This window comes from Streptomyces actuosus (assembly GCF_016921115.1).
Taxonomy (GTDB): Bacteria; Actinomycetota; Actinomycetes; order Streptomycetales; family Streptomycetaceae; genus Streptomyces; species Streptomyces actuosus_A.
Window position 1 is genome coordinate 1 of the sequence record NZ_JAFFZS010000018.1, and the last position, 114,259, is coordinate 114,259.

At 73.6% G+C, this 114,259-nt stretch carries 100 protein-coding genes and 2 pseudogenes (1 of these 102 cut by a window edge); 51 read left to right on the plus strand and 51 right to left on the minus strand.

Features of this window, described 5'->3' with window-relative positions:
* A partial coding sequence (locus JS756_RS21810; RefSeq protein ID WP_205384844.1) for a maltotransferase domain-containing protein occupies positions 1-628 on the minus strand: 628 nt, incomplete at its 3' end.
* Between the two features lie 72 nt (positions 629-700).
* Positions 701-997, minus strand: a complete 297-nt coding sequence (locus JS756_RS21815; RefSeq protein WP_205384845.1) for a DUF5133 domain-containing protein — start codon at positions 995-997, stop codon at positions 701-703.
* Positions 998-1,293: 296 nt separating this feature from the next.
* On the opposite strand from JS756_RS21815, the gene JS756_RS21820 reads away from it, so the two are divergent.
* Both JS756_RS21820 and glgX read left to right on the plus strand, forming a co-directional pair.
* Positions 1,294-1,797, plus strand: coding sequence for a pep a2 (locus JS756_RS21820; protein ID WP_205384846.1), 504 nt, complete (start codon positions 1,294-1,296; stop codon positions 1,795-1,797).
* A 32-nt stretch (positions 1,798-1,829) separates the two neighbouring features.
* A complete protein-coding gene (glgX, locus tag JS756_RS21825; RefSeq protein WP_205384950.1) occupies positions 1,830-3,947 on the plus strand; it encodes a glycogen debranching protein GlgX in 2,118 nt (705 codons plus the stop codon).
* A 103-nt stretch (positions 3,948-4,050) separates the two neighbouring features.
* Here the strand turns inward: glgX and JS756_RS21830 are convergent, their stop codons facing one another.
* Positions 4,051-4,854: a VOC family protein gene (locus JS756_RS21830; protein WP_205384847.1), complete on the minus strand. Its 804-nt coding sequence runs from the start codon at positions 4,852-4,854 to the stop codon at positions 4,051-4,053.
* Positions 4,855-4,974: 120 nt separating this feature from the next.
* On the opposite strand from JS756_RS21830, the gene JS756_RS21835 reads away from it, so the two are divergent.
* Complete coding sequence (locus JS756_RS21835; RefSeq protein ID WP_205384848.1) at positions 4,975-5,316, plus strand: ANTAR domain-containing protein; 342 nt, start codon at positions 4,975-4,977, stop codon at positions 5,314-5,316.
* Between the two features lie 16 nt (positions 5,317-5,332).
* Here JS756_RS21835 and JS756_RS21840 read toward each other — a convergent pair whose 3' ends face one another.
* Positions 5,333-6,124: an RNA polymerase sigma factor SigF gene (locus JS756_RS21840; RefSeq protein WP_205384849.1), complete on the minus strand. Its 792-nt coding sequence runs from the start codon at positions 6,122-6,124 to the stop codon at positions 5,333-5,335.
* Between the two features lie 512 nt (positions 6,125-6,636).
* On the opposite strand from JS756_RS21840, the gene JS756_RS21845 reads away from it, so the two are divergent.
* Positions 6,637-7,158, plus strand: coding sequence for a hypothetical protein (locus JS756_RS21845; protein WP_205384850.1), 522 nt, complete (start codon positions 6,637-6,639; stop codon positions 7,156-7,158).
* Between the two features lie 366 nt (positions 7,159-7,524).
* On the opposite strand, the gene hemC is transcribed toward JS756_RS21845, so the two are convergent.
* From hemC to JS756_RS21860, 3 genes are all read right to left on the minus strand, one after another.
* Positions 7,525-8,460, minus strand: a complete 936-nt coding sequence (gene hemC / locus JS756_RS21850; protein WP_205384851.1) for a hydroxymethylbilane synthase — start codon at positions 8,458-8,460, stop codon at positions 7,525-7,527.
* Between the two features lie 344 nt (positions 8,461-8,804).
* Positions 8,805-9,581, minus strand: a complete 777-nt coding sequence (locus tag JS756_RS21855; RefSeq protein ID WP_205384852.1) for an NPP1 family protein — start codon at positions 9,579-9,581, stop codon at positions 8,805-8,807.
* A 130-nt stretch (positions 9,582-9,711) separates the two neighbouring features.
* Entirely contained in the window at positions 9,712-10,695 is a 984-nt protein-coding gene (locus tag JS756_RS21860) for an ATP-dependent DNA ligase (RefSeq protein WP_307790882.1), read from the minus strand.
* Positions 10,696-11,133: 438 nt separating this feature from the next.
* Here JS756_RS21860 and JS756_RS21865 point away from each other — a divergent pair, with 438 nt between their 5' ends.
* From JS756_RS21865 to JS756_RS21875, 3 genes are all read left to right on the plus strand, one after another.
* Entirely contained in the window at positions 11,134-11,508 is a 375-nt protein-coding gene (locus JS756_RS21865; RefSeq protein WP_205384853.1) for a DoxX-related protein, read from the plus strand.
* Positions 11,505-11,972 carry a peroxiredoxin gene (locus JS756_RS21870; protein WP_205384854.1) on the plus strand — a complete coding sequence of 156 codons (468 nt, stop codon included), beginning with the start codon at positions 11,505-11,507 and terminating at the stop codon, positions 11,970-11,972. The genes JS756_RS21865 and JS756_RS21870 overlap by 4 nt, the downstream gene beginning before the upstream one ends.
* A 209-nt stretch (positions 11,973-12,181) precedes the next feature.
* Complete coding sequence (locus JS756_RS21875) at positions 12,182-14,536, plus strand: ATP-binding SpoIIE family protein phosphatase (protein ID WP_205384855.1); 2,355 nt, start codon at positions 12,182-12,184, stop codon at positions 14,534-14,536.
* 187 nt (positions 14,537-14,723) lie between these two features.
* On the opposite strand, the gene JS756_RS21880 is transcribed toward JS756_RS21875, so the two are convergent.
* Positions 14,724-15,344 (minus strand): L-threonylcarbamoyladenylate synthase, encoded by a 621-nt coding sequence (locus JS756_RS21880; protein WP_205384856.1) that lies wholly within the window; start codon positions 15,342-15,344, stop codon positions 14,724-14,726.
* A 168-nt stretch (positions 15,345-15,512) separates the two neighbouring features.
* Here JS756_RS21880 and JS756_RS21885 point away from each other — a divergent pair, with 168 nt between their 5' ends.
* The gene (locus JS756_RS21885) at positions 15,513-17,012 is read left to right on the plus strand and encodes a helix-turn-helix domain-containing protein (RefSeq protein ID WP_205384857.1); all 1,500 of its coding nucleotides are present in this window, start codon (positions 15,513-15,515) and stop codon (positions 17,010-17,012) included.
* 123 nt (positions 17,013-17,135) lie between these two features.
* Here JS756_RS21885 and JS756_RS21890 read toward each other — a convergent pair whose 3' ends face one another.
* From JS756_RS21890 to JS756_RS21920, 7 genes are all read right to left on the minus strand, one after another.
* Positions 17,136-18,362: a cytochrome P450 family protein gene (locus JS756_RS21890; RefSeq protein ID WP_205384858.1), complete on the minus strand. Its 1,227-nt coding sequence runs from the start codon at positions 18,360-18,362 to the stop codon at positions 17,136-17,138.
* Complete coding sequence (locus JS756_RS21895) at positions 18,359-19,597, minus strand: cytochrome P450 family protein (protein ID WP_205384859.1); 1,239 nt, start codon at positions 19,595-19,597, stop codon at positions 18,359-18,361. The genes JS756_RS21890 and JS756_RS21895 overlap by 4 nt, the downstream gene beginning before the upstream one ends.
* On the minus strand, positions 19,594-20,208 hold the full coding sequence (locus tag JS756_RS21900; RefSeq protein ID WP_205384860.1) for a GTP-binding protein: 615 nt from the start codon (positions 20,206-20,208) through the stop codon (positions 19,594-19,596). The genes JS756_RS21895 and JS756_RS21900 overlap by 4 nt, the downstream gene beginning before the upstream one ends.
* Positions 20,183-20,542, minus strand: coding sequence for a DUF742 domain-containing protein (locus JS756_RS21905; RefSeq protein ID WP_205384861.1), 360 nt, complete (start codon positions 20,540-20,542; stop codon positions 20,183-20,185). Before JS756_RS21905 ends, JS756_RS21900 begins: the two co-directional genes overlap by 26 nt.
* Positions 20,539-20,958: a roadblock/LC7 domain-containing protein gene (locus JS756_RS21910; protein ID WP_205384862.1), complete on the minus strand. Its 420-nt coding sequence runs from the start codon at positions 20,956-20,958 to the stop codon at positions 20,539-20,541. The genes JS756_RS21905 and JS756_RS21910 overlap by 4 nt, the downstream gene beginning before the upstream one ends.
* Positions 20,955-22,490, minus strand: coding sequence for an ATP-binding protein (locus tag JS756_RS21915; RefSeq protein ID WP_205384863.1), 1,536 nt, complete (start codon positions 22,488-22,490; stop codon positions 20,955-20,957). The genes JS756_RS21910 and JS756_RS21915 overlap by 4 nt, the downstream gene beginning before the upstream one ends.
* A gap of 717 nt (positions 22,491-23,207) precedes the next feature.
* Positions 23,208-23,867, minus strand: a complete 660-nt coding sequence (locus JS756_RS21920; RefSeq protein WP_205384864.1) for a lipoprotein — start codon at positions 23,865-23,867, stop codon at positions 23,208-23,210.
* A 341-nt stretch (positions 23,868-24,208) separates the two neighbouring features.
* On the opposite strand from JS756_RS21920, the gene JS756_RS21925 reads away from it, so the two are divergent.
* From JS756_RS21925 to JS756_RS21945, 5 genes are all read left to right on the plus strand, one after another.
* Positions 24,209-24,730 (plus strand): hypothetical protein, encoded by a 522-nt coding sequence (locus tag JS756_RS21925; protein ID WP_205384865.1) that lies wholly within the window; start codon positions 24,209-24,211, stop codon positions 24,728-24,730.
* A gap of 291 nt (positions 24,731-25,021) precedes the next feature.
* A complete protein-coding gene (locus JS756_RS21930) occupies positions 25,022-26,578 on the plus strand; it encodes a hypothetical protein (RefSeq protein ID WP_205384866.1) in 1,557 nt (518 codons plus the stop codon).
* 354 nt (positions 26,579-26,932) lie between these two features.
* Positions 26,933-28,420, plus strand: a complete 1,488-nt coding sequence (locus JS756_RS21935) for an MFS transporter (RefSeq protein ID WP_307790883.1) — start codon at positions 26,933-26,935, stop codon at positions 28,418-28,420.
* Positions 28,421-28,774: 354 nt separating this feature from the next.
* Positions 28,775-31,462, plus strand: a complete 2,688-nt coding sequence (locus tag JS756_RS21940) for a winged helix-turn-helix domain-containing protein (RefSeq protein WP_205384867.1) — start codon at positions 28,775-28,777, stop codon at positions 31,460-31,462.
* A 343-nt stretch (positions 31,463-31,805) separates the two neighbouring features.
* On the plus strand, positions 31,806-32,003 hold the full coding sequence (locus JS756_RS21945; RefSeq protein ID WP_205384868.1) for a DUF8691 family protein: 198 nt from the start codon (positions 31,806-31,808) through the stop codon (positions 32,001-32,003).
* 17 nt (positions 32,004-32,020) lie between these two features.
* Here JS756_RS21945 and JS756_RS21950 read toward each other — a convergent pair whose 3' ends face one another.
* Both JS756_RS21950 and JS756_RS21955 read right to left on the minus strand, forming a co-directional pair.
* Positions 32,021-33,430, minus strand: a complete 1,410-nt coding sequence (locus tag JS756_RS21950) for a DUF2252 domain-containing protein (RefSeq protein WP_205384869.1) — start codon at positions 33,428-33,430, stop codon at positions 32,021-32,023.
* Positions 33,427-34,047, minus strand: a complete 621-nt coding sequence (locus JS756_RS21955; RefSeq protein WP_205384870.1) for a potassium channel family protein — start codon at positions 34,045-34,047, stop codon at positions 33,427-33,429. Before JS756_RS21955 ends, JS756_RS21950 begins: the two co-directional genes overlap by 4 nt.
* Positions 34,048-34,239: 192 nt before the next feature.
* On the opposite strand from JS756_RS21955, the gene JS756_RS21960 reads away from it, so the two are divergent.
* The 4 genes from JS756_RS21960 (at position 34,240) to JS756_RS21975 (ending at position 40,564) form a co-directional block, all read left to right on the plus strand.
* Positions 34,240-34,899, plus strand: a complete 660-nt coding sequence (locus tag JS756_RS21960; RefSeq protein ID WP_205384871.1) for an HdeD family acid-resistance protein — start codon at positions 34,240-34,242, stop codon at positions 34,897-34,899.
* A 394-nt stretch (positions 34,900-35,293) separates the two neighbouring features.
* On the plus strand, positions 35,294-35,746 hold the full coding sequence (locus JS756_RS21965; RefSeq protein ID WP_205384872.1) for an SHOCT domain-containing protein: 453 nt from the start codon (positions 35,294-35,296) through the stop codon (positions 35,744-35,746).
* Between the two features lie 274 nt (positions 35,747-36,020).
* Entirely contained in the window at positions 36,021-36,860 is an 840-nt protein-coding gene (locus JS756_RS21970; protein ID WP_205384873.1) for a chitosanase, read from the plus strand.
* A 329-nt stretch (positions 36,861-37,189) separates the two neighbouring features.
* On the plus strand, positions 37,190-40,564 hold the full coding sequence (locus tag JS756_RS21975; protein ID WP_205384953.1) for a pyruvate carboxylase: 3,375 nt from the start codon (positions 37,190-37,192) through the stop codon (positions 40,562-40,564).
* A 132-nt stretch (positions 40,565-40,696) separates the two neighbouring features.
* Here the strand turns inward: JS756_RS21975 and JS756_RS21980 are convergent, their stop codons facing one another.
* The 4 genes from JS756_RS21980 to JS756_RS21995 form a co-directional block, all read right to left on the minus strand.
* The gene (locus tag JS756_RS21980) at positions 40,697-41,746 is read right to left on the minus strand and encodes a CPBP family intramembrane glutamic endopeptidase (RefSeq protein WP_307790885.1); all 1,050 of its coding nucleotides are present in this window, start codon (positions 41,744-41,746) and stop codon (positions 40,697-40,699) included.
* Between the two features lie 199 nt (positions 41,747-41,945).
* Positions 41,946-42,422 (minus strand): SRPBCC family protein, encoded by a 477-nt coding sequence (locus tag JS756_RS21985; protein WP_205384874.1) that lies wholly within the window; start codon positions 42,420-42,422, stop codon positions 41,946-41,948.
* Between the two features lie 119 nt (positions 42,423-42,541).
* Complete coding sequence (locus JS756_RS21990; RefSeq protein ID WP_205384875.1) at positions 42,542-43,363, minus strand: SCO6745 family protein; 822 nt, start codon at positions 43,361-43,363, stop codon at positions 42,542-42,544.
* Positions 43,364-43,366: 3 nt separating this feature from the next.
* A complete protein-coding gene (locus tag JS756_RS21995; RefSeq protein ID WP_307790886.1) occupies positions 43,367-44,248 on the minus strand; it encodes an alpha/beta fold hydrolase in 882 nt (293 codons plus the stop codon).
* 308 nt (positions 44,249-44,556) lie between these two features.
* Here JS756_RS21995 and JS756_RS22000 point away from each other — a divergent pair, with 308 nt between their 5' ends.
* Genes JS756_RS22000 through JS756_RS22010 form a run of 3 tightly spaced genes read left to right on the plus strand, consistent with a single transcriptional unit; the run spans position 44,557 to position 47,184 of the window.
* Positions 44,557-45,756 (plus strand): acetyl-CoA C-acyltransferase, encoded by a 1,200-nt coding sequence (locus tag JS756_RS22000; RefSeq protein ID WP_205384877.1) that lies wholly within the window; start codon positions 44,557-44,559, stop codon positions 45,754-45,756.
* Positions 45,757-45,812: 56 nt separating this feature from the next.
* A complete protein-coding gene (locus tag JS756_RS22005; protein ID WP_307790887.1) occupies positions 45,813-46,439 on the plus strand; it encodes an HAD family hydrolase in 627 nt (208 codons plus the stop codon).
* A gap of 52 nt (positions 46,440-46,491) precedes the next feature.
* Positions 46,492-47,184, plus strand: a complete 693-nt coding sequence (locus JS756_RS22010) for a TetR/AcrR family transcriptional regulator (protein ID WP_205384878.1) — start codon at positions 46,492-46,494, stop codon at positions 47,182-47,184.
* Positions 47,185-47,285: 101 nt separating this feature from the next.
* Here JS756_RS22010 and JS756_RS22015 read toward each other — a convergent pair whose 3' ends face one another.
* Positions 47,286-47,951, minus strand: coding sequence for a TetR/AcrR family transcriptional regulator (locus JS756_RS22015; RefSeq protein WP_205384879.1), 666 nt, complete (start codon positions 47,949-47,951; stop codon positions 47,286-47,288).
* Positions 47,948-49,243 carry a PucR family transcriptional regulator gene (locus tag JS756_RS22020; RefSeq protein ID WP_205384880.1) on the minus strand — a complete coding sequence of 432 codons (1,296 nt, stop codon included), beginning with the start codon at positions 49,241-49,243 and terminating at the stop codon, positions 47,948-47,950. The genes JS756_RS22015 and JS756_RS22020 overlap by 4 nt, the downstream gene beginning before the upstream one ends.
* Before the next feature lie 188 nt (positions 49,244-49,431).
* Here JS756_RS22020 and JS756_RS22025 point away from each other — a divergent pair, with 188 nt between their 5' ends.
* Genes JS756_RS22025 through JS756_RS22045 form a run of 5 tightly spaced genes read left to right on the plus strand, consistent with a single transcriptional unit; the run spans position 49,432 to position 54,296 of the window.
* Positions 49,432-50,190: an ABC transporter ATP-binding protein gene (locus JS756_RS22025; protein ID WP_240204162.1), complete on the plus strand. Its 759-nt coding sequence runs from the start codon at positions 49,432-49,434 to the stop codon at positions 50,188-50,190.
* Positions 50,191-50,195: 5 nt separating this feature from the next.
* Positions 50,196-50,981 carry an ABC transporter ATP-binding protein gene (locus JS756_RS22030; protein WP_205384956.1) on the plus strand — a complete coding sequence of 262 codons (786 nt, stop codon included), beginning with the start codon at positions 50,196-50,198 and terminating at the stop codon, positions 50,979-50,981.
* 5 nt (positions 50,982-50,986) lie between these two features.
* Positions 50,987-51,868, plus strand: a complete 882-nt coding sequence (locus JS756_RS22035) for a branched-chain amino acid ABC transporter permease (protein ID WP_205384882.1) — start codon at positions 50,987-50,989, stop codon at positions 51,866-51,868.
* Entirely contained in the window at positions 51,865-53,013 is a 1,149-nt protein-coding gene (locus JS756_RS22040; RefSeq protein ID WP_205384883.1) for a branched-chain amino acid ABC transporter permease, read from the plus strand. The genes JS756_RS22035 and JS756_RS22040 overlap by 4 nt, the downstream gene beginning before the upstream one ends.
* A gap of 5 nt (positions 53,014-53,018) precedes the next feature.
* A complete protein-coding gene (locus tag JS756_RS22045; RefSeq protein WP_205384884.1) occupies positions 53,019-54,296 on the plus strand; it encodes an ABC transporter substrate-binding protein in 1,278 nt (425 codons plus the stop codon).
* Positions 54,297-54,375: 79 nt separating this feature from the next.
* On the opposite strand, the gene JS756_RS22050 is transcribed toward JS756_RS22045, so the two are convergent.
* On the minus strand, positions 54,376-55,185 hold the full coding sequence (locus tag JS756_RS22050) for an SDR family NAD(P)-dependent oxidoreductase (protein WP_205384885.1): 810 nt from the start codon (positions 55,183-55,185) through the stop codon (positions 54,376-54,378).
* Positions 55,178-55,831, minus strand: coding sequence for a carboxymuconolactone decarboxylase family protein (locus tag JS756_RS22055; protein WP_205384886.1), 654 nt, complete (start codon positions 55,829-55,831; stop codon positions 55,178-55,180). Before JS756_RS22055 ends, JS756_RS22050 begins: the two co-directional genes overlap by 8 nt.
* A 227-nt stretch (positions 55,832-56,058) precedes the next feature.
* Between JS756_RS22055 and JS756_RS22060 the strand changes: the two genes are divergently transcribed.
* Positions 56,059-57,219 carry a PucR family transcriptional regulator gene (locus tag JS756_RS22060; protein ID WP_205384887.1) on the plus strand — a complete coding sequence of 387 codons (1,161 nt, stop codon included), beginning with the start codon at positions 56,059-56,061 and terminating at the stop codon, positions 57,217-57,219.
* Between the two features lie 150 nt (positions 57,220-57,369).
* Here the strand turns inward: JS756_RS22060 and JS756_RS22065 are convergent, their stop codons facing one another.
* Both JS756_RS22065 and JS756_RS22070 read right to left on the minus strand, forming a co-directional pair.
* On the minus strand, positions 57,370-58,986 hold the full coding sequence (locus tag JS756_RS22065; protein WP_205384888.1) for a sodium/solute symporter: 1,617 nt from the start codon (positions 58,984-58,986) through the stop codon (positions 57,370-57,372).
* The gene (locus JS756_RS22070; protein ID WP_307790888.1) at positions 58,983-59,408 is read right to left on the minus strand and encodes a DUF485 domain-containing protein; all 426 of its coding nucleotides are present in this window, start codon (positions 59,406-59,408) and stop codon (positions 58,983-58,985) included. Before JS756_RS22070 ends, JS756_RS22065 begins: the two co-directional genes overlap by 4 nt.
* A gap of 335 nt (positions 59,409-59,743) precedes the next feature.
* On the opposite strand from JS756_RS22070, the gene JS756_RS22075 reads away from it, so the two are divergent.
* Both JS756_RS22075 and JS756_RS22080 read left to right on the plus strand, forming a co-directional pair.
* Positions 59,744-60,751: an NADP-dependent oxidoreductase gene (locus JS756_RS22075; protein ID WP_205384890.1), complete on the plus strand. Its 1,008-nt coding sequence runs from the start codon at positions 59,744-59,746 to the stop codon at positions 60,749-60,751.
* Positions 60,748-61,545: an SDR family NAD(P)-dependent oxidoreductase gene (locus JS756_RS22080; protein ID WP_205384891.1), complete on the plus strand. Its 798-nt coding sequence runs from the start codon at positions 60,748-60,750 to the stop codon at positions 61,543-61,545. The genes JS756_RS22075 and JS756_RS22080 overlap by 4 nt, the downstream gene beginning before the upstream one ends.
* A 269-nt stretch (positions 61,546-61,814) precedes the next feature.
* On the opposite strand, the gene JS756_RS22085 is transcribed toward JS756_RS22080, so the two are convergent.
* On the minus strand, positions 61,815-62,312 hold the full coding sequence (locus tag JS756_RS22085; RefSeq protein ID WP_205384892.1) for a peptidylprolyl isomerase: 498 nt from the start codon (positions 62,310-62,312) through the stop codon (positions 61,815-61,817).
* 162 nt (positions 62,313-62,474) lie between these two features.
* Between JS756_RS22085 and JS756_RS22090 the strand changes: the two genes are divergently transcribed.
* The gene (locus JS756_RS22090; protein ID WP_205384893.1) at positions 62,475-63,617 is read left to right on the plus strand and encodes a phospholipase D-like domain-containing protein; all 1,143 of its coding nucleotides are present in this window, start codon (positions 62,475-62,477) and stop codon (positions 63,615-63,617) included.
* A gap of 194 nt (positions 63,618-63,811) precedes the next feature.
* Positions 63,812-64,270, plus strand: a complete 459-nt coding sequence (locus JS756_RS22095; RefSeq protein WP_205384894.1) for a MarR family winged helix-turn-helix transcriptional regulator — start codon at positions 63,812-63,814, stop codon at positions 64,268-64,270.
* Positions 64,271-64,444: 174 nt separating this feature from the next.
* On the opposite strand, the gene JS756_RS22100 is transcribed toward JS756_RS22095, so the two are convergent.
* Positions 64,445-64,792 carry a GvpU-like protein gene (locus tag JS756_RS22100; RefSeq protein ID WP_205384895.1) on the minus strand — a complete coding sequence of 116 codons (348 nt, stop codon included), beginning with the start codon at positions 64,790-64,792 and terminating at the stop codon, positions 64,445-64,447.
* A 162-nt stretch (positions 64,793-64,954) separates the two neighbouring features.
* The gene (locus JS756_RS22105; protein ID WP_240204163.1) at positions 64,955-66,127 is read right to left on the minus strand and encodes a PucR family transcriptional regulator; all 1,173 of its coding nucleotides are present in this window, start codon (positions 66,125-66,127) and stop codon (positions 64,955-64,957) included.
* Between the two features lie 159 nt (positions 66,128-66,286).
* On the opposite strand from JS756_RS22105, the gene JS756_RS22110 reads away from it, so the two are divergent.
* Positions 66,287-67,780, plus strand: a complete 1,494-nt coding sequence (locus tag JS756_RS22110) for a long-chain-fatty-acid--CoA ligase (RefSeq protein WP_205384896.1) — start codon at positions 66,287-66,289, stop codon at positions 67,778-67,780.
* A 517-nt stretch (positions 67,781-68,297) separates the two neighbouring features.
* Here the strand turns inward: JS756_RS22110 and JS756_RS22115 are convergent.
* On the minus strand, positions 68,298-68,708 hold the full coding sequence (locus JS756_RS22115) for an SsgA family sporulation/cell division regulator (RefSeq protein WP_205384897.1): 411 nt from the start codon (positions 68,706-68,708) through the stop codon (positions 68,298-68,300).
* A gap of 296 nt (positions 68,709-69,004) precedes the next feature.
* On the opposite strand from JS756_RS22115, the gene JS756_RS22120 reads away from it, so the two are divergent.
* Positions 69,005-69,631, plus strand: a complete 627-nt coding sequence (locus JS756_RS22120; protein WP_205384898.1) for a sigma-70 family RNA polymerase sigma factor — start codon at positions 69,005-69,007, stop codon at positions 69,629-69,631.
* Between the two features lie 164 nt (positions 69,632-69,795).
* Here the strand turns inward: JS756_RS22120 and JS756_RS22125 are convergent, their stop codons facing one another.
* A complete protein-coding gene (locus JS756_RS22125) occupies positions 69,796-70,875 on the minus strand; it encodes a MerR family transcriptional regulator (RefSeq protein ID WP_205384899.1) in 1,080 nt (359 codons plus the stop codon).
* A gap of 248 nt (positions 70,876-71,123) precedes the next feature.
* Between JS756_RS22125 and JS756_RS22130 the strand changes: the two genes are divergently transcribed.
* From JS756_RS22130 to JS756_RS22145, 4 genes are all read left to right on the plus strand, one after another.
* Positions 71,124-71,690: a DUF4383 domain-containing protein gene (locus JS756_RS22130; RefSeq protein ID WP_205384900.1), complete on the plus strand. Its 567-nt coding sequence runs from the start codon at positions 71,124-71,126 to the stop codon at positions 71,688-71,690.
* Between the two features lie 179 nt (positions 71,691-71,869).
* Entirely contained in the window at positions 71,870-72,541 is a 672-nt protein-coding gene (locus JS756_RS22135) for an SDR family NAD(P)-dependent oxidoreductase (RefSeq protein WP_205384901.1), read from the plus strand.
* Positions 72,534-73,370, plus strand: coding sequence for a YqjF family protein (locus JS756_RS22140; protein ID WP_205384902.1), 837 nt, complete (start codon positions 72,534-72,536; stop codon positions 73,368-73,370). Before JS756_RS22135 ends, JS756_RS22140 begins: the two co-directional genes overlap by 8 nt.
* 201 nt (positions 73,371-73,571) lie before the next feature.
* Positions 73,572-75,077, plus strand: coding sequence for a cryptochrome/photolyase family protein (locus tag JS756_RS22145; RefSeq protein ID WP_205384903.1), 1,506 nt, complete (start codon positions 73,572-73,574; stop codon positions 75,075-75,077).
* A gap of 53 nt (positions 75,078-75,130) precedes the next feature.
* Here the strand turns inward: JS756_RS22145 and JS756_RS22150 are convergent, their stop codons facing one another.
* The 5 genes from JS756_RS22150 to JS756_RS22170 form a co-directional block, all read right to left on the minus strand.
* Positions 75,131-76,390, minus strand: coding sequence for an NAD(P)/FAD-dependent oxidoreductase (locus JS756_RS22150; RefSeq protein WP_205384904.1), 1,260 nt, complete (start codon positions 76,388-76,390; stop codon positions 75,131-75,133).
* Between the two features lie 438 nt (positions 76,391-76,828).
* Positions 76,829-77,740, minus strand: a complete 912-nt coding sequence (locus JS756_RS22155; protein WP_205384905.1) for an oxygenase MpaB family protein — start codon at positions 77,738-77,740, stop codon at positions 76,829-76,831.
* 106 nt (positions 77,741-77,846) lie between these two features.
* A complete protein-coding gene (locus tag JS756_RS22160; protein WP_205384906.1) occupies positions 77,847-79,403 on the minus strand; it encodes an FAD-dependent oxidoreductase in 1,557 nt (518 codons plus the stop codon).
* On the minus strand, positions 79,403-80,131 hold the full coding sequence (locus JS756_RS22165; protein WP_205384907.1) for a class I SAM-dependent methyltransferase: 729 nt from the start codon (positions 80,129-80,131) through the stop codon (positions 79,403-79,405). The genes JS756_RS22160 and JS756_RS22165 overlap by 1 nt, the downstream gene beginning before the upstream one ends.
* A gap of 32 nt (positions 80,132-80,163) precedes the next feature.
* Positions 80,164-81,357 carry a lycopene cyclase family protein gene (locus JS756_RS22170; protein WP_205384908.1) on the minus strand — a complete coding sequence of 398 codons (1,194 nt, stop codon included), beginning with the start codon at positions 81,355-81,357 and terminating at the stop codon, positions 80,164-80,166.
* A 383-nt stretch (positions 81,358-81,740) separates the two neighbouring features.
* On the opposite strand from JS756_RS22170, the gene JS756_RS22175 reads away from it, so the two are divergent.
* Genes JS756_RS22175 through JS756_RS22190 form a run of 4 tightly spaced genes read left to right on the plus strand, consistent with a single transcriptional unit; the run spans position 81,741 to position 86,639 of the window.
* Complete coding sequence (locus tag JS756_RS22175) at positions 81,741-83,072, plus strand: polyprenyl synthetase family protein (protein WP_205384909.1); 1,332 nt, start codon at positions 81,741-81,743, stop codon at positions 83,070-83,072.
* Positions 83,069-84,610: a phytoene desaturase family protein gene (gene crtI, locus JS756_RS22180; protein ID WP_205384910.1), complete on the plus strand. Its 1,542-nt coding sequence runs from the start codon at positions 83,069-83,071 to the stop codon at positions 84,608-84,610. Before JS756_RS22175 ends, crtI begins: the two co-directional genes overlap by 4 nt.
* Complete coding sequence (locus JS756_RS22185; protein WP_205384911.1) at positions 84,607-85,629, plus strand: phytoene/squalene synthase family protein; 1,023 nt, start codon at positions 84,607-84,609, stop codon at positions 85,627-85,629. The genes crtI and JS756_RS22185 overlap by 4 nt, the downstream gene beginning before the upstream one ends.
* Complete coding sequence (locus JS756_RS22190; protein WP_307790891.1) at positions 85,626-86,639, plus strand: Rieske (2Fe-2S) protein; 1,014 nt, start codon at positions 85,626-85,628, stop codon at positions 86,637-86,639. The genes JS756_RS22185 and JS756_RS22190 overlap by 4 nt, the downstream gene beginning before the upstream one ends.
* Positions 86,640-86,862: 223 nt before the next feature.
* On the opposite strand, the gene JS756_RS22195 is transcribed toward JS756_RS22190, so the two are convergent.
* On the minus strand, positions 86,863-87,081 hold the full coding sequence (locus JS756_RS22195) for a hypothetical protein (RefSeq protein ID WP_205384912.1): 219 nt from the start codon (positions 87,079-87,081) through the stop codon (positions 86,863-86,865).
* Positions 87,082-87,442: 361 nt separating this feature from the next.
* Between JS756_RS22195 and JS756_RS22200 the strand changes: the two genes are divergently transcribed.
* Positions 87,443-87,784 carry a hypothetical protein gene (locus JS756_RS22200; protein WP_240204164.1) on the plus strand — a complete coding sequence of 114 codons (342 nt, stop codon included), beginning with the start codon at positions 87,443-87,445 and terminating at the stop codon, positions 87,782-87,784.
* A gap of 334 nt (positions 87,785-88,118) precedes the next feature.
* Here JS756_RS22200 and JS756_RS22205 read toward each other — a convergent pair whose 3' ends face one another.
* Positions 88,119-88,394, minus strand: coding sequence for a DUF5133 domain-containing protein (locus JS756_RS22205; RefSeq protein ID WP_205384913.1), 276 nt, complete (start codon positions 88,392-88,394; stop codon positions 88,119-88,121).
* A gap of 375 nt (positions 88,395-88,769) precedes the next feature.
* Between JS756_RS22205 and JS756_RS22210 the strand changes: the two are divergent.
* The 6 genes and pseudogenes from JS756_RS22210 to JS756_RS22235 form a co-directional block, all read left to right on the plus strand.
* Positions 88,770-89,318 (plus strand): annotated as a pseudogene (locus JS756_RS22210) (hypothetical protein); the annotation flags it as partial.
* 9 nt (positions 89,319-89,327) lie between these two features.
* A complete protein-coding gene (locus JS756_RS22215; RefSeq protein WP_438817338.1) occupies positions 89,328-90,755 on the plus strand; it encodes a hypothetical protein in 1,428 nt (475 codons plus the stop codon).
* The gene (locus tag JS756_RS22220; RefSeq protein ID WP_205384914.1) at positions 90,752-92,158 is read left to right on the plus strand and encodes a VWA domain-containing protein; all 1,407 of its coding nucleotides are present in this window, start codon (positions 90,752-90,754) and stop codon (positions 92,156-92,158) included. Before JS756_RS22215 ends, JS756_RS22220 begins: the two co-directional genes overlap by 4 nt.
* Positions 92,159-92,383: 225 nt before the next feature.
* The gene (locus JS756_RS22225; RefSeq protein ID WP_205384915.1) at positions 92,384-93,496 is read left to right on the plus strand and encodes an ATP-binding protein; all 1,113 of its coding nucleotides are present in this window, start codon (positions 92,384-92,386) and stop codon (positions 93,494-93,496) included.
* A complete protein-coding gene (locus JS756_RS22230) occupies positions 93,493-96,339 on the plus strand; it encodes a DUF5682 family protein (protein ID WP_205384916.1) in 2,847 nt (948 codons plus the stop codon). Before JS756_RS22225 ends, JS756_RS22230 begins: the two co-directional genes overlap by 4 nt.
* 287 nt (positions 96,340-96,626) lie before the next feature.
* On the plus strand, positions 96,627-97,196 hold the full coding sequence (locus tag JS756_RS22235) for a phosphatase PAP2 family protein (protein ID WP_205384917.1): 570 nt from the start codon (positions 96,627-96,629) through the stop codon (positions 97,194-97,196).
* Positions 97,197-97,433: 237 nt separating this feature from the next.
* Here JS756_RS22235 and JS756_RS22240 read toward each other — a convergent pair whose 3' ends face one another.
* The 10 genes from JS756_RS22240 to JS756_RS22285 form a co-directional block, all read right to left on the minus strand.
* A complete protein-coding gene (locus tag JS756_RS22240) occupies positions 97,434-98,240 on the minus strand; it encodes an endo alpha-1,4 polygalactosaminidase (protein ID WP_205384918.1) in 807 nt (268 codons plus the stop codon).
* The gene (locus tag JS756_RS22245) at positions 98,237-98,899 is read right to left on the minus strand and encodes a spherulation-specific family 4 protein (protein ID WP_205384919.1); all 663 of its coding nucleotides are present in this window, start codon (positions 98,897-98,899) and stop codon (positions 98,237-98,239) included. The genes JS756_RS22240 and JS756_RS22245 overlap by 4 nt, the downstream gene beginning before the upstream one ends.
* Positions 98,896-99,819 (minus strand): NAD-dependent epimerase/dehydratase family protein, encoded by a 924-nt coding sequence (locus tag JS756_RS22250; protein ID WP_205384920.1) that lies wholly within the window; start codon positions 99,817-99,819, stop codon positions 98,896-98,898. Before JS756_RS22250 ends, JS756_RS22245 begins: the two co-directional genes overlap by 4 nt.
* 6 nt (positions 99,820-99,825) lie before the next feature.
* Positions 99,826-100,539, minus strand: a complete 714-nt coding sequence (locus tag JS756_RS22255; RefSeq protein ID WP_205384921.1) for a nucleotidyltransferase family protein — start codon at positions 100,537-100,539, stop codon at positions 99,826-99,828.
* Positions 100,540-100,569: 30 nt separating this feature from the next.
* The gene (locus tag JS756_RS22260) at positions 100,570-101,571 is read right to left on the minus strand and encodes a GDP-mannose 4,6-dehydratase (protein ID WP_205384922.1); all 1,002 of its coding nucleotides are present in this window, start codon (positions 101,569-101,571) and stop codon (positions 100,570-100,572) included.
* Positions 101,572-101,775: 204 nt separating this feature from the next.
* On the minus strand, positions 101,776-103,188 hold the full coding sequence (locus JS756_RS22265; protein WP_205384923.1) for a hypothetical protein: 1,413 nt from the start codon (positions 103,186-103,188) through the stop codon (positions 101,776-101,778).
* The gene (gene pelF / locus JS756_RS22270; RefSeq protein WP_205384924.1) at positions 103,185-104,696 is read right to left on the minus strand and encodes a GT4 family glycosyltransferase PelF; all 1,512 of its coding nucleotides are present in this window, start codon (positions 104,694-104,696) and stop codon (positions 103,185-103,187) included. Before pelF ends, JS756_RS22265 begins: the two co-directional genes overlap by 4 nt.
* Positions 104,697-104,784: 88 nt before the next feature.
* Complete coding sequence (locus JS756_RS22275; protein WP_205384925.1) at positions 104,785-106,923, minus strand: hypothetical protein; 2,139 nt, start codon at positions 106,921-106,923, stop codon at positions 104,785-104,787.
* A 391-nt stretch (positions 106,924-107,314) separates the two neighbouring features.
* The gene (locus tag JS756_RS22280) at positions 107,315-107,842 is read right to left on the minus strand and encodes a hypothetical protein (protein WP_205384926.1); all 528 of its coding nucleotides are present in this window, start codon (positions 107,840-107,842) and stop codon (positions 107,315-107,317) included.
* A gap of 648 nt (positions 107,843-108,490) precedes the next feature.
* Positions 108,491-108,742 carry a hypothetical protein gene (locus JS756_RS22285; protein ID WP_205384927.1) on the minus strand — a complete coding sequence of 84 codons (252 nt, stop codon included), beginning with the start codon at positions 108,740-108,742 and terminating at the stop codon, positions 108,491-108,493.
* A 516-nt stretch (positions 108,743-109,258) separates the two neighbouring features.
* Here JS756_RS22285 and JS756_RS22290 point away from each other — a divergent pair.
* The 3 genes and pseudogenes from JS756_RS22290 (at position 109,259) to JS756_RS22300 (ending at position 112,588) form a co-directional block, all read left to right on the plus strand.
* Positions 109,259-110,221: a LysR family transcriptional regulator gene (locus JS756_RS22290; protein ID WP_205384928.1), complete on the plus strand. Its 963-nt coding sequence runs from the start codon at positions 109,259-109,261 to the stop codon at positions 110,219-110,221.
* 109 nt (positions 110,222-110,330) lie between these two features.
* On the plus strand, positions 110,331-111,686 hold the full coding sequence (locus tag JS756_RS22295) for a trypsin-like serine protease (RefSeq protein ID WP_205384929.1): 1,356 nt from the start codon (positions 110,331-110,333) through the stop codon (positions 111,684-111,686).
* A 526-nt stretch (positions 111,687-112,212) separates the two neighbouring features.
* Positions 112,213-112,588, plus strand: a pseudogene (locus JS756_RS22300) (VOC family protein).
* A 172-nt stretch (positions 112,589-112,760) separates the two neighbouring features.
* Here the strand turns inward: JS756_RS22300 and JS756_RS22305 are convergent.
* Entirely contained in the window at positions 112,761-113,321 is a 561-nt protein-coding gene (locus tag JS756_RS22305) for a mycothiol transferase (RefSeq protein ID WP_205384930.1), read from the minus strand.
* A gap of 102 nt (positions 113,322-113,423) precedes the next feature.
* Positions 113,424-113,909 carry an iron chaperone gene (locus JS756_RS22310; protein ID WP_205384961.1) on the minus strand — a complete coding sequence of 162 codons (486 nt, stop codon included), beginning with the start codon at positions 113,907-113,909 and terminating at the stop codon, positions 113,424-113,426.
* A gap of 202 nt (positions 113,910-114,111) precedes the next feature.
* Between JS756_RS22310 and JS756_RS22315 the strand changes: the two genes are divergently transcribed.
* Positions 114,112-114,259: the 5' portion of a hypothetical protein gene (locus JS756_RS22315; RefSeq protein WP_205384931.1), read on the plus strand. 173 nt of this gene lie beyond the right edge of the window; 148 of the gene's 321 nt are visible here — the first part of the coding sequence; it begins with the start codon at positions 114,112-114,114; its stop codon lies beyond the right edge, outside the window.

The window sequence follows — 114,259 nt, forward strand, 5'->3', positions numbered from 1 at the left end:
ACCGCGGGAAGAACTCGTACCACGCGCCGTACAGCGCCCGCTCCCGCTCCACCAGCAACCCCAACGGCGCCGACGCCGTCACCAGCTCCCGCAACGGATGCCGCTCCAGCACCGCACCCACCTCCGGCGACAGCGCTGCGGCATGGCGCTTCCCGACGGGCAACGAGTCGTCCAGCAGCGTCCGCGCGGCCGTCCGCAGGACCGTGCGGGCCTCACCGCGCGGGGCTCGGGCCGCCGCTCGCTCGAAAAGCTGGCCGCCCTCCTCCAGGACCAGACCGACGTCGACGCCGGCCGGGATCTTGACGGCAGCGGTCCGGCGCCAGGTGGTGACGGGGTCGCTCCACGCCTCCACCGTGTACGTCCAGCGGCCCTCCGCGTCCAGGGCCACCTCGGCACCCCACCGGTCGGTCCCCGGGGCCAGCTCGCGCATCGCGATCCAGGGGCGCTTGCGGCCCTCGGGGTCCTTCAGCACGACGTTCGCGGCGACCGCGTCGTGCCCCTCGCGGAACACGGTGGCGGAGATCAGGAAGGTCTCGCCCACGACCGCCTTCGCCGGTCGCCTTCCGCACTCCACAAGCGGATCGACGTCGCGCACCGGAATGCGCCCGATGGGCCGGGTGGACTTCATGGTGAACCTCCGCCGTGCTCGATTCCGGGGCGCCGCCCGGATTTTGGATGACCACGCTGCACCGGAGGAGGCCTAATGCCCCGCCGGGAAACGCCGATTCGGGCGCGTTCCACTCCTGCGCGCGACGTTTTTCGCCCTCCGCGGGCCCTGCGTTCGCGGGGAGGTCTCCGAACCGGACCGCAGATAGCTCTCGGCGGCGTCGGCGGCCTCCCGCGCGCACCGCTTGCCCATGAGCACGCAGAGGGTGTAGCCGGAGTCCTCGAAGGTGGCTCGCACCGAGCGGTCCGCGGGCGCGGCGAGCATCGCGCGTTCCCAGGCCCGGTAGCGCTGCAGATGCCGGGACACTTCGGCTTTCGCGGGTAGCAGCATGGCGCTGTTCACCTTCCGGGAATGCGAGAGGTACGCCGCCCGGGGAACGGGCCGGCCGGCCGGGCAGGCAGAGGCGCGGACTCGTCAAACCTCTCGTGGCCTTCACTTATGGTGCACGGCGCATGACCCAGCGTCCTGTTGGATCTTGGTCGTGGTGCGCTCGTGTTGCACGAATGGCGTAGCCGCCGCATGGTTGGGGTTACTCAGGAGCGAATACCGCTCACGCTTCGTGTTCGGGGTCTCGGCCCGCGGGGCCGGGAGGAAGCGGGAGCGTCGCGGGTGAGGAGCCAACGACGATGAAGACCGCAGTGCCCTGCTACTACCACCTCGACGTGGAAGTCAGCCCGGAACGGGTCGGACAGATCAGGCGCATTCTGGCCGCGCACCTCCGGTACTGGGATCTGGACACTCTTGTCGAGCCGGTCTGCCGCAGCGCCGAGCTGCTGCTGAGGGCCATCGACGAGCACGCCACCGACAAGAACACCTCCATCGAGATGTGGTGGAACGGCCAGCATCTGATCACCGCCGTCGGGGAGAACGACAGCGACCTGCGCCCCGATCAGGAGCTGCGCGGGTGCCTGGAACGCATCGCCGCCGTGAGCGACGGCTGGGGCTGCTGTGCCACCGACACCGGCAGCAAGGTCATCTGGTTCTCGCGGCGCGCCCGCGCCGGCGACAGCGAGCCCCTCGTGCCCGTCTCGCCCGCCCCGCGCCTGCGGGAGGTGCGGCAGGTGCCCCGCGAGGTACCGGTCGCCGTCGCGGCCGGCCCGGACAGCGGCGTCCTGGAGGCCGCACGGTGACCGCACGCTCGCGACGCAGGACCACGGCAGGGGTGCCCGCTTGGAGCGGGCACCCCTACCCGCTGGGTGCCGCCTACGACGGCCAGGGCACCAACTTCGCCCTCTTCAGCGAGGTCGCCGAGGGGGTCGAGCTGATCCTCTTCGACGACGGCGGGAGCACCCGCCGCGTCCCGGTGACCGAGGTCGACGGTTTCGTCTGGCACTGCTACCTGCCCGGCGTCGGTCCGGGCCAGCGCTACGGCTACCGGGTACACGGACCGTGGGACCCGGCTCTGGGCCACCGGTGCAATCCGGCGAAACTGCTCCTGGACCCGTACGCGCGGGCCGTGGACGGGCAGATCGACAACCACCCCTCGCTGTACGAGCGGGCCCCCGGCGGTCCCGACCCGGCCGACAGCGCCGGGCACACCATGCTGGGCGTGGTCACCGACCCGTACTTCGACTGGGGCGACGACCGCCCGCCACGCAGGTCGTACGCCGACAGCGTCGTCTACGAGGCCCATGTGCGGGGACTGACCCGCACCCACCCCGACGTGCCCCGCGAACTGCGCGGCACCTACGCGGGCCTGGCCCATCCCGCCGTGGTGCAGCACCTGACCTCGCTCGGGGTGACCGCGGTGGAGCTGATGCCGGTCCACCAGTACGTCGACGACGGGGTCCTCCAGGACCGCGGGCTGTCGAACTACTGGGGCTACAACACCATCGGCTTCTTCGCCCCGCACAACGCCTATGCCGCCCACGGCAGTCGCGGACAGCAGGTCGCGGAGTTCAAGTCGATGGTCAAGACGCTGCACGCGGCCGGGCTGGAGGTCATCCTCGACGTCGTCTACAACCACACCGCCGAGGGCAACGGGAAGGGTCCCACCCTCTCCTTCCGCGGGATCGACAACGCCTCGTACTACCGGCTGGTGGACGGCGACTGGGAGCACTACTACGACACCACCGGCACCGGCAACAGCCTGCTGATGCGGCACCCCTACGTACTACAGCTGATCATGGACTCGCTGCGGTACTGGGTGACCGAGATGCATGTCGACGGCTTCCGCTTCGACCTCGCCGCCACGCTGGCCCGGCAGTTCCACGAGGTGGACCGGCTCTCCGCGTTCTTCGACCTCATCCAGCAGGATCCGGTCATCAGCCGGGTGAAGCTGATCGCCGAGCCCTGGGACGTCGGCGAGGGCGGATACCAGGTGGGCAACTTCCCGCCACTGTGGTCGGAGTGGAACGGCCGCTACCGGGACGCGGTGCGGGACTTCTGGCGTGCCGAGCCCGGCTCGCTCGGTGAGTTCGCCTCCCGGCTGGCCGGATCCTCCGACCTGTACCAGCACAGCCGCCGCCGGCCGCGGGCCAGCGTCAACTTCGTGACCGCGCACGACGGTTTCACCCTGCGCGACCTCGTCTCCTACAACGACAAGCACAACGGGGCCAACGGCGAGGACAACCGGGACGGCGAGAACCACAACCGCTCCTGGAACTGCGGTGTGGAGGGCGAGACCGCCGACCCGGCCGTGCTGGAGCTGCGCGGACGGCAGCAGCGCAACCTGATGGCCACGCTGCTGCTGTCGCAGGGCATCCCGATGATCGGTCACGGCGACGAACTCGGCCGGACCCAGCGCGGCAACAACAACGCGTACTGCCAGGACAACGAAGTGTCCTGGATCGACTGGCGGTTGACCGAGGAGCAGGAGGACCTCACCGACTTCACCCGCCGGCTGATCGCGCTCCGTGCCGGTCATCCCGTACTGCGCCGGCGCCACTTCTTCCGTGGAGAGACGGCCACGTACGCCGGCCAGCCGCTGCCCGACATGGTGTGGCTGCTGCCGGACGCCACCGAGATGGCCGACGAGGACTGGCAGCGCTCCGACGCGCACTGCGTCGGCGTCTTCCTCAACGGGGACGCGATCGCCGAGCCCGACCGCTACGGTCGGCCGGTCGTCGACGACTCGTTCCTGGTGCTGTGCAACAGCTACTGGGAGCCCGTCGTCTTCCGCCTGCCGGGCACCGCGTACGGCGAACGGTGGACGGTGTGCGTGGACACCGCCGAACCGGACGGGGTCCCCGACGAGACGGAGTACAAGGCGGCCACCGACGTCGCCGTGGCGGCCCGCAGCCTGGTCGTCCTGTCACGGCCGCCGGCGGGCGGAGCATAGAGGGGCGCGGGGGCCGCCGGCCCCCACGCGTTCGGGGCCGGTCCTTTGCGGAGGACCGGCCCCGAACCCGTTCCCCACTCCGGTGCCGTCGGGGTGCCGCCGGTCACCGCAGGGGGCGGGAGGTCACCGTGAACTGGGCTCCGTCGGCGTCGCGCAGCACCGCCTCGTCGGCGGCCTTGCCCAGGACGCTTCCGCCGTTCCGTTCGGCCGCGCGGGCGCAGGCGGCCACGTCCGGGACGGCGAAGTGGACCTGCCAGTGCGGGCGGATCGTCGGGTCGGGCGCCGCCTCCAGCGCCCCCGACACGATGCGGGCCACGATGTCGCCGCGGCTGCGCAGCACGACCTCGCCGCCCTCGTAGTGCACCTCGCAGCAGCCCGGGCGGTCCGAGGCCCAGTCGAGGATCTCGCCGTAGAAGATCGCGGCGGCGAAGGCGTCGCGGGTGTGCAGCCGGATGAAGGCCGGGGCCGCCTGCCGCCAGCGCTCCCAGTTGCTGACCAGGTCGCCCTCCCACACCCCGAAGGTCGCGCCGTCCCGGTCCGCGAGCAGCGCCGCTCGCCCGGGGGGCAACGAGATCGGTCCCACGGCCGCGGTCCCGCCGCGCTCGCGGACCCGGCTCGCCGCCTCGTCCGCGCTGGGCACGGCGAAGTAGGGGGTCCAGGCGACGGCCATCTGCCACATCGCGGCGACGGCGGCGATCCCGGCGACCGGCACGTCGTCCACCAAGGCGATGCGGAAGTGGTCGCCGAGTTTCGCCCTGCGCCATCGCCAGCCCAGGACGGCTCCGTAGAAGTCCTGGGTCGCTTCGAGATCGCGGCTGGTCAGACTCACCCAGCAGGGTGCGCCGAAGACCGAGCGGGTGGAGACGACCTCCGTCGTACGGGGGGTGCGGGCAGTGTCGTGGTTCATGGCACTCGCGTCCTGATCTCGTCGGCCGGCGGCCACCGGCCCTTCACCAGTCTCCGGCCGGACCCCTCCCGCGCGCCTGTCGAGTACGCCCGGTAGCGCCACGAGGCGGGCACGACGAGGATGGGAAGCGTGACACGGGTACCGCGGGAGCCGGACGGTGAAACGGACCGGCTTTTCGAGCTTCAGGAAGAAGTGGATCAGCTGAAGGAGGCCGTGTCCTCTCATGCCGTGGTCGATCAGGCCATCGGGATGATCGTGGCGCTCGGCCGGGTGACGCCGGATCAGGGGTGGCTGGTGCTGAAGGAGGTCTCCCAGCACACCAACATCAAACTGCGCCATGTGGCGGAGCTGATCCTGATCTGGGGGAGGAGCGGCAGGATGCCCGAGGGTATCGCGGCCGAACTGGCGGAGGCACTGGAACGGCACGGGCCCACGGAGATCCCGGGGGCCCCGCCCGGCTGAGCCGTGTGCGGCGGGCTCAGCGGGCTTCGGTGAGGATCTCCTCGCGCAGGTGGGCGAAGCAGCCGCTCAGCAGCCGTGAGACGTGCATCTGGGAGATCCCGAGCTGCTCGGCGATGCGGCTCTGCGTCATGCCCTTGAAGAACCGGAGGTAGAGGATGGTGCGCTCGCGCTCGGGCAGTGCCTCGATGCAGGGCTTGACGGCCACCCGGTCGACGACGGTGTCGTAGCCGGGGTCGGGGCCGCCGAGCGCGTCGGCCAGTGCGTAGCCGTCGGTGCCGGGCATCTCGGCGTCCAGCGACAGCGCGGAGAAGCACTCCAGCGCCTCCATCCCGGTGTGCACCTCCTCCTCGCTGAGCTGGGCGTGCTCGGCGATCTCCGCGAGGGTCGGCGCCCGTCCGGGAGTGGTCTGGGCCACCTCCTTGGCCGCGCGCCGGACGCGATTGCGCAGGTCCTGGACACGGCGGGGGACGTGCAGGGTCCACATGTGGTCACGGAAGTGCCGCTTGATCTCGCCGGTGATCGTGGGGACGGCGTACGCCTCGAAGGCCCGGCCGCGTGCGGGGTCGTAGTGGTCGACCGCCTTGACCAGGCCGAGTGCCGCGACCTGGTAGAGATCCTCCAGGTTCTCACCGCGTCCGCGGAACCGGACGGCGATCCGCTCGGCCATGGGCAGCCACAGTTCCACCAGTTCGTCGCGCAGGGCCCGACGCTGCGGCCCGTCGGGCAGCTCGGCCAGTCGGGTGAAGGCCTCGCCGGTGTCGGGGGCGTCGTGGTGCGGATGCTGGTTCGTACTGCCGGCGGTGCGCATCGTGCGTGCCTCCCTCAGCAGGTGCCGGTGGGAACAGACCCGCAGGAGGTGCGTGCTCGGAGTGGGCGGACCCCGTCGGAACCGGCCGGGCCGACTCCCGCGGAGGTGCCTGCTGTCCGAAGCACTGTCCGAACGATTCTCCCATATCGGGCTTGAGGAGCAAAACGCACACAGCGTGACACGCCTCGGAGGAGCCGGACCCCGTTGAGCGGCCGGGAGCGGGGTGGCTCGCCGCCGGCCGGGCGCGGCGGCGGCCCGGTGCGGCGACGGAGCGGACGGACCGGCTCCGGGCCGGGCCCGCCGTGGCCGGACCACCCGCTCGTCCCGACCGTCGACGTGATGTGCGGCACGCCCGCCGAACGGGGCGTGCGGCCGGTTTCCGGATTCCCGCTGGGCACGGCTTGATCACCGATCACCGGGCGCGAACGCCCTGGCCACAGCGCATTCTGCCCATTTGACAGTGTGCTGAGCGCCTGGATAGGAAGCAGCTTCAAGAGGTCGAGAGGTGGATTGTGTACGAGCCGAACGTGGTCGGGGACTGGCAGGACTACGACGAACATCCCGGCCTGCGCGTCCGCGTCCACCGTCTTGAGCCGGCCGACCCGCCGCGCGGACGGGACGACGCGGCGGAGGGGCTGACCTACTTCCGGCTCCGCATCGTCGTCGAGAACCGCGGCGAACGGCCGCTCGGCGTCCACCTGGAGGACGGCCAGATCGACGTACGGATCGGGCCCGACGGCGAGAGCGCCTTCATCGACTGGCGCAACTCGCAGTTCGTCGAGGGCTTCGACGTCTACCCGCTGCGCCGCGCCACCGCCCGGATCTACGCCGCGGGCCCCGAGGCCCTGCTCGGCCAGATCGACGTACAGGTCCAACTGCGCGTCGAGGAGGACTGGACCGGCCGGCGCATGTGGAGCGGCGCCCTCGGCCTGCAGGAGGGGCCCAGCAGTTCCCTCCCCGGCCCGGGCCGGGAGTGCCTGGCCCTCCAGGTGAGCAACTACCTGCGCGACCAGGCCGAGGAGGGCACCGCCTGACCGGTGCCGGCCTCCGGCACCGGTCAGGCGGTGCCGGGTCCGGACGCCCGCGGAGCGGGCCGAGTCGCGACCGGGCTCCGGCGCATCACGACACCCTGCCCGCGCGCTCCCCGCGCCCCGCGGGAAGCCGGGCACGGCTCCGCCGCGCGGACCCTCTCCGCCCCGCACGCGAGGGAACGTGCTCCGGACGTCGGTCCGTCTCCTGCCGGCAACTCCGGGAAGCGCTTCATCTGTCCCGCCTGAGCAGGTCGGGCGACGGCCACGGCGGTTCGGCAGCGCCCCGAACGGGGCGCGGGGAACCGCCGTGGCCGGCCAGGACGGCGCCCAGGTCGACCGACGTCGCGCACGGCACTCGCAGCGGAGCGCTCAGTGCGCGATGCCGTCGATGATCTCGCGGGCGCCCTGGCGCAGGAGCGCCACCGCGACCGAGGTGCCGAGGGTGGCGGGATCCAGCCGCCCGGCCCACTCGTGGGCGTTCAGCCGGGTCTTGCCGTCCGGGGTGAACACGCAGGCGCGGAGGGAGAGTTCGCCACTGCGGTCGACCCGCGCGTAACCGGCGATGGGGCTGTTGCAGTGGCCCTGCAGCACATGCAGGAACATCCGCTCCGCGGTGGCCTCCCGGTGGGTGTCCGGGTGGCCGAGCGCGCTGACGGCGTCGATGAGGTCGGTGTCGTCCTCACGGCACTGCAGGGCGAGGATGCCCGCGCCGATCGGCGGCATCATCGTCTCCGGGGGGAGCATCTCGCTGATCACGTCCCGCCGCCCGATCCGCTCCAGCCCGGACACCGCGAGAAGCAGCGCGTCCGCCTCGCCCGCCGCCAGTTTCTCCAGGCGCCGGTTGGCGTTGCCGCGGAACGGGACGCACCGCAGGTGCGGGTGGGTGGCGGCGAGCTGGGCGACGCGGCGGACCGATGAGGTGCCCACGCGGGTGCCGGGCGGCAGCTCGTCGAGGGTGAGCCCGCCGGGGTGGACGAGCGCGTCGCGGATGTCGTCCCGTGCGAGGAAGGCCGCGAACACCGTGCCGGCGGGCAGCGGCCGGTCGGCGGGCACGTCCTTGACGCAGTGCACGGCCAGATCGGCCTCACCGGCCAGCAGCGCCGCGTCGACCTCCTTGGTGAACGCGCCCTTGCCCTCCACCTGGGACAGGTCGCCGAGCCACTTGTCGCCGGTGGTCCTCACCGGTACGACCGAGGTGCTCACTCCGGGGTGCACTGCGGTCAACTCGGCCCGGACACGCTCCACTTGGGCCAGGGCCATGGGCGAGTCGCGGGAGACGATGCGGATCTGTTCCGGAACGGGCATGCGAGACACGATAGACCCTCCGGGGGCTCGGCATGCCGTGCTCCGGCCGGACGGCCGCCCGGTCTCCGGGCGAACTCCCGGCCGACCGGGGATCCCCGCCGCGGGCGGGCCGTTCGGCCGGAGCGCCGCTCGGGCCGTTCGGCCGGAGCGCCGCGCCGGCCGCCCGTGCCCGAGATGAGGCGTCCCGCATCCGCGGCGTTTGCGGGAGATGCCCGCAGGTGGTGCCACGGGCGGTGTGCCCGGGGCACCACGGCCCTGATTCCCGGCGTCCGCCGGCCGGTGCGGGCCCGGGGCGGGCGGCCCGGCCCGGCGGTGGGGCCTGCCCGCCGTGTCGCGGGCCGGACCTACACGTTGGTGTCGAAGGCGATGCCCGACGGCTTCGCCTCGGCGAGATGGGAGGCGAAGGAGCCGTCCTTCAGGCCGAAGTGGGCGCTGCCGAAGTCGTAGGCGCTCAGCTTGTCGCGCAGGCCCGCGGGGTATCCGTTCCAGCCGACCAGCGCCGGGTACTGCCAGGTGCCCTTGTGGTTCTCCGGGGGCTCGTCGTTCCCGTTCGCCAGACGGAAGCAGTGCGTGCGGATTCCGTCCTTGTGGTAGACGACCTTCGGGTGGGTGCCCTCGAAGCGGACCTGCGAGGCGGCGTGCACGGTGAACGAGCCGTGGTTGGAGGTGGAGACGTACTCGACCCGGTTGTCGCGCACCCACACCACGACGTGTTCCCAGTCGTGCCGGTGCCCGCCGAGGCCGATGCCCCAGATCGCCTGGTCCTTCTCGAAGTACAACCCGTAGATGATGGCGCACCAGCCGTTGTTGCAGGCGGAGCGGGAGTAGCTGTTGGTGTTGTCGAGGTCGGCGGCGTCGCGGCAGTTGCCGTTGAGGGCGCCGGTCGGCTTCAGGCCGGGATTGATCGAGCCGTCCGCGCCGATCGCCGGGGTGGCGTAGCAGCCGTCGGTGTCGTAGTCGAACGCGGGCTGGAAGGTGCGCTCCAGCGGGTTCGCGACCGAGGGCAGTGCCCCCGGAGGTGCGGCGAATGCCGTGGCGGGGAAGGCGACGACGAGCGCGAGAGCCGCGCCCAGTCCGGTGAGCCATCTCCTGCGGTGGGTCCGGAACGCGGGTGACGACACTGCGTCCTCCTCTGTATCGGGCGCAGCCCAACGGCTGTGGGGGGTAAGGGGGTTCAGCCTCCCGCAGTTTGCATGTCCGCGCCAAGAGGGCGTGGGTGCATCCGTGGTGAAGATCGGCCCAACAGCGGGGTCACGTGGGCGGGCCGGGCAGGTCGGCCGCCGACTCCTCGGGGGTGAGGTCCTGGCGCAGCCGCAGCCACGACGGCTGGCGCAGCAGACCCGCGCGGGTACGGGTGCTGTAGCGGACCTCTCCGACCAGCCGGGGCAGCACCCAGTGCGCGTCCGCCGTCCGGGGCGCGGGGGTGAAGGGGCAGACGTCGGAGGCCAGCTTCCGCAGCAGCAGGGCCAGTTGCTCCCGCTCGGCCTCGCTCCACCCCGTCCCGACGGCTCCGACGTGACGCAGCGACCCGGCCGGCGTCCGCTGCCCCACCAGGACCGCGCCGGGAAGTCCGGACAGCCGGCCCCTGCCGGGCAGCCAGCCGCCGACGATCACGTCCTCGCCGCGCATGTTGCGGATCTTGATCCAGGAGCGGGAGCGCACCCCCGGTTCGTACACCGAGTCGAGCCGCTTGCACACCAGGCCCTCCAGGCCGTGCTCCCGCGTGGCGTGCAGGGCCTCGGCGCCGTGGCCGACGAGCGCGGCCGGAGTCGACCAGTACTCCCCGTCCAGTCCGAGATCCCGGAGGATCGCGCGGCGCCGCACGTACGGCAGTGCGAGCAGCGGGTGTCCGGCGAGGTGCATCACGTCGAACAGCGCCAGGTGTACCGGCGCCTCGGCGGCCCGGCGGGCCGCGCGGCGCGGGGCGTGGGTCAGCCCCATGCGGGACTGGAGAGCCTGGAAGTCGGCGCGACCGTGCGCGTCGAGCACCAACACCTCGCCGTCCAGCACTGCGGCGGTGGCGCCGAGTGTGCCCCCCAGTGGTAGCAGCTCGGGGTAGGCGGCGGTGACGATGTCTCCGGACCGGGCCCGCAGCACCACGCTGCCGTCGCCGGCCAGATAGGCCACCACCCGCTGCCCGTCCTGCTTGGTCTCGTACGCCCAGCGCGCGTCCTGTCCGGCGGGCGGCAGGGTGCCGGGGGTCGCGAGCATGGGGGAGATCAGCGGCAGGGTCACGGTCGAAGGTGTCGACACCCGCGCGCCCGGGCACGCGTCCGGCCCGCGGGTTTCCCCTGAACGGCGCCGCCCGGCCGGCCGTGTCCACCCCCCGATCCGCTGCCCGCCGGGTCGTGGCGGCGGATCGCCCGAGCGAGCCCTCGGGCGGCAATCGGTCGACTCGCGCAACGACTGGTCGGGGGCGGCGGCCGGGACGCCGGTGCACGCGGCATGCGGCTCGCGGGCGCCGACCGGACGCCCGAGGAACTGCGCCGGCCGGCCACCCCTTTCCGCCGCACGGTCGGCGGCTTCCCGTGCTCACCGCCGCGGACGACGGGGAGCAGCGGCACCGACGGCTCCGGCGGCGATGTCGGGACCGCCGGGGCACCCCAGTGGTCCGAGCCTCGCCTACCGTCCAGTAATATCGCGCGCCAGGCCGTCGCCCCCTCGGGAGGACCCGTGTCCCCACGCTCGCCCCTGCTGCTCGCCGGTCTGCTGGCCGCCGCGGGTGCCGCCCACTTCGCCGCCCCGCGCCAGTTCGATGCGATCGTGCCGCGCTCACTGCCCGGCTCGCCCCGGGCCTGGACCTACGTCAGCGGTGCTGCCGAGCTCGCCCTCGCGGCCGGCGTCGCCCTGCCCCGCACCCGGCGCCGGGCGGCCCTCGCCGCGGCCGGGTTCTTCGTCGGTGTCTTCCCCGCCAATGTGAAGATGGCGGTGGACTGGCGCGACCGGCCCACCCCGCAGCGGGCCGCCGCTGTCGGGCGGCTGCCGCTGCAGGTGCCCCTGGTCCTGTGGGCCCGTGGTGTCGCCCGCACCGCCGGGGGGCGCGCGTGAGTGCCCTGCCGCAGGCCGGTGACCGGATCGAGGACTTCGAGCTGCCCGACGAGACCGGAACGCCCCGCAGGCTGTCGAAGCTGCTGAGCGGCGGGCCCGTCGTGCTCTTCTTCTACCCGGCCGCCCTGACGCCCGGCTGCACCGCCGAGGCCTGCCACTTCCGCGACCTGGCCGCCGAGTTCGCCGCGGTCGGCGCCCGCGCGGTCGGGATCAGCGGTGACGCCGTCGAGCGGCAGCAGGAGTTCGCCGGCCGCCACGGCCTCGGCATGACGCTGCTGTCCGACGTCGACGGTACGGTCCGCAAGCGGTTCGGCGTGCAGCGCGGCGTCACCCTGGCCCCCACGCGCAGGGCCACGTTCGTCATCGCCGAGGACCTCACCGTCCTGGAGGTCGTCCGCAGCGAGCTCCGCATGAACATCCACGCCGACCGGGCCCTCGCCGCCCTGCGGGCCCACCGGGGCTGATCCGCCCCTCCCGGGCCCGGCCCGCCCCGCCCCGGCCCGCTCGCCGGGGCGGGGGTCACGCACGGTGACCGGTCACGACCGCCCCTCGGAATCCGCGCACGCGTCCGCCGCCCGCGGGGGGAGCCGTGTTGCCGGCCCTGCACGGCCCTCCTGAGCTGCGCGGGTGCCGAATGGTTGAAGCGTCAGGCCAAGAGGACCATCCTGGCGATATGGAGCAAGTCGCCGCCGCGGCGGTCGTCGATACGCGGGGTGTGGTGACCGGGTGGAGCGAGGGCGCCCGGCGGCTGACCGGACGCCGGGCCGAGGAAGCCGTCGGGCGGTCCGCGCGCGACCTGCTCGCCGAGCCCCTGCCACCCCGGGTGCTGCGGTCCCTGATCGGCACCGTCCTGCTCCGGCACCGCGACGGCTCCGCCGTGTCCGTGCGGATCAGAGGCTGCCCGCTGCAGGGCGCGGACGGCACCCCGTACGCGTACGCGGTGACCGCCGAGCCGTCGGCCGGGACCGGGCCGTCCGCCGGCCACGAGCCGACGCTGGCCGGGCAGGCCTTCCAGCAGGCCTCGATGTCGATGTCCGTCTTCGACACCCGCCAGCGCTACCTGAGACTCAACGACGCCACCTGTCAGGTGCTGGGCGTCGACCAGGAGGACCTGCTCGGCCGGCACTACGCCGACACCGCCGAGGACACCGAGCACAGCCAGGGTCTTCTCGGGCATCTGCGCGAGGTCGCCCGCACCGGCTGCCCCGTCCGCTACGAGAGTTTCGTCCGCGCGCCCACCGGCCTGCGGGAACACGCCTGGAACATCGAGATGTGGCCGGTCCGCGACGCCCGCGACGAACTCACCGGCGTCGGCCTCGCCGCCTTCGACAGCACCGACCAGTACTGGGCCCGGCAGCGGCTCGCCCTCCTCAACGAGGCCGCGACCACCATCGGCACCACCCTCGACGTGGTCCGCACCGCCGAGGAACTCGTCTCCCTGGTCACCCCCCGGTTCGCCGACTTCGTCAGCGTCGACCTGCTGGAGTGGGTGCTCGGCGCGGACGAACCGCCCGCCGCGGCGCCCGAGGAGATCGTCCTGCGGCGCGTCGCCCACGGCTCCTCCCACCAGGGCACCCCGGAGGCGTCCGTCCGGCTCGGTGAGACGGACCTCTACCCGCCGTACTCGCCGCCCGCCCGCGCTCTGCGCGAGGGCCGGCCCGTACTCAGCGGCGCCGGCGACCCCGGCTTCGACCGCTGGGTCGCGGAACGCGACGCCCACGCCCCCGAGGGCAGCTCCTACCGCGAGGGCGCCCACTCCCTGCTCGCGGTGCCGCTGCGGGCCCGCGGAACGATCCTCGGCGTGGCGGTGGCGGTGCGGATCACGCAGCCGCGGCCGTACGCCGACGACGACGCCGCCCTCGCCGAGGAACTGGCCAGCAGGGCCGCCGTCTGCGTGGACAACGCCCGCCGCTTCGCGCGGGAACGCACCACCGCCCTGGTCCTCCAGCACAGCCTGCTGCCGCGCGGACTGCCCGGTCAGGCCGCCGTGGACGTCGCCCACCGCTACCTGCCGTGCGGATCGCTCGCCGGGATCGGCGGCGACTGGTTCGACGTCATCCCGCTCTCCGGCAGCCGGGTCGCGCTCGTCGTCGGCGACGTCGTCGGCCACGGAATCCCCTCCACGGCGACGATGGGCCGGCTGTGCATGGCGGTGCGCACCCTCGCCGACGTCGACCTCGCCCCGGACGAACTGCTCACCCACCTCGACGACCTCGTCACCCACCTCGCCGCCAACGGTGACGGCGGCGAGGTCGCCGAACTCGGCGCCACCTGCCTCTACGCCGTCTACGACCCCGTCGACCGCAGCCTGCGCCTCGCCGCGGCCGGGCACCCGGCGCCGGCCGTCGTCCTTCCCGACGGCACCGCGCACCTCGTGCCCATGAGCGCCGGACCCCCGCTCGGAGTGGGAGGCCTGCCCTTCGAGGCGGCCGAACTCCAGCTGCCCGAGGGCTCCGTCGTCGCCCTCTACACCGACGGCCTCGTCGAGAACCGCGATCAGGACGTCGACCAGGCCACCGAGGAGCTGCGCCGGGCGCTGACCACCCCCACGGAGAACCTCGACACCCTGTGCGACAGGGTGCTCAAGGCCGTCCTGCCGGAGGAACCCGCGGACGACGTCGCCCTGCTGCTGGCCCGCACCCGCGCGCTCGGCGCCGACCGGGTCGCCACCTGGGACGTGCCGCCGGACCCGGCGCACGTGGCCGCCACCCGGCAGGCCGCCACCGAGCAGCTCGCCGCCTGGGGCCTGGAGGACGCGGCCTTCGTCACCGAACTGGTCGTCAGTGAGCTCGTCACCAACGCCATCCGCTACGGCGCCCCGCCCATCCAGCTTCGGCTGATCCGCGACCGCGCCCTGATCTGCGAGGTGTCCGACGGCAGTTCCACCTCCCCGCACCTGCGCCGGGCCCACGCCTTCGACGAGGGCGGGCGCGGCCTGCTGCTGGTCGCGCAGCTCACCCAGCGCTGGGGCAGTCGGCAGACCACCGGCGGCAAGACGATCTGGGCCGAGCAGCCGCTGCCCGAGTGACCCCCGGCGCGCCCCGCGGCACGGTCGGCGCCGCTCCCGCACCGTGCCGTCGCTGCGGCGAACAGACCCGTCGGCCGCCACGAGGCCCCCGCCCGCCGCTGCGCGCGTTCCCGGCGCCGCCGAGGGCGCGGTCGCCGCGGCAGGACCGGGGGACGCGCGCGGCTGACCGGGCGCCCCCCGCCCCGCGTCACTCGAACCGCGCGGTGTCCCCCGCTCCGCGCCGCACGATCTCCGGCTCGCCACTGGAGAAGTCGATCACCGTCGTGGGCTCGGTGCCGCATTCGCCGGAGTCGACCACCGCGTCCAGCACGTGGTCGAGCCGGTCCTTGATCTCCCAGCCCTGGGTCATCGGCTCGTCCTCGCCCGGCAGCAGCAGCGTGCTCGACAGCAGCGGCTCGCCCAGCTCGGCCAGCAGGGCCTGCGTGACCACGTGGTCGGGGATGCGCACCCCCACAGTCTTCTTCTTCGGGTGCTGGAGCATCCGCGGCACCTCCTTCGTCGCCGGCAGGATGAAGGTGTAGCTGCCCGGCGTGGAGGCCTTGACGGCGCGGAACACGTCCTTGTCGACCCGGACGAACTGTCCGAGCTGGGCGAAGTCCTGGCACACCAGGGTGAAGTGGTGCCGGTCGTCCAGGTTGCGGATGCCGCGGATCCGCTCGGTGCCGTCGCGGCTGCCGAGCCGGCAGCCCAGTGCGTAGCACGAGTCCGTCGGGTAGGCGACGAGCGCGCCCTGCCGGATGCTCTCGGCGATCTGGGAGATGGTGCGCGGCTGGGGGTTGTCGGGGTGCACGTCGAAGTACTTCGCCATCCGCCGAGCTTAGCCGCCGCCGCAGCCCCCGCGGGGCAGCCCGGCCTCGGGCCCGCCGCACCCCGCCCCACGTGCACCGGCACCGGTCTGCGCACGAGAGGGGGGAACGTGAGGTAACGTCCGCCCGGCAGAGCGGAGATCCCGGCGAGGAACGAGGAGAAGGCCGATATGGCGGGCCCAGCGGAAGGGACATACGACGCCGACCCGGTATGGGCCCGGCAGCTCCTCGACCATCTGCGTCCCGCCGGACGGGACGCGGGCAAGGTCGTCGCCTGGCTCTCGGGCACCGTGCGGGCCGCGGTCTCCCTGCGGGACGGCACGGGGCACCTGCTCGCGGGGGAGCCGGTCCCCGTGGACGAGGGCCTTGCCGCCGACGTCGTCGGCGGGCGGATCGCCTCCGCCGCCTGGGACGGACAGGGCCGCCACGTGCGGCTCGTCCGCGTCGGACTGCCGGACTCGGCGGGGGTGCTGGCCGTCTCCCGCACCGCCCCCTTCGACCGGAGCGCCGCCGACGTCGTCACCCACACCGCCGCCCTGCTCGAACTCCTGCTGCGGGCACGTGAGTCGGCCGCCACCGGGTACCGGCTGCGGCAGGCGGCCGCCGACCTGCGGCTGGCGATCCTCCAGCTGCTCATGGTCGAGGACCCCGTCTCCGCGCGCCGGGTCGCCGCCGGGCTCTGGCCGGGGCTCCTCGACACCGACACCGCGTGCGTGTACGTCGTCGAGGGCCGCCCCGAGGACCGCGACCGCATTGCCGAGGAGTGCCTGACCGCCACCCGCGAGGAGGCCCTCGTGGTGCGCTGCCCGGCCATCGACGCGCACGTCATCGTCGTCGCACCCGGCGAGGCGGCCGACGAGGCCCTGCGCGCGGTCGTCGACCGCCGCCACGACGCCTACCTGGGCGGCAGCACCCGCCAGCGCCTGGCCTGCACCGCGGGCGCCTACGGGCAGGCCGTCAGCGCCCTCGCCGTCGCCCGCTTCCGCCCCGAGAAGACCGCCGTCTACGCCGAACGCACCCACCCCGAACGGCTCATGGACCCTGCGGCGCTCACCGCCTGGACGGCACGGCTGCTGCGCCCGTTGGAGGAGCTGCCGTGCCATGTCGGCGGCGAACTGCTCGCCACCACCCGTCTGGGCCTGGAGTTCACCGCCGTCAACGCGGCCAAGGTCCTCGGCGTGAGCCGCAACACCGTCCGCGCCCGCATGACCCGCACCGAGGGTCTGATCGGCGCGGACTTCTCCGACCTCACCGCCCGCGCGGCCGTCCACCTCGCGCTGAACGCCCGGATCTGCCTCCCCGAGGAGGAGCGGAGTGTCCCCGACGTCCGCGCCCGGTTCTTCGATCTCCTCGCCGGTCCGGCGGTCCTCGCCTGGGCGCACGACCTGCTGCGGCGCCTGGACGACGACGCCCGCGACCTGCGGGGCACGATGCGTGCCTGGATCGCCGCCGGCGGCAATGCCGAGCGGGCCGCCCAGCGCCTCGGTGTCCACGCCCAGACCGTCCGTGAACACGTCCGCGGCGCCGAGCCCGTCCTGGAACGGCAGTTGCTGGCCGGCGGCCGGGACCTGTACGAGGTCGTCCTCGCGCATCTGGCCACCGGGGACCTTCGACCGCCCGCCCTCGGCTCGGAGGAACGGGGCGATCAGGACGCACCTGTGCACGGGTGAGCCCCGGCGCCCGCGCATCGGGCACGAACACGGTTCACACATGCCCCGCCGTCCACATAGGTTCGAGGCACGGCCGCAGGGGCCCGACCGGAACGGGGGACCGGTGGGGCCCCTGCCGCGCCGTCAGCCCCCGAGCCGTACGGGGATCTCCTGCCACCCGAACGCGATGAACGACGGCACCTGCCGCAACTCGGCATCGGCGAGCCGCAGGTCGGGAAAGCGCTCGAACAGCGCGGGAAGCGCCGTCAGGGCCTCCATCCGGGCCAGCGGCGCACCGATGCACCGGTGCACACCGATCCCGAACGCCATGTGGTCGTCGGCACCGCGCGCGGCGTCGAAGACGTCCGCGCCGGGGCCGTAGTGCTCGGGGTCCAGACCGGCCGCCGCGTACGTCGTGATGATCGCGTCCCCGGCCGGGACGGTGACGTCGCCGACGGTCACGTCGCTGACCGCGAACCGCAGCGGCAGCGAGGCGATCGACGGATGCACCCGCAGTGTCTCCTCGACGACCCCCTCCCACCCGATCCGGCCCGCCCGCACCGCGGCGAGTTGCTCGGGGTCGCGCAGCAGCGCGACGACCGCGTTGCCGATGAGGTTGACGGTCGTCTCGAAACCGGCTCCGATGACCAGCAGCAGCGTGTACAGCAACTCCTCGTCGCTGAGCCGGTCTCCGTCCTCGTCGCGCACCCGGATCAGCTCGGTGGTCATGTCGTCGCCGGGCTGCTCCCGCTTGTGCGCGATGAGCGCGCCGAGCACCTGTCCGATCTGCTCCTGCACGAACGCGGCATGCTCGGGCGAAGGGTCGGAGGTGTCCATGATGGCGGCCACGAGCCGGACGTTCGCCTCCCGCAGCTCCTCCGGCACGCCGAACAACTCACAGATGATCTGCATGGGCAGTTCGTGCGCGAACGCGGCCTTCACGTCCACGACCTTCCCGTCCGCACCGGCCGCGGTCAGCTCGTCCAGGAGCTCGGCGGTGATCGCCTCCACGCGCTTGCGCAGGTCCTCGGTGCGGCGGTGGGTGAAGCTCGGCGCGACCAGCTTGCGCAGCCGGGTGTGGTCCGCGCCGTAGGTGGAGAGCATGTTGACCACGCCGACCCAGCCCAGGATCCACCCCCAGGACGGGTGCTCGCCGATCTCCGGCCACAGCCGCCAGTGCTGCCGCGGGTCCTTGCTCACTCGCGGGTCCAGGACCAACTGCTTCACGGTGTCGTAGCGGGTGGGCGCCCAGGCCGGTATCCCGCCGGGCAGTTCGACGGGCACGATCGTGCCGAGGGCGCGCAGCCGGGCGCTCTCGGCGGTGATGTCGGCGCCGAACGGGTCGAGGGGGATGCGGTCGGTCACGGTCACGACAGGTCTCCTGCCTGGTCGAGGGTGCGGGGGGTGAATCGCACGGGCAGTGCGGTCAGTGAACGGTGGAAGGGACCCGGCCGCCAGGCCAACTGCTCGCGCGGCAGAACCGGCTCCATGTCGGGCAGCCACAGCGTGAGCCGCTCGATCGCCTCCGTGGCGATCAGCAGGGCGTGGTGCTTGACCGGGCAGGTGTGCGGGCCGGCGCCCCACGACAGGTGCGAGGCGTCGCCCGGCAGCCGGTCGGCGCCGTGGCTCAGCTCGGCGGCGCGGGCCAGCGCGCCGAAGGCGACCACCACCGGCACCGCGGCCCGCAGCCACACGCCGTGGAACGACATCGGACGGCGGGCGTAGTAGACGCCGTAGTTGGTCAGCGGCGTCTCGTGGTGCAGCACCTCCGCCACCGCGTCCGTCACCGGCCGGGCCCCGCTGGTCAGCGTCGAGTAGTAGGCGGGGTTGCCGAGGATGCGCGAGAACGCGTTGGACACCAGGTTCGCGGTCGGCTCGTAGCCGGCGCCGAGGGTCAGGAAGACCTGCCAGGCGACCTCGTCGGGGCTGAGCGCGGCAGGATGGTCGAGCAGCCGGCTCGGCAGGTCCTCACCGCGTCGTTCCGTCTTGGCCGCGACGAGCTCCAGCACGTACCGCCCGTACTCCGCCTCCCCTTCGGCAGCCTGCGCGCCGCCCTCCATCATCTTGCCCAGGCCCGTGTTCAGCCGCTCGCCGTAGCTGTCGGGCAGCCCGAACAGGTCGTTGAAGACCAGCGCCATCAGCGGCCGGGCGAAGCCGCCCACCAGGTCGGCCTCGCCCTGCGGGCCGATGCGGGCCGCGAGCAGCCGCACCGCCCGGTGCACCCGGGCGCGCAGGTCGTGCGGTTCGACGAGGTCGAAGATGTCGATCAGCGCGGTGCGGTAGCGGACGTGGGCCGCGCCGTCGGCGAACAGGGCGTTCGGTCGCCACCGCATCATGCCCAGCACGGGGGAGTCGTCGGCGACCGTCGCCTCCCAGGGGCTCGGGTCGTGGGAGAACGCGGCCGTGTCGCGCAGCACGTCCAGAGCCGCCTGCCGTCCGGTGACCAGATAGGCGGGTACACCGGGCGCAAGCTCGGCCCAGCCGACGGGCCCCTGGGCGCGCAGGGCGGCGTAGTAGCGGTCCGGGTCGCGCGCGAAGCCGTCCTCCCACAGGCGCACCGGCGCCGAGCGGGAGAACGCCTCCTGGGCAGCGGGGTAGGTGGTCACAGGGGCTCCGTGTCGGTGCGTGTCTGACGGTTGATCAGGTGCTGGACCAGGGCGAGCAGCGCGTCGAGGGAGGAGTTCGCCTCCCGCGCGTCGCACGTCACCATCGGCGTGCCCGGGTCCAGGTCCAGGGCGGCACGCAGCTGGTCCTCGGTGTAGTGCCGGGGAGCGTCCGGGAAGGCGTTGAAGGCCACCGCGTACGGCAGCCCCGACTCCTCCACCAGCCCGAGCACGTCGAACGAGGCGTCCACGCGGCGGCTGTCGACGAGGACGAGCGCGCCGAGGGCGCCGTAGGCGATGTCGTCCCACAGCGGCCGGAACCGCTCCTGCCCGGGCGTGCCGAACAGGTACAGCACGATCCCGTCCGGCAGGCTGATCCGGCCGAAGTCGATGGCGACGGTGGTCGTCGCCTTGTCCCGCACCCCGTCGAGGTCGTCCACCTGCGCGGACGCCTCGGTGAGGTGCTCCTCGGTGTGCAGCGGCCGGATCTCGGACACCGAGTCGATCAACGTCGTCTTGCCCACCCCGAAGGGGCCCGTGACCAGGATCTTCACCAGGTCGCGGGCGGTGTCCGGCAGGTGGATGCGGCTAGTGCTTGAGGGCGCGGAGGCCATCGGCCACTCTCTTCAGCAGGTCGGGGTCGAACCGTTCGGCGGGTGGGATCGGCGCACGGGCCACCAGGAGGTCCTGGTCGACGAGTTCGCCGGCCAGCACCCGTACGGCGGAGAACGGCAGCCGCAGCAGGGCCGCGGCCTCCACCGCCGTCAGCGCCCCTTCGGCCAGCTCGTCCAGCAGGGCGAGGTGGGCCGGGGGCAGCCCGTCGGGCACCGCCCGGTCGCTGCGCCGGAGCAGCGAGAGCCGCTCCAGACGCAGTCGCGGGTGCCGGGCCGCACCGCCGGTCGCCAGGTAGGCGGGGACCAGGGGACGGCCGCCCGGACGTCCCGTCATACCGGCGCGCCGTCGGCTCCCCGGGGCGCGGCCACCATCGCCTTCTCGGCCAGCCGCGCCACCTGCGAGTGCACCCGGTGGGCCAGCAGGTCCAGGCGTACCTCGGCGTCGCCGTACGCGGCCACGCAGGTGCCGTGGTCCGTCGGCACGATCAGCACGTACCCGAGATCGGACTCGATGACCACCTGGCGCACCTCGGCCCGGTCGGCGTCGGCGAACGCCGCGGCGGCCGTCCGGCACGCTCCCTGCACGGTCGAGGTGATCGCGGCCACCCGCTCCGCCGAGGGCCGGCTGAGGGAGTCCGTGTACCCGGTCACGAGCCCGTCCCGGGTGAGCAGGACGGCCGCCACCACGTGCGGCACCTGCAGGATCGGCTCCAGCACCCATGCCGTGTCGCCCGTCTCGTGGCTGGTCATCGAGCCGCTCCCCCTTCGTGGTCGGTGTGATCGCTGTCGTTCGGTGTGTGTGCGGCGCCGCCCGCCGCGCGGGCGGCGGCCGTCGCGGACTGGAGCGCGCCGAGCGCGGCGGCGGCCTGTTCCGCGCGGTGCGGCGCGGCGGCCTGCGGTGCGGCGGGCCGCGGCGCGGGTTCCTGCCCGGTGGCCGCCGGGGTGCGGCGGCGCCGCCGCGGCAGGCCACCGGTGTCGAGCGCGTCGTCGGGTGCGCTGTCGTACGCGCTGTCGTGCTCGGGGACGCCCCGGACGCCCGTGCCGGGCGCGGCGTGCGCCGGGACACGAGGGGCGCCGTTACCGGGCGGCTCCGCCCCGTACGTGTGGGCCGGCGCGTCGGGCGGGTCGCCCACCGGGGTCTGCGGGGTACGGCCGTCCGCCGGCCCGGTGGGGGGCGCGGTGTCCACGGCGTACCGCTCGGAGACAGTCTCGCGAGTGGAACGCGGGGCGCTGGCCGCGGGAGGCCGTTCGGTGGGGTCGATCCGGCTGAGCAGGTGTTCGGCGACCAGCAGGACGGCCCGGACGCCGCCATAGGGGGAGATCGTGGAGACGTCGACACTCAGGTCGAACTGCCGGGTCAGCTGCCCGATCGCGGCCAGCCCCATGCGCGGCGGATCCCCGAGGTCGGTCAGCAGGATCGGCTCCCTGCCCGCCACCAGCCGCTGCGCGCGTTCGCGCTCGTCGGACGTCATACCGACACCGGCGTCGTCGACGGTGACGCACACCCCGTGGTGCACGTGCTCCAGGCTCACCAGGACCTCGGTGTCCGGAGAGGAGTGCCGCAGCGCGTTGTCGAGGAGCTCGGCGGTGATGATGGCGACCGGCTCGACCGCGTGCGAGACCAGGGCCGTGCCGGGCCGCAGATGATGGTGCACGGCGACCCGCCGGTAGCCGGCGAGCCGGGCCTGGCCGCCGGTGACCGCGTCGACCAGGTGGGACTCCTCGCGGGCGAGCCCGACCCAGGCGCCGCAGACGACGGCCGCGACCTGGGCGCGCCGCAACGACTGCTCGTTCTCGTGGTCCAGTTGGAACAGCGTATGCGCCAGTTCCGGGTCGTCGTACTGCTGCTGAAGTCCGCGCAGCGCGTCCTGCAGGCGGTAGAGGGCCGCCTGGATCTCCCGGGTGGCGCCGCGCATACCGGCCTGCGCCGCGGCGTCGACGCGGACGTGCTGTGCGGCGAGTTCCACGCGCAGGCCCTGCAGGACGCCGTCGAGCGCCCGGCCGAGGGGAGTTCCGGTGGTCTCAGGGGCCAGTGGGCCGGGGACCACCACGTGCGGATGGGCGAGTGCGCGGGCTGCCGCCGGCAGCCGCCGCGAGGCCAGATGCTCGATTTCGCTGGTGAACGCCCGCGTGGCTTCGTCGAGTTGCCTGCGCAACGCGTCCGACTCCGCTCGCTGCCGGGACAGTTGGCGCCGGGCGTGCAGCAGCCCGCCGCCCAGGGCGAGTGCGGACAGCGTGCCGGCGGCGAGGCCGCCGGCCACCAGGTCCGGTATTTCAATCATGGAAGGGTTCCAGGAGGAAGCGGGCAGGGGAGGGCTCGGGTTTCCTCTGTCGAGGTGTCCGCTGCACAGTACACACCGTCATCGACCGGTCTCGCACTGTCGGGTGCGACTTCCCTCCGAAACTTTTCGCCCACCGCTCACTTCTGCGCCAACTGTCGGAAATGCTCTGGCGGTGATGGTGGTTGAGCAGTGCCGTGTCCCCCGGTAGGGTCGTGGCCGGCTGTTCGGCCGGATCACCCCTGCCCACGGGCGCCACCTGTGTGGGCGGTCTTCCCGGGGCGGGCCGATCGCGTGCTCCCCGTCCCGCGCCTCCCGTGGCACGGCCCTCTCCCGGTCAGCCCTGCCCCTTCGTCTCACCGCTCGACCGGGCAGGAACCGGTGACGCAGGCCCTGCGTGACGCGGACTTCCACGAGCCGACGACGAGGACGACTGCACGAAGAGGGCGACCGCACGAGGACCCGGTGCGTCCGCCGGTCCCACGACCGGCATAACGGTCCGGTCCGCGCCGGCCGCGCACCCGCCGACGGACGGAACGGCCTTGCGGCCGGGAGGCGGGCGCGCGGGGGTGACTTTCGACGACGGTCGCCGCCCGCACCTCGGGGCCCGTGCCCGGACGGTCTCCGCGGCATGTCGGGGCCCGTGCCCGGACGGTCACGGCGGCACACGGGGGCAGGTGGCGGGCGCCGGAGGAGCTCCGTGGTGTGCTCCCCGTCCCCTCAGGGGGTGCGCAGGGTGCGCCGGGCCAGCTCGAACGCCGGCAGCATCGCCCGGTGCTCCTCGTCGTCCAAGCCCCCGAGGTGCAGCACGACCGGCCCCCGGTCCGTGACGACGGCGAGCGCGTTCTCCTTCTTCGTCTCGTCGAGAACTTCGCTGGTGCAGAGGTACTCGACCTCCACACCGGTGAGGCCGCCGGAGGCGAACGTCCGGTACGTCGCCTTGCTGGTGCCCTTCTCGGCGTCCACGAAGCCCTCCAGCACGGTCCGGGCGTCGGCCTTGCCGGGCTCACCCGTCCACACGCGCAGGAAGCCGATGTTCCCGGCGGGCTTCGCGTCGATCTCGCAGGCCAGGGTGACCGGGCCCTGGTGCAGCAGCTCCACGAGGTCCTCGGTCGCGACGTCCGCCGAGGGCTGCACGTCGACGACCTTCGCCTTCCAGCCGCGGGCGATGTCGAAGGCGACGGGGAGCGGACAGGGCGTCCCGGCGGCGCCGATGCTCCCGCCGCTCGGGGCGGCCGTCCCGGAGGCCCGTGTCGCCGTCGCCGACGGGGTCGCGGCCACGTCCACGTCTTCTCCACCCGGCTGCCCGCACCCGGCCAGCACCGCCGCCAGCAGCACGGGGGCGGCAACGCCCCACTCCGCCCCGGTCCTACCCCGCATGCCTGTTCTCCCCTCATGATCGGCCGGGCCACAGTATCCGAGCGTGTACGACGTGCCGCCCCCGGGTGTGCGGCGGGCCGGCACACGGTGCGTGGCGGAGCCGGGAGTGGGGACATGCGGGGCGGTGCCGTGCCGGGCCGCGGGGCGATGCGGCGCGGGCCTGGTGAGCCGCCGCGGTGCCCGGGCGTGCAGCGGTGCCCTGTGCTGCGGGTGGTGCCGGGCCGTCCTCAGCGTGACCGACCCTCGTGCGGGTGTGGCCGACGACACGGCCCCGAACACGGTGGAGCGACTACCGTTCCGGGAGTTCCCCCGACCCCGGCAGCATCTCGGACGACCCGGCAGTGCAAGCAGACCTCTCCCCGATCATCGCGGCGACCGCCCAGTGGCTGACCGGTGCCTACCCGGCGTGCGGTGGCGCGCTCCCCTCCGTACTGTGCGAGGTGCAGGCCCGGCAGGCCGTGACGGTCGCCGCCTGGCTGCGCTACCCCACTTCGATGGACGTCGCCCTGGTCGGCATGTCCGGCCCCGGCGGTGCGGGGCGCCTGGACCGGATCACCGGTGCGGACCTTGCCGCGGACGCCGACGACCAGGAGTGGCGCACGTGGGTGGACGAGGTCGTCGCGAGCTGGGCGGCCTGCCTGCTCACCGACCCGGTCCTCGCCCGGCAGGCCGTCGCCGCACTCGCCGGCGGCGACCACACGGCCCGTACCCCCGTCGACTTCCACCGCCTGCTGGCCCCCGACGAGACCGACCGGCGTGCGGCGGCCCTCCTGCGCCACCCCGACCTGCTCGCCCCGGTGGCCCGTCTCCACCGCGACCAGCTCCTGAGCCGCCTCGACCCGGGCCGGGCCCTGACCGCCTGACGGCCACCGCCAGGGCCCGCCGAACCGGCCGCTTCCTGGGGCCCGGCGATCCCGGCGCGTACGGCCCCGCACCCCGCGGCACCCGGCACCTCGGGCCCGGCCGCTTCGACCTTGCGGGCAGGGGCGGCCACCCCGGCAGAGCCGCGGGCCCACGCCCACGCTTCCGTCGCGCGCGGCCCCGCGGACGAGCCGGCGGCTCCGCCGTGACGCGCGCCCTGCCGACGGTCGGCGGGCGGCCGTAGACTGCCCGAGTCGCAGGCATGCAGGCGTACTTGAGGGGGAGGGGCCGCCATGTCCGGGGACCCGCACGGCAACGGTTTCGTCGTACCGCCGATGCCCTCCTCGCCGCCGCCCGCCCCGCCCGACGCCCTCCGCGCGGTGACGGTGGCCGTGCTGAACCTCACTGGCCTGGGGCTGGGGTACGCGCTGCTGCGCCGGTGGCTTCCGGCGGCCGGGTGCTGGGCTGCGACCGCACTCCTGCTGCTGGTGGCGCTGCCCGCCGACGCGGACGGGGTGCCGACCGCCGTGCCCGTCGTCTACGGGGCGGTCCTCGCGGTGGCGGCCGTTCACGGTGCGGTCGCCGGACTGCGGGCCCGGCTCGCCCGGCCGGCCCGTGTCCCGCTCGCCCTGCTGCTGGGTGTGCTCCTGCTCGCCGTGCCCGTCGGCGGTGCCGTGCTGTACGACGGTGCCCGGGCGGAAGCCCTGCAGCAGCAGCTGCTCGATCGGCTGGAACGCGCCGACCACGTGGTGGCGGAGGCCGGCCGGCAGCCCTTCACCAGCGCGCAGGCGGACTACCGCAGGGCGTTGGCCGACTACCGCGAGCTGGCCACCGGCCATCCCGGCTCCCGTGCGGCCCATCGGGTCCCCGACCGGATGAAGACCTTCTACGCGACGGTCGGCGCGGTCTACGACCGCAAGGACTACTGCACGGCCGTCGCTCCGCTCACGTACCTGCGGACCGTGCCGCAGACCATGCCCGAGCGGCAGCTCGGCGCCCTGGTCCGCTGGCCCGACGACCGCCTCGCCGTCTCCCTGTACGAGTGCGGGGCGGCCGGGCTGGCGAAGGGGGACGCCGACTGGCCCCGCCGCTTCGGCGAACTCCTCGCCGCCTTCCCCGAGTCGGCGCAGGCGGCCCGGGTGGAACCCGCCGTCGACGGCGCGGTCGGCAGGGCCGAGAAGGCGCTGCGCGGTGACGAACCCTGCACCGCGGTGAGGCAGTTGCGTGACCTTGCCACCCGCGTCACCGCACTGACGGCCGAACAGACGCAGGACGGTGCCCTCGCCGAGGACGCCCGCCGTGCCACGGGGAGCGCGGACGCGGGCCTGTACGCCTGTGGCGTCGACCAGTACGGGGACGGTGACTTCGAGGCCGCGCAGGGCACGATGGAGGACTTCGCGGAGAAGAACCCCAAGGACCGGAACCGGGCTCGCGCGCAGAAGATCGCCATCGCCGCCGAGATCGCCCGGACCGTCCCCGAGGCCGGCAAGCGCCTTCCCACCACAGCCTCCGGGGGCGGCATCCGGGTCACGGTGAAGAACGACAGCCCGCACGACATCACGGTCCTGTACACCGGACCCGTCACCGGCCGTTTCACCATCGAGGCCTGCGGAGCCTGCAGGACCTATCCGCTCGCCACGACGCTGGGCCCGGCGTTCGAGCCGTGCGGCGACCGTGGAAGGACCTACCCGCAGCGGACCATCAGTCTGCCGCCGGGCACCACCTACTTCGTGCACAAGCCGAGCAGCGGTGCTACGGCCGCCCCGGGCAAGGACACCGCCGAGCTCACGTCGGGCTACATCTACACGGAGTGCGCCTACACCACCGAAGGGTTCGGTACGACGGCCTGACCCCGCAGGACCGGACGGTTGTGCCTCGGACGGCGCCGGAAGGGCGCCGACGTCAGGTACCGGCCCGTGCTCCTGCCGGACGTCGGCAGCCTCTGACCGACCATTTCGGGCCACCGCTCACCGACCACGGCGAGGCCGTGTCCTGGCACACCGACCGGCTGTCCGGGCCGCGCCGCCGGGAACCGCTGGAGCATGCCCGTGCGGCCCTGACGGCAGTCGCTCCGTCGAAGGAACCTCCCGCCCGCACCGTTTCACCTCGCGCCGACGGGTGACGCATGTGTAAGGCGCCACGCCGGCCTGCCCGACGAGGTCCGGTGCGCGCGCCCGGCGCGGTGGCGATGGAGAGGAGCCCCGGTGACACCGGAGGTGACAGGGGAGTCCGGCCGGCAGCGGTGGAAGGCCCTGTGGGTCACACTGGTGACCGGGTTCATGAGCCTGCTCGACGTGACGATCGTCGCCGTGGCCCTGCCCACCCTCCAGCACGACCTGCACGCCTCCGTGGCCGCGGTGCAGTGGGTCGTCTCCGGCTACGCCCTGGCGTTCGCCCTGGCCCTGGTGCCGGCCGGACGCCTCGGCGACGCGATGGGCAGGCGCCGCATCTTCCTGTGGGCGCTCGGCGCCTTCGTGGCGTGCAGTGCCGCCGCCGGGGCCGCTCCCACCATCCTGCTGCTCGTTCTGGCCCGGGTCGCGCAGGGCGTGGCCGCCGGCTGCCTCGCCCCGCAGAACTCCGCCTTGATCCAGCAGATGTTCCGCGGTGCCGAGCGCGGCCGTGCCTTCGGTCTCTTCGGTGCCACGGTCGGCGTGTCCGCGGCCGTCGGCCCCGTCACCGGCGGCCTCATCCTGACCCTGGCGTCCGGCGCGGACGGCTGGCGCTGGATCTTCTACGTCAATGTGCCGATCGGGCTGGCCGCGCTGCTGCTGGGAGTTCGGTACCTGCCGCGCGTGGCTCCCGGCCGCAGCCGGCGTCTCGACCTGACCGGTGTGGCCCTGCTCGGGGCGGGGGTCCTGGCCCTCATGCTGCCGCTGGTGTTCGCCGAGGCGGGGGGAGTACGCCGGCTGTGGTGGCTGTTCCCCCTCGGCGCCGCCCTCCTGGCCGGCTTCGCCCGCTGGGAGGGCCGTGTCACCGCGCGCGGAGGGCAGCCCCTGCTCGATCCGCGCCTGGCCACCGGCACGCGCGGATACCTGCCCGGCGCCGTGCTCGCCACGCTGTACTTCGTCGGGTTCAGCGGGGTGTGGCTCGTCTTCGCGCTGTTCCTCCAGAACGGCCTCGGCTACTCGCCGCTGCAGTCCGGGCTCGCGGTGACGCCGTTCGCGATCGGCTCGGCATCGGCGGCCGTGGTCGCGGGCCGGCTCGTGGAGCGGCTCGGCCGGCTGCTGACGGTGTGCGGGCTGGTCGCGGTGATGGCCGGGCTGGGCGGCGCGGCCCTGCTCCTGAGGTTCGCCCCTGCCGGGGCGGTGGTCTGGCTCGCCCTGCCCGCCCTGCTCGTCGCCGGCCTGGGCAGCGGATGCGTCATCTCCCCGAACGTCACCATGACCCTGCGGGACGTCCCGGTCCGGACGGCGGGAGCGGCCGGCGGCGCCCTGCAGACCGGGCAGCGGCTGGGCGGCGCCATCGGCACGGCTCTGCTGCCCGGCCTGTTCTACCTGGTGCTGAACGCCACCGGCGAGGACTACCGGGCCGCCGCGTCCCTCGCCGTCGGAGCCGCGCTCGCCGCGATGCTCGCCGCCTTCGCCGTCGCCGTCGCGGACTGGCGGCGCGACCGGCGGGACGACGGCGGGGCCGACCCCGAGAACCGGCCGCACAGCCACACCCACGCGGGCCGCTGTGGACCGGCGGCGTGAGGCTCTTCCGGCCCCGCACCCCCCGCCTTGAGAGGCCGGGCCCCGGGCGCGTGCCGCCGGCCGTCCGACGCCGGGCGCACGGCCGGTGCCCGCTCGCACCGCGCGTCGCAGGTCGCTGACCTGCCCGGAGGCGGGGAGCGCCGCCCGGCGCCGGCGGCACGGCCGTCCCGGCGGGACGTCGGCGACCGGGCGACCCAGAGCCGGCCCCGGGCACGCACGCGGAGCCGACCGGAGATCGTCCCTGGGCGCCGGACACGACCGGGCCGGGACGTTCGGGTGTCCGGCGGGAACCCTTCCGGCCCTGTCCGGCACGCCTGTGCGCCGGAAGACTGCGAAGCTGGTGGGGGAGCGTTCATGGCCTGGCGCACACGGGTGGTGAACATCGTGGCGGAGAGCGACCGAACTCAGCACGACCCTGCCGATACCGACGTCGACCCAGCAGGTGAACCGTTTCTTCGGACGCGGTTCACCCCACCGGCCCGCCCCGGTACGTTCCTGCGGCGCGAACGGCTGGTCAAGCACCTCGACGAGGGCCTGCTGACCCCGCTGACGATGGTCAACGGCGCCGCCGGTGCGGGCAAGACCCTGCTGGTCGCCGACTGGGCGGCCGAACTCGCACAACCGGTCGCCTGGCTCACCCTCGACCCGGCCATCCGGCGCCCCGGCATGTTCTGGGCCCACCTGCTGCACGCCCTGCGCACCAGCGGCATGGCGCTGCCCGCCGACATCGGCTTTCCCGCCGACGCCGGCCAGGTGCCCCCCACTCTGCTGCATCAGCTCGCCGCACGGCTGAGCAGCGGCGAGAGTCCCGCGACCGTGGTGCTCGACGAGTACGACCACACCGCCTGCGAGGTCGGGGAACAGGTGGAGTTCGTCCTCCACCACGCCGCCCCCGGACTCCGCCTCATCCTCCTCACCCGCACCGAACCGATGCTGCCGCTGCACCGCTACCGGGCGGCCGGCGAGATGACCGAGATCAGGGACGCCGAACTGGCCTTCACCCCCGAGGAAGCGGTGACCCTCCTGGACCTGCACGGGCTCCACCTGCCGATCCGCGCCGCCCGCGACCTGGTGGAACGCACCCGGGGCTGGGCGGCCGGACTGCGGCTGTCCGCCCTGGCGGCCGGGCAGGACCAGGACCCGGAGCGGTACCTCGCAGAGTTCGAGGCGGGCCACAGCGTCGTCGCCGACTACCTGCTGGCCGAGGTGCTCGAACGGCAGCCGCCGCAGACCCAGGACCTGCTGCTGCGCGCGAGTGTGCTGGACGGCTTCCGCCCCGAACTCGCCGACGCCCTCACCGGGCGGACCGACGCCGCACCCCTCCTCGCAGGGCTGCACCGCCAGAACGCGTTCGTCGAGGACCTCGGCCACGGCTGGTACCGCCTCCACCCGCTGTTCCGGGAGATCCTCCGCGCTCACCTGCGGGAGCGGACGCCCGGCCTGGAACCCGAACTGCACCGGCGCGCCGCACAGTGGCTGCGGCGGTCCGGATCGCTCCCGGAGATGCTCGCCCACGGTGCCGCAGCGGGAGACTGGGAGTTCACCGTCCGCGCCCTCGTCGACGACCTGGCCGTCGGGCAGTTGTTCACCGGACTGCCGTCCGGCGACCCGGCCGACCTGTTCGCCGGTATGGAACCCGGTGCGGGCGGCGCCCCGACGGACCTCGTCCGCGCGGCCCTCGACCTGTCCCGCCACGACCTCGAACGGGGACTGTCCCGCCTGCGAAGAGCCGAGGAACAGCTCACCGCCGACGACTCCGGCCCTGCCGCACGGCTGAGCTGCGCGCTGCTCCAGACACTGGCGGCCCGGCTCACCGGGGACCCCGACCGCGCCGAACGCGCCGCCCGGGCGGCCCGCGAACTCCTGCGGGACGTTCCCGCCCACCTCCTCGACCGGCATCCCGAACTTCCCGCCCTGCTGCTGACGCACCTGGGGTCGACACGCGTGTGGAGCGGGCGCTTCGACGAGGCCCGCGCCGCCCTCACCGAGGTGGCCGCGGGACAGGGAGGCGCCTCCACGGCCGTGCCCCGGCAGGAGGCGCTGGCCCACCTGGCACTGATCGACCACCTCACGGGCTGGCCGGGCAGGGCGGAGCGGAACGCGCACGCGGCGACGGCCGAGACCGAGCGCCACCACCTGCCCCCGTCCCCCGGTGCCGGACTCGCCCGGCTGGTCCTGGCCGCGGTGGCGGTCGAGAGGGACGAACCGGCCCAGGCGCAGGCACTCCTCGACCGGACGTCCGAGCCGCCGCAGAAGGACCCCGTCACGGCGGCCTTCCGGTCGATCGTGCGGGCCCGGCTGCTGCCGGCCCGGGGCAGGACACGGGCCGCGCCTGCGGCCGCCGGACCGCCCGTGCGGGTCGTCACCGCCTCACCCTGGGCGGACGGTCACGCCGCCCTGATCGCCTCCGCCGCCCATCTGGCGGACGGCCACCCGGACGCCGCCGCCGAACTGCTGCGGGAGGCGGCGCAGGACCAGCCGGCGTGCGCGCTGGGCCTGGCACGGGCCCGCCTGGCGGCCGGAGACCGGCTCCGGGCCCTCGACGCGCTCGACGGCGTCACCACCGAGGAGCGGTCCGGGCCGGCGGTGCGCGTCCGTGCGACGCTGGTGCGGGCGCAGATCGCGCACGCGGAGGCGGACCCGGGCGCCGCCCGCAGGCTCCTCGCCCGTGCCCTCGTGGACGCCAGGCGCGACCGGCTGCGCCGGCCCTTCCTGGAAGCGGGAGCGTGGCTGGGCCCCTACCTGGCGACGGCACAGCTGCAGCGCCTGGCCGGAGGCTGGTTCACACCGGGGCCCGCGGCGTCCGGTGAGTCGCCCGGCGGGCAGCCCGACCCCGTGGCCCTGCCGGTGGAGCAGCTGAGCGACCGCGAGCGGGACGTCCTGACGCGGCTCGCCCAGATGATGTCGACGGAGGAGATCGCCGCCGACCTGTTCGTCTCCGTGAACACGGTCAAGACCCATCTCAAGAACGTCTACCGCAAGCTGGGAGTGAACCGCCGCCACGACGCCGTGCGGCGCGCCCGCGAACTGCGTCTGCTGTGACCGTCCCACGGCCGCCGGACACACGGTGGCCGGCGGGGATCGTGCGGCCGACCGGCCCGCCTCGGCCGGGGAGCCCCGCGGAGCCCCGTCGACGTCCCGGCCCCGGACCGCACCCGCACGGTGCGTGCGCGTGCCCCCGCACCCGGCCGCACCGTCCCGGTCTCCGGCTCGCGCAGCCCCGTCGACGTCGGCCGACCGCGGGCATCGTCGGAGCATCGGACTGCGGCTCACCTGCGCCGGGTGAGGCCCGGCACCCCGCTCAGGCAGGACGATGCAGGGCGAGGCCCGGCAGAGTCCCGGCAGAGCCCGGGGGCTGCCGCAGCCGTCGGCGGGAGAGCAGATCATGCGCTACGAGATCCGCGTCGCGGGACACATGTCGGAGACGCTGGCCAAGGCGTTCCCGGAGCTGCGGCATGTGCTGATCCACGAGCAGACCCTGCTGTACGGTCCCGTCGCCGACGAGGGGCACCTGTACGGTCTGCTGGCCCGCTTCCAGTCGCTGGGTCTGCGGGTGGTGGAGATGCGGCAGTTGCCCGACTGACCGCTCCGGTGGGCCGGTCACCCGTCGGTCGCACGGATCCGGCCCGACCGGGCGGCTGCGGCCAGTGCCCGGAAGTCCTGCTCGTTCCGGTCGGCGTAGGCCTGCGCGAAGTCGGTCAGCGCCCGGTCGAAGCGGTCGCCGCCGCCCAGGTAGGCCGCGATGGCCACCGGGTCTCCGGAGCGTGCGTGGGCCCGGGCCAGACCGGCCCCGCACAGCTGCCCGAACAGTGCCAGCAGATCGGCGTCCATGGTGTCCGGGCGGGCGATGCCCTTCCAGTCCCGCAGTTGGCGCACGTAGAAGTCCCGGCCGCGTCCGTCGAGGCCCACCACGTGGGTCCAGCCCAGGAAGATGTCGCTGGTCGTCTGGATCAGCCGCTGTCCCTCCACCACCCGGCGGCCCTGGTTGTCGTAGTGGGGGCCGCCGGTGTGCGCCGCCAGTACCGACTCCTGCGCCTCCTTGGCCTGCAGCAGCAGGGGGTCGTCGCCGTCCCTGCCGAGCATGAGCAGGATCCAGCACCGCGTGCCCACGCTGCCCACCCCCACGACCTTGCGGGCCATGTCCACCAGGCGGAAGTGGTGCAGCAGGTGCCTGCGTTCGGACGACAGGGTCCGCGCATAGCGCTCCAGCACGGTCCTGAGCTCCTTCTCCTGGTGGTCGTCGGACGTCTCGGCCAGCAGGTCGCGCAGCGGTGTGATCAGCGGCGGATCCGGTGTGATGCGCCGTCCCTCGGGCGTGGCCCGGGTCAGCTTGGCGAAGGCCTGCATTCCGGTGCGGGTCCGGGCCCGGGCAGACGCCTCGGCGGCACGGCGCCTGGCCTCCTTGCTGATCGACGACCGTTGCAACGCGGCTATCCGGTCCGCGTCGTCCTGCGCGTACCAGACGTCCAGTGTGCGCATCCCGGCGAGCTTCCTCATGCGGGTCCGGTAGGCGCCCACGCACTCCCGCACCGCGTCGTCCTGTTCCCCGACGGAGAACCCGTTGGCCCGGCCCGCGATCGCGAAGCTGGCGGCGAGCCGCTTGACGTCCCATTCGAAGGGGCCGGCCAGGGTCTCGTCGAAGTCGTTGATGTCGAACACGAGATGCCGCTCGGGGGAGGCGAGCAGCCGGAAGTTCAGCAGGTGGGCGTCTCCGCACAGTTGGACCGTCAGACCGGTGTCCGGCAGCTGCCCCAGGTCCGCCGCCATGATCGCGGCGGCGCCCCGGTAGAACCGGAACGGGGATTCGAGCATGCGTCCGTACCGGATCGGGACCAACTCCGTCACCCGGGTGGCCGACTGGCGTTCGACCACGTCGACGGGGTCGAACCGGTCCGGCCCCGGCTCGAAGCGGCCGTGGACGGAACGGGGAGCGTGTTTACGGGCGTTCCTGCCGTACGCGGCCCGCTCGGCCGGGGACAGCGAGGTCGTCGAGGGGGTCGGTTTCGTCATGGTCGAGCCTCCGCATCCCGGCCTTCGCCGGGTTCCGTCGGCCGCCGGTCCTTGCGCCGCAGACCCGTCTGCACGGCGTGCGCGAGGATCCGGGCGGCGACTCCGGCGAGGATCAGTCCACCGGTCATCTGCAGCATCGTCAGCACCCGCCCCGTCTGGGAGAGGGCGGTGATGTCGCCGAATCCGACGGTGGCGAACGTGGTCAGCGTGTAGTAGAGGGCGTCCGTCCGGGTCAGCGGTTCGCTGAAGGTGTCCGGAGTGGAACGGTCCAGCAGGTGGTAGGCAGTGGCGAACAGGACGAGGAACAGCGCCACCGTGACCGCCAGGGCCTCGACCGCCTGCAGCCGCGGGTGGGAGGAGCGGACGATGGTCCGCACCTCCCAGACGAAGACGACGGTGACGGCGAGCAGTCCGCACACGAGCCCCGCGATGGTCCCGCCCGTGAGCCCCCCGTCCAGGGGGAGCAGGTAGTAGGCGGTGACGAGGCCGACCGTGAAGAGACCGGGCCGCGTCAGCGCCACGGCCGTCGCCAGCCGGCCGGAGCGGTCGGCCCTGTCCGGCCGGGAGCCGTCTTCCACGTGTCCGGTGCCCTCCGCACGGGATGCCGGATCGGTCATGGCGTGGCACGTCCTCCCTCCGCGGCCGGCGGACCCTGCCCCCGTCAAGCCCACCGCCCCCGCTCGGCGGGCGGATCACCCGCCACGGGTGACCCGTCGCGCGGCGGCACGCGCGACGCTGACCTGACACGGGCCCGGCGGACCACCCACGGCGGTCCGGCCGGCAGACGTCCGCAGTCCGGAGGAGGAGCCATGACCGTGTCCCCTGGTCCGGGACCGCGCACCGGACCCGAACCCGAGCGCGGCAGGGCGGACGCCATCCCGGAGACAGGCCCCGAGCAGCAACTGGCCCGGCTCGGTGGCTCCTGGACCTGGCTGCTGGGTTCGGCACTGGCCACGCTGGTACCGGGCATCATCGTGCTGGCCTGGCCGGACGAGACCCTGCACGTCCTGGCCGTGCTCATCGGGCTGTACCTGCTCGTGACGGGCGTCTTCCGGTTCGTCTCCGCCTTCGCCCGGGAGCACGGGGAGCGCGCCACGGCGGTGCTGGTCGCGGTGCTGTACGTGGTGGCCGGCGTGCTGTGCCTGCGGCACCCCCTGCAGACGATCGCGGTGCTTTCCCTGGTCGTCGGAGTCCTCTGGCTGGTGACGGGCATGCTGACCGCCTACACGGCCGTCGCCGCGAAGGACCTGCCGCACCGCGGGATCCTGATGGGGGCCGGCTTCCTGGGCATCGTCGCCGGGATCGTGGTGCTGGCCCTGCCCGCCGAGTCCGCGTTCGCCCTGACCCGCCTGCTCGGCCTGTGGCTGGTGCTGCTCGGACTGGTGGAGCTGATCGTCGCCCTCGTCTGGCGTGCGGCACTGCGCCGCGCCGACTCCGGCTCGCTGCCGGGCGCCCCCAGGGCGGTGTGAGCCACCGACCCGGCCCGGCCCCCGCACCGCGGGCACCGCTTCCGGCGGATGCGGGTGGGGATGCGGGGCGCGGTGCTCCTGGTCGGCGCGGCCCGGTTGCCCGAGCCGGCTCCGGCCGCAGGAACCGGCGCCCGCGGACCACCACGGGCCCCGGGGCCACCGTTCCGGCGCCCTGCCGCCTACGGCCCCGCGCCGGACCGCCCACGCCGCCTGCCGCGTCGTCCCGCCCTGCCCGTGCCCCGGTTCACCGCGGTGGGACCGGCTCTCCGCCGGTGGCCGCGAAGCCGGGAGCGCGACTTCACCCGCGCGGGGTGAAGCGTTCCGGCGCGGGGGTGCGCACCCTGAGGGCAGTCGGGACTCGCACTCGGGCACCCACCCGGGACGGAGATGCGAAATGAGCACACAGACGTACCTCGCCTACGACTACCCCCTGCTGAGCATGTTCTGGACCATGCTCTGGTTCTTCCTGTGGATCATGTGGTTCATCCTGCTCTTCCGGATCATCCTGGACATCTTCCGGGACGACGATCTGGGTGGCTGGGGCAAGGCCGGCTGGCTGGTCTTCGTCATCGTGCTGCCCTTCCTCGGCGTGTTCGTCTACCTCGTCGTCCGGGGCAGGCACATGGGTAGCCGCGAGGTGGCTCACGCGCGCGCGCAGCAGGAGGAGTTCGACCGCTATATCCGTGACACGGCGAGCAGCGGCGGCGGCAGCGTCGACGAACTCGCCCGCCTGTCGGAGATGCGCAACCGCGGGGACATCTCGGAGGAGGAGTTCCGCCGTGCCAAGGATCTCGTGCTCGGCAACGCCGGTCCGGCGGCCGGGGGCGGGGCCGCGACCGGCACCTGACCGGCGGCTGGCAAGCGACGGACGGCTGCGTCGGCCACCTCCCGCCCAGGATCGAGTGGGCGGCAGGTGGCCGGACCCGCGAGAGCGGACCGCGGGAAGGGAGAACGGGGAGGACGGGAGAAGGGCAGCGCGTCCCCGGCGCGCTGTACCTGTGTTCGATCCCACGAACTTCGGGCGTGGTGGGTGCCGATCCCGCTCGATAACTGGTAGGAAACTTTCCTGTCAGTGCAGGTACGGACCAACTCCCCGCCCCCCACCCCCTGGAGTCCCCGTGATGCATCAGCGCCGCACGACGTCACCGCACCCGGACGCCACACGCCGCACGACCCTCGCCCTGCTCGCGGTCGCCGCCTGCGCCCCCATGGCCGGCACGGGCCGGGCCCAGGCCGCACCGGCCTCCCCCGCGACCGGGCTCGACGACCCGGCGAAGAAGGAGATCGCCATGCAACTCGTGTCCAGCGCGGAGAACTCCTCACTCGACTGGAAGGCCCAGTACGCGTACATCGAGGACATCGGCGACGGCCGCGGCTACACCGCCGGCATCATCGGCTTCTGCTCCGGCACCGGGGACATGCTCGACCTCGTCGAGTTGTACACCGACCGGGAACCCGGCAACCCGCTCGCCGGATACCTGCCGGCGCTCCGGCGTGTCGACGGCACCGACTCCCACCAGGGCCTCGACCCCGGCTTCCCCGTCGACTGGCGCGGGGCCGCCCGCGACCTGCACTTCCAGCGCGCCCAGAACGACGAGCGCGACCGGGTCTGCTTCGACCCCGCCGTCCGGCAGGGCAGGGCCGACGGACTGGGCGTGCTCGGCCAGTTCGCCTACTACGACGCCTTCGTCATGCACGGCGGCGGAAGCGATCGGACCGGCTTCCGCAGCATCCGCCGCCGGGCCCTGGCCCACGCCCGGACCCCGGCCGGGGGCGGCGACGAGGTGACCTACCTCGACGCCTTCCTCGACGCACGGGTGTGGGCGATGAAGCAGGAGGAGGCCCACAGCGACACCAGCCGCGTCGACACCGCACAGCGGGTCTTCCTGCGCGAGGGAAACCTCGACCTCGATCCGCCGCTGGACTGGCGGGTGTACGGCGACAGCTACCACATCGGCTGATCCCGCAGAGCCCGCGGCACCCCGCGTCCGTGCCCGGGCGCACCCCCGTTCGGCCGACGACACGACCCGCCGATGTCCGCTGTCGGCGCACTCGGGGCGATCCCCCCGGCGCCCCACCACATCCCCTCGCACGGCCGCCCACGGTCTGTCAGGCCCTGGGCGGCCGTGTCCGCGCCGACTCGCCCGGGGCCGCATCGAACCGGACCCGCCGACGCCCGGGTGCCCGCCGTCGGCGGCCGAGCCTGCCGAAAGTGGCCCGCCTCACATGGCGTCTCGCAGGTGTCGCCGACACCATGGTGTCCGTCACCGGCAGGCTGAAGGGGTCGTACATGTTCCGCAAGGTGCTGGTCGCCAACCGCGGTGAGATCGCGATTCGCGCGTTCCGAGCCGGCTATGAGCTCGGCGCGCGAACCGTCGCCGTGTTCCCGCACGAGGACCGCAACTCGCTGCACCGGCTGAAAGCAGACGAGGCCTACGAGATCGGCCGGCCCGGACATCCCGTGCGCGCCTACCTCTCCGTCGAGGAGATCGTCCGCGCCGCCCGCCGCGCGGGCGCCGACGCGGTCTATCCCGGCTACGGATTCCTCTCCGAGAATCCGGAGCTGGCGCGGGCCTGCGAGGAGGCGGGCATCACCTTCGTCGGTCCCAGCGCGGACATCCTGGAGCTGACCGGGAACAAGGCCCGCGCGGTGGCCGCCGCCCGGGAGGCCGGCGTCCCCGTGCTCGGCTCGTCCGCACCCTCGAACGACGTGGACGAACTCGTCCGCGCCGCCGACGGCATCGGCTTCCCCGTGTTCGTGAAGGCCGTCGCGGGCGGCGGCGGGCGCGGCATGCGCCGCGTCGAGGACCCGGCCCAGCTGCGGGAGGCCGTCGAGGCCGCCTCCCGGGAGGCGGCGTCGGCTTTCGGCGACCCGACGGTCTTCCTGGAGAAGGCCGTGGTCGAGCCCCGCCACATCGAGGTGCAGATCCTCGCCGACGGGCAGGGCGATGTCATCCACCTCTTCGAGCGGGACTGCTCGGTGCAGCGCCGCCACCAGAAGGTCATCGAGCTGGCGCCCGCCCCGAACCTCGACCCGGACCTGCGCGACCGCATCTGCGCCGACGCCGTGCGCTTCGCCCGCCGGATCGGCTACCGCAACGCGGGCACCGTCGAGTTCCTGCTGGACCGCGACGGCAACCACGTCTTCATCGAGATGAACCCGCGGATCCAGGTCGAGCACACCGTCACCGAAGAGGTCACCGACGTCGACCTCGTCCAGGCGCAACTGCGCATCGCCGCCGGCGAGACGCTCACCGACCTCGGTCTCTCCCAGGACACCGTCCGCCTGCGCGGCGCCGCACTGCAGTGCCGCATCACCACCGAGGACCCGGCCAACGGCTTCCGCCCGGACACCGGACGCATCAGCGCCTACCGCTCGCCCGGAGGCTCCGGCATCCGCCTGGACGGCGGCACCACCCATGCCGGAACCGAGATCAGCGCCCACTTCGACTCCATGCTGGTCAAACTGACCTGCCGGGGCCGCGACTTCACCACCGCCGTCAACCGCGCCCGGCGCGCGGTCGCCGAGTTCCGCATCCGCGGTGTGGCCACCAACATCCCCTTCCTCCAGGCCGTCCTGGACGACCCGGACTTCCAGGCCGGACGGGTCACCACCTCGTTCATCGAGCAGCGCCCGCACCTCCTGACGGCCCGTCACTCCGCCGACCGGGGAACCAAGCTGCTCACCTACCTCGCCGACGTGACGGTGAACAAGCCGCACGGTGAACGCCCCGAGCTCATCGACCCGCTGACCAAGCTGCCGCCGCTGCCCGCCGGGGACGTGCCCGCGGGCTCCCGTCAGCGCCTCGCCGAACTCGGCCCGGAGCGCTTCGCCCGCTGGCTGCGCGAGTCGCCCACGATCGGCGTCACCGACACCACGTTCCGCGACGCCCACCAGTCGCTGCTCGCGACCCGGGTGCGCACCAAGGACATGCTGGCCGTCGCCCCGGTCGTCGCCCGCACCCTGCCGCAGCTGCTGTCCCTGGAGTGCTGGGGCGGCGCCACCTACGACGTCGCCCTGCGGTTCCTCGCCGAGGACCCGTGGGAACGCCTGGCCGCCCTGCGTGAGGCCGCCCCCAACATCTGCCTCCAGATGCTGCTGCGCGGACGCAACACCGTCGGCTACACCCCGTATCCGACGGAGGTCACCGACGCCTTCGTGCACGAGGCCGCCGCCACCGGCATCGACATCTTCCGCATCTTCGACGCCCTCAACGACGTCGACCAGATGCGGCCCGCCATCGAGGCCGTACGGGAGACCGGCACCGCCGTCGCCGAGGTCGCCCTGTGCTACACCTCCGACCTGTCCGACCCGTCCGAGCAGCTCTACACCCTCGACTACTACCTGCGCCTGGCCGAGCAGATCGTCGACGCCGGCGCCCACGTGCTGGCCGTGAAGGACATGGCCGGCCTGCTGCGCGCCCCGGCCGCCGCGACCCTGGTCTCGGCGCTGCGCCGCGAGTTCGACCTGCCGGTCCACCTGCACACGCACGACACGGCCGGCGGTCAGCTCGCCACCTACCTGGCCGCGATCCAGGCAGGCGCCGACGCGGTCGACGGCGCGGTCGCGTCGATGGCCGGCACCACCTCGCAGCCGTCGCTGTCGGCGCTCGTCGCCGCCACCGACCACTCCGCCCGGCCCACCGGCCTCGACCTGCAGGCCGTCGGCGACCTGGAGCCGTACTGGGAGAGCGTCCGCAAGGTCTACGCCCCCTTCGAGGCCGGCCTCGCCTCGCCCACCGGGCGCGTCTACCACCACGAGATCCCCGGCGGGCAGCTCTCCAACCTGCGCACCCAGGCCATCGCGCTGGGCCTCGGCGACCGCTTCGAGGAGATCGAGGCGATGTACGCGGCCGCCGACCGCATGCTGGGCCGCCTGGTCAAGGTCACGCCGTCCTCCAAGGTGGTCGGCGACCTGGCCCTGCACCTGGTCGGCGCGGGCGTCGCACCCGAGGACTTCGAGGCGGAGCCGGGCCGCTTCGACATCCCGGACTCCGTCGTCGGCTTCCTCCGCGGCGAACTGGGCACCCCGCCCGGCGGTTGGCCCGAGCCGTTCCGCACCCGTGCGCTGCGGGGCCGACCCGAGGCGAAGCCGGTGCAGGAGCTCACCGCCGACGACCGGGAAGGGTTGGAGAAGGACCGGCGGTCGACGCTCAACCGGCTGCTGTTCCCCGCCCCCACGCGCGAGTTCGACACGCACCGACAGGCCTTCGGCGACACCAGCGTGCTGGACAGCAAGGACTTCTTCTTCGGGCTGCGCCCCGGAAAGGAGTACGCCGTGGATCTGGAGCCCGGCGTCCGGCTGCTGATCGAACTGCAGGCCATCGGCGAGGCCGACGAGCGCGGTATGCGGACCGTGATGTCCACCCTCAACGGCCAGCTGCGGCCCATCCAGGTCCGCGACCGCGCCGCCGCCTCCGACGTCCCGACCACCGAGAAGGCCGACCGGGCCAACCCCGACCATGTCGCCGCCCCGTTCGCCGGCGTGGTCACCCTCGCGGTCGCCGAGGGCGATCAGGTCGACGCCGGTGCCACGGTGGCCACCATCGAGGCGATGAAGATGGAGGCCGCCATCACGGCCCCCAAGGCCGGCACGGTGGCCCGGCTCGCCATCAGCCGCATCCAGCAGGTGGAGGGCGGCGACCTGCTCGTCCAGCTCGCCTGAGCCCGCCCCGAACCCGGCGCGCCGCCCGAGCCCGCTCAGGGGCCGGGCGGTGCGTTCCGTTCGGTGTCGACGAGCGGAGCCGTACGGCCTGCCGCGGGGCCCGGGGCCGCGCCGGGGCCGTCGGCACCGGCCTCATCTCGGAGTGTTCCCGGAACCCGGTTCCGTGCCGGGTTCCGGAAGCGGCGCGCCCCCGCCGGCGCCGGCCGTGCCCGGAGCGGGCGGCCCGTACGCCGGGAAGCCCGGGACCGCCGGCCACGGGTACGCCGGCACTGTGTGCGCCGCGGGCCCGGGGACGGCCGGGCTCGTCGCGCGCAGGCGGCGGCGCCGGGCCCACCACAGGACGACGGCCGCGTACAACAGAACCATCGGAATGTCGACGGCCGCCCCCACCCAGTCCATGTCGGCGGCCGTCTCGTCCGACTCCAGCGCGCCCGCGACGGCGGCGGCGATGCCCATGCCGACCAGGTTGTTGACCAGATGGAGGGCGATCCCGGCCTCCAGACCGCCCGTCCGCACCGCGAGGACACCCAGGGTGCCGCCGAACACGACCAGGTCGGCGAAGCCCCACGGGGTGCCCCATCCGTGGGCCGCCGCGAACAGCAGCGCCTGGGGGGCGACAGCGATCCACGGCGACCGGCACCAGGCACCGACCGCCTGCACCAGCCAGCCGCGGAAGACGTACTCCTCGGCAGCCGCCTGGAACGGTACGCAGAGGCAGACCACGGCCAGCCCGAGCAGGAACGCGGGCAGGCCCACCCACTGCGCCCCGCCGTCCTCCCCCGACGAACCGGGCAGCAGCACCGACACCCCGAGCGACACCACGACCAGAGGGAACGCCAGCGCGAGGCACAGGCCCAGCCAGCGCCACCGCAACCGCCCGGCCACCGACGACACCGTGCCCGCCGGTCGGCCCTGCGCCCAGCGTGCGGCCAGCAGGACCACCGGGATCGCGACGGCGATGGAGACCAGCGACAGCGCCGTGTCACCGGTGCCGCCCCATGTACGCATGCCGTCGGCGTCGGTCGGGCGGTCGAGTGCGATCCCCGCGGCCTCGGAGGCGACGACGAGCACGATCATCAGCCCGACCATCCCCAGGAGCACCGCGCCGCTTCCCACCCAGGGCCGCCACCAGCGGTGCCGCCCGGTCGACAGGGCCATCCGGTGGTACGGCAGATCGCCCACCGGGACAGGGGCGGTGGACAGTGAGCCCGGGAAGGGGCCCGGGTACGGGGTGGGCCAAGGCGCCTGCCAGGGGGCCTGCCGGGCCTCCGGGTGGGGCGGGGCCGGGGGAGGACCGAACGGCGGGCCCGGGAACGGGGAGGTCATGACCGGAAGGACGACGGAGCGCCGTGATCCGTTGCACGGGCCCGCAGCGTGATCGTCACGCGGCGCCACCACCGCCGCCCTCGACGAGCCGGGCGAGGTTGGCGAGCGCCATCCGCATGCCCGCCTCGTTGTCGGCGGCGGGCACGGTGTCGGGAACGCCCTCGTGCACGACGAGGACGTCGGTGCCGCCGCCGTCGGCGTCCGTCAGGGTGGTCGTCATGGTCATCGCGCCGTGCAGCGCGGGATCGGGGCTGTCGAACTCGATGACCTCCACGACCTGCTCGTCCGGGACCAGCCGGGCGAACCGGCCGTGGTAGGTGTCGGTGCGGGAGACCGTCTTGCCGGTGCCGGCAGGGGTGTCGTACGTGAGCGAGACGCGGAACGTGCCCCCCTCCCGGGCGTCGAACTCGTGCACCCGGCTCGTCATCCCGGCCGGCACCCGCCAGGCCCGGACCGCCTCCGCATCGGTGAGCGCCCGGTAGACGGCCGCGCGGGAGGCGTTCACCCGGACGGAGAGGCGCGTCGTGTACATGGGCACACCTTAGGGCGGTCCGGTCCCGGCCGAGGCGGTGGGTGATGCGCCCGGGTGAAGCGCCCGGGTCGTGCCGGTGCGGAGCGGTCCCGCGGAGGGGCCGGCGGCTCGGGGCCGGCTCAGCCGAGCTTGAGGAGGCCTGCCTCGACGACGGCGCGGCCGAAGGGGCTCGCGAGTTCGGCGAGACGCTCACAACCGGCGTCACCCAGCACCGCGTAGGCCGGCAGGGCCAGGCGGTCGGTGCGGTCCTCGATGTGCCGGCGCAGGGCGGCGCCTTCCGGACTGAGCGATTCGCCTTCGAGGAGGCCTCGCTCGCGCAGGCGCTCCTGGGCGCCGGCCCACTGCTCCTCGGACCACGCGCGGCTCGCCTTGAGGAAGTCGACCGGGAGCTCGCCGGTGGCGGCGTGCAGGATCAGTGCTTCCAAGCCCCCGACACCCTCGCTCAGCAGGCACGCGACATGGCCGTCTCCACGGAACTCCCGGAGCAGCGTCTGGGCGTGCCACAGCCGCAGCACCGGCTCCTCCGGCCACGGCAGCGCGGCATGCGCGGCGAACAGCGGGCGGCCCTGCGCGTGTGCGCCGGCGGCCTCGGCTGCACGGCTGGTCAGGTCCAGAACCTCGGCCATGTCGGGCAGTTCGTGGATGCCTGCCCGCCGCAGGGCCTCGCCCGCCGCGGCGTACCGAGCGTCCAGCACCTGCTGGGGCGTCGTCGCGTCCCAGGCGCCGTCGACCGCCGCACGGACGGCATCGGGGTTGAAGTTGTAGAAGGTCGAGATGACCAACTCGGCGGATGCCCGCCCGAACGCGGCGCTGCGGGAGGTGAAGTACCCGGTGCGGCCGCGCAGTCCGAGGTCCGCGTACCGTCGCCGCGCCTCGGGGACGAAGTAGATCATGCCGTGCAGGGGTTCGAGCCGGCGCCAGGCCGCGCGCGCTGTCTTCATGGGTCACCTCTTCGGTGAGTGGGCGAAGGGGGGCTGTGCCGCGGTTCCGTACCCGCCGTGCGCTCGCAGGTGTTCGAGCAGCAGGTGGTTCAGCGTCTCGGGCGCCTCCTCGGGGACCCAGTGGCTGACGCCCTGGAGGGCCTCGAACCGGTAGGGCCCGTTCACCCACCGCGCGGTCTCCTGTGCCGCCGCCGCGCCGAACGCGCTGTCCTGCGTGCTCCACACGTACAGCGTGGGTACGTCGATGACGCCGATCGCGCCGTCGGGCCGGCCCGCCCGGTACCAGTTCAGCGCAGCCGTCAGAGCGCCCGGCCGGGACAGGTGTCGTACATAGGCCGCGGCGCTGTCCTGCGGGACCTTCCCGGCGTAGACGGTGCGGAGCTCCTGGGCGTCGTGGGCCAGCATGCGCTCCTCGGTCGCGGGCGCGTCGCGCCAGTCGATCATGTATCGGGAGCGTTCGCGCTGGTCCTCGTCGGTGCGCAGGGCGACGGCCAGGGCGGCGGGATGAGGGGTCGAGACCACGGTCAGGGTGCGTACTCGGCCGGGGTGGGCGTCGGCGGTCCACCAGGCCACCGCGCCGCCCCAGTCGTGGCCGACGAGGTCGAACGCCTCCCAGCCCAGTGCCTCCGTGATCGCGACCACGTCGTCGACGAGAAGGCCGATGCGGTACTCCTCGGGCCGCCGGGGGCGGACGCCGGGGGAGTACCCCCGCTGGTCGGGTGCCACGACCCGGAAGCCGTGCGCGGCCAACGCCTCGATCTGCCGTCGCCACACCAGCCCCGTCTGCGGGAAGCCGTGCAGCAGCAGCGCCGGGCGCCCGTCGGGCGGGCCCGCCGCGATCGCGTCGAACACGCCCGCGACGGTGGAGATGCTCAGCTCGGTCACCTTCCACCTCCTCATACCGACTGGTCGGTAGCCTTCAGGTGGAAGGGTGGCCTGTCAAGGGTCGAGGGCTCGGGAGAGCAGTTGAACTTGAACCCGGATTCATCTATAACCGTCCGGAGGTCGACTCCCGTCACCCGCCGGCCGCAGCCCGCTTCCCCCGCCCGCCGGAGGGGGCGGTCGACGAGCCCTCGCCGGGCCGCGGCAGGCGCCCGGCACCGCCCGACGGCCTCGAGCCCGGCGTGCGGATCCCGAAACTCCCGCCCCGACACTTCCGGGCGAACCGGATCAACAGGAGACAGTGAGGCGACATGAGGGAAGCAGTCATCGTTTCGACCGCGCGGACGCCGATCGGAAAGGCCTACCGCGGCGCGTTCAACGACACCCAGGCGCAGGAACTGGCCGCCCATGCCCTGTCTCACGCCGTGGATCGCGCCGGGCTCGAAGGAGGCGAGGTCGAGGACGTGATCCTCGGCTGCGCCGTGCAGCAGGGGTCCTCGGGTTTCAACGTCGCACGTCAGGCAGCTCTCCGCGCCGGGCTTCCTGACACCGTGTCGGGGATGTCGATCGACCGGCAGTGCTCGTCGGGCCTGATGGCCATCGCGACGGCCGCCAAGCAGATCGTCGCGGACGGCATGCAGATCGCTGTCGGCGGCGGCGTCGAGTCGATCTCCCTGGTGCAGAACGACCACATGAACACCCACCGCATGACGGATCCCTGGCTGGTCGAGCACAGGCCGAGCATCTACCTGCCCATGCTGCAGACAGCGGAGATCGTCGCCGAACGCTACGGCGTGAGCCGGGAACGCCAGGACGAGTTCGCGCTGGTGTCGCAGCAGCGCACCGCGGCGGCGCAGGAGGCCGGCCGCTTCGACCGGGAGATCGTCGCGCTCGACAGCGTCAAGAAGGTCCTCGACAAGCAGTCCGGCGCGGTCCGGGACGAGAAGGTCACCCTGACCCGGGACGAGGGCAACCGCGCGTCGACGACGCTCGACGGCCTGGCCGGGCTGTCGCCCGTGCTGCCCGACGGCCGGGTGAGCGCGCGCTCCAGCGTGACGGCGGGCAACTCCTCGCAGTTGTCCGACGGGGCGTCGGCGTCGGTGCTGATGGAGGCGAGCGAGGCCGAGCGCCGCGGCCTGGAACCGTTGGGCGTCTACCGGGGCATGACGGTTGCCGGGTGCGGGCCGGACGAGATGGGCATCGGTCCCGTGTTCGCCATTCCGAAACTGCTGCAGCGGCACAACCTCACCGTCGACGACATCGGCCTGTGGGAACTCAATGAGGCCTTCGCTTCCCAGGCGCTGTACTGCCGCGACGAACTGCACATCGACCCCGAGCGGTTCAACGTCGACGGCGGCGCGATCTCGGTCGGTCATCCGTACGGAATGACGGGCGCCCGCCTGGTCGGGCATGCCCTCATCGAGGGCAGGCGCCGCGGCGCCCGGTACGTGGTGATCTCGATGTGCGTCGGCGGCGGAATGGGCGCGGCCGGGCTGTTCGAGGTCGTCTGAAGCCCCCGACCGTGCACACCGACCACGAGAAAGGCACGGACACCATGGCGAACGTGGTGGAAAAGACCCGAACCGCGGTCCTGGTGGACTTCGGAGGGGTCATCACCTCCAGCGTGCTGCAGGCGTTCACCGACTTCGGCGCCTCGCTCGGCGGCGACCCGCGCCTGCCGTTGGACCTCCTGGGCCGGGACCAGCCGTCACGCACCCTGCTGGCCGACCACGAGTGCGGCCGTATCGGCACCGAGGCCTTCGAGCGGGGATTCGCCGATCGCCTTCGCGCCCACGGCGCCGACGTGCCGGCCGAGGGACTCACGGCCCGGATGCAGGCGGGGATGTCGATCGACGGGGACATGCTCGCCCTGCTGGGCGATCTCCGAGCCGCCGGCCGTCCGGTCGCGCTCGTGTCCAATTCGTTCGGCACCGGAGCCTACGACGGCGTCGACCTCGCCGCCGTGGCCGACGCCGTCGTCATCTCCGCCGAGGTCGGGATCCGCAAGCCCTCCCGACGGATCTACGTTCTCGCCTGTGAACGCCTCGGCATCGACCCCGCGGAGGCGGTCATGATCGACGATCTGCAGCAGAACCTCGACGGAGCGGCCCGGATCGGAATCGAGGGTGTACTGCACACCAGTGCCGCCGACACCCGCAGGCAACTCGCCGAACGCTTCGGCATCACCCCCTGACCTGCCTCGCGGCCTCCTGACCATGGTGTCGGACTCACGTACAGTCTCCGGGATGGACAGCACGCCCCCCGAGGAGATCCACGGCGACAAGGCGCCGCCCATGGCGCCCCTCTCGCACCTTCGCGAACCGCCCACGACGAAGCGAGGAGCGCGGACACGGGCCGCCCTGGTACAGGCCGCGCGCACGGTGTTCGAACGGGACGGCTACCTCGACAGCCGCCTGACCGACATCACCCGGGAGGCGCGGTGCGCGGCGGGATCCTTCTACACCTACTTCGCCAGCAAGGAAGAGGTCCTGGCCGCCGTCCTCCTGGAGGCGCAGGAGGACATGATGCACCCCGGCATGGGCCGGGTGCAGGATGCCGACGATCCCCGTGCGGTGCTCGAGGCGAGCAATCGCGCGTACCTCGAGGCGTACCGACGGAATGCGAGGCTGATGGCACTGCTCGAGCAGGTCGCACAAGTGGAGCCGGAGTTCCGCGAGTTCCGCGGCCGACGCGCTGACGCCTTCATCCGCCGCAACGCCCGCGGTATCGCCGACCTCCAGGCGCGGGGTGTCGCCGACCGCGGCGTCGATCCCATGATGGCCTCCCGAGCGTTGTCCGGCATGGTCAGCGTCATGGCCTACCACGCCTTCGTGCTCGGCGAACGGCAGGAGTCGCAGCCGCCGACGGACTTCGAGGAACTCGTCTCCACGGTCACCCGGCTCTGGGCGAACGCCCTGCGGTTCCCCGGCCACCGCTGACCCGGCAACCGAGGCTCGCGGCGCCACCCGCTGCCGCCGGAACGTACGGCGTCGGAACCGGCGCCTTACGCGCGCCGCCGACCCCTCGCGGTCGGACCGCTTCAGCCGGGCGGCGCCGACAGATGGATCAGGATCCCGCACACCTCGTCCACGATCTCCCGGGCCTCCGGCTCGTCCGCGCAGTCGCCCAGTTCGCGCGCCGCCCCTCCGATGACGGTGGTCAGTACGCTCACCCGGACCCGGCCGGCACGTCGCCGCTCGTCCACCTTCAGCAGCCGGGCGTTGCGCCGCACCCATGCGCGGTCCCACTGGCGGCGCAGCGCGTCGAAGCCCGAGGGGCCGTCGTCCCCCACGAGGAGTCTGCCGAGCCTCCGGTTGTCCCAGGCGCCCTCCAGGTACGCCCTGGCTCCCGCCACGAAGAGGGCGATCGGGTCGTCCACACCTCGGTCGCGCTCCGCGGCCAGCGTGGCCGCGGTCCGGCGCTCCTGCTCCTCCCGGAACTCCTCCCAGAGAGCGAGGTAGAGGCCTCGCTTTCCGCCGTAGTGCTGGAAGAGACTGCCCACCGGGATGCCGGAGCGCGCCGCGATCTCGGTGAGGCCGGCGTCGGTGTAACCGCGCTCGGCGAACACCTCCAGAGCGGCGTCCAGCAGCGCGCGCCGGACCGTTCCGTTCTGTCCCGCGCGCCCGTCGGGCAGGCCCGTGGCCCCCTGCCCGCCCGGCAGCCGGCGGGCCGCCCCGCTCCCGGCGGACTCCACGACGCCGCTCACCGGTCATCACCACCTTCCCCGGCCCCGTCGCGGATGGCGAGGGCGACCAGTAGTTCCAGGAGGTCGGCGATCCGGCGCGGATTGCGGCCGGTGCGTTCCTCGATCCGACGCAGTCGGTAGTGCGCCGTGTTGTGGTGCACCCGCAGCCGTTCGGCGGCCAGCCGCAGATTGAGGTCCGCGTCCGCGAAGGCCCGCACGGTGACGGCCAGCGTGTCACCACGCCCGCGGTCCTCCTCCAGCACGGCACGTACGCGGGGATCGACCAGCTGGCGGGCGAGGTCGTCGGCGCGCAGCGCCAGGTAGTCGAACGGGGACAGCCGCGGCAGTGCCGCCACCCCGCCCCCGTTCGGCACCAGGTCGAGAGCCGCCCGCGCCTCCTCGTAGGCGCGCGGCAGTTCGGACGCGCCCCGGGCGACGGTGCTGATGCCCATGCAGAGCATCGTGCCCTTGCGCGCGAGCCGCTCCTGCACGGCCTCGAAGTGGGCGCACACGTCGTCCGCGTCCATACCGGCCCGGAGCACGGGCACGGCCACCACCTCGCCGTGGCGCACGACGACCAGGGTCCGGCCCGCCCAGGGCCCGGCGACACTCATCGACGCGCTCGTGGCATACCCGCTCGTCGCCGACGCGTGGTCCCCCGAGCACGTGTCGGCGACGCAGACGGCCACGACCGCCATCATCGGCGAGCGCGGTCCGATGCCGTACGCCTGTGCCGCGGCGAACAGCGGACCGCGCGACGGTGCCGTCCCTGCCAGGAGCTGGTCCAGGAGGTCCCGCCGCTCCCGGTCCGCGTCCGCCACCACGTGCTGCTGGTACTCGACGTAGGCCTGCGCGGCATGGGTGCTGGCGTAGTCGACGTACCGCATCAGCGGGGTGACGAGGGACAGCGCGGCCTGCTGGGCCTCGGCGGACGTGCCCGCGCAGTCCAGCATCGCGTCCCACATGACCTGCCGGCCGACCCGGAAGGCACTGATCCAGTCCTCCAGGGCGAACCCCGCGCGGGCTCTGCGCATGGCCGCGGCCCTGCTGAAGACCAGGTCTTCGGCGGCCATCTCGCGGTCCCCGGCCAACGCCGCCAGCTGCATCCGGTAGTGCTCCAGCACCTGCTCCCGCACCTCGGCGAAGAACCGCTCGTCCTGCAGCGCGTACGACGGGATCTCCGCGCGCATCACCTCGACGGCGGTCTCCGCCACCTCCTCGACCCGGTCGTGGACGGCGTGCAGGATCCGCCGCCGCTCCCGGCGGAGCGGTTCGGAGAGCGTGGGAGGGCCGAGGGCAGGACCGCTGGGCATGGCGCCGATCGTCGCCGTCCACCTCGTGCTCCGTCAACAGGCCCGGCGTGAGACATCCCCCGGGACCTGTGCGCGGCGCACAGTCCGACGGCGGGCAAGTTGGGTGCTCACACCCAATGTGCGGCCGGAACGCCCCCACCTACTGTGACGCTCGCCCACCCCCCAGCACGTCGGAAGGGGCGTCACTCATGCTCGCGGTCGACGGTATCACCGTGCGTTTCGGCGGCATCACGGCACTGGACGGTGTCGCGTTCACCGTCGAGCCGGGCACCGCCGTGGGGCTCATCGGGCCCAACGGTGCCGGCAAGACCACCTTGTTCAACTGCCTCACCAGGCGCTGCGCCCCCGACGAGGGAGAGGTGCGGTTCGAGGGGGAGGACCTGCTGGCCCTCCCCCCGCACGCCGTGGCCGGGCGCGGCATCGCCCGCACCTTCCAGAACCTGGGCCTGTTCCCGCAGCTCACGGTCCGGGAGAACGTCATGGTCGGTGCCCACACCCGGGGGCGCACCGGACACCTCGCCGCGGCGCTGCGGCTGCCGCGCGTCCGGCGGGAGGAGAGGGAGCTGCGTGAGCAGGCGGACAGCCTGCTGCTGCGGCTCGGCCTGGCGGAGGTCGCCGACCACCTCGCCTCGGGGCTGCCGTTCGGCACCCTCAAACGCGTCGAACTGGCGCGGGCGCTCGCGGTACGACCCCGGCTGCTGCTGCTCGACGAACCCGTCAACGGGCTCAGCCACGGCGAGGTCGGTGAGTTCGCGGACCTGGTCCGGACCGTGCGCCAGGAGTTCGACCTCACGCTCGTCGTGGTCGAACACCACATGGGATTCGTGATGGACCTGTGCGACAAGGTGATCTGCCTCGACTTCGGCCGGAAGATCGCCGACGGCTCGCCCGAGGAGATCCAGCGCGATCCGGCGGTCGTCGAGGCGTACCTGGGGGTGGCCGCGTGAACGAGATGCCCTCCACCCGGGCGCATGCCGGGGCGGACTTCCTGAACGTGTCCAACCTGCACGCCGGATACGGCCAGGCGCGCGTGCTGCAGGGCCTCGACCTCTCCGTCGCCCGCGGTGAGGTGTGCGCGATCCTGGGGCCCAACGGCGCGGGCAAGACGACGACGCTGCGGGCCCTGTGCGGCATGGTCCGCGGCCGCGGCTCGGTCACCCTGGACGGCACCGAGCTGCTGGGCCGCTCGCCCGAACAGGCCGCCAGGCTCGGCGTGGCGCACGTCCCCGAGGGTCGGGGCACCTTCAACGACCTGACCGTCGAGGAGAACCTGCGCGTCGGCGCCCACCTGCGCACCGGGCCCCGGAGGCGGGGCCGCGCCGAGCGCGCGGCCGTGGCGGCCGATCTGGAGCGCGTCCACGGCTACTTCCCCGTACTGCGCCGGCGGTCGCGGCAGGCCGCCGGCAGCCTCAGCGGCGGTGAACAGCAGATGCTCGCCATCGGCAGGGCGCTGATGCTGCGGCCCGCGCTGCTGCTCCTGGACGAGCCTTCCCTCGGTCTCGCGCCGCTCGTCACCCGGGAGCTGTTCGAGATCGTCCGTGCCGTCAACGAGGAGGAGCGCACCACCGTGGTCGTCGTCGAGCAGAACGCCCAGCTGGCGCTGGACATAGCGCACCGGGCGCACGTACTGGAGGCCGGCCGCCTGGTGCTGTCCGGACCGGCCGCACAGATCCGTGAGGACGGCCAGGTCGCCGAGGTGTACCTGGGCGTGTCCGTCCGCTCCCGGAAAGCCGGGTGAGCGCCGTGACCGAACTACTGCAGCAAGTGGTGGAAGGGCTGGGCTCCGGCGCGGTGTACGCCAGCCTGGCGCTGGCGCTGGTGCTGATTCACCGGTTCACGGGAATCGTCAACTTCGCGCAGGGCGAGCTGGCGATGCTCTCGACGTACGTCGCCTGGCAGTTGGTGGCCTCGGGGATGCCGTTCTGGCTGGCGCTCCCGGTCACCCTCGCGGTGTCCTTCGCGGGCGGCATGCTGGTCGAGCGGATCGTCATCCGCCCCGTGCAGGGCGCTCCCGAGCTGACGGTGGTCATCGTCACGGTCGGCCTCTTCATCTTCGTCAACGCGCTGGCCGGCTTGATCTGGTCGTTCACCGTGAAGGACTTCCCGCAGCCGTTCCCCGACGGCGGGATCGACCTGGCCGGGGTGCGCACGGACTGGTCGACGCTCGGGATCCTCGGCGTGGTGGCCGTCGTGATGGGGCTGCTGTACCTGCTGTTCCAGCACACCTCCGTCGGTCTGACGATGCGGGCCGTGGCCTGCAATCCCGCCTCCGCCCGCCTGTCGGGCATCCGGGTGGGCCGGGTGCTGATGCTCGGATGGGGGCTGGCCGCGACGGTCGGCGCGGTGTCGGGCGTGCTCGTCGCCCCGGTGCTGTTCCTGGAACCCAACATGATGGGCGGCGTGCTGATCTACGCGTTCGCCGCGGCCACCCTCGGTGGTTTCGACAGCCCGGTCGGCGCGGTCGTCGGCGGCGTGTTCGTGGGCGTCGCCGAGACGCTGACCGGGGCGTACGTGGACGTGATCGGTGCCGATCTGAAGGTGGGCGTCCCTCTGATGATCATTCTGGCGGTGCTGCTGGTGCGGCCCCAGGGCCTGTTCGGACGGGCGGCGGTGGAGCGCGCATGAACAACGTCACCGCGTCACTCGCCGCCGACCGCACCCGGCAGCTGCGGGCCGCGCCCACCGTGCTCCTCGCGGTCGCGGCCGTCGCCGCGCCCTTCTACTTCGCCCCCTTCCAGGTCTTCCAGCTGACCATGGTGCTGCTCTACGCCGTGGCGCTGGCCGGCCTGAACCTGCTGGTCGGCTTCGGCGGGCAGATCTCGCTCGGGCACGGCGCGTTCTTCGCGGCGGGGGCCTACTCGACAGCGGTCATGCTCGACCGGTACGACACCGGCCACCTGGCCACGCTGCCGGTCGCGGCCGCCGGATGCTTCCTGCTGGGCCTCGGGTTCGGCGTGCCCGCCCTCCGGCTGCGCGGCCTGTACCTGGCCCTGGTCACCCTCTCGTTCGCGGTGTTCCTGCCGCCCCTGCTCAAGCGGCTCGAACCGGTGACGGGCGGCTCCATGGGCCTGACCGTGGACAAGATGCAACCACCCGCGTGGAGCGGGCTGGCCGAGGACCAGTGGATGTACTTCGTCGTCCTCGCCGTCGCCTCGGCAGCCCTGCTGCTCGCCCGCAACCTGCTGCGTTCCCGGGTCGGCCGGGCGCTGCGCGCCGTGCGGGACAACGAGGGCGCCGCCGAGGTCATGGGTGTGCGGCTGTCGCTGCACAAGACCCTCGCCTTCGCGTGGAGCGCGATGTTCGCGGGGGTCGCCGGGTGCCTGTACACCTGGGTGATCGGCTTCGTCTCGCCCGACTCCTTCAGTTTCGTCCTGTCCATCACCCTGCTGGCCGGCCTGGTGGTCGGAGGGCTCGCCTCGCTCTACGGACCCCTGCTGGGCGCGGCGTTCGTGATGTACGTGCCGAGTGTCTCCCAGGACCTGAGCGAGGCGGCACCGGGCGTGGTGTTCGGCCTGCTGATCATCACGGTGATGTTCGTGGCCCCGACGGGACTGGCCGGTCTGCCGGGCCGTGTCCTGGGTGCCGTCGGCCGTCGCCTGCCCCGCACCACCGCCATCCCCGACCGGACGCCCGAGGCCGCGTCCGCACCCGATGCGGAACCGAGGCCGACGGCGGCACCCGGATTCTCCCCGACTCCCGCCCCTGCGGACCCCGCAGTTGCCGACGCCGAACCCGTGGGCGCACCGCCCCGCACGACGGAGAAGGAATGAACCACATGCGCAAGACGACCGCTCTGCGGGCAGCCGCAGTCGTGACCGCCGCTCTGCTCACCGCAACCGCGTGCAGCAGCCGGCGAGGGCAGGACGCCCAGGACACCGCCGCCGACGGCGCGTGCAAGGGCCAGCAGACCACCGGCATCACCGACACGACCATCAAGCTGGGCGGGATCTACCCCCTGTCGGGACCCGCCTCCGCGTACGGCACGATCAGCAAGGGTGTCGCCGCCTACTTCAAGTACGTCAACGACAAGGGCGGTATAGACGGCCGCAAGGTGGAGTTCGTCGTCCGCGACGACGGCTACCAACCGCCCAAGGCGGTCGAGGAGGCCCGCAGACTCGTCGAGCAGGAGAAGGTCTTCGCCGTGTTCCAGACCCTGGGCACTCCGTCCACGGCGGCCGTCTGGGACTATCTCGACAAGCAGAAGGTGCCGCAGCCCTTCGTCGCCACCGGTGCCTCCGTCTGGGGCACGGACGACAAGCATCCCTGGACCATCGGGTGGCAGCCCAACTACGTCGCCGAGGCCCGGGTGTACGCCAAGTACCTCAAGGACGAGCGGCCCCACGCCAAGGTGGCGGTCCTCTACCAGAACGACGACTTCGGCAAGGACCTGCTCGGCGGGTTCAAGAAGGCCGTCTCGGGCAGCGGCATCCAGGTGGTCGCCCAGGAGAGCTACGAGGTCACCGACCCGTCCGTGTCGGCCCAGATGGCGAACCTCGCCCGTTCCGGGGCGGACGTGCTGCTGGACGTCACCACCCCCAAGTTCGGCAGCCAGGCCCTCGCCGCCGACGCCAGGAACACCAAGTGGAACCCGCTGCACATCGTGAACAACGTGGCCGCGTCCGCCGCCGTGCTCCGGCCCGTCGGGTTCAAGAACGTGCAGGGCGTGGTCTCGGCGACCTACTTCAAGGACCCCGCCGACCCGCAGTGGGCGAACGACCCCGAGATGAAGACTTACCGCGACGCCCTGCACAAGTACGCCCCCGACGCCGACCCGGACAACCAGTTCAACGCCTACGGCTGGGCCGTCGCCTCCAGCCTGCACAAGGCCCTGGACACGATGAAGTGCCCGACCAGGGAAGGGCTGCGGGACGCGGTGCGCAACCTCAAGGACGTGAAGGTGGGACTGCTGCTGCCCGGCGTCACCTTGTCCACGGGCCCCGGCGACGCCTTCCCGATCGAGACGATGCAGTTGATGCGGTTCAAGGGCGAGCGGTGGCAGCTGTTCGGCGAGCCGGTGGACACACGCAAGGAGTTCGGCCCGCTCACGAAGTGAGCCGGCGGGGCGGTCCCCGGTCGGTGCCCCGACCCCACGGGACCGCCCCGCCCCGCGCAGCGGACCGGCACCCCCGTGCTCAGACGGAGCTCAGCCCACCGTCGACCACCAGGCTCTGCCCGGTGATGTAGGAAGCACGGTCGGAGAGCAGGAAGGCCACGGCCTCGGCCACCTCCCAGGCGGTGCCCTGGCGCCCGAGCGGTATGCGGGCGAACGAGGTGGAACGCGAAGCCCGCCGGGCGGAGGCCTCGCGGCCCATCGGGGTGTCGATCAGACCCGGGACGACCAGGTTGGCGCGGATCCCGCGTGGCCCGCCCTCCTTGGCGACATGGCGGATGAGACCGAACAGGCCTGCCTTGGAGCTGTCGTAGGCAGGCGAGTCGGTGGCGGCGCGCAGTCCGGCCACGGAACCGACGAAGACGATCGCCCCTCCGTCGGTGAGCGCGGGCAGTGCGTACTTGGCGGCGAGGAAGGGGGCGCTCAGGTTGAGCGAGAGCACGCGCATCCACTCCTGCGGCGAGGTGCCCGCCAGACCCGCCCCGAGGCCGATGCCGACGTTGACCACCATCGCGTCGAGTCCGCCGAGTTCACGGAGCGCCTCGGCGACCATGGCCGAGGACCGGCCGGGGTCCGTGGCGTCGCCGACCACGGGCAGGCCACGCGTTCCCTCCTCGCCGACCAGGGCGGCGGTGGCCGCGGCGGCGGAGGGGGAGACGTCGGCGCAGGCCACCGAGGCGCCCTCGCGGGCGGCGAGCACGGCGATCGCCCGCCCGTTGCCCACCGGGGCCTTCGGGTCGTCGCTCGGCCGGGTGCCTGCGCCGACGACCAGTACGTTCCGGTCGGTCAGCAGGCCCACCGGGCGGGGCGCGGGGTGCCGGGGCTCAGACATGGCCGTGTGCTCCTTCCGGCGCGTCCGGGCCGCCGGTCCCCGCGGACGGGAGCAGGGCTTCCGCCGCGTAGCCGGGTTCGAGCGGGGTACCGGCGGAGTTCAGGAAGAACGCGACCATGTGGTACTGGCCGACGAGCATGGTGATCTCGATCAGCTGGGCCTCGTCGTGGTCGGCGGCGAGTGCGGACCAGGTGGCCGCGGACAGGCGGGCGTCCCGGTGCAGTTCGTCGGCGGCACGCAGCAGACGGGCGTCGGCCGGCGACCACCCCTGGGCGTCCGGGCCCGCGCCGACCCGCCCGATCTCCTCGTCGGTGACCCCGGCTGCCCTGGCCAGCGGCACGTGCCGCCCCCATTCGTAACGGGCCCGGGTCAGGCACGCGGTGCGCAGGATCAGCAGCTCCCGGGTCCGGTCCGCGAGACGGCCGTCGCGCAGCAGGTGGGTGCCGAACGGCAGGAAGTACCGGAACAGACCGGGGTGCCGCACCAAGGTGGTGAAGATGTTGGCGGGGCGGCCGTCGGCATCCCGGGGAACCGGGGCGAGCAGCTCCCGGGCGGACCGGTCCCAGCCGTCCTCGGGCAGTGGCGCGAGGCGCGGTCCGGTGTCGAGGGCGGCGTGGTCGGGTCGGTGATGGTGCTCGTCGGTCATGGCGGCCTCCGCACGATGGGTCAGGGTGGGTCGACGGCGGGAGGGCGGGTGCTTCCGGGCGTGGTCGATCGGCGCTTCGCCGCGTACGCACCGGCGCGCTCCTTCCGCCTTGGTGCCACTGTGCTTCGGGCGGCGGGGAGCCGTCGACGGCTCGCAGGCCAAGGTCGGAGGTACCCCTCTTGTCCAGTCGCACAACGCTCGCTCTCCGAGGGGCGGAGGTGAGGGCCTTGCCCGGACCGTCGGTTGCTGCGGCGCCCCTCGAACGGGTCATCGCGGCGATGGCCGCGCAGCAGAGCCACGTGGGCAGGCGGTTGCACATGGATCTGGCGGAGCACATCCCGTCCTACCGCGCCGTGCCGCGAGAACTCCTGGACCAGATCTGGCACCGGCATTTCCAGCGGGCTCTCGCGGTGCTGCGGGAGGGGAAGGTGCCCGCGCCCGAGGACTTCGGCGAAGCCGATGTGGCCCGGGACCGGGTCGCCCGGGGCGTGCCGCTCAGCGACGGACTGCGCGCCTTCCGCCGGGGCTTGAGCGCGATACGGGATCTGTTCCTCGCCGAGGCGACCGCGGCGGGACTGGACCCCGGCCTCGTCGTCGACCGCACCACGTGCCTGTGGGACCTCGCGGACGTCGCCGGCGTGCGGATCGCCGCCGTGCACCGGCAGGCGGAGGTCGACTCCGCCCTGTACGACGCCCGCCGCCGCGCCGACTTCCTGCGCGGCCTGCTCCACGGGACGCTGAGCGCCGCGGAGGTGCACAGCGGCGCGGCGATCTACGGACTGGATCCGTCGCGGCCCTACCGGGCCGTCAGAGCCGTCCCGAACGGCGGGATCGGTCCGGACGCGTTGGACCGATCACTGGAGTCCGGTGCCCGCAGGCACGGCCGCAGCGCGCTGTTCGCCGTGCTGGACGAGGCTGTCGCCGGAGTCGTCGAGGCCAAGCCGGAGACCGGTGACCTGGAGGTGACGGCGGGACTCGGCCCGCCGACGGACCTGGTCCAGGTGCACCGTTCCTTCCGCGCCGCCGGCAGGATGCTGGAGGCCGCCCGCTCCTACGGTCTGCGCGGCGTCCACGATCTGGGCGACCTGTCCTGGCGGGTGGCGGTCGTCTCCGAACCGGAACTCGCCGAGCTGCTGCTCGACCGCTACCTGCGCCCGCTGGAGGCGGAGGGGGAGTTCGGGGCGCTCATCGAGGAGTCGGTGCGCGAATACCTCAGCAGCGGACGGCGGATCCGCGAGGTCGCCCGCAGCACGCACGTTCACGTCAACACCGTCCGCTACCGGCTGCGCCGCTTCGAGGAGCTGACCGGCGCCGGCCTGGACGCTCCGGACACGTTGGTCGAGCTCAACTGGGCCCTGGCGGCACGTGAGCTGCCCCGCGGCCGGTGAGGCCGCGGAACCCACCGGGTGCGACCGGCCGAGCGACGACGAACTGAACCCGCCGCGACGATCGGCCCCGGTGCGCACGCCGTCCGGGGCCCGGGCGGAGTGCGGTGGCGGTTTCCGGGCCGCGCTTGCCGTCCGCCCGTGCGGGCGTGGTCATTCGGCTGCGGCGAGCAGCCGTGCCTCGCTCTCCTCGTACAGCCGCCGGCTCTGCAGGCCCACGGCGGCGCGGCGCCGGTGGTCCAGCCGGCTGCCCAGCCACCCGGCCAGGTAGCCGAAGGGGATGGACACCAGCCCGGTGGACTGCATGGGGAACAGGTCGAAGTCGGCGTGCGGGAAGACGGCGGACGGTGTGCCCGAAACGGCCTTGGAGAACACCATGAGCAGCAGCGCGCAGGCCGCGCCGCCGTACAGGGTGGCCAGCAGGCCGGTGCGCGTGAACCCTCGCCAGAACAGGGAGTAGGTGAGCGCGGGCGCGACTGCGGATGCCCCCATGCAGATGGCCAGAGTGGTCAGCACACCCACGTCCCAGTTCTGGACCAGGGTGGCGAGACCGATGGCGACGATGCCCACGACCACGCTCGTCCACGCCGCCACCGTCATCTCCGTACGCGGCTCGGCCTGTCCCCGCCGCGCCGCATGGGCGAACAGGTCGTGGGCGAGCGACGAGGCCGCCGCCAGCGTCATCCCCGCGACCGACGACAGCAGGGTGATGAACACCATGCCTGCCACGGCCGAGTAGAGAATCGTGGAGCCCGCGGAGGTGGGGGCGCCGCCGAGCACCTGCGAGAGCATGAGGACCGACGTTCTGCCGTGCGGGTCGGTGGCCGTGATGTACCGCGACCCCACCAGAGCCGCCGCCCCCGTACCCATGATGATCACGAGGAGGCAGAACGTGGTGACCGTGCCGACCGCCCACGACATCGAGCGACGCACAGCCGGAACGTCCTGCGCGGAGTACAGGCGCATCGTGATGTGGGGCAGGCAGGCCACGCCCAGGACGACGGTGATCTGAAGACCGACGAAGTCCAGTCGGTCGACGGCCGACGTGCCCAGCTGCAGGCCCTGCTGGAGGTAGGCGGGGCCCGCGCCGCTGCCGTGCTGGGCCGCCCTGAGGACGTCCCCGAGGTTCCAGTCGAAGCGGTTCAGGACGAGAACGGCGACGACGAGGCTGGTGCCGAGCAGGAGCACGATCTTGATCATCTGGATGAGTGCGGTGCCCCGCATGCCGCCGAGGGCCGCGTAGATGATCATCAGGCTGCCGACGATGACGATGCTCGCCGTCCTGGCGCCCGCCACGTGCGGGATGTTGAGGATGAAGGTCAGCAGCGAGCCCGCCCCGGAGAGCTGGACGACCAGGAAGGGGAGAGTCGCCGACAGCGTCACCACGCAGGCTGCGACACGCACGCTCCGGCCGGGCATGTTGCGGGCCAGGACGTCGCCCATGGTGAACCGGCCGGCGTTGCGCAGGGGTTCGGCCAGCAGGAACATCAGCAGCACCAGGGAGAGAGCGGTGCTGACCGCGAGGACGTAGCCGTCGTATCCGGCGAGCGCGATGATGCCGGTGGTACTCAGCACCGTGGCCGCGGAGATGTAGTCCCCCGCGATCGCCAGACCGTTCTTGAGCGGCGTAAGGGAGCGGTAGCCGGTGTAGAAGTTCGTCAGGTCGTCGCGCTCCGGCCCCGCCATCACGCACATCAGCAGCGTGACGGTGACCAGTGCGGTGAACAGCACCAGGACGGTGGCCTGCGTCCCCGAGTCGAAGGTGTTCATCTCGCCACCCCGGTGTTCCGGCCGACGGCGACCGCCTGCTCCCTGACGTTGCGGGCCAACGGGTCCACCGAGCGTTGCGCACTGCGTCCGTACCAGAACACCGCGGCGAAGGTGACGACGAGCTGGAGCACCCCGAGGGCCATTCCCAGGCTCAGCTCTCCGGCGATCCTGGACCCCATCAGGCCGGGGGCGTAGCAGGACAGCACGACATACGCCACGAAGGAGCCGAGCGCCGCGAGCGTGGAGGTCCGGCGGAGCAGACGGTAGGCCGAGCGCAGGGCGGCGAGGTCGACGCTGCGCCGATGCGCGTCGTGCGCGTACGGTTCGTCCCGCGGGGCCTGCCCGTACGACGCGTACGCCTGCCCGTACGACGCGTATCGCGGGGCGTCGTCCCGGTACGCACGGGGCTCGGGACGGGGCACCCGCCATCCCGATTCTGATGGCGGGTACCGGTTCTCGTCGGCGAATGTCATCGCGTGGCCTTCCGCTGCGGCTCGGATCCGTGGAGGTGACGGTGGAACGGTTGGCGGCGCACGATACCGACTGGTCGGAATCCTCGGTAAGGGTGCTGCGGGTCACGTTTCGGGGTCGGTGCGGTTCCGGAGCGGCGTCGCGCGGTCACCATCCGTGCGGCACCGGCTCGGGCGTGGTGCGGACGTCCGGCCGTGTGGGCGCCCGGCGTATGGCGAACCTCACACCCGCGGGCATACCTACCGGTCGGTACCCTACGGCGAAGCCGTGAACGACAGGAGGCACGATGCCTGCGACCAACCGCCAGATCCGTCTGGCAGCCCGCCCGGTGGGCGAGGTCAAACCCGATGACTGGCAGCACTGTTCAGAGCCCGTCGACGAGCCGGGTCCGGGCCGCTTCGCGGGCCGGACACGCTTCATCTCCCTGGATCCGGCGATGCGGGGCTGGCTGGACGACCGTCCCTCGTACCTGCCGCCCGTCGGTATCGGCGACGTGATGCGCGCCGGATCGGTCGTGGAGGTCACCGCGTCCGACCACCCCGACTTCCAGCCGGGGGATCACGTGGTCGGCACGTTCGGCGTGCAGGAGTACGTGGTCTCCGACGGCAGAGGCGCCATGAAGGTCGACACGTCCCTCGCACCGCCCTCGACGTATCTCGGCGCGCTGGGCATGCCCGGCATGACCGCCTACTTCGGCCTGCTGGACGTCGGGGCGCTGAAGGACGGTGAGACCGTCGTGGTGTCGGGGGCGGCCGGGGCGGTCGGCAGCATCGCCGGTCAGATAGCGAAGGCCAAGGGCTGCCGGGTCGTCGGCCTCGCCGGCGGGCCGGAGAAGTGCGCCATGCTCACCGACGAACTGGGATTCGACGCGGTGATCGACTACCGCACCGAGGACGTCAGGAAGGAGCTGCGCCGGCATGCCCCGGACGGCATCGACGTCTACTTCGACAATGTCGGAGGGGACATCCTCGACGCGGCCCTGACGCGACTGGCCATGCACGCGCGCGTCGTCGTCTGCGGTGCGATCAGCCAGTACAACAACACCACGCCGGTCAAGGGCCCCTCCAACTACCTCTCGCTGCTGGTGCGCCGCGCGCGGATGGAGGGCTTCGTCGTGTTCGACTACGCCGAGCGCTACGCGCAGGCCGCTCGGGAGATCTCCGCCTGGATCGGAGCCGGCCGTATCAAGGTCAAGGAACACGTGGTGACGGGGAGCGTGGACGACTTCCCCGAGACGCTGGGGATGCTCTTCCGCGGGGAGAACGTCGGCAAGCTCGTCCTGGAGCTGGCATGAAAGCCGTCGAGAGCGCCGCCGGAACGGGACCGTCGGACGGCGCCTCACTCGAGGGCAAGGTCGCCATCGTCACCGGAGGTGCCGGCGGACTGGGCCGGGCCACGGCCCTGACGCTGGCCGAGGCGGGTGCGCGCGTGGTCGTCGCGGATCTCGACCCGAGGGGTGGCCGGGAGGTGGCCGAGGCGGTCGGCGGGCACTTCCGCGCCTGTGACGTCTCGGACCCCGATGCCAACCGTGCCCTGGTGGACTTCACGGTGGAGCAGTGCGGCGGTGTCGACATCGCGTTGCTCAATGCCGGGGTGGCGACCGGATGCGGCCTCGGTGAGGACTTCGACCTGGCGCGCTACCGTCGCGCGATGGGAGCCAATCTCGACGGCGTGGTCTTCGGCACCCATGCGCTGCTGCCGGCGATGCGGGCCCGTGGCGGAGGGGCCATCGTGGCAACCGCGTCCCTCGCCGGCCTGGCGGCCGTACCGTTCGACCCCCTCTACGCGGCCAACAAGCACGCGGTCGTGGGACTCGCCCGCTCCCTGGGGCCGGCCCTCGCGTCGGAGAACGTGCGGTTCAACGCCGTCTGTCCGGGATTCGCCGAGTCGCGGATCATCGACCCGCTGCGCGACATGCTCGCCGAGCAGAGACTGCCGATCATCCCGGCTCAGGTCGTGGCGGACACGGTGCTGCGGATCGTCACGGGCGACGGTACCGGCGCATGCTGGTTCATCCAGGCCGGCCGTGACCCGGAGCCGTTCCGTTTCCGCAACGTCCCCGGTCCGGGTGAGCCCGCCGCGGCGTGAGGCCGGGACGCCCCGGGCCCGGGTGAGCGCACCGCCGCGTGGGACCGGGGCCCATTTCTCCGGAGGGCGCGACGCACGGGTGCCTTCGGGCGACGACGGACCCGCACGACTCCTGCCGAGGGGCCTTGGGCCCGGACGTCCCGCCGAGGGCGGCGCCGTGCGTCACGGTCGTGCCCGGGCACCGGCCCGCGGGCGGAACGCCGCGCGAGGGCCGACGCCCGGGCACCGGCAGGCTCCGGGAACGGAGCCTGCCGGTGTGCGGCGACGGCTCAGAGCTGCCCGCTGGCGGCGATGGTGACCTTCGCGCTGGTCGCGCCGCTGCGGCTGCCCAGCGACTCGATCTTCTTGACGAGCTTCATGCTCTCCTCGTCGGCGACCTCACCGAACACGACGTGCTTGCCGTCGAGCCACTGGGTGACGATCGTCGTGACGAAGAACTGGGAGCCGTTGGTGTTGGGGCCGGCGTTGGCCATGGACAGCAGGCCCGGCTTGCTGTGCTTCAGCTGGAAGTTCTCGTCGGCGAACTTCTCGCCGTAGATGCTCTTGCCGCCGGTGCCGTTGCCGCGGGTGAAGTCGCCGCCCTGGAGCATGAAGTCCGGGATGACGCGGTGGAAGCTCGAACCGGCGTAGCCGAAGCCCTTCTCGCCCGTGCACAGGGCGCGGAAGTTCTCGGCCGTCTTCGGGACGACGTCCTCGAAGAGGTTGAACACGATGCGCCCGGCGGGCTCGTCGTTGATCGTGATGTCGAAGTAGGTCTTGATCGTCATACCCCCATCCTCCCAGCATCCGGGCGGGCCCGCGCACACGCCCCCCTCACCGCCCGCCCGTGTCGCCCGGCGGCCGCCTCGAAGTCATGGGCATGGCGAACCAGCGGAGAAGTGTGGTCTGATCCGATCTCTCGGACCGCAAACGATCTTCAGGAGTTCCGCGTGCGCAAGCGCCTGCTCGTGACAGCCTTGTTGGCCACCACCATGTTCCTGCCGACCACCGGTGTCTCCACCGCGGCGGAGGCCCCCGTCGTCACGGGTGCCGTGTTCAACGACCCCAAGGGAACGACGGCCCAGCAGAACGCCGTCAAGGACCACATCATCAAGGCGATCGACGGCACCCAGGGCGGGCGGCTGATCCGTGCCTCCCTGTACGCCCTGAAGGACCAGGACTACGCCGATGCCCTGATCCGCGCCCACCGGCGCGGCGTGAACATCCGCGTGGTGCTCGACCACGCGTACGCCGACTCCGCGGCCGTGCGGAGCCTTGAGACGGAGCTGGGTACGGACAGGTCCGTCTCGTCCTGGGTCCACGTGTGCGGGACCGCGGGAGCCTGCATCGCCACGGGCGGCACCAATCCGATCAACCACAACAAGTTCTTCACCTTCTCCCGCATCGGCGATGTCGGCGTGGCCGAGGACGTGGTCATCCAGACGTCGGCCAACCAGACCTCGCTGAACGTCGCCAAATACTGGAACAACGCGTACACCGTGGTCGGCAACACCGCGCTGTACACCGCCTACGTCGACTACTTCAACGACCTGGCGGCGGAGAAGCGCACCGACGACTACTACACGAGCGCGAAGGTCGGCACCGAGAAGTACTACTTCTTTCCGCAGTCCACGGGTGATGTGGTCGTCGACATCCTGCGGAACGTCTCCTGCACGGGTAACAGCACGGTCGGCACCCCCACGCACAAGTCCGTCGTCCGGGTCGCCGCCTTCGCCCTGCACCGCGACTCCGTCGCCCGGGCCCTCGCAGACCTCGCCGACGAGGGCTGCTCCGTGCAGATCGTCTACGCCGACAGCAACGACGAGGCGACCCTCAAGGGCCACGCCAACCTCTCGCTGAAGAAGCTCGACACCGCCGACGGCTACCTGGTCCACTCCAAGTACTTCACCGTCGAGGGCAACTACGCCGGACACCCCGACACGAAGTGGACCTTCACCGGCTCGCACAACCTCGACGTGTCCTCCCTTCGCGACAACGACGAGGCACTGCTCCGCCTGGAGGGCGCCGCCGCGCACGACGCGTACGTCCGGAACTTCGACCTCCTGCGCTCGTACGCCGCCACGGTGTCCTGAACGCGCACCTCCCGCCCGCACGGGCCTGCCACGGCGGGCCCGTCCGTCCCGGCGCCGCACGGGTGACCTCCGCGGTGCGCGAGGCGCCGAGAGAACGGCACTTGACCTCAAGTCCGGTTGAGTTCCTACCGTCGGTGTCGTCGAACCGGCTCGGGCGACGACGGCTCGGGTGACGACGAAAGGACGCGCAGGCCATGGAGTACTCGCACAGCGACGCCGAACTGATCGGGCAGCCCATCGGCTACTGGAGCTGGGCGGCCTACAAGGCCGTCGTCACCCGCACCCGGGCAGCCCTCGCCGAACTGGGAACGACCCAGCCGCAGTGGTGGATCCTGGCCCAAGTCGCCCGCCCCGGCGCCGCCATGACCCGCGACGAGGCGATCCGCGTGCTGCAGGGCTATCTCGACGTGGGCGCGCAGCCCCTCACCGCGGAGCTCGACCTCGTCGTCGACCGGGGCTGGGTCACCGAGGACCCCGACGGCCTCCTGCACCTGACCGCCGAGGGCAGGGCCTTCCAGGCCGAGGCCGCGGCCGTGCAGGACGAGCTGCGGGCGGAGCGGCACGCGGGGATCGGCGACGAGGAGTACCTGACCACCCTCAAGGTGCTCCAGCGCATCATCCACAACACGGGCGGACAGGCCTGGCACCACTGAACGCCGACGCCGACCGCCGCGCCCCGGTGCTGGGGCTGAACGGCGCGGAGACCTCGGCGCACACGGCGGCCCGGATCACCGTGCCGGTGGAGCGGGGTCCCCGGAGCCGTCCGGCGGACCCCGACCCCGCGAGCCGCGCGGGCGTGCTGCCGGCACCGCCGACGAGACATGGGGTCAGCGTGCGCTCCACGCGCTCACCGCGGTCAGCGGCACCCGGAAGAACTCGCCGAGGGCGGCGGGAAGACTGCTCGCCCCGGAGATCAGCTGACATCCCTGGAGATGGAGGAACGCCGGCGGATACTCCAGGGGCTCCGCGGCCTGACGCGCGAAGTCCTCCGCGAAGCGCTGGTCCGGCATGCCCTCGTCACCGAGCCGGCCCGCGACGCGCGCCGCCCAGTGCCGCTGTGCCGCGAGGCGCCCGGTGAGCACCGAACCCTCCGTCACGACCGTGATCCGCGGACCGGCGCCCTCCATCTCGGTGCGGTTGATCAGGTCGATCAGGAGATCATCTCGAACGGTCATGGCACGACCCTACTGATCACCAACCGGGCTGCTCTCGAGGGGTGGTTCCGGCAGCGGCCGGCCCGTCTCCGCTCTCCGCCGCGCAGCCGGCTCACCGGCGGTCGGACACCGCCGGGCCGCCGGTCGCGGGCGCGCCTGCCGAGAGAGCGCGGGCCGCCGTCGTCACCGCGGGACCAGGCGCAGGGCATGCAGGGCGGCGCCCAGGTCGGCCACGGCGGCCGGGTCGGAGAGGGAACGCCGTGTCAGCTTCTCGATGCGGCGCAGCCGGTAGCGGACGGTGTTCGGGTGGACGTAGAGACGGTCGGCCGCCTCCGCCGCGGCGCCGCCCGCGGCGAACCAGTGCCCGAGGGTCTGCAGCAGCCGGGCACGTTCGGCGTCGGGCAGGTCGAGCAATGGCCCCATGGCGACCTGCACCAGACGGCTCGCCTCCGCGGGCGCGGCGGCGACGAGCATGGCGAGCGGGCTGTCGTCGAACCGGGCCACGCCGGGTTCGCCGTCCACCAGCCCCGCCAGCGCCAGCCGGGCGAAGCGCAGCGCCTGCGGGGTGTCCCGCAACGCGTCGAACTGCGGACTGACCCCCACCCGCGCCCGGCAGCGCCGCAGTGTCTTCAGGGCCACCGCCTCCGCGTCCTGGCGCGTCAGCGCGACCAGCCCGATCTGCTCGTCGGGCAGCAGCCGCCAGGCTGACGGCAGGTGTGCCTGACGCAGCGCCGCCTCGATCCCGGGCAGCGGCTCCTGACCCGGGTCCGGAACGGACGCGGCGACCACGGCGTAGGGACCCCGCTCGGGCAGACCGAGTTGCCGGGCCACCTCCCACGGGGTAGCCGACCCCGCGAGGGCGCCCGTGAAGAGGGCTTCCACCAGTGCCGAGCGGCGGGCCTCCCGCTGCAGCGCCAGTTCGGCGCTCGTCTCCCGGTAGGCGGCGGCCACGGCTTCCGCGTAGCGGCCGAACAGCGCCCAGATCTCCGACGAACCCGCCACCAGGTGCGCGTCCGTGACCTGGGGATGCCGGGGGGCCTCGGCCACGACCTGCGACCACAGGAACTCGAAGCCGACGCGGTAGGCGTGCAGGGTGTCGGCCAGCGGGACGCCCTGCTCGGCGCGCAGCCGCCCGGTGTCCAGCGCCGGCCGCACCTCGGTCGCCGAGTCCGGGCCGGTGGCGATGTGCCGGAGCACCAGGTCGGCGTTGCCCTGGCAGGAGTGCCGCAGCGACGCGAACGGGATCAGCGACTCGTCCGCATAGGACTCGACCTCGTCGCGGATGCGCTCCGCCATCCGCTCACCCAGCTCCGGGACGCGCGCCCGCAGCGCCGCTCCCACCTCCGAAAGGCTCATCACTGCAGCGTACAACCGTATTCTTGTCCCCCGGGACAATCCGCCGGGCCGTGCACTGTCGGTGCGGCCATGGACGCCCGCCGACCGGGGAGCCACCATGCCGTGAGCATCGGCGGCGGCCCGTCCGCAGCGCCACGATCATGTGTGCAAGGAGGCATCATGGCCAATCTGGCGGAATTCCTGGTCGAGACGGCACAACGGCAGCCGGAGCGCCCCGCGCTGCGGCTGGGCACGGCCACCCTGACCTACGCGGAGCTCGACCGGCTGAGCGCCCAGGCCGCCACGCTGCTGCGCGCCGAGGGCCTGCGCGACGGCGACCGGGTCGCCCTGATGCTGCCGAACGTGCCGGAGTTCGTCGTCCTCTATTACGGCATCCTGCGCGCCGGCGGGATCGTGGTCCCCCTCAATCCGCTGCTCAAGGCCCGTGAGACCGCCTATCACCTGGGCGACTGCGGCGCCGTGCTGCTCCTCGAATGGCACGCCGCGCCCGGGGAGGGCTCCGAGGGAGCGGACGCCGCCGGGGTGCGGTGCATCGCCGTGGAGCCCGAGGCCTTCGCCGCCCGCCTGGCCGAGCAGGAACCGCAGGCCGGGACAGCCCCCGCCGCCGCGGACGACGTCGCCGTCCTGCTGTACACCTCCGGAACCACCGGCCGCCCCAAGGGAGCCGCGCTCACCCACGCCGGGCTGCGGCACAACACCGAGGTCAACGTCGCCGAAGTGCAGCGGATGACGCCCGACGACGTGGTCGTGGGCTGCCTGCCGCTGTTCCACATCTTCGGCCAGACGTGCACCATGAACGTCGCCGTGCGCAGCGGCGCGTCACTGACCCTGGTGCCCCGCTTCGACCCGCAGACGGTGCTGGACGCCATCGCCCGCGACCGGGCGACGGTCTTCGAGGGCGTGCCCACCATGTACGCGGCGCTCCTTCAGCACCCGGCGGCGGCCGACGCCGACGTCTCCACGCTCCGCATGTGCATCTCGGGCGGCGCGTCGCTGCCGGTGGAGATCCTGCACGCGTTCGAGGAGCAGTTCGGATGCATGGTGCTGGAGGGTTTCGGCATGTCGGAGACCAGCCCCGTCGTGTCCTTCAACCACCCCGACCGGCCCCGCAGGCCCGGCTCCGTCGGCACCCCCATCCGTGACGTCGAGGTGCGTCTGGTGGACGACGCCGGCCGCGACGTCGCCCCGGGCGAGGTGGGCGAACTGGCCGTGCGCGGGCCGAACCTGATGAAGGGCTACTGGAACCGCCCCGAGGAGACCGCCGCCACCGTCCCGGACGGCTGGCTGCGCACCGGCGACCTGGCGCGCCGCGACGAGGACGGCTACCTCTACATCGTCGACCGCAAGAAGGACCTCGTCATCCGCGGCGGCTACAACGTCTACCCGCGCGAGATCGAGGAGGTGCTGCACGAGCACCCGGCGGTGGCCCTGGCCGCCGTCCTCGGTGTGCCCGACGAGCGCCTCGGCGAGGAGGTGGCCGCGGCGGTCGTCCTGCGACCGGGCGCACGGGCGACGGCCGAGGAGATCCAGGAGTTCGTGCGCGAGCGCGTCGCCGCCTACAAGTACCCCCGCAAGGTCTGGCTGGTGGACGCGCTGCCCATGGGCCCGAGCGGCAAGATCCTCAAGCGGCAGATCACGGCCCCGGCCCGCTGACGGAGGCGTCGCCGGAGCGGTCGGAGTGCACCGCGCGCCGCCCACCCGCGACCCGCCCCCGCCCCGAACGGGCGCCGTCCTCGCCCCGGCGCGGGGCGGCGGGCGGACGGGGCCTGACGGAGCGCTCCCGCTGTCCGGGGGCGCGGCCGGTCCGGCGGGTCGCGCCCCGGCGGTCTCACCCACCCGCAGCGCGCACCGTCCCGTCGGCCGGCCGGCCGGTGACCTCCACCGGGCGTTCCACCGGAGCCCTGACGCCGCGGAACCGGCCGTCGGCGCCGGCCCGCAGTCCCTCCGAGGCCCGGAGCCGCGCCACCGCCCGGCTCCCGGCGGCGAGCAGGTACCGGGCACCCGAGGAGGCCCGCCACACCGCGCGCCACGACGTTCCGGCCGAAGCGGCTGCACAGTGCGGTGTCGCGGCCGCCGCCCACCACGCGCGGTCCGCGCCCGGCCGGAGCTGAACGCTCCGCGGGTCGAACGAGTGATCGGGAGACCCGTCACCATCTCCGCGGAATGGTGCTCACGGTCGGCCCAGCAGGCGCGCCAGCGCCTCCTCGATGAGCAGGTGAGCCCCCTCGGTGCCGGCCGGGACCAGGGCGAAGGTCCGCGCCAGCCAGTCCTCCAGCGGCGCGGCCCGAACGTACAGCACCGCCGCGGCGCGTCGGCCGTGCAGCAGGATCCGGACCTTGTCGGACGAGTGGCACCTGCAGGGGGGCCGGACCCGCACGTCGCCGTCGCCGGACGGGGCGCGCAGGCCGGCGGCCGGCAGGTCGCGCGAGAACACCCAGGGAGGATGGTGGCCCGGGGCGCCTGGGAACCCCATCTGCACGGCGAGCGGGTCGTCGGCGTCGTAGGCGAAGCGGACGTCGAGCGAGACGGCTTCCTCGGCGCTGAGGACCAGCAGCACGTTCAGGGTGAGACAGGGGCACACGGGCCGCCTGCGGGCCTGTGTGCCGTCGGGCGGGCCGAACGCGTCGTGCGCGTGCCTCCAGGGAGAGCGGGCCGCGGAGTCCGCGGCGGTGCGCGGGGGAGCGCGCTCGGGCCGCGGCCACGTTCTCTGTTTCCCGCCGACCGGTCTGACGGATGCGCGGCAAAACGATGCAACGTCGATGCGAGTTGTTCGCCTGCATCGTTTTGCGTGACGGTGAGCCGGAGGGCGCAGCCCGATCTGTCCGTCGGGTCCGCGCACCGTCGCGCAACACACCGTCCGAGCCGGGAGTGGTCGCCATGACCGCACGCCACACAGTCCGCACCGACGTCACGAGCCGGGTCACAGGCCTGCCGCAGGAACACGAGCCCGGTGCGGACGCCGCGCTGGCCGCCCGCTTCCTCGACGGGGACGAGAGCGCCCTAGCCGACGTCCACCGCGCCTGGAAGCCGCTGGTCTACGCTCTCGCCCGGCGCGGCGTCGGCGATGCGGGGGAGGCCGAGGACATCACCCAGAGCGTGTTCCTCGCCGCCTGGCGCGGCCGGAAGGGCTTCGACCCGGCCCGCGGCGCGCTGTCGGCCTGGCTGGTGGGTATCACCCGCCGCAAGGTGGCCGACGCGCTGTCCGCCCGCACCCGGCGCGGAGAGCTGCTGGCCGCGGCCGGTTCCCGCATGGTGCTGGACGAACGGTGCCGCACCTCGGAGCTCCAGGGCGCACTCGACCGGGTGCTGGTGCACCAGGCGATGGCGACGCTGCCGGAGGCGCAGCGCCGCGTCCTCAGCCTCACGTTCTACGACGACCTCACCCAGGCGCAGATCTCCCAGGTGACCGGCTGGCCGCTCGGCACGGTCAAGAGCCATGCCCGCCGGGGACTGCACCGACTCGGCCGCTGCCTGCAGGACAGCGAGGTCGCCTGCCCGGCCTGACCGCGACCCTCGACTCCCGGGTCACCGTCACGGGCCGTGCGCCCGCTCGTCGCGGTCCACCGGGCCACTGGGCGCGGGGATGCGGGCGCCCCGGCCGTCGGCGCCTGCGAAACCCCCGGTCCGACTCGTTTCGCGGCGGGCGCCGGGCCGGTCTGCGCCGGGCGTCACGACCTGCCGCTCTGCCCCGCGGCCTCCGTGCCGCCCGCCGAGGCTCTGGCCTCGGCCGCGGTGACCGCCATCGAGACGGCCTCGCCCAGCCCGCGCGGACGCAGCAGGGGCGGCGCGTGGCGCAGACCCCAGCCGGGACCGCTGAGCAGGACCCGGCTGTGTGTCCGGGCCCCGGCGACACCCCACCGCGTGTCGGCGATGTGGTGCGCCAGCGCCGCGTCCGCGGTGGTCCGGGACTGTGACCACAGCACCACGGCGCCCGGCCCGGTCCGCTGGACGGCGGCCAGCAGCGCCTCGGCCGGCACGGCGGCACCGAGCATCAGCACCGGCAGATGCCGCTCGGTCAGCACCGCCGCCAGCGCCTCCAGCGGCAGCGTGTGCTGCTCGCCCGGAAGGCAGGCCAGCAGCACCGGCGGGACGTCCAGCGCCGGCCGGTGCAGCGAGGCCTCCACGTAGGCGCGGCGCAGAGCGGCGGAGACGTGCCACGACAGCAGGTGCTCCACCTCCACGTACCGGTCGTCGGTCGACTCCCATTTGCGGCCCACGGCGCGCAACGTGGGGGTCAGCACCGTCTCCCAGGCGTGGGTCAGGCCGTACGCCGCGACTGCGAGGGCCACCTGCTCCTGCACGGCCGCGGAGTCCATCCTTACGGCCGCGCGGGCCAGCCCGCGGCACTCCCGGCGGACGTCGCCGAGCGGCAGACCGCTTCCCGAGTGCGACCGTGTCCCGGCGGGCGGCTCCTCCACCGCCGCCGGAGGCCGCCCCGGACCGGTCGGGGGCCGCGCCGGGGCGCCCGGTACGGGACCGGCGGTGGCGTGGGCGGGAGTGTGCTGCAGCTTGGCCGCGCGGGCCGCCTCGGCCGGCGGGACGCCCGCGGCGGTGAGACGGCACATCTCCTGCACCATGGCCACGTCGTCAGGCGTCCAGCGGCGGTGGCGCCCCTGGACCCGCGTCGCCGGGCCCAGTCCGTAGCGCCGGTCCCAGGAACGCAGTGTCGTGGGGGAGACACCGAGCTTGCGGGCGAGGGAACCGGTCGTCACCCCCATGGCGGCCGGTTCCTCCCCGGTCACGTCCATCGTGCGCGCACTGCCTCGTCCTCTCTGCGGCGGTAGGTGCTGCGGTCGCTGCGTGCCCGGCATGCGCAAGCCCGGGCACGCCCTTCTTCGCCCCGACGGCCCGCCGTGGATGCACGAGGTCCCGGCAGCCTCCCTCCGAAGGAATCCATCGGAATGCAACCCTTCACCGCCTTCCTCCGGAAAAGAGATCAAAGCGGAGGGGACGTCGGCGTCGCCGCGCCTCCCGCCCCCCACGGAGAGGACACGCCATGAAGCTGCGCGACGAGCTTCCCGTCGATCACCGGCTGGCCACGATCTACCGCTACGGTGCCGGGCTGTGCGGCCTCATCCTGCTGGTGTTCGGCTGCCTGGGGTTCGCGGACGAGCTCAGGCCCTTCGACACCGACGGGACCGAGATCGCCGGACTCAGCACCAACGGACTGCTGAGCCTGATCTCGGTCGTCACCGGACTCGTCCTGCTCGCCGGCGCCGTCGTCGGGGGCAACACAGCGTCCACGCTCAACCTGATCGTCGGGACGTTGTTCCTGCTCAGCGGCTACATCCACCTCTTCATCCTCGACCGCTCCGCGAACGTCCTCGACTTCGGCATGAGCAACGTCATCTTCGCCTTCGTGATGGCACTGCTCCTGCTGACCTTCGGCATGTACGGACGGGTCTCCGGCAAGCTGCCGCACGACAACCCGTACTGGCGCCGCCGGCACCCCCGGGAGGCGGCGCGCGAGTCCCTGGCCGCCCGGCGCCGTGCCCGGCAGTCCGAACTGACCGCGGCAGCCGGAGCGGCCCCCGCCCGCCCGCTTCCGGAACGGCACGAGTGACCCCTGCCCGACGGTACGGAGGACGCGGGGGCGGGCGGTTCAGCCTCCACGCCGGCCGGGCCCTCCGTCCCGCAGGGGACCCGCAGCGCCGGGCGCCGGCTCAGGTCCCTCGCCCCCAGGGGGACAGCCGACCGGGCACGGCCGACAAGAATCCGCCGACCGAGAGCAGGAGGAGCGGCATGAACGTCGAAGGCGCACGCATTCTCGTGCCGGGCGCCACCGGGGCCATCGGCGCCGCCCTGGCCGGGCGACTGCACGGGCGGGGAGCCCGCGTCGCGGTGGCCGGACGCGACCCGGTCGCCCTGCAACGTGTCGCCGAGGCCTGCGGCGGCGCCCCGGCGTTCCGCTTCGACGCCTACGGCCTCGATCGGTGCGCGCACACCGTCACCCGGGCCGCGGAACGGCTCGGGGGCCTCGACGCGGTCGTCGTGCTCGTCGGCGTCCCCGCGTTCGGCCCCGCCCCGGCGGTCGACGACACCGTCGCCGAGCACCTGTTCACCGTCAACGCCCTCGCCCCGATGGCGTTCCTGCGGGCCGCGCTGCCCGTCGTGCCGCCCCGGGGTGTCCTCGCCGCCGTGACGGGGCCGGTCGTCGACGTCGTCCCGGCCGGAATGGCGGACTACGGCGCGGCGAAGGCGGCGCTGGCAGCCTGGCTGGCCGCGGTCCGCCGCGAACGGCGGCGCGTCGGCCCGGCCGTCCTGGACATCCGCCTGCCGCACACCGAGTCCGGGTTCGCCCGGCGGGCCGTCGTGGGCGATCCGCCCAGGCTGCCGCCGGGCCGCACGGTCGACGAGGCCGCCGACGAGATCGTCGAGGCCCTGGTGTCCTCGGGGACGGCCGGCCATGCCTGAGCCGCGCCCGCGTACCCGCCCCGTGCGGACGTTCCGCCGGCCGGAGGAGGTCACCCCGGTCCCGCCCAGAGCGCTGCGCCGTGTGGTGTTCCGGCAGCACTGGCGCGACCTGGTGTTCGTGCACTGGCGGGCGGACCCGTTCGAGGTGGCCCGCCTGCTGCCCGCGGGCACCGTCCCCGACCTGTACGACGGGCACGCCTACGTGGGCCTCGTCCTGTTCCGGATGCAGGACCTCGCGTTCGGCGCCTCGCCCGCCCTGCCGTACCTGGGTACGTTCGGCGAGGTCAACGTCCGCCTCTGCAGCAGGGACGCGCTGGGCCGGCGCGGGGTGGTGTTCCGGTCGCTGGACTGCGACCGGCTGCTGCCGGTCCTCGCCGCGCGCGTGGGCCTCGGGCTGCCGTACCGCTGGTCACGGGTCTTCGGCCACTGGTTCGACCACCGGCTGATCTACCGGGTCGACGGCCTCCGACGCGGTCATCCGGGCGCCCGTGTCTGGGTGGACGTCGACGGAACGGCCGTGACCCCGGACCCGCTGGAGCAGTTCCTCACCAGCCGCTGGGGACTCCACGCGCGCGTGCGGGGACGGTCGTACTACATGCCCCAGATCCATCCGGCCTGGACGTTCCGCGGCTGCTCACTGATCGGCCTGGACGAGACCCTTGTCGAGGACGCCGGCCTCACCCCGCCCCGGGACGCACCCGTGAGCGTCCTGTACGCCCCCGGCGTACCGGTGCGCTTCGGCCCGCCGGAGCCCCTGCCCGCCGGGACCGGCGGGGCCCGGCACCCCGGAGCCGCCCCGCTCGGCGCGACCCGACCGGGCTCCGCATGACGGACGCCCCCGCGAACGACCGGCGCGGTCCGCGGTCCCGGCCCCGGGCTCCGGGACCGCGGACCTGCACCCCCTCCTTCCGCGGTGCGGGGGCCGCGCGGATACGCCCGGCCCCCGCAACGGCAGTACCGCACCCGCCGGCCGGCGACCCGGCCCTCACCCTCGACGAAACGCGCACGGACGACGGAGACGACACCTCCCATGACCACGTTCCACTGGCTCTTCGGCGACCAGCTCGGACCCCACTTCCTCACCCCCGGCCCCGACGGCCCCGGCCGGGACGCGCCGCTGGTGATGATCGAGGCCCGCTCGGTCTTCCGCCGCCGCCGCTTCCACCGCGCCAAGGCCCATCTCGTCCTGTCCGCGATGCGGCACCGCGCCGCCGAACTCGGCGACCGGGTCCGCTACATCCGCTGTGACACCTACCGCGAAGGACTTCGTGAGGCCGTCGGCGAGGGCCGGGTGACGGTCCATCACCCGACCTCCCACGCGGCCCTGCGGCTGGTGGAGTCCCTCGACGGTGTCACCGTGCTGCCCGCACGGGGCTTTCTCGTCCCGACCGGCGACTTCCGTGTCTGGGCCGACGGCCTGGGCGGCGGGCGCCTGCGCCAGGAGGACTTCTACCGCTGGGTCCGGCGCGGCCGGCACCTGCTGATGGACGGTGACGCCCCGGTGGGCGGACGCTGGAACCACGACCACGACAACCGTGAGGCCCCGCCCGAGGGGGCCTCCACCCTGGGCGCCCCGGCCCCCTACCGGCCACGTGAGGACGACATCGACGACGAGGTGCGGTACGACCTCGACCGCTGGGAACGCGACGGCTCCACCCGGTTCGTCGGCCGCGACGGGCCCCGCCGCTTCCCCGCCACGCGCCGCGAAGCTCTCGCAGCGCTGCGGCGGTTCGTCGAGCACCGACTCGCCGGCTTCGGACCGCACGAGGACGCGATGCTCGCGAAGGACCCGGTGATGAGCCACAGCCTGCTGTCGTCGTCGCTCAACCTCGGCCTGCTGGACCCTGCGGAGTGCGTCGAACGCGCCGAGCACGCCTGGCGGTCCGGCCGGGCACCGATCAACAGCGTGGAGGGCTTCGTCCGCCAGGTCGCCGGATGGCGCGAGTATGTCTGGCAGGTGTACTGGTACTTCGGCGGCGCCTACCGCGAGGGCAACGCCCTGCGGCACCACGCGCCGCTCCCTGACTGGTTCCTGGAGCTGGACGCCGACGCCGTCACCGCGCGGTGCCTGGCCACGGCTCTCGCCGAGGTGCGCGACACCGGCTGGACCCATCACATCCCCCGGCTGATGGTCCTCGGCAGCCACGCCCTCCAGCGCGGCTGGGACCCGCGGGCGGTGACGGACTGGTTCCACCGCTGCTTCGTCGACGGCTACGACTGGGTGATGGTCCCCAACGTCGTCGGCATGTCCCAGTACGCCGACGGCGGGCGCATGACCACCAAGCCGTACACCTCCGGCGGCGCCTACCTCAACCGCATGAGCGACTTCTGCGGCGGCTGCGCCCACCGGCCGACCGAGCGCGTGGGGGAGCGGGCCTGCCCGTTCACCGCCGGCTATTGGGCCTTCCTGCACCGGCACCGCTCCCTGCTGGCCGGCAACCGGCGCACCGTTCAGGCGGTACGGGGGCTGGACCGGCTCCGTGACCTGGAGGAACTGCTGCGTCAGGAACGGCAGCGGGGCGACGCAGCACCCTGAGGCCCTCTCGGGACACCTGGCGCGGACGGGCGGCCCGGCCACCCCGGGTCCGCTCACGCCCCGGTCCGCCGCCCGTGCCCCAGGTCCCGCAGCACCTCGCGTGCGGCGCGCGCGCCCGAGGCCATCGCGCCCTGCACCGAGCCGGTGGCCCGGTGGTCCCCGCACACGTAACGCCCGGCGCCCACCCGGGTCGTGCGGCTGAGCGGGTGCGGCGGCGTCATGGCGGGCAGCGCGTCCGTGATCGTGCGGACGGTCAGCAGGTCCCAGGAGTCGGTGCCGGTGCCGTACGCCTCCCCGACCGCCCCGCGCACCGCGCGCTCCCGGCCCTCGGTGTCGTGGCCCAGGACCGATGTGGCCACCAGCGCGTGACCGGGCGGGGCGTGGCCGCGCACCACCTCGCTGAGCACACACGTGTTGAGGAAACGGCGCCGGGTGTCGACCAGCAGGGTGGGCTCGCCCAGCGGGGACCGCCCGACGACGTGGTAGTACGTGGTCACCACGCGGTAGTCGGGCACCGCGACCTCGGGCAGCAGGGCGGCGAGCGGTCCCGGGCCGGTCGCCACCACCACGGCACGGGCGGGCAGCTCCCGGCCGTCCGCGGTCAGGGCACCGTCCGGCGTCAGGCGTGCCACCGGCGTCTCCAGATGCACGGTCCCCTCCGGCAGGGCGGCGCCCAGTGCACGCGGAACGGCCCCGATGCCGTCCCTGGGCAGGCAGAGGGTGCCGCGCAGCATGCTGCGCCACACCAGGTGGAAGAAGCGGCCGGAGGTCTCCAGCTCGTCCTCCAGGAAGACGCCCGACAGGAACGGCCGGAAGAACCGTTCGATCAACGCGTCCGAGACCCCGGCGTCGGCCAGCGCGGTCCGTGTGGTGGTGTCCCCGGCCGCCTTCAGCCGCCGCGGCGCAGCGAGCATGTCCCGGGCCGACAGCAGCCCGAGGGCGAGCAGGTCACGGGGTCCGGCGAGGCGGCCCGGCAGCAGATCCGGCAGCGAGCCCGGACGCCGCGTCGGATCGCTGAACCGCAGCCGCCCCGCCTCGGCATGGACGAGCACGCCCGGGGTGAACGGGCGCAGCCGGAGGTCCCGCAGGGTCAGCCGGCGACGGACCTGCGGGTAGGACGTGTTGAAGACCTGGAACCCGCGATCGACGACGAACCCCTCCACGCGGTCGGTGCGCATCCGGCCCCCGACCGCGTCCGAGCCCTCCACGACACGCACGTCCGCACCGGACGCCAGCAGATCGCGGGCACAGGCCAGGCCGGCCACGCCGGCTCCCACGACCAGCACGTCCGTCGCGTCCCGGGCAGGGGACACACGACCACCTCTCCCACCTCCGGGCCGGCACCGCGAGCGCGAGCGACCGCGGCGTTCCGGCACACACCTGCCCCCAGTGTTCCCGGCGCGCCGGGCCCGCGGATGCAGCCCGGCGACGCGTGTCGCCGGCCCGGCCCCGGCGGTCCCGCCGCTCCGACGGTCCGCGTCGTCCGCGACCCGGACCACGGCACCGGCGCCGAACGCGCGGGACCGTCGTCGACCACCTCGCCCCCGGTGCGCGCGAGGTGCCCCACGGACCTCGCGGACCCGACCCGCACCGACCCTGGTCCGCCGGCCCGCTGACGGCGCACGCCCCACCGGAGCCGTACGCGCCCCCGCACCCGGACCGCCGACCCGCCGCACGCAGGAACGGCGTCCCGGCCCCCCTCACCGGTCCCGGCGACCAGGACCCCTCCCGGGGCTGCCGGCCGATCCGACTCAGCCGGGGTTCCGACCGTCGCGCCCCGCGACGTCCGCAGTGGGGACGGCGTCCCGGCCCGGCGCCATCGCCCAGCGGATCCCCGCCGTCACCGCCGTGCCGAGCGGGCGCACGCACAGCCGGTCCGCCACCGACAGCCGCGGCAGCCACAGCTCACGCGCCGCCCAGGACGGCAGCAGCGCCACGGCGTTCGCGGCGACGGCCCCGTAGGGAACGCGGGCGAGCAACGGCACCGGCGGGTGCAGCAGCAGGTACCGGGCCGTGCTGCGTGCCTCGGGCGTCGCCCGCAGCTCTCCGCGGTAGGCGGCCAGACGCTCGGCGAGCCCGGCACGGTCGGTGGGCGGGTCCGGCACACCGAGCGCCCGCGCGATGCGCGCCGTGTCGGCGACGTAGCCGTCGCACCCCGCGTCGTCCAGCGGCCTGGCGCCGTAGCGCTGGTGGGCGCGGAGGAAGCTGTCGACCTCGGCGATGTGCACCCAGCACAGCAGACGAGGGTCGGCGGCGGCGTACGCCAGGCCCTCCGCTGTCGTGCCGCGCACGCGTGCGTGGACGGCCCGCACCCGGTCGCACGCCTGCTGAGCGCTGTCGGCGGGGCCGTAGGTGGTGACGGCGAGGAAGGTGCTGGTGCGCTGCAGCCGGCCCCAGGGGTCGCTGCGGAACCCCGAGTGCGTGGCCACGGCCGCCATGGCCAGCGGGTGGAGCGACTGCAGCAGCAGGGCCGACAGACCGCCGATGAACATCGAGGCGTCCCCGTGCACCCTGCGCACCGGCCGGTCGGCAGCGAACCAGCGCGGTCCCGGCGCACCGTGGATGTGCACGCGGTTCGTGGGCCCCTCCGGCCCCGCCACCCGGGAGAAGATCGCCTCGCCGACGGCCTCGCGCAGGGGCGCGAGGTCCGGGAAGAGTGTCATCGGGGCGCCACCTCCTTCGCCGGGCCGTGCCGGGGCCGTACCGTTCCCATGGTGCTCCGTCCGGTCCCGGCCGGGCGAGGCCCGCGCCCGCCGGCGGCCGCGGCCGTCAACGGACCGCCCACCCGGCGAGTCCCCGCAGGACGGCGCTGCGACCGCGGTCGGGCACCGTCCACAGGGTCTGCCCCCGAACGCCCCACCGCTCCAGCAGTGCGTTCGCGGCGAGGAAGCCGGTGGTCGCCGCGCGCTCCATCAACGCCACCGGCAGGTCCGAGCGCACGAGATCGCCGGCCACGGTCAGCGCCGGATCGGGGGTGCGCACGGTCGGCCGGTCGGCGAAGCCGCCCACCGGGAACAGGGGGCAGTCGTCGCGCCACTCGTACCGGGCGTCGACGACCGCGGCCGTACGGGTCTCCGGGTAGACGCGGTGCAACTGGTCCAGCAGGCGCTTCTCCTCGACGTCCCGGGACGCCTCCGGCGGCACGGCGTACGCGTGCAGCTCCACCACGGAGCCCCCGGTGTGCGCGGCCCAGCGGGCCGCCTCGTCCTCCCAGCGCTCCAGGACGCTGATGTTGTCCAGCGTGCCGAACCCGCTGGTGCCCAGAAAACCGTGCCGGTCCCGCGCGACGGGCCGGTCCAGCCACAGGCGGCCGACCAGGAACGGCGGCGCGGTGCGCAGCCGCGCGATCCGCTCGCGCCACGGGTCGTCGCCCAGCCGTCCGGAGCGGGCGATCAGGGAGCGCAGCCCCGCGGCGTCCAGGGCGAGGACGACGCCGTCGTGGCGCCGTTCGTCGCGGTCGGTGGTGACGACATGGCCCCCGGAGACCGGCGCGATGTGCTCGACGGCCGTGCCGGTGCGCAGGTCGGCGCCGTGCCCGGCCAGGTAGCCGGCCAGCGGGTCCCACAGGGCCGCGGGGAACGGGGCCCGGGGCACGTCGAACAGCAGGCCCTCGGCGGAGCCGAGGAAGTAGATGTGGAACATCAGCGCCATCTCCGCCGCCGACAGCTGCCGGGGATCGGCGAAGAAGCTTCTGGAGAACACCTCGAAGGCCAAGTGGCGGGCGCGTTCGGGGAAGCGGACCGCCTCAAGGAAGTCCTCCGCACTGGTGCCGTCCAGCCGTTCGTAGATCCCCGGCATCCGCACGTCGAGCAGCGCAAGCGCGGCCACCGGATCCATGGCGCGCAGGTCCCGCAGCCCGAAGGAGCGGCTCAGCGCGACGAAACCGATCGCGCTCCACGGCGGGGTGCGCGGCACGTGCCGGAAGCTGTCGCGCAGTCCGCTGCCGTGCAGCAGCGGGTAGTCCGGCAGTCCCCTCAGCCCCTCCAGGGTGGGGTCGGTCCGCCGCAGCAGGCCCCGCAGGTTGTAGTACTGCCGGAAGAACGCGTGGAAGCCGCGGCTCATCGTGACGGCCGTGCCGTCCCGCAGCGTGGTCGGCCACCCTCCGACGCGCCCGCCGAGATACGGCTGCCGCTCGTACAGGGTGACCGCCACCCCGCGCTCCGCCAGCGCGGTGGCCGCGGACAGCCCCGCGATGCCGCCGCCGATCACGGCGACCGACGGCCGGGTGCCGCCGACCCGTGGCGCGCCGGGCCGGGCGGGCAGAACCCGGGCCCGCCGGTCCCGGCCCCGGCGTGCGCCGTCCCGGCGGGACGAGGAGGCGCCCATCACGCCGCCTCCTCGTCGGCGGTCGCCCGGCGGGCGACGAACGTGTGTGTGATGCCCGTCTGCCAGCCCGGCAGCGGCAGAGCCCTGACCCGCCGGAAGCCGGCCGCGCGGACCCGGCCCGCGAAACGCCCGGCGGTGTCGAACTCCACGACGCTGCGCCACAGATGACGGTAGAGCGCACCGTCCCCGAGGACGGTCGCGGCGGGCTGGACCACGCCCCGGCAGACCAGCGTCCACACCGCCCGGTCGGTGTTCCGCCCGCTGAGCGCGTACTCGTGCACGCCCAGCCGTCCTCCCGGCCGCAGCAGGCCGTGCACCGCGGCGAGCACGGCATCGGGATCGGTGACGTTGCGGAAGAGGTAGGCGGCGAAGACCGCGTCGAACGGCCCCCGCACACCGGCCTCCCGCAGACGCTCCGCCGGCGCGTGGACGAACGTCACCCCGTCCGCCCATGACTTGGCGGCGGCGCGCCCGAGCATGCCCGCCGACGCGTCCACGGCCGTGATCTCCGCGGCCGGCAGGACCGAGCGCAGCGCGGCGGTCGAGGCGCCGGTGCCGCAGCCGAGGTCCAGCAGCCGCAGCCCCTCGCCGTGCCCGGGCAGCCCCAGGCGGCGCACCGAGCGGCGCAGGTGGGCGTGGTAGCCGGGGTTGACGGCCACCAGCGCGTCGTAACTGCGGGACGCGTGGTCGAACGCGGTGGCGAGGTCCTCGTCGCGCAACAGGGTCATGCGGTCTCCCGGGGAAGAAAGGGACGGGGCGTTCAGTCGACGTCGAAGGGGCGGCGAGGCAGCCCGGGCAGTTCCAGCGCGGACCGCAGCATCGGCCCGACCGGAGTGCGCACGCCGACGGAGAGGTCCTCCCACAGACGGGTACGCCCGTCGAGGAAGCGGAGCAGCCGCTCCAGGGGCACCTCCCCGAACAGTCGCGAGAACAGCGCCGGGCCGTCGACCCGGCCGCTGTCCAGCGCACGCAGCAGCACGGCGTCCATGGCGCGGGACCGTGCGGAGTGCACGGAGGGCGGCACCGGCCGGCGCCCCCGGCGCAGTGCGGCGGCCACGGCCCGCGTCTGCCGCTGCACGCCGGAGAAGGTGTAGCCGGTGGCGGGACGCGTGGCCCCGCCGGCGGCACCGATCCGGAAGACCGAGGCGCCCACCTGCCGCGGTGTCGGCGCGTCCGTCATCGGAATGACCCCGGTCTCCGTCGCCAGGGTCCGGACCGCCCCCAGCCGCAGCACCTCCTCGGCGTACTGCCGCACGGCGGTGTCGTAGACGCTCGCCATGAGCGTGCGGGGCGAGAACTCGGTGTACTCCACCAGCGCCTCGTGGGAGCCGAGCGGCAGCACGTACCCGAACGACAGCCCGTGCGCGGGCTGCGGCGTGCGGAAGTCCATCAGGTCCACGGTGCCGGGCTCGAAGGCCGGCCGGTCCGTGCGCACGAACCAGCCGTGGAAGTGCTGCAGCACCGTCGTCCGGGCGGCCGGCAGGCTGCCCAGCGGACGGGAGTCGAAGACCCAGCGGGCCGTGAGCACCCGCGAGCGTCCGTCGGCGTCCTTCATGTGCACGCGGGCGCCGCCCGCGACGTCCTCCACCGTGTCCACGACCGCCTCCACACGCCGCACGTTGGGGCTGCGCTCCAGGTCCCTCGCCACCAGGCACGTGAAGTCGTCGGAACGGATCATCTTGTAGCGCAGGGGCGCGATGGCGCCCTCGACGGGCGCGCCGGCCGGCGGGCGCACCCGCAGGCGCCCCCAGTCCGCCCGCACCGCCGCGTCGAAACGGCCGCGCCCCGCCTCCCAGAAGCACCAGGTCCGAGGGGGTGGCCGCAGGGGGCCGGGCGGCGCGTCCACCAGCACCACGGACAACGCCCGGGTGCCGGGCACACGACCGGCCAGCCGATGCGCCAGGGACAGCCCCGCGGCTCCCGCACCCACCACGGCCACCTCGGTCTCCGGCACGCCGCCTCCCTCCCTGTTCTGGACCCCTGTCCGCGCGCGCCGTCCGCGCCCGCGGAGACGGCGTGCCTTGTTCACACACCGCACGTCATGGTTCCCCGCCGCGGGCCCCGACGGATGCAGCAGGGCGGGAGCGGGACGGCAGATGCAGCAAGGCGGACGCAGCCACATGACACGGACGGAGGAAGACCGGCGCCCGGTACGGAACCCGCGGACCGGATCCGGGAAGGAAGGGACCGGGCGGCGCACCCGGGGGACGGGCGTCCGACGACCGGCCGGACCCGGTACGACCGATGCCCCCGCACGGCCCCGCATCCGTACACACCCCCCGCGCCGAAGCAGACGGGTGACGAAAGAGACCGAGGACCACGACGAGAGGAACCGGGATGCGGCCCACACAGGCGAAGGACCACTCGGCGGCCTTGCCGCCCGTGCCACGCCTGGTCCCCGTGTCGGGATCACCCACCCGGGCGCGACCTGACGGCCCCTACGCCGACCACGCCTCCGCGACCGCCGCCGCGGACCCGCCGCGCCCGGGCGGCCCGCCGCCCGCGGGTTGCGGCGACGCGCACACCGTCGACGCGGACGTGCCCGCCGCCGTCGGCCGCATGCTGGAGCATGTCCTGGCCGATCGCCTGGCCCGCGCCGGCCTGGTCGATCCGCTGTTCGCGAAGGACCTCGCCGACCGGGTCGCACGCTTCACCCAGGAGGGCGGCAAGCGGGTCCGCGCCCAGCTGCTGTGGTGGTCCCTGCGGGCCTGCGGCGGATCGGAGCCGGCGACGACCACGGCGGCCCTGCGGATCGGCGCGGCACTCGAACTCCTCCAGACCTGCGCCCTCGTCCACGACGACGTGATGGACCGGGCGGCCCTGCGCCGGGGCCACCCCTCCCTGCACGCGGACGTCCACGCCCAGTACGCCGACCACGCGCCCCCCGCCCGCGCCGGGCGCTTCGGGGAATCGGCCGCGATCCTCGCCGGCGACCTCGCCCTCGCCTGGGCCGACGACCTGGTGGCCGAGACCCCGCTGCCCGCCTGGACCGCGATCGTCGTGCGCCGCCTGTGGAGCGACATGCGCACGGAGATGGTCGCCGGCCAGTACCTCGACGTCCAGGGCCAGACCACGGGCTCGCTGTCCATGCCCCGCGCGCTGCGCGCCGCCTGCCTGAAGAGCGCCCTGTACTCGGTGGAACGGCCTCTCGCCCTGGGCGCCGCCCTGGCCGGCGCGGACGACGCCACCCTCAAGAGACTGTGCTCGGCCGGCAGATGCGTCGGCATGGCCTTCCAATTGCGGGACGACCTCGACGACCTCTTCGGCGATCCCCGCCGGACGGGCAAGACCTGCGGCGGAGACATCCGCGAGGGCAAGCCCACCTACCTGATCGCCCTCGCCCGTGCCCGTGCCGAGGCCGCCGGGGACCGCGCCGCCCTCGCCGTGCTCGACCGCTGCCTCGGGAACACCGGGCTCACCCCCGCGGACCTGGACGACGTACGGGACGTGCTGACCGGCACCGGCGCCCGGGCCACCGCCGAGACGAAGATCGACCGGCTCGTCGCGCAGGGGCTGCGCCACTTCGACGGCGCCGTCCTCAACCCGGCCGCCGGGCCCAGGCTGCGCGGGATGCTCGGCGCCGCGGCCGGCACCAATGGACCCCGTCCCGCACCGGGCACCCCCGCATCCGTTCCGCGGATCGCCTGCGCCGAGGAGAGCCGAGGATGAGCCGCACACTGCCCGGACCCACCGACCGCGTCGTGGTGGTCGGCGCCGGACTGGCCGGACTGTCGGCCGCCCTGCACCTGTTGGGCGCCGGACGCAGCGTCACCGTCGTCGAGCGCGACGCCCTCCCCGGCGGCCGGGCCGGCAGCCGCACCCTGGGCGCCTACCGGATCGACACCGGACCGACGGTGCTGACCATGCCCGACCTCGCCGACGAAGCCTTCGCCGCGGTCGGCGACAGCCTGCGCCGGCGCGTCGACCTGATCCCCCTCCACCCCGCCTACCGGGCCTGCTTCGCCGACGGAAGCACCCTCGACGTGCACACCGACGCCGACGCGATGACCGCCGAGGTCGAACGATTCGCCGGACCGGCGGAGGCGGCCGGCTACCGGCGGCTGCGCGCCTGGCTGGAGAAGCTCTACCAGACCCAGATGCACCGCTTCATCGACGCGAACTTCGACTCCCCGCTCGACCTGCTCACCCCCGACCTCGCCCGGCTGGCCGCGCTCGGCGGCCTCGGCCGGCTCGACGCCCGGATCGGCCGGTTCCTGTCCGACGAGAGACTGCGTCGCGTCTTCTCCTTCCAGTCCCTGTACGCGGGCGTCCCGCCGGCCCGCGCCCTCGCCGCGTACGCCGTCATCGCCTACATGGACACCGTCGCCGGCGTGTACTTCCCGCGCGGCGGCATGCACGCCCTGCCGCGGGCCATGGCCGACGCCGCCGCGGACGCGGGCGCCGACCTGCGGTTCGGCCGCCGGGTGACCCGCCTCGAACGCTCCGGCGAGCGGGTCACGGCCGTCGTCACCGACCAGGAACGCATCCCCTGCGACGCGCTCGTCCTCACCCCCGACCTGCCCGTCACCTACCGTCTGCTCGGCCACCGGCCGCGCAGGCCGCTCAGGCTCCGGCACGCGCCGTCCGCCGTGGTGCTGCACGTCGGCACCGACCGCACCTGGCCCCGGCTCGCCCACCACACCCTCTCCTTCGGCGCCGCCTGGCGCTCCACCTTCGACGAACTCACCCGCACCGGACAGCTGATGAGCGATCCCTCGCTGCTCATCACCCGGCCCACCGCCACCGACCCCGGGCTCGCGCCCCCCGGCCGGCACCTGCACTACATCCTCGCCCCCTGCCCCAACACCGACATCGGTCCGAGCGCCGCCCAGTGGACCGACCTGGGCCCGCGCTACCGCGACACGATCCTGCGCGAACTGCAGCGCCGCGGCCTCGACGGCATCGCCTCCGCCGTCGAGGAGGAATGCCTGGTCACGCCCGCCGACTGGCACGACCAGGGACACGCCGCAGGCACACCGTTCTCCGCCGCCCACACCTTCGCCCAGACCGGCCCGTTCCGGCCCCGCAACCTCGTCCGCGGCACGGAGAACGCCGTACTCGCAGGCTGCGGGACCACCCCCGGCGTCGGTGTCCCCACCGTGCTCGTGTCGGGAAAGCTCGCCGCCGCGCGCATCACCGGGTTGCCCGCCCGCGCCATCGCCCGCCCCCGCCCCGACCGGGCCCCCGTGCAGGAGACCACCCCATGAGCGACCGCGAACTCGACGCCGCCCGGATCACCGATCCGGCCCTGCGCGACGCCTACCGCCACTGCCGCGCCCTCAACGCCCGCCACGGCAAGACGTACTTCCTCGCCACCCGGCTGCTGCCCGTCGAGCGCCGACCCGCCGTCCACGCCCTGTACGGCTTCGCCCGCTGGGCCGACGACATCGTCGACTCCCTCGACCCCGGCGACCGCACCGCGGACCGCGGCCCCGCGCTCGTCCGGCTCCAGGAGCGCCTCGAGGACGGACTGAGCCGCGGGCACAGCGGCGAACCCGTGGTGCAGGCCGTCGCCGACACCGCCCGCCGGTACGCCATCCCGCACGACCACTTCCGCGACTTCATGACGGCGATGCGCGCGGACCTGGTGGTGACCGACTACCCGACCTACGCCGACCTGCGGGGCTACATGCACGGCTCCGCGGCTGTCATCGGCCTGCAGATGCTGCCCGTGCTGGGCACGGTCGTCCCGCGCGAGGAGGCCGCCCCGTACGCGGCGGCCCTCGGCGTGGCGTTCCAGCTCACCAACTTCCTGCGGGACGTCGGCGAGGACCTCGACCGCGGCCGCGTGTACGTTCCCGCCGACCTGCTCGCCGCCCACGGCGTCGACCGGGACCTGCTGCACCGGTGCCGGGACACCGGCCGCCCCGATGCCCGGGTCACGGCCGCCCTGAGGGAGTTCGAGGCGCTGACCCGCGACGTGTACCGGCAGGCGGCACCCGGGATCGCCCTGCTCGACCCGATCGCACGCCCCTGCATCCGCACCGCGCACGTGCTCTACGGCGGCATCCTGGACGCCGTCGCCCGCGACGGGTACGCCGTCCTGCACCGCCGTGCCGTGGTGCCCCGCCGGCGCCGTGCGGCGGTCGCCGCTGACGGCCTCGCCCGGGTGGCCGCCGCACGATTCCGCCACGGGCGCACCGCTCCGGCCGCCGCGCCACCGGCACCGGAACCCCGGCCCGTCGCCGGCGCCGCGAGGCGGTCGTTCCCCGAGGAGGCTGCGTGAGTCCCGCCCCGCCCATCCGGCGCCGACGCCTTCCGCTCTCCCTGCGCAGGCGCCCGGTCCCCTGGGAACGCCAGCAGCCCACCTGGCGCGACGCGAAACCCGCGGTGATCGCGCAGGCCCTGAAGCGGGCCCAGGCCCGTCCCTCCGGCAACTGGTTCGTCGTCGGCGCCTCCCGCGCACTGCGCGACGACCGGCCGCTGGCGCGGACGGTGGCCGGCCAGGAGGTCGTCGTCTGGCGCGGCCCCGACGGCCGTCCGCTCGCCGGCCCCGGCGTCTGCCCGCACCTGGGCGCCCCCCTGGCCGACAGCCCGGTCCACTGCGGCAGCCTGGTCTGCCACTGGCACGGACTCGCCCTGAACGGCACCCCGTTCGCCGGCTGGGAGCCGCTGCCCGTCCACGACGACGGCATACTGCTCTGGGTACGGCTCGACGTCGCCGGCGCGGAACCGCCGCTGGACGCCCCCGTCGTCCCGCGGCGGCCGGACCCGGCCCGCTCCGTGGCGTCGGTCTACGTCGGGACCGGCGTCTGCGAACCCGAGGACGTCGTCGCCAACCGCCTCGACCCCTGGCACGGCGCCTGGTTCCACCCGTACTCGTTCGTCGACCTCACGGTGGTGGACGCTCCCGCGAGCCCCGAAGACGCCGACGACGGCTTCACCGTCGACGTTTCGTTCAGGGTCGCGGGCAGACTCGTCGTCCCGGTCCGCGCCGTCTTCACCGCCCCCGAACCCCGCACGGTCGTCATGCACATCACCGAGGGGGAGGGGCGGGGATCCGTCGTCGAGACGCACGCCACGCCCCTGGGACCGGACGAACGGGGCCGCCCGCGGACGGCCGTCGTCGAAGCGGTGGTGGCGGCCTCCGACCGCCCCGGATTCTCCGTCGCCCGTGGAGCCGCGCCCCTGCTGCGCCCGCTGATGCGCACCGCGGCCTCGCGTCTGTGGCGCGACGACCTCGCCTACGCGGAACGGCGGTGGCGGCTTCGATCCGCGGGGCGGTTCCCCGGCTGACCCGCCGCGCCCGCCGACGGCGGTATGCCCGGTCCGCTTCCGCGCGCACCCGGCCCGCCGCCGTACGGGCGGCACACCGCACCGGCGCGCCCGCGGGCCGACGGGCCTCCTCCCCCCTGCGGTCGCGGCACCGGCCCGCGACCGGCTGCCGTGAGGCGAACGGGGCCGACCCGGACACCCGGACGAGCCCGCGGCCCGCGGCGCACAACGCCTTGACACGACGTCAGAAGGCGTACCGGATCCGCGGCCGGGGAGCGCGGGCACTGACCAGCTCGCGCACCGTGCGCACCGCCTCCACCTTGACACCGTGCCGGTGGCGGACGTTCGGCGCGCCGTTCTCGGAGCGTTCGGCCTGCTGGAGGGAGGGCCGCCACGGCAACTCCTCGCCCTTGGGGCGCCAGCCGAGGTCGACCCCGTGCAGATCCCGGTTGTGCGTCAACATGATGACCTCTGCGGCGGCCTGCCGATTGGCCCGCTGCGGCAGGACGTCGTGAGCAGCACATCGGCAACTCCGCGGCGGTGGCCCGGGACCGGTGGGAGGGGGCACCCCCGCCGGTCCGTGTGCCGGGCGGCACAGGAGATCAGTCCATGCGGACCGGCGGGGCGGGCCCCGAGTCCTGCCCCGGCCGGGCGCCCGGAGGCAGCCGGTTGTCAGTGCCGTCCTGCATGATGCGCGGAACCTGATCGACGTCGTCGCCGGTGGGCGGGCGTGCGCCCGTCCCGGCTCGAGGAGGCCCTCCCATGCAGCCCGTCCCGGTCCCGTCCCGCCGCGCGCTGCCGTACGTCCCCGGGGAGGTCCGGTGATGATCCTCGGACACGCGAGCCGGGCCGCGACGCCGCTCGGCCCCGTCGGTGCCGGTCTGCTGCGCATCATCGCGGACCCCGCCACGCCCGTCTTCCTCACCGTGCTCTCCGGCGGCCGCCGCAGATACGGCTACTGGCAGGCGCGCGACGGCCGGGACGGCAGGGGGAGCTGCCAGGTGGCCCTGCCCACCGACGAGTGCGACGCACTGCACCGCGGCGGACGGATCGCTCTGGGTGATCCCGTCGTGGACCCCGCCAAGACGACGTACCGGGTGCGCGCGGTGAGTACACCGGCGGGTGCTTCCCGGGCCGCCGTCCGGTCGGCGGCGCGCACCGCCTGACGAGGGTGCGCGGGGCGGGCGCGGCGCACACTGACGCACCCTCGATCACGCGGACCCGGCCCCGACCACCGGTGGCCTCCGTGCGCAGGCGTCCGGCGCACGGAACGGCCGGCAACCGTGACAGCACCCGCGGCCCGGCCACCCGGGCCGACGCCCCGACGTTCGGTGAGGAACCGTCAGCGTCTGCTCTCCGCGCGGCCCCTGCCCGCAGGCAGGGCCCGCGGCAGGCGCGAGGCGCTCACGCCCGCAACCGCACGGGAAGCGGGTCCGCTGGACGGCCGGACGTACCCGATGCCCCGCAGGCTGCCCCCGGTCCGGCAGGGTGCGGCCGGCTTCAGCCGCAGGCAGGCCGACGTGTCCGGCCGGCGCCGGTGCGGAACCTGGCGGAGGCGACCAGCGAGTCGTCCTCGGGACGCGCACCGGGAAGTCGGTGGCGGGCGGCTATGAGCGCGGCGTCGACGTCACGGGTGCCGGTCGACACGCACAGGGTGTGGGCGAGGTCGTCCATCCGCCGGCGCACCTGAGGGCTGCCCGCGTCCGCGCGCAGGACACGCAGGGCGTCGTACTGCTCGACGAGGTTCTTCAGCACGGCGGGGTGCGCCATGAGCATGGGGGAGCCTCCCTGGTCACACTCGCTCACAGGGGTCACGTACACCGGCGCTCGTGCCCCGGGTCCCGGCCACCATGCCTGCCCGGTCGACCGCGTCCGTGGCCGGGCCCGCCGCCGCAGGGCCGCCCGCGTACGACGGCCCCGGCCCGCGCAGCCCGCAGCCCGCGTCCGGCGCGTCCCGCCGGGCAGCGCGCCGGGACGTGCCACGGCTCGGTGCCGGCGCCGAGCCGGGCGACGAGGAGTTGTGCGACGACGGGTGGGGCGCCGTCCCCGCTCGGGGGCCTGCGCGGGGCGGGCGCGGCACCCGCGTGCGGCCGGGGGTCGTGCGTGCCGGGCGCGAGGGGGCGTTGTCAGTGGTCCCCACTAAGTTCGTCGATGCCCCGCCGGTCCGGCGTGGGACTTCCCTTGTGCTGCAGAGGAGATGATGCGTTGTCCGGCTTCGAGAGGTCGAGCGCGGCGCGGGTGCTGCCGCCCGCCCGGCCGCGCAAGCTCGCCAAGGTTCCGTTCGTGGAGCTGGCCGAAGGGCGCCTGCAGGGCGTCGTCTCCAGCGGCTCGGCCGTCGAGCGGGTCTACGTCTCCGCGGTCACCGCCCGGACGTACGCCTACGCGTGCAGCACCAACAACAACCGCCCCTGCGGTGGCGCCCGCGGCGGCTTCTGCAACCACATCGGCGCGCTCGTCAACGAGGCGGTCCTGCAGTTCGGCGCCGAGCGCGTGGCCCGCTACCTGCGGGTCGACCTCGGCGACGTCGAGGCGAGCGCGCAGAGCGTCCGCGCCGCCATGAGCGCGACCCGCCCGTCCCCGGCCGGCGGCAACGCCGCAGCCTCGGTCTTCAGCCGGTTCCTGCGCCACCTGGCCTACCTGGAACTCGCCCCGGTCACCTCCCCGCTGCCGGAGATGCAGTGGTTCCCGCCCACGCGGTCGGAGGAGGGCGTGGTGCCGCCGCACGCCGCCGACACGGTGACCGCCGTCGAGGAGCACGACCTGCTCGGCGCACCCGTCGAGGGGCTCGACGAGGCCCTCGCCGCCGTCGACGCCTTCGACCGGAGCCTGTCCGCCGGACTCTCGCGCCCCGGTCCCGACCAGGCCGCGGCCCTGCGGGAGCTCGCCGACGCGGTCGCCGCGAGCCCACTGGCCGACACAGTCTCCGAAGCCGCCGAGAAGGCGGCGGCCGGCGCCGTGGGCGAGGACCACCTCCTCGCACTCGCCGCCGCCCGCACCGCGCTGCTCGGCGCCGCGCACGACGCGCTCACCGCGCGCGCCGACGAGGTGACCGGCCGGACCCGCACCGGTGCACCCGGGTCCCCCTCCGCCGGGCCGCAGGCGGCGAACCTGCTCACCGCCGCCCGGTCCTGGCTCTGCGACCTCGCACGCACCGGCTGGCAGGGCATCGACCACGACCTGGTCTCCGGCTCCGGCCAGGTGATCTCCGCGATGCTCCCCGACCCGGAGCTGCGCCGGGCGGCCACCCTCCTCGACGGCTTCGCCGCCGAACTCGCCGCGTCCTGCCCGGGCGCCTCACTGGACCGGGCACCCCTGCGCCGCTGGGCGGACCTGTGGGCGCGCGGCATGCTGCTGACGGTACCCGGCACCGCCGCACCGTCGGCCCCCGGCAACGCCACCGGCAGGCTGCTGCCGCTCGGCGTCGACGTCCAGGAACACGCCACCGCCGCCCAGGCCCAGATCCACGCCGTGCTCGAACCCGCCGACGGGAGCACACCCCGGCTGGTGCGGGCCAGCGTGTCCGTGCCGAAGCCCGACACCGTGCTCGGCGCCGGCCTCTGGCAACTGCTGCGTCCGCACATGACGCTGCTGGCAGCCGCGGCCGAAAGCCGCTGCATGGACATCGTCGACATGCCCGTCACCGCCGAGGGCGAGCTGCTCTGGGACGACGAGCACGCCCGCCCCGGCGAGCCCGCCGACCCCTTCGCCACCGCCCGCGTCGTCCTGCCCGCCGCCGCCGCGGCACCCGTCGCCCCCCTCGACCGGCACCCGGCGTCCCTCGCCCACCCGGTCCTCCTGGAGGACTACGCCACCGAACAGGCCGACGGCACCCTGACGTTCGTCCTCCCCGGGCACCGGCTGACCGTCGACACCGACCGCGTCCCGGCCGCCGGCCCACTCACCCCGCAGGCCGTCGCCGCGTCCCGTGCCTGCATCGGGCTGCTCCGCTGGGACGGCGGGCGCTACCTCCTCCAGCCGCTCGCCGTGGAGACCACCGTGCGCAGGAAGGCGGTGGCGCTGCACGCCGGGGCCTGGGCCGCCGGCACCACCGACAAGGCCGGACTGAAGGCCGAGAAGGCCGCCACCGACGCGGTGGCCGTGCTGCGCGAACGCGCGGGAAGGCTGCTGCGCACATGACCGAGCACACCCCCGAGGCCACCGTTCTGCCCGGCGCCGACGCCAACCGGCGGCAGCTTCTGTACTGGCGGCTGCTCGCCCGCCTCCTCGACCCCGAGGAGCAGCCCGGCCTCGAGACCGCCTCCCTCGCAGTCGTCGAGGACATCGGACTGCCACCCGCGCTGCTGGACCCGCAGTCCTCCGTCGACGCCGTCGTGCAGCGCCACCCCGAACTGGCCGACGAGTTCGACGGGCTGATGGTGCCCGAACCCGACAGCGGGGACCGTGACCGGGCCGCCGAGGTCCGGCGCGCCGCGCTGGTGTCCAAGGTGCTGCTCAACGTCTTTGCGACCGGCACCGGCACGGTCACCGCCGAGCAGCTCGCCCGCTGGCAGTCCGACACCGGCTGGCTGGAGCGTGCCCTCGGATACCGCCCGGGCGAACTGCGCGGCGCGCGCGGCGGTACGGGCTCTGCGGCCGGACCGACGGGCACGGCGGCCGGCGGCCGGACACCCGACCTGAGCACGCTGCTGCCGGCGATCGGCCCCGAACTCGGCGCCCTGGAGGCCGATCTGGTCAAGCGGATGCACCTGCGCGAGGTGCTCGCCGACCCCCGGCTCGCGGCACGGCTCACGCCGAGCATGTCCCTCATCGAGCAGCTGCTGCGCGACAAGAACAACCTCTCCGGTGTGGCGCTGGCCAACGCCAAGGCCCTGATCCGCCGTTTCGTCGACGAGGTCGCCGAAGTGCTGCGCACCCAGGTCGAGAAGGCCTCCGCCGGCTCCCTGGACCGGTCGGTGCCGCCCAAGCGGGTCTTCCGCAACCTCGACCTCGACCGCACCATCTGGAAGAACCTCACCAACTGGGACCCCGAGCAGGAGCAGCTCTACGTAGACCGCCTCTACTACCGGCACACCGCCCGCAGGACGACGCCGCAGCGGCTGATCGTGGTCGTCGACCAGTCGGGCTCCATGGTCGACTCCATGGTCAACTGCACCATCCTCGCCTCCATCTTCGCGGGACTGCCCAAGGTCGACGTCCACCTGATCGCCTACGACACCCAGGCACTCGACCTCACCCCCTGGGTGAGCGACCCCTTCGAGACGCTGCTGCGCACCAACCTCGGCGGCGGCACCGACGGCACGGTCGCCATGGCCCTGGCCCAGCCGAAGATCGCCGAACCGCGCAACACGGTCGTGGTGTGGATCTCCGACTTCTACGAATGGCAGTGCGGACCGCTGTTCGAGAGCATGGCGGCCATCCACCGCTCCGGCGCGCGATTCATCCCCGTCGGCTCCGTGACCAGCTCCGGCCGCGGCAGCGTCAACCCCTGGTTCAAGGAACGCTTCAAGGACCTCGGCACGCCGGTCGTCTCCGGCCACATCCGCAAACTCGTCCACGAACTCAAGACGTTCCTCGCCTAGTGCCGCACCAGGCAACCTTCGCCCCGTCGCGACGCCCGGCACGCACTCTCGCTGCACCGGACGAAAGCCCGAGTACATCCAGTACGAGGGCTTCCGGCCGGCACACCGAGAGCACGCACCGGACGCCGCTCCTCGACGGGCGAACGTTGCCTGCCGCGGCACTGGCGCGTATCCCATTCCTCCGTCCCCGCACGTCCCTGTGCACCCGTCACGAAAGGCCTTCGCATGTCCGACCTGTTGCGCGCTCCCGCCGAGATCAAGTACGCCGAGGAGCTGGACTGGCTGGAATCGGTCGACGACAACCCCAAGCCCTTCTCCTGGCGGCTGTCCCCGAAGATGATCCGCCTGTTCATCCTGGGTTCCGAGCGCGCCGACGGCCTCGATCGCGAGATCTCCCAGAAGTGGTTCGGCGACCGCAGCATCGTCGAGCGGGCCATCGTCACCCTCGCCTCCGACCGAGGGCTGCTCCTGATCGGAGACCCGGGGACCGGTAAGAGCTGGCTGGCCGAACTGCTGGCCGCCGCGGTCTGCCGCAACTCCACACTCGTCGTACAGGGCACGGCCGGCACCACCGAGGACCACATCAAGTACTCGTGGAACGTGTCCATGGTCATCGCCAAGGGCCAGTCCCGGGAGTCGATGATCCCCTCACCGATCATGACCGCGATGGAGACCGGCGTCATCGGCCGCTTCGAGGAACTCACCCGCGCCACCAGCGACGTCCAGGACGCGCTCATCTCCGTCCTGTCCGAGAAGTACATCTCGGTTCCCGAACTCGACAGCGACAGCATCGTCTTCGCCCAGCCCGGCTTCTCGGTCATCGCCACCGCCAACAGCCGCGATCGGGGCGTCAACGACCTGTCCTCCGCCCTCAAGCGGCGCTTCAACTTCGTCCGCATCCCGGTGGTCACCAACAAGAAGAGCGAGGCGGAGATCGTCCGCTTCCGCACCGAGGAACTGCTGCGCCGCCACAGCATCGACCTGGACGTGCCGCCGACCCTGCTGGACGTGCTGCTGCGCAGCTTCTCCGATCTGCGCGCCTCGGCCGCCGCGGCCGGGAGCGACGACGAGAAGCTGGAGTCGGCGCTGTCCACCGCCGAGCAGATCGGTGTCCTGGAGGACGCCGTCCTGCACGGCAACTTCTTCGGCGAGCGGGCGCTGACCGCCCGGACCCTCGCCTCCTCGCTCGTCGGCTCGCTCGCCCGCCGCGAGCCCGAGGACCTCGCCATCCTCAACAAGTACCTGCACGGTGTCGTCGAACCGCGCAGCAAGGAAGAGGGCGGCTCCTGGCCGGAGTTCCTCGAAGGCGGGCGCGACGCGATCGCGACCCTGTCGTGAGCGCCGTGGACGAGGGAACCTTCACCGCCCTGCGCAGCCGGCTCCAGCAGGCCGCGGAAGCGTTCGCCGACGGACCCCGGGCACTGGAGGGCATCCTCCTGGGCATCGTCGACGACGTCGACCGCGCGGTACGCGAACCGCTGGAGATCTTCCCGGTCTGCCATCACTCGCCCGCCTCGGCCCTCGCCATGGCGCGCCGGCTGCGGGAGAAGCAGCCGAAGGTGGTGTACCTGGAGCTCTGCGAGGACATGGCACCGCTGCTGACGGAGCTGCGCAACTGCCGGCTCCCGGTGGCCGTGCAGGCGTACGCCACCGAGGTCGACGGCTTCCCCGCCGAGTGGGCGCCGCTGTCGGTCGTCGCCCCGATCACCGAGGCGTCCGCCGAGTACCAGGCCATCGCCTACGCGCTGGACACCCCCGGCGTGGAACTCGTCCTCGTCGACCGCTCCTCCGACCACGTCTTCCAGTGGCAGGAGAACGGCGGAGACACCGCCGAACCGGCGACCGACGGGGACGCACCCGCCGAGGAGGAGGCGGCCCTGCACGGCGACGCGGTCGGCGTGGAGATCGGCGACCTGCGCCCCCGCTTCGCCGAGTTGGAGGAGTACCTGCTGCGGCACGGCCGGGTACGGCACTGGTCGGAGTGGTGGCACCAGTACGTGGAACTGCCCCTCGGGGACAGCGACCACGCCACCTACCTCCAGGTGATGCTGCTGATCGGCAGCCTCTTCCGCCGCCTCGCGCCGGGGGACCCGCACCGGGTCCGCGTCGACGAGGACCGTGAGCGCCACATGTGGACGCGGATGCGCTCGCACCTCGCCGCGACCGGCACCGACCCCGCCGACTCCATCTACGTCTGCGGCGCGTTCCACGCGGCCAGCCGGGTGGCGGAGTTCGGCGTCGACGGCGACGACGGCTTCGACATCAGCGCCCCCAGCGCCACCCGCTGGCAGCACGGCCTGATCCCGTCCAGCCACGCGGCGATCGAGGCACAGTTCGGCCTCGCCGCCGGCTCGGTGTCCATCGCCGCGAACCAGTTCGCGAAGAACCTCCGGCGCACCCGGGTCACGCCGTACCGGCTCACCGGGCAGGCCGGCGGCGGGGGACCGAAGAAGGGAGCGCGGAAGACGGCGCAGGCCGCGGCCATGGCCCCAGCGGCCCTCCCACCGGGCGGCGGACCCGCCGACTCCGACATGCTCACCGGCTTCCTGCAGCGGCCCCCGGTCCTGGACCGCCTCGACGAGACCGAACTGCTCGGCTGGTCGGTGGAGATCGTGCGGGCGGCCCGCCGCAACGGCTACCTCGCCTCCACCGCCGACGCCATCGCGGTGTTCGAGACGTCGATCCTGCTGGCCGGCCTGCGCGACCGTGCCAAACCGACGCCGTACGACTTCCAGGACGCGGCGGTCACCTGCATCGAGAAGGACCGTGTGCCGGGCCGGCGCGACGTACGCCGCCTCACGGAGATCATGCTCGGCGGCGACCGGCTCGGCCAGGTCGGCTACGACGCCCTGCCACCCCTCGCCCGCGACGTCCACGACCGACTCGCCCCCCTCGCCCTCGGACTTCAGCAGCGCGGCGTCCGGCGGGCCCTGCTCGACATGACGTCCCGGCCGGAGCTGGAGCAGTGTTCGGACGTGCTGTGGATGCTCCGGTACCTGATGCCGCACGGCGCGGCGCGGCCCGTCATGGGCGAGCGGCGGCTGGGGGAGCGCCCCATCCAGGAGTCGTGGGACCTGGCCCTCGGCACCCATCAGCGAGCCCTGATCGAACTGGGCTACGAGGGCGTCAGTATCGAGCAGGTCCTCGAACAGCGGCTGCGGCGCACCGCCTACGGCCCCCAGGCGACCACGGCGACCGTCCTCGAAACCGTCGAGGACGCCACCCTCTACCTGCGCAGCCGCCGCCTCGCCGACGAACTCGGGCTGCGTGCCCTGGACGTGCTGGCGACCGAACGCGGCGTCGACGGCGCTCCGGAGGTCCTGCGCCGGGCCCGCCGGCTGCTCGGCCACTACCGCACCAGCGAGCCGTCCCTGCCCGGGTGGATCGAGGCCTTCGTCAAGACGGGCTACGCGCACTACTGCACCCTGCTGCCGACGGCGTTCGCCGACGAGGACGCGAGCGTCTGCCAGGTCGCGGCCATGCTCGGCTTCCTGTTCAGCATGGAGAGCCTGGCGCTGTCCCTCGGCTGCGACCGCACCCAGCTGGAACTCGCCGTCGCCCAGTCGCACCCCGACGACCCGGCCAAGACGGCCCTGCTGTGGGCCGCCAGGGCCCAGCTCGGCCGGCTCTCCCGCGCGGACCTGCGCGCACGGTGCGACGCGCTGCTCGCCAACCCGCTGGTCGTCCCGTCCTACCCGCGCTACCTCAGCGGGTTCCTGCACGCCCTGGAACCGGTGCCCCAGCTGGCCGACTTCGTCGTCGAAGCCGTCTCCCAAGCCTTCGCCCGGCTGCCGGACCCGGTACTGCTGCCCTGGCTGCCGACTCTGATCACCACTCTCCGCGACGCCGGCGATCTCGCGCCCCTGCTGATCCGCGAGGCCGGCCGCGTCTTCCCGGGACGGCTCGCGGCCCTGGACGCATGGGTCCCCCCGTGGCAGGGTGACCCCGCCACGACACCCACCGGCCCGTCCCGGGCCGGGTCGGCCGGGCGCGGAGCCCTGCCGCTGCTCGCCGCCCACCCCGCCACCTGCGCCGCGGCGGCGCACCTGCTCGGCTGCGAGGGGACATGGCAGGCGGCGACGCCCGCCCCCGCCGGCGCGGTGCTCCTCACCCGCCATCCGCGGACCGCGCAGGAGCTGCGGGTGCTGCTGGCAGGCCCGAGCGGCCCGGCACTGCGGTGAGCCACCGCCCCGGCCGACGGGGAGGTGCGGGAACGGCCGGGACACACGGGGCCGGGACACCCCATACGCGGGGCAACGTCCCGGTCACGCGGCCCAGGCATACTGGGCCAGGACAGCCCTGGCCGCGGAGCGCGACGGCACCCCGAGGGCCCCGTCGCCGCGTTCGAGCAGGCACCGGCCACCGACCAGGACGGCGAAGCCGCGTGGCGCCACCGCGTCGCCGAGGCATGCGCCGGCACCTACGCCGACCGGGCGCAATCCCTGCCCACCACCGTCGGAGCGCCCGCATGACCACCATCGTGGCCCGAACCGTCACGGACGTACTCCAGCCCCGCAACGTCCTTTTCGCCGGGATGCTCGGCATCGGCCTGGTCGCCGCCGGCGACTGGACCGGCATTCCCTGGGGATTCCTCGGCGCCCTCTGCGCCGGGATCGTCCCCGCGGCCTACATCGAGTGGGAACGAAAGCGCGGCACCTGGGGAGACCGGCACGTCGTCGACCGCACCCAGCGCATGCCGATCTTCCTCGTCATCCTGGCGTCGATCGGACTCGGTTCCGTCGTCATGGTCTTCGGGCACGCCCCGACCAGCATCCTCGTCGCCATGCTCGCGTTGTGGGTGATGACCGTCGGCCTCCTCGCCGTCAACGAGTTCTGGAAGATCAGCGTGGACAGCGCGGTCGCGTCCGCCGTCCCCGCGATGCTCGTCGTCGTTCAGTCCCCCTGGTGGCTCCTCGCCTACGCCCTGACCGCGGCCGTCTGCTGGTCCCGGGTCGTCCTGACCTACCACACCGTGGCCCAGACCGTGGCCGGCGCCTCGCTCGGCGCTGCCACCGCCGTGCCGTTTCTCTTCGCCTGACGGTCGTTCACGCAAGAGCCCGACCAGCCACTCCCGACCGCAGGGCTGCGAGAGACCTGCGTCAGTCTCGCCCGCGAGGTGTCCGCGTCGTCGAGGAGAGGACGAGGACCGGCGGCCGATCGGCGGACGAATGATCCGGGCGCGCCGTCCGAGTGCGAGAGGCCGCTCCCTGCCGTGGGCTCCTGACGTGCGTGGGCCGCGGTCCACGCAGGGCGGGGACCGCGGCCCACGGCGGCGTCAGCAGGGTTTGCGCCAGGTGTCCAGCTCCGGCTTCTTCACCATCGACGACAGCCGCAGGGACCGGGCCTGCGGGCAGAACTTCTCCGGCGGTTCGGAGTACTCCACGTGGAAGACCGCCTTGCCCGCCTTCACGAACGGTTCGAGCCGACGGCACTCGTCGTACTGGGCGCACTCCTCGTTGACGGCGAAGTCGAAGTGACCCAGCAACTGCGGGATCTGGGGCAGGTCGTTCTTCAGGCCCACCGCCAGCCCCCGCTCGTGCGCGATCTCCGCGATCATGCGGTTGTAGCGGAGCTGGTCCGCAGCCGTGAGCGGGAAGCCCGTCTTGTTGCCGTACCCCTCGACCAGGTCCGGCTCCACCGCGTCGAATCCCTTGTCACGGCACATGTCGAACCGGTGTTCCATGAGGGGGCGCAGGACCGACACCTTGCGGATGTCCAGCCAGCGCTCGCCGTTCCAGCCGTTGGGCCGGCCCATCAACGACTGGGGGAAGGAGTGCCGGTCGGGGCGGAAGTCCTCCCACGCTCCCACATTGATGTAGCAGATCACCTTCCTGCCGTCGCGGTGCAGACGGGCCACGTCCGAGGCGGAGTTCTCGAATCCGTCGATGTCGTAGACGGCGACGTCGACGGACGGGTCGACCCGGCCGTTGAGTTGCCACTGCCAGGTCAGCCCGGGCCGCGGCTGCCACAGGGCGGCCGTGTGCGGGCCGCCGGGACGGCCTCGGCCGCCGGAGCACGCGGCCAGGACCGCGACCAGGGTCAGCGCCAGGGCCGCGGCGGCCACCCGTGCGCGCCCCCTCACCGGTCCGCCTCGACCAGTGCGGGCGTCAGCCGCGACCACGGGTTGGGCAGCTCTCCTGTCACCGGCCCGCACACGGCGGCCCCTCGCTCCTTCGCGGTCCGCACGGCGAGCGGGACGAGCTGTTCCGGCACGCCGTAGACGAGGTGGCACATACGGTCCGGCGGCTGCCGCATGGCCCAGGAGGGGCGGCTGAACGTCGCCACGTACGTCGACCAGTGGCCTTCGAAGGTCACGGTGAGGTCCGCGAGCCGCGCGTAGCCCGGAGCCGGGTGCACCCCCGGGTTCAGCACGACGGTCGAGGCGCCCAGCCGGCGCACCGACCGCACCAGGCGGCGGCAGGCCGTCAGCCCGTCCGGCCCCGCCGTCACCCGGTCCAGGAAGCATCCGTCCGCCGCGTACCACTGCTGATGCCGGCGCACCTCGGCCGTGACGTCCGCCGGGTCGCGCGTGCCGTAGTCCGTGTCGACGTAGCCGAGCAGCCGGGCCCCCGCCCCGCGCAGCGCCTCCGCCGCCGCGGCGAACGACGGATCCGGGGCGAGCCCCGGCCCGTTCGCGGGATTCAGCACGACGGCGTAGGTGTGCTCGGCGCCGCCGATGAGCCGGTGCCAGGCCGCCGGGTCCTCCGTCGGATGGACGTACAGCGGGATCAGCAGGCTCACCCTGTCCTCACCGCCTCGCGCGGGTGCGAGCCGGAGCCCGTCGCCTCCCACAGCGCGGCCAGCGACGCGCCGAGGGTGTGCTCGGGACGCCAGCCGAGGGCGTCGCCGGCGGCGGCGATGTCGGAGCACTGCCACGACACCTGGGCGGAACGCGCGGAACCGCCCCCGTCCTCCTCGGCGATCCGCCCCCGGAATCCGGCCACGTTCGCCAGCGTCCGCACCAGCTCGCGCACCGGGACCGCATCGCCGCCGCTGATGTTCAGCACCCGGGGCAGGCCGCCCGGGGCGGTGGCCGCGAGCACCACCGCCCGGGCCACGTCGCGGGCGTCCACGAAGTCCCGGTGGGCCGACAGGTCGCCGAGTTCCAGGGCTGCCTCCGGATCGGATCCGGCCTTCGCGAGAAGGCCGGCGACCCGGCCGGGCAGCCCGGTGGACGGTGCTCCCGGCCCCACCGGGTTGCCGACCCGCAGCACCACCGCGTCCAGGCCCGACGCGGCCACCGCCACGGTGCCCGCGAGCTTGGTCGCACCGTAGGGGCCGGCCGGGCAGGTGGCCGCCGACTCGGTGACCCTCGTGCCGGGTGCACCGGGGCCGTACTCGGCGGCCGAGCCGAGATGGACCAGGCGGGCCTGCGGCGCCGCCTCCCGCAGCGCCGCGCACAGCACGGCGGGGCCGCGCGCGTTCACCTCCGCGAGCGTGACGGGGTCCCCGCCGGTGGCCCCCGCGCAGTTCACGACTGCGTCGGGGGCGACCGACGCCAGAGCTCCGGCCAGCTCCCGCGGCCGGGCCGACGCCAGGTCGACGGTCACCTCGGCGGCCGACCGGCCGCCGAGGAACAGCCGCACGTCCGGACGGGCGCGCAACTGCTCGACGACGTGGCCGCCGAGGAAGCCGGTGGAACCGAGAACCAGGATGCGCATACGGACTCAGGCTCCCTTGAGCAACAGCGACTTGCGGCTGGTGAACTCGGCGTTGGCCCGGTCGTAGTCGTCCGGACGCCCGATGTCGAGCCAGTAGCCGTCGAACTCGTAGGCCTGCGGGGGCCGTTCCTCGGCGAGCAGGTCCAGCACCAGCTCGTCGAAGCCCAGCGGCAGCCCGGGCGTGTAGGCGGCCAGTGTGGCGCGCGAGACGCCGTAGACGCCCATGGACACCCGGTAGTCGATGCTCGGCTTCTCCGTGAACGCCACGACCCGGCTGGCGTCCGTCGTCAGTACCCCGAAGTCGATGCGGACCTTGCGGGCGTAGGTGGCGATGGTCAGGGGCGCGCCCGACGTCTCGTGGCGGCGCAGCACGTCGGCGTAGTCGAGGTCGGTGAGCACGTCGCCGTTCATCACCAGGAAGTTCTCCGGCAGCCGGTCACGGAGCGTGAGCAGCGGGCCCATCGTGCCGAGCGGGTTGTCCTCCATGGCGTAGTCGATGCTCATGCCCCACTGGGAGCCGTCACCGACATAGGCGCGGATGATCTCCCCGAGGTGGCCGATGGCGATGGTGCAGCTGGTGAACCCGGCCTTCGACAACTGGCGCAGCACGATCTCCAGGATCGCGTGCTGGTCCCCGATCGGGACGAGCGGTTTGGGCAGCGCGGTCGTGTACGGACGCAACCGGACGCCCTTGCCTCCGGCGAGAATCACTGCGTGCATGGCATACCTCCTGCGGTGGGTGCCGGTGGGTCAGATGTTGTAGATGCCGGTCTTGTAACGGGCCAGGTTGGACGGATCGCCGAACCACTCCACGGTGCGCGCGAGTCCCTCCTCCAGCGAGTGGCCCGGCCGCCAGCCGGTCGCCGCCGTCAGCCGGGACGCGTCGGCGACCAGCCTCATCACCTCGGAGTCGGCGGGCCGCAGGCGCTGCTCGTCCTCACGGACGTCCAGCGGCACGTCCATCACCTTGCCGATCAGCGCGACGAGGTCGCCCACGGAGATCTCCCCGCCCGTGCCCGCGTTGAAGGTGCGGCCCACGACCTGCTCCGCCGGGGCGGAGCCCACCGCGAGGAACGCCTGGGCGGTGTCCGCCACGAAGGTGAAGTCGCGCGTCGGGCGCAGATCGCCCAGGGTGATGGTGCGCTCCCCGGCCGCGACCTGGCCGACGACGGTGGGGATGACGGCACGCATCGACTGGCGCGGGCCGAAGGTGTTGAAGGGCCGGAGCGTGACCACGGGCGTGCCGAAACTGGCGTGGTAGCTGTCGGCGAGCCGATCGCCGCCGGCCTTCGAAGCGGCGTACGGGGACTGGGTGTTGATCGGGTGGTCCTCGGTGATCGGCACGGTCTGCGCGGTGCCGTACGTCTCACTGGTCGAGGTGTGCACCAGGCGCGGCGTGCCCAGCGCGCGCACCGCCTCCAGCACGTTCAGGGTGCCGGTGACGTTGGTGTCCACGTAGCTGTGCGGCGCCCGGTAGGAGTAGGGGATGGCGATGAGTGCGGCGAGGTGGTAGGCGCAGTCGGCGCCTTCGAGCAGCCCGCGGACCGAGCCCGGGTCGCGTACGTCGCCGAGGACGATCTCCACCTGGTCCAGGACGTCGGCGGGCAGGGTCTCCAGCCAGCCGTAGGAGGAGAAGGAGTTGTACTGGGCCATGGCCCTGACGCGGTGCCCGGAGGCCACGAGCGCCTCGGTGAGGTGCGAGCCGATGAATCCCTCGGCCCCGGTGACGGCGGCGAGCGGTGCGGAGGTCAAGGTTGGGGTCCTTTCGTCGTTGTCAAATGTGTCGTCGATCGGAGTCGATCCGAGTCGAGTTGATGCGTGCCGAGCCGAATTTCGGCATGGTTTGGCTTGATATGAGTCGTGTTGTGCGGTCATGGCGTGAGGTTGTGTCATGTGGTCGTGCCGTGCGGCGGGTGAACGGTGCGGCGGCGGGGCCGGCGCCCACCCGGCGCGGGGTCAGGCGTGCTGTGCGGGCCTGCCGAGCACTCCGAGCGCGCAGGCCGCGAGACCGGTGGCGGCCACGCCGCAGGCCAGCGGCAGCGCGAGCGCGCCGGGCGGCAGGTGCAGCCAGGTGACCGCCCCGACCGCGACGGCGGCCGGCAGGCACAGCACGGCCGGCGGCCAGGCCGAGCCGAAGGCCTGGAGCAGCAGTGCGGTCCACAGGGTCGCCGCCAGCACCAGGACGGACGGGCCGGAGCCGGTGAGCAGCGCCGGGGGAAGCAGCAACAGGAGATAGGCGGACAGGCACCGGCCGAGCACGGCCGTCGAGCGGAGCAGGAACCCCCGTGGCGTGGCGCTGACCCGCAGCGCGGCGACCGACCAGCCGCGGTAGCGGTACAGCAGCCACTCGGCCGGGCCCATGCTCAACGTCAGGGCGATCACCGCGTAGGGGTGCCGCAGCCCCTCCAACATGACGAGCAGGGCGGCGGCCAGCCCGAACAGGCCGTACGGGACGGAGGCGCGCAGGGGTGGGTGCGGGCCGCCGGTGGCGGCCGGGGTGCGCAGACCGGACCACAGCACCCGTGCGGTGACGGCGAGCGTGGCCAGGAGCGCCAGCAGCGGCAGACCCGCCCGCACCACGACACCGGGCTCCCACCACAGGGTGGCCACGGTCCCGCCGATCAGCGGGCTGAGGGCGGCCAGCAGCAGCCGTTCCCGCCCCAGCACCAGCAGCACGCCGGCCGACGCCAGGTACAGCGCCTGGGCCGCCGCGACCGCGGTGACCGGACCGCCCCGGGCGGGCACCGCGGCCAGTGCCGTGGACAGTGCGGTGCCCAGCAGGGACCCGGTCAGCAGGGTGCGCGCGGCCTCCCGGCGCCCGGTGACCATCCGCAGGTACGCCCGGTGGCCCAGGGCCTGCCCCCACGCCCAGGACACCACGCCCGCCACGATCAGGACGGGCGCGTACCGGTCCGGACGCCACAGCGGTGCGGTGAGCACGTAGGCCAGGGCCGGCAGCGCGAACAGCACCCCCCGCAGCAGGCAGCGCAGCGTGTCCGGCCGCCAGGGATCCGCCGGGGCGGGGGGCTCCGGGAACGTCCGGGGCACCCGTTCGTACAGCGCGGACGCCAGCGAGAACAGGTTCGGGTGGCCGTACCGCTCCTTGATCAGAGAAGCGGACATGCCTTCGGCCTCCAGCAGCGCGGCCACCTCCCACGGGTGGACCGCGGGGCCGATCCGGTCGGCGAGTTCGGCGGCCAGCGCGCTGACCGCCTCCTCGTCGGGGCCCAGCCGGGGCAGCCGGATCGCCATGGTGATCTCGTCCCGGGCCCAGCGCGGCGTGCGGCGGGGCCGAGGGGGCCCGGCCAGCCGCAGCGTCAGCGTGTCCTGCTCGGCGCCCCCGGGCTCGAGGGGCATCGGACCGCTCATCCGGTGAGACTCCCCAGGCCGGCCACGGTCGCTGCGGGCACGAGGATGCGGGTGGGTACCTGCTCGTCGCGCCGGGACAGTTCGTGGTAGATGCCGCGGAACGTGTCGATGGTCTGCCGCAGCGTGAACTGCTCGATCACCCGCAGCCGTGCCGCCTCGCCCATCGCCCGGCGTCGTGCCGGGTCGCCCAGCAGCTCCACGGCCGCGGCGGCCATGGCCTCCGGGTCGCGCGGCGGGACCACCAGGCCGGCGTCACCGACGGCCTCCCGCACGCCGCCCACGTCGGTCGAGACGGTCGCCCGCCCGCACGACATCGCCTCGATCAGCGTGAACGGGAAGCCCTCGCTGATGCTGGACAGCATGACCACGTTCCCTGCGGCGTAGGCGTCCCTGATGTCCTCGACGCGTCCTTCGAACGTCACCGCGTCGGCCTGCCCCAACTCGGCGGCCAGCGCCTCGCAGCGCTCCCGGTAGGCCTCACCGCCCCGGGGTGTCCCGCCGAACAGCCGCAGCCGCACGTCGGGGCGACGGGCGCGCACGATCGCGAAGGCGCGGATGAGTGTCTCCAGATCCTTGATCGGGTCGACGCGTCCGGCCCAGCTGAGGGTGAGCGCCTCGGGCTCCGGTCCGGCCGGCGGGAAGGCCGCCGGGTCGACGCCGTTGTACACCGTGCGGATGGACGCCGGATCGGCGCCGCCCTGTTCCTCCCAGAGCCGGTTGTAGCGGTTGCCCGGGGTGACCAGGGCGGCCTGGCGGTAGCTCTCCTGTGCGAGCAGCCGGAAGAAGCCGAGGATCACCGCCTTGACGGGCCAGCGGTAGGGCGCGGTGCGATAGCCGAGGTACCGCTCACGCAGGTAGACGCCGTGCTCGGTCAGCAGCAGCGGGACTCCGTGACGTTCGCGGGCCGCGAGACCGGGCAGGACGGCGACACCGCCGCTGACGGCGTGTGCGACCCCTGTCTCCGGTGGCGGCGCGGCCAGCGGACGCAGGGCGTGTTCGAGCAGGGCGGTGGCGGTCAGCGCGTCGTGCAGCGTCGGCTGCGCCTCGCGGACGGCCAGGCCGGGCCGGTTCCACACGGCGGTCAGGACGGAGATCGCCGCGTCGTCCCGGAGGAAAGGGCTGAGCAGTCCCTCCGTCGCGGCCTGCGCCAGGGTGTACAGGGAGGGCGCGAACCCGGTCTCCGCGCGCGGGTCTAGCAGCGCGGCGAGGAACATCTCGTAGGCGTCGGCGAGTCGGCTGCGGGACCGGCCGCGCGGTGGGCGCCCCGGCGGAGGGTCGCCCCACATGGGGACGGACCGCACGCCGGTGACATGGCCCGGCAGGTCCCAGGCGATGGGCTCGTGTCCGGTGCCGGTGACGGCGATGACGTCGAAGTCGAGGTCGGGCATGCCGGTGACGAGCTGGTCGCACCAGACACTCACGCCGCCGTGACTGTGGGGATAGGTGCCTTCGGTGAGCAGGGTGACGCGCGTCGCGCTGGAGCGCCGCGCGCCGTGGTGAACGTGCATCGATGTGCTCCACGGCCGAGGTGTGGGGTCGTCGTGCCGGTCCCGGCCGCGCGTGCGGACGGCGGGGACCGGACTGCCGGTGCGCCGGTCAGCGCTCCGCGGTCGGGGACAGCGGCGTGGTGACGCCCTCGGGGACCCGCGTGCGCGGTGCCGGCTTGACGGTCTTCGTGGAGCTGCCCGTGCCGCCGGCCGTGGAGGAGGCAGAGGCGGACGCCGGGAGGGTGAGGGTGAGCGGGGCCGAGGCGGTGGGCAGGGTCCAGCCGGAGCGCGCCCCCGCGTAGGGCTCGCCGAAGGCGGAGCCCGCTCGCGTGGTGCCGTCGGGCATCGTCGCGGGCACGGCCACGCCGTCCGGGCTCTGGACGGTGACGGTGTCGCCGATGCGGTACGCGGTGACCTGGTCGTTCTGCACGGCGGTGTGCCAGGCGGCGCGGCGCTGGAGTTCCGTCCCGATGTCCTTCATGCGCAGGTCGACCACCGGGGTGTCCGTCGCGAAGAGCGAGTCGTAGGTGTTCAGCACGCCGTCCAGGACCGGGTAGGCGATACGGTCCTCGGCCAGGTTCGACTGGTGGATGAAGTGCGGCTTGGGGTCGTTGGCGAGGACGTGGCCGAGAGCGATCTGCCGCTCCAGCGGCACGATGTGGTCGGTGTAGCCCGTCGAGGTGTCGAGCGGGGCCGACAGGCAGGTGGTGGTGTCCGGGTGGTCCTCGCAGATGCCGCTGCCGCCCTGCGCGCGGCTGGTGTAGATCCAGTTGTACTCGTCGACCTGCTCGGCCGTCCGGCCCGCGTTGTAGAAGACGTTCATCGGGTAGCGGGGCACGGTCGTGGCGGGGCCGACCTGGCGCTGTTCGGGCTCACGGGAGTTGTCCGAGGCCAGCCAGGTGATGCCGTTGTCGGCGAGAGCGAGCGCCAGGTTGGGGTTGTCGTCGGGCTGCTGCGGCAGGACCTGCAGGCCGGAGTGCTCACCGGTGACCAGTTCGTCGTTGTCCAGCGGCAGGCCGGCGAGCTCCCCCCACACGCGGTTCCGGGCGATCTCGTCGGAGATCGCGTAGCGGCTGACCCACTTGGTGCTGCCGTCCGCGTCGGTGACGCACCGCCAGGGCACGACCGTGATGTCCTGCTCACACCCGAGGAAGGCGTGCGTGTAGGTGTGGTTGACCCAGCGGAAGGCGGCGCGGTCCGCGATGAACTTGTCGGCGAGCGCGTCGACGCCGTTGTGGTCCTCACGCTGGTCCTCGCTGCCGGCGCCGTTGTAGACCATGTCGAGGGTGAAGTGGTGCGCGTTCTGCCAGGCGATGGCGTGATCGACGTCGGCGGAGGTCATCCGGATCGGATCGGGGGTGGCGTTCGGGTCGGTGCAGTCCACGTCGCCCGGCGTGCAGTTGAGCGTGGAGTTCCAGCGGTCGTCGGCGGCGAAGACGTCGTCGACGTGGACGGCGAAGTAGTTGCGGGAGGCGCCCAGGTGCACTCCGCCGGTCATCCACTCCACGATGCCGCGGGACAGCAGCCGGAACTGCTGCTGGTACCGGTTGTAGACGAATGTGACGACGAGTTCGCGGCGGCCGTCGTGCCGGTACTCGCCCACCAGCGAGCCCTGCTCGGTGGTGCCCGGGATCGGAGCCTGCACGTACGGGGTGAAGTCGGCGCCGGCCACAGGCGTGGACAGATAGGCGTAGCTCTCGCCGACGGTGGGCGAGTTGTCCTCGAAGGGCACCGGGCCGTCGAGATAGCCGAACGGGCCCGACCGCCCGGCGGTGGTCACCTCGGCCTGCACACCGTCGAGGCTGCCGGAGTAGCCGCCGTCGACCGGGTACTGGAGCCCGGCCTCGGGACGCGCGTAGGTGTAGGCGTCGACCTGCGGGATGCCGTAGGTCTGTTCGTACGCCGCCAGTGCGGCCATCTCCGGGGAGTTCGCCGCGAACGGGTTGTCGTTCGGCAGGACGACGGCCTGGAACCTGGCACGCGGCCGGCCGTCCACGGTGTCCGCCAGGAAGCCGGCGTCGATCATCGGCCGGTCGGACCGGGTGAGGTCGATCTCGGTGTACGGCGTTCCCGCGGTGTCCAGTTCGGCGGCGATGGCGTCGGTGGACGGTCCGCCGTCGCTCACGACGAGAATCCGCAGGTCGATGCGGGGAGCAGTAGTGTCGGCCCAGGCCCCCGTGGCCGGTGTTCCGAGCGCGGCGATGAGCGCGCCCGTAGTGATCAAAGTCGTGCGTATGGTCCGCTTCATGCGGTGCTGTCCCCTCCCGAGGCAGGGGTGATCACAGCTCCGCGGAGCGGACGCACCCCCATGCGCAACGCCGGCTTCCCCCTCAGAGGCCGGTCGTCGACGCATCCGTCGCGTCACATAGTGGGCCGTCTGTGGAGTTTTTGTGGTTGCGTTGCGAAACCTGACGGAAAAGTGCAGGCGCGCTAGAGGATGCCATCCACCCGCCCGGCAGATTCGCCCGCCCGTGGCGTGTGCCGGGCGGGCGGTGGCTCCGAGAGGCGCAACGCAGGTCAGGCGAGGGTGCGGTGCACCGGCGGACCGCGGGGGTCCGCCGGTGCACCGTCATTGGTCCAGACCGGTATGACAATCTGTTGTGGCTGGAATCAGATCACTGCGTCGTCCCGCCGGGTCGTCAGGTGCACAGCACACGCGTCTCGGGCGTGTAGACCGGGCCCCCGCTGCTGTTCGTGCCGTCGCTGAACTCGGCGTAGAAGTACGAGTAGAAGCCGATGTTGCCGTTGCACCCGGAGTCGGCCGCGACCTGCAGCGTCAGTGTCACGGTCCGGCTCTGACCGGGCGGGACGGGCGCGCTGTAGTTGGGGCCGAGATCGGTGGGACCGGTGCCGGAGCACGGGGTGCTGCCGGAGGCCGTGGCGAGGCTGCAGCCCGTGAACGAGTACTTCAGGTCAGGGCGCTGCGTGGTCAGCCAGGTGGGATCGATGGTCTGGTAGACGAACCAGAGGTCGTAGGTCTTGTTGTTCGTCAGGGTCATCGACAGGTTCACCGTGCCGCCTGGCGTCGTGGTCGCGGCGCTGGTGGTGAACGAGAGGTCCGCGGGGGCCGGGTCGGCCGCACTCGCGGAGGGGGCCAGGCCGAACAGGGCGAGGACGAGGGCGAGGGCGGCGGTGAGGCCGAGTCGGCTCATCAAGGGTGATCGCATGGCCCGGGACGCTAGACAGGGGGCGGCTGCGGCGTCTGCCCCCGACGCGGTGCCCGGAGCGGCGAGGGGCCGAAAGTGCGCGTCCTGTGAAGGTGACGTGATGAAGCGGCAACAGTGGCCCCGGATCGTATACATGCACGATGGAGCGGATGCGGCGGTCGTGATCGTCCGGGACTCCCGTTCACTTCGTGTGACCGAGCGGTGACGCGGCTCTTTGGCGTGGAACGGTCGAGCCGGGTTCCATACGGTGCCGTCCGCGCCCGGTTCGTGACGAAAGTTCCCGGCCAAAATCCGATTTCCGGCCGATGTCATCGCCGCGGGGTGCGTGGAGCCGCCGCAGCAGCGGGGCGGCCCGGTCGCGCAGCCGTGGCGCCGCCGCCCCGACGGCTGACGGCTGACGGCGCCGCGCACGCCCGTCAGGCCCAGCGCCGTGCCCGCCGCCTGAGCGGTCCCGCCGGCGGGGGAGCCGGGGCGAGGGCGTGGACGCCGACCAGGCCGGCCGTGTCGAGTACGCAGGTCGCACCGAGTGTGGCGGGTGCCGGCGTCGCGGGCAGCGTCAGACGGCCTGTCGCAGCGCCGGTACCGGCTGACGCCCGGGTGCGCGGCGCACTCCCGTACCGACCACGCCGTCGCGTCGGGGGCGGTCGATCAGCCCGGTGAACTCCTCGGCCACGGCTCCGGGGCGCCCGCCGGCGTTCGGGGCGGAGACGGTGCCGGCCGGGGGCCCGGAGGCCGTGCAGCCCGCACCACGAGCACGTACAGCAGGCAACGCAGGACGCCGGCGTACCCCGGTGCCGGGCGCCGGTGCTCCGCCGCCAGTTCGGCCATCAGCCGGCGGATCGCCGCGTCGTCCTCGGGGCCCAGCCGGAACCAGCACTGCTGGCCGAGCCGCCGCAGCACCTCGCGGTCCCCGGGGTGGTCCGTCGGGAAGTCGTCGGTGAACAGGGCGAGGGGTGCCCTCCAACTCCCGGCCGCTCTGCCGGTGGTGCAGTTGCCCGGGGCTGATCACGGCCAGGTGCGGCGGCCCGACCGGCCACCGGGCGAGGTCGACGGCACGGGTGCCCGATCCCGCGGTCACGCGCACGAGCTCGTGGAAGGTGTGCCGGTGCGTCCGGTCCCAGCGGGACAGCGGCCCCAGCGCGGCGAACGAGCCCACGGTGAAGCACGTTCCCGGGTTCAGCCACCTCCAGCCGGTGCAGCGGCGGCTCCCCACCCGACGGCAGCGGACAGGCTGTTCCCGGCAACCGTCGGTGCGACGCATCGACCACCTCACCTCCCGCGACGGTGCGGATACGGACCGATGGGGCCGGTGCGACGATGCCACGGACCGCCCGCCCCGGGAACCGTGCGCCGCCGTGCGGCACAGGTCTGTACCAGCCTCTTGCACCGGGCCGTCGCGCGCCGCAAGCTCCCCTCATGGAGCTGGAGTTGCGGCATCTGAAGGTCATCCGGGCGATCGCCGAGGCGGGCAGTCTGACCAGAGCGGCGACGGCGCTCGGTCTTGCGCAGCCCGCGCTCAGCGCGCAGCTCAGGCGCATCGAACGGACCCTGGGCGGAGCGCTGTTCGAACGGGGCCGGAACGGCGTCCGGGCCACGCCCCTGGGCGAACTCGTCCTGGAACGCACGCGGATCGTGCTGCCCGCGGTGCGTGAGCTCCAGCAGGAGGCGGCACGTTTCGCCCGCACCAGACGGCAGGCGGAGCGACTGCGGATCGGCGGCACCCACGGGCCGCTGCTGGGCGCGCTCGTTGACCGTCTGGCCGGCGCCGCTCCCACCACCACGGTGACGACCCGGGCCTCCTGGTCCGAGCGGGAACTCGCCGACCTGCTCGCCGACGGACGCCTGGACTTCGCCCTCGCCGGCACCTGCGGCTCCGCCGCGCCGCCCGGCGCCCCGCACCTCGCCTGGCAGGAGATCGCCGTGGACCCGGTGTTCGTCATGCTCGCCGAGGATCACCCCCTCGCCCTCGGGCGGGAGGCCGACCTGGCTGCCCTCGCCGACGAGGAATGGGCCTGCGTCCCCGGTGACGGCTGCTTCGCGGACTGCTTCACGGCAGCCTGCGCCCGCGCCGGATTCACCCCGCGCCGCATGTACGAGACGGACACCGCCTCCTGCGTGCACCTGGTGCAGGTCGGCCGGGCTGTCGGCCTGTGCCGGGCCACCTTCCCCCCGACGCCCGGCCTGACCACCCGCCCCCTCGCCGGTACGCCGCTGATGTGGCGACACCTCCTGGGCTGGCACCCGGGATCCCAGCAGCCGGACACGGCGGCCACCTTGCTGACCCAGGCCCGCACCGCGCACGCCAGGGCGGCGGCCCGCAGCGACAGCTACACCAACTGGCTGGCCCGGCGCGGGGATCCCGACACGGCACTGCGCTGATCCCGGCGTTTCCATAACGCCGGGGCAGGGGGTCGGCTGACGTCTTATGCCGCCCGGTGGCCTCTCCCTACGGTTTCGGCACTCCACCCGATTCCGAGGAGACCTCCCCATGCTCCTACGACATGCCAGAGCCGTCTGCGCCGCCGCCGCTGCGACGGCCGCGCTGGTCGGGGCCGGGCTCAGCGGCTCCGCCGGCGCAGCCCCGTCCCACCCCGCCACCCCCACGGCGGCCGAGACGCTGCGCACCGCCGACGCTCCGCCCGGGCTCCTGAGCGCCCTGCGACGCGACCTCGGTCTGGATCGCCGCCAGGCGGAGCACCGCCTGGCCAACGAGGCCGAAGCGGGCGCCACCGCCGGGCGGCTGCGCGCCGCGCTGGGCTCCGACTTCGCCGGCGCCTGGGTGCGCGGCGCGCAGTCGGAGACGCTGACCGTGGCGACGACCGACCGGGCCGACGTTCCCGCGATCGAGGCGCGGGGCGCGCACGCCGCCGTGGTGCCCCGCTCCCTGAGCACGCTCGACGCGGCCAAGGCACGCGTGGACCGCGCCGCCGCACGCCACTCCACCCTGGACACCCCGGTGTGGTACGTCGACGTGCCCACCAACACCCTCGTCGTGCAGGCGATACGACCGCACGCCGCCCGCTCGCTGCTCGCGGCGGCCGGCGTGGACGCGTCCCTGGCCCGCGTGGTCACCTCGCCGGAACGGCCCCGCCCGCTGTACGACCTGCGTGGCGGTGACGCCTACTACATCGGCACCGGCAGCCGCTGCTCGATCGGTTTCCCCGTGACACGCGGCACCCGGCAGGGTTTCGCCACGGCCGGGCACTGCGGGCGCGCCGGCAACACCACCAGCGGCTCCAACCGGGTCGCGCAGGGGACCTTCCAGGCGTCGGTGTTCCCCGGCAACGACATGGCATGGGTGGCCGCGAACTCCAACTGGACGGCGACGCCCTACGTGAACGGTTCCAGCTCCCAGGTCGCCGGGTCCACGCAGGCCCCGGTCGGCTCCTCGGTGTGCCGTTCCGGCTCGACGACCGGCTGGCACTGCGGAACCGTCCAGCAGCTGAACACGAGTGTGACGTACCAGGAGGGCACCGTCAGCGGGGTGACCCGTACCTCGGTGTGCGCCGAACCGGGCGACTCGGGCGGCTCGTTCATCTCCGGCAGCCAGGCGCAGGGCGTCACTTCTGGCGGTTCGGGCAACTGCACCACCGGGGGCACGACCTTCTTCCAGCCGATCAACCCGATCCTCCAGGCCTACGGCCTCACCCTCAGGACCAGCGGGAGCGACCCGGGCGACCCGGGCGATCCCGGTGACCCGGGTGGCACCTGGGCGGCGGGAACCGTCTACCAGGCGGGCGACACGGTGACCTACGGCGGGGCGACCTATCGCTGCATCCAGGGCCACCAGGCGCAGACCGGATGGGAGCCGCCGCACGTGCCGGCGCTGTGGCAGCGGCTGTGAGGCGCTGAGACCGTCGGCCGGTGCCGGCCCGGGCGTTCCTGACGGAGCGCCCGGGCCGCGGGGCCGGCGACCCGCCACAGGAGGAGGGCGGGTCGCCGGCCGTGTGCCGTCCGCTCCGGCGGTCGCCGGGGTGCGTGCTCGCCCGCCCGCGGTTCGCCGGGGCGGACGGCCCCCCTGTCCCGCCGGTCGGCCGGCTGCGGACGGATGCGCCGGTCATTCCGGGTTCACCGGGTGGAACCCGCCTGTGGTGCGCGGTTCCCGGCCCTGGGGAAGAGCGGTGGTTCCTCCCCGCCTCCGCCGCCCGTCGCGACCACGCGGAATTCTGTCGGCCCGCTCCGGATGATCGAGTGGTGTCCTGCTGCGTGAACACCGGACCGGCACTGAGCCACACACGGACGGGCGATCCGGTGGAGGTCCGACCGCACGGCGGCGCGCGGAGCGCACCCCCTCCCCGCGCCACGTGGACCTCCCCGTGCCCGAGCACCGCGAGCCCCCTCCCGTGCCGAGCCGTCCTGAGGTCAGCCGTATCACAGTCACGTTCAACCACACCATCATCGCTGCCAGGGACCGCGGCGAGTCCGCCCGTTTCTTCCGCGAGCTGCTGGAGCTTCCGGAAGCGCCGTCCTGGGGTCCCTTCACCGACGTCCAGCTCACCGACGGCGTCCTGCTCCAGTTCGCCGAGCAGCCGGTGGAGATCCAGATGGAGCACTACGCCTTCCTGGGTCGACGACGAGCTGTTCGACCGGGCCTACCGGCGCCTGTGCGAGCACCAGGTCGAGCACTGGGCCGATCCGCACATGCGGCGCCCCGGCGAGACCAACACCGAGCACGGCGGCCGCGGGGTGTACTTCAAGGACCCCGCCGGACACGCGATCGAGCTCAACACACGCCCCTACCTCTGACGGGCGCACACCCGTCCGGGGCGCCCGAAGCGTGCGGCGCCCCGACCCCGGGCTGCCGTCCGGCGGACCGGGGTCGGGACGGGAGCGGCGTGAGGTGAGCGGAGACGAGGGAGCTGCCGGGGCGACCCGCCCGTGCCGGGCCGGCAGGGGCTGGGGGAGGGCCCGGGCCCGGTCACTGGCCCACCCGTCCGTCGACGCGCTCGCGCAGCAGGTCCGCGTGCCCGCAGTGACGGGCGTACTCCTCGATCCGGTGCACCAACAGCTCCCTGACGGCGATCGCGTCCTCGCCCACCCGCTCGCCCAGGTCCGGGTGTGCGGCCAGCGCGGCGTCGGTCGCCGCCTGCTCGTGCGCCAGGTCGGTGAACGCGGCGTCGACCACTGCCTGTTCGGCGACGGCGTCGTCGAAGTCGGCGTCGCGCCGGCCGTACAGTTTCGGCAGGGGGCCGGCGTCGCCGATCCAGTTGCGCCAGTCCCGCTCCACCTCGGCGAGGTGCCGCACGAGGCCGAGCAGCGACATCGTCGACGGGGGGACCGATCGCCGGGCCAGCTGTTCCGGATCCAGGCCTTCGCATTTCATCCGAAGCGTCAACCGGTAGTTGGTCAGGAAATCCTGCAGCGTGGCGAGTTCGCCGTCCGGAGCCGTGTTCTCGTCGGTGCGGGGGTCGTCGGCCGGGTCGGCCCACATGTCGGGGTAGACGGTCGCCCGGGACCATCGTGCGGGTTGATCACTCATGCGTCGCATGGTGGTACGCAACGTCCCCCGTACGCCAGCGAGTTCTTCGCTCCGCGGTGACCGGGTCCCACCGCGGGAGGGACGCGCCGGGGCGTTGGCGGCTCAGCCCTCCCGCGGCGATCCGCCGGACCCGCCCTGCCCCGTCGCCCGTCTCACCAGCGCGACGATCCGCTTCTCGACCTCGTCGTCGATCTCGACCAGGGCGAAAGCGGTCGGCCACATCAGGCCGTCGTCCAAGGTCGCCGGGTCGTTGAACCCGAGCGTCGCGTAGCGGGCCTTGAACTTCGCCGCGCTCTGGAAGAAGCAGACGACCTTGCCGTCCCGCGCGTAGGCCGGCATTCCGTACCACAGCCTCGGCGCGAGCTGCGGGGCGCCTGCCTTGATCGCGGCGTGGACGCGCTCGGCCATGACCCGGTCGGTGTCCTGCATCTCGGCGATCTTGGCGAGCACGTCCTGCTCCGCCTCCGCCGCCTTCTGGGCCCGCGAGCCGCGGCGCGCCGCCTTTCGCTGCTCCTGCGCGTGCTCCTTCATCGCGGCCCGCTCCTCGGCCGTGAACCCCTCGTACGCGCCGCTGCCGCTGCCGGCCATGATCTCTCCCGCGGGTCGGTCGGTCACCACAGGCCCCGCACTCCCTGCCGGACCCGATCGCTCTGTCACAGGATCTCCCCGCCGTGCAGGCCCCGCACGCGCGGCGATCACGGGAATCGCTCGCCCCGCGGGCCCCGGACGGCACAGCCGGCACCCGCGCCGCGCGGCCGGCCCTCGTGCGCAGCCACGGTACGGCGGGCACATGACCTCGACGGCGCCCGCGTGGGTGGCGTCGAGGAACTCCCCGAGCCGGGCCGCCTCCTCCGCCGCCACGCACGCCTCCTGGAGGCCGAGTACGGGCTGTGGCCGCGTGCCGTGCCGGACGACCGGACCCCCGCCCTCAGCCGGGA

Coding starts and splice junctions, on each gene's coding strand:
- crtI (WP_205384910.1), top strand. CDS start 83,069: ATGAGCCGCACACTGCCCGGACCCACCGACCGCGTCGTGGTGGTCGGC.
- pelF (WP_205384924.1), bottom strand. CDS start 104,696: ATGCACGTTCACCACGGCGCGCGGCGCTCCAGCGCGACGCGCGTCACC.
- JS756_RS22305 (WP_205384930.1), bottom strand. CDS start 113,321: ATGAGTGATCAACCCGCACGATGGTCCCGGGCGACCGTCTACCCCGAC.
- JS756_RS22280 (WP_205384926.1), bottom strand. CDS start 107,842: ATGCGATCACCCTTGATGAGCCGACTCGGCCTCACCGCCGCCCTCGCC.
- JS756_RS21920 (WP_205384864.1), bottom strand. CDS start 23,867: ATGCGGGGTAGGACCGGGGCGGAGTGGGGCGTTGCCGCCCCCGTGCTG.
- JS756_RS22045 (WP_205384884.1), top strand. CDS start 53,019: ATGCGCAAGACGACCGCTCTGCGGGCAGCCGCAGTCGTGACCGCCGCT.
- JS756_RS21830 (WP_205384847.1), bottom strand. CDS start 4,854: ATGAACCACGACACTGCCCGCACCCCCCGTACGACGGAGGTCGTCTCC.
- JS756_RS22275 (WP_205384925.1), bottom strand. CDS start 106,923: ATGAAGCGGACCATACGCACGACTTTGATCACTACGGGCGCGCTCATC.
- JS756_RS22145 (WP_205384903.1), top strand. CDS start 73,572: ATGACCACGTTCCACTGGCTCTTCGGCGACCAGCTCGGACCCCACTTC.
- JS756_RS22105 (WP_240204163.1), bottom strand. CDS start 66,127: ATGAGCCTTTCGGAGGTGGGAGCGGCGCTGCGGGCGCGCGTCCCGGAG.
- JS756_RS22225 (WP_205384915.1), top strand. CDS start 92,384: ATGTCCGACCTGTTGCGCGCTCCCGCCGAGATCAAGTACGCCGAGGAG.
- JS756_RS22040 (WP_205384883.1), top strand. CDS start 51,865: ATGAACAACGTCACCGCGTCACTCGCCGCCGACCGCACCCGGCAGCTG.
- JS756_RS22250 (WP_205384920.1), bottom strand. CDS start 99,819: ATGCGCATCCTGGTTCTCGGTTCCACCGGCTTCCTCGGCGGCCACGTC.
- JS756_RS21915 (WP_205384863.1), bottom strand. CDS start 22,490: ATGATTGAAATACCGGACCTGGTGGCCGGCGGCCTCGCCGCCGGCACG.
- JS756_RS22160 (WP_205384906.1), bottom strand. CDS start 79,403: ATGGGCGCCTCCTCGTCCCGCCGGGACGGCGCACGCCGGGGCCGGGAC.
- JS756_RS22310 (WP_205384961.1), bottom strand. CDS start 113,909: ATGGCCGGCAGCGGCAGCGGCGCGTACGAGGGGTTCACGGCCGAGGAG.
- JS756_RS22165 (WP_205384907.1), bottom strand. CDS start 80,131: ATGACCCTGTTGCGCGACGAGGACCTCGCCACCGCGTTCGACCACGCG.
- JS756_RS22135 (WP_205384901.1), top strand. CDS start 71,870: ATGAACGTCGAAGGCGCACGCATTCTCGTGCCGGGCGCCACCGGGGCC.
- JS756_RS22290 (WP_205384928.1), top strand. CDS start 109,259: ATGGAGCTGGAGTTGCGGCATCTGAAGGTCATCCGGGCGATCGCCGAG.
- JS756_RS22235 (WP_205384917.1), top strand. CDS start 96,627: ATGACCACCATCGTGGCCCGAACCGTCACGGACGTACTCCAGCCCCGC.
- JS756_RS22075 (WP_205384890.1), top strand. CDS start 59,744: ATGCCTGCGACCAACCGCCAGATCCGTCTGGCAGCCCGCCCGGTGGGC.
- JS756_RS22100 (WP_205384895.1), bottom strand. CDS start 64,792: ATGACCGTTCGAGATGATCTCCTGATCGACCTGATCAACCGCACCGAG.
- JS756_RS22120 (WP_205384898.1), top strand. CDS start 69,005: ATGACCGCACGCCACACAGTCCGCACCGACGTCACGAGCCGGGTCACA.
- JS756_RS22130 (WP_205384900.1), top strand. CDS start 71,124: ATGAAGCTGCGCGACGAGCTTCCCGTCGATCACCGGCTGGCCACGATC.
- JS756_RS22055 (WP_205384886.1), bottom strand. CDS start 55,831: ATGACCGACGAGCACCATCACCGACCCGACCACGCCGCCCTCGACACC.
- JS756_RS22000 (WP_205384877.1), top strand. CDS start 44,557: ATGAGGGAAGCAGTCATCGTTTCGACCGCGCGGACGCCGATCGGAAAG.
- JS756_RS21875 (WP_205384855.1), top strand. CDS start 12,182: ATGGAGCAAGTCGCCGCCGCGGCGGTCGTCGATACGCGGGGTGTGGTG.
- JS756_RS21880 (WP_205384856.1), bottom strand. CDS start 15,344: ATGGCGAAGTACTTCGACGTGCACCCCGACAACCCCCAGCCGCGCACC.
- JS756_RS22220 (WP_205384914.1), top strand. CDS start 90,752: ATGACCGAGCACACCCCCGAGGCCACCGTTCTGCCCGGCGCCGACGCC.
- JS756_RS22050 (WP_205384885.1), bottom strand. CDS start 55,185: ATGTCTGAGCCCCGGCACCCCGCGCCCCGCCCGGTGGGCCTGCTGACC.
- JS756_RS21885 (WP_205384857.1), top strand. CDS start 15,513: ATGGCGGGCCCAGCGGAAGGGACATACGACGCCGACCCGGTATGGGCC.
- JS756_RS22200 (WP_240204164.1), top strand. CDS start 87,443: ATGATCCTCGGACACGCGAGCCGGGCCGCGACGCCGCTCGGCCCCGTC.
- JS756_RS21955 (WP_205384870.1), bottom strand. CDS start 34,047: ATGACCGATCCGGCATCCCGTGCGGAGGGCACCGGACACGTGGAAGAC.
- JS756_RS21950 (WP_205384869.1), bottom strand. CDS start 33,430: ATGACGAAACCGACCCCCTCGACGACCTCGCTGTCCCCGGCCGAGCGG.
- JS756_RS22185 (WP_205384911.1), top strand. CDS start 84,607: ATGAGCGACCGCGAACTCGACGCCGCCCGGATCACCGATCCGGCCCTG.
- JS756_RS22205 (WP_205384913.1), bottom strand. CDS start 88,394: ATGCTCATGGCGCACCCCGCCGTGCTGAAGAACCTCGTCGAGCAGTAC.
- JS756_RS22095 (WP_205384894.1), top strand. CDS start 63,812: ATGGAGTACTCGCACAGCGACGCCGAACTGATCGGGCAGCCCATCGGC.
- JS756_RS22030 (WP_205384956.1), top strand. CDS start 50,196: ATGCCCTCCACCCGGGCGCATGCCGGGGCGGACTTCCTGAACGTGTCC.
- JS756_RS22140 (WP_205384902.1), top strand. CDS start 72,534: ATGCCTGAGCCGCGCCCGCGTACCCGCCCCGTGCGGACGTTCCGCCGG.
- JS756_RS21990 (WP_205384875.1), bottom strand. CDS start 43,363: ATGAAGACAGCGCGCGCGGCCTGGCGCCGGCTCGAACCCCTGCACGGC.
- JS756_RS22175 (WP_205384909.1), top strand. CDS start 81,741: ATGCGGCCCACACAGGCGAAGGACCACTCGGCGGCCTTGCCGCCCGTG.
- JS756_RS22125 (WP_205384899.1), bottom strand. CDS start 70,875: ATGGACGTGACCGGGGAGGAACCGGCCGCCATGGGGGTGACGACCGGT.
- JS756_RS22025 (WP_240204162.1), top strand. CDS start 49,432: ATGCTCGCGGTCGACGGTATCACCGTGCGTTTCGGCGGCATCACGGCA.
- JS756_RS21910 (WP_205384862.1), bottom strand. CDS start 20,958: ATGACCAGCCACGAGACGGGCGACACGGCATGGGTGCTGGAGCCGATC.
- JS756_RS21940 (WP_205384867.1), top strand. CDS start 28,775: ATGGCCTGGCGCACACGGGTGGTGAACATCGTGGCGGAGAGCGACCGA.
- JS756_RS22080 (WP_205384891.1), top strand. CDS start 60,748: ATGAAAGCCGTCGAGAGCGCCGCCGGAACGGGACCGTCGGACGGCGCC.
- JS756_RS22110 (WP_205384896.1), top strand. CDS start 66,287: ATGGCCAATCTGGCGGAATTCCTGGTCGAGACGGCACAACGGCAGCCG.
- JS756_RS21960 (WP_205384871.1), top strand. CDS start 34,240: ATGACCGTGTCCCCTGGTCCGGGACCGCGCACCGGACCCGAACCCGAG.
- JS756_RS22195 (WP_205384912.1), bottom strand. CDS start 87,081: ATGTTGACGCACAACCGGGATCTGCACGGGGTCGACCTCGGCTGGCGC.
- JS756_RS22265 (WP_205384923.1), bottom strand. CDS start 103,188: ATGAGCGGTCCGATGCCCCTCGAGCCCGGGGGCGCCGAGCAGGACACG.
- JS756_RS21970 (WP_205384873.1), top strand. CDS start 36,021: ATGCATCAGCGCCGCACGACGTCACCGCACCCGGACGCCACACGCCGC.
- JS756_RS21930 (WP_205384866.1), top strand. CDS start 25,022: ATGTCCGGGGACCCGCACGGCAACGGTTTCGTCGTACCGCCGATGCCC.
- JS756_RS22085 (WP_205384892.1), bottom strand. CDS start 62,312: ATGACGATCAAGACCTACTTCGACATCACGATCAACGACGAGCCCGCC.
- JS756_RS22010 (WP_205384878.1), top strand. CDS start 46,492: ATGGACAGCACGCCCCCCGAGGAGATCCACGGCGACAAGGCGCCGCCC.
- JS756_RS21840 (WP_205384849.1), bottom strand. CDS start 6,124: ATGCGCACCGCCGGCAGTACGAACCAGCATCCGCACCACGACGCCCCC.
- JS756_RS21820 (WP_205384846.1), top strand. CDS start 1,294: ATGAAGACCGCAGTGCCCTGCTACTACCACCTCGACGTGGAAGTCAGC.
- JS756_RS22295 (WP_205384929.1), top strand. CDS start 110,331: ATGCTCCTACGACATGCCAGAGCCGTCTGCGCCGCCGCCGCTGCGACG.
- JS756_RS21900 (WP_205384860.1), bottom strand. CDS start 20,208: ATGGCCTCCGCGCCCTCAAGCACTAGCCGCATCCACCTGCCGGACACC.
- JS756_RS21835 (WP_205384848.1), top strand. CDS start 4,975: ATGGGAAGCGTGACACGGGTACCGCGGGAGCCGGACGGTGAAACGGAC.
- hemC (WP_205384851.1), bottom strand. CDS start 8,460: ATGCCCGTTCCGGAACAGATCCGCATCGTCTCCCGCGACTCGCCCATG.
- JS756_RS21815 (WP_205384845.1), bottom strand. CDS start 997: ATGCTGCTACCCGCGAAAGCCGAAGTGTCCCGGCATCTGCAGCGCTAC.
- JS756_RS22020 (WP_205384880.1), bottom strand. CDS start 49,243: ATGCCCAGCGGTCCTGCCCTCGGCCCTCCCACGCTCTCCGAACCGCTC.
- JS756_RS21965 (WP_205384872.1), top strand. CDS start 35,294: ATGAGCACACAGACGTACCTCGCCTACGACTACCCCCTGCTGAGCATG.
- JS756_RS21905 (WP_205384861.1), bottom strand. CDS start 20,542: ATGACGGGACGTCCGGGCGGCCGTCCCCTGGTCCCCGCCTACCTGGCG.
- JS756_RS22255 (WP_205384921.1), bottom strand. CDS start 100,539: ATGCACGCAGTGATTCTCGCCGGAGGCAAGGGCGTCCGGTTGCGTCCG.
- JS756_RS22065 (WP_205384888.1), bottom strand. CDS start 58,986: ATGAACACCTTCGACTCGGGGACGCAGGCCACCGTCCTGGTGCTGTTC.
- JS756_RS22155 (WP_205384905.1), bottom strand. CDS start 77,740: ATGACACTCTTCCCGGACCTCGCGCCCCTGCGCGAGGCCGTCGGCGAG.
- JS756_RS21945 (WP_205384868.1), top strand. CDS start 31,806: ATGCGCTACGAGATCCGCGTCGCGGGACACATGTCGGAGACGCTGGCC.
- JS756_RS21975 (WP_205384953.1), top strand. CDS start 37,190: ATGTTCCGCAAGGTGCTGGTCGCCAACCGCGGTGAGATCGCGATTCGC.
- JS756_RS21985 (WP_205384874.1), bottom strand. CDS start 42,422: ATGTACACGACGCGCCTCTCCGTCCGGGTGAACGCCTCCCGCGCGGCC.